The organism is Dysgonomonas sp. 520, assembly GCF_010501095.1.
Lineage (GTDB): Bacteria > Bacteroidota > Bacteroidia > Bacteroidales > Dysgonomonadaceae > QVMP01.
In genome coordinates this window covers 106,951-222,293 of record NZ_QVMP01000002.1, presented here as the reverse complement: position 1 = coordinate 222,293, position 115,343 = coordinate 106,951, and the positions used below count along the sequence as shown (strand labels likewise).

Below are 115,343 nucleotides of genomic sequence, written 5' to 3'. Positions count from 1 at the left end.
TTATAAAACCTTTGCCTGTCCCAATTTATAAAGTTTTTGAGATCAATATCTCGATTTTTAATCATCGTTTTAACGCGCGCTATGTTTCTATCCTTTTTTATATGTTTAACTTCTTTTGCGGTGACTTTCATTTCCGAAAAATATTCGGACAAACCCTCATTCAGCCAGATAGGGATTTTGGAGAAATATGTATTCGTGAAAAAATGACTTAGCTCATGATAACATGTTTTCATGAATCGTGTCTCATTTTTGTCCTTACACACAACAGCTTCCTTGTTTTTTGATGAATAAAATCCCATTGAACGGTGTAAGGTTGTTTTCATCTGTTCTTTCTGATGAAGCAAAAAAGCTGAATAATCGGTGTAAATATAAAGCTTTACGTCGGAAGCCTTTATTAAACTGTCGAGACGAGCATTATTATAAAATTTCAATTGAAAATCTATCACTTTCTCTAGGTTGGCTCTTTCCTTCGACGACAACACCTCGTCTTCGTACTTGATATTGTATTGTCCCCAAACAAACAAGCAATTTAAACAGAACAAAAGAGTAACGAGCAATAGCCTTTTCATTTGTTCTGCTTTAAAAGTTTTTTCTCATATTTTTCTTTTTCCTTCTTATTCATATCCTGTGTCACAAGTTCGCCCGTTAATTCGGCAACATAAGTTATCTTCTCGTCCAGCTTGCAATCACCGTTATTTACAGTATGAAAAATAGGGATTAGCGAAGTATGTTTTCTTCCATCAGCCAACATTTTATCTTTATCCAGATAATATACAGCAAACGATACAAACTTCTTCCCGTTTTCATCGGGCTGAACAATTGCTATGGGTTGGCCAACTTTCACATTATCGCCTGCATGAACAAGAGGCGTCGTGTACCGGTCATATTCGGAGAATGTTTTATCCTTATGATAAATAACTATTTTTTCTCTCGAAGTGTAAGTCTTCGAAGAACCATCCCTTAAATCATTGTTACATACTTTGCCGGCACGGCAGGCGTATACCGTATCACCCGCATGACGATAGTTGAAATACAATTTAAATTCTCCGCTCCTGCCAAAATTGACACGAGTGCTATCTCCGGATTTAACAGGCATAGCATAAATATAGTCTAAGTTTGGCTTAGCATTAATGCTTCCTCTATAAAAAGTGTAAGACCACCTGTATCCGGGCGATGAGGTATCAGAAATCTTCTTCAATGTTAACAAATTTTCTCTGCCCGTTCTCACATTCTTTTTGCATGGATATGCACCTCGTGCCGTGTAACCTCTCAATTCGGGGAAATCGAGGATGACGTAATAGTCGCAATAATCATCATTGTTAGAAACAAATGTTATATTCCCATCCCTGTCTCTGTCTGAGCTTATTGTGATGGCCGGAGATTTACCGCCCTGTGAAAAGCAGAATTGCATGGAAAAAATAACTGCAAAAATGCAGGTCAAAATGTTTTGCTTGAAGTATTGCATAGATTTAGGTTTGTTTTTTTAATTTTTGTTTGGCTAAGATAATAAATAGGATTGATTTCATGCAAAAAAGTTCCTATCAACTATGTTTCATTCTTTGTTTTCCATTTATTATCGTACCTTTGCACCCTCAAATTTAATTTATGCAAGATATTAGGAATATTGCGATTATCGCACACGTGGATCACGGGAAGACTACAACGGTAGACAAACTTCTTCTGGCAGGACAATTGTTCAGAGACAATCAGGCTACAGGAGAATTAATTTTGGACAACAACGACCTGGAACGGGAAAGAGGAATAACGATCCTCTCAAAAAATGTTTCCATTAATTATAAGGGTACAAAAATCAATATAATTGACACTCCCGGTCACGCCGACTTTGGGGGTGAAGTAGAGCGGGTGCTGAACATGGCCGATGGCTGTTTGCTTCTTGTAGATGCCTTCGAAGGGCCAATGCCTCAAACTCGTTTTGTGCTTCAAAAAGCTATTGAAATAGGCTTGAAACCTATCGTGGTTATCAATAAGGTAGACAAACCCAATTGTCGTCCCGAAGAAGTACAGGAAATGGTATTCGACCTGATGTTCAGTCTCGAAGCAACCGAAGAGCAACTCGATTTCCCAACCATCTACGGATCTGCCAAACAAGGTTGGATGTCGGACGATTGGAAAAAACCTACTCAGGATTTTGCTGCACTGCTCGATGCCATCGTAAAATACATTCCTGCGCCAAAAATACTGGAGGGCACACCTCAAATGCTTATAACATCGCTCGATTATTCTAAGTACGTAGGGCGTATCGCAGTAGGGCGTGTTCACAGAGGCGAATTGAGAGAAGGCATGGATGTATCTTTATGCAAACGTGACGGATCAATTGTAAAATCAAAGATAAAAGAATTGAATGTATTTGAAGGGTTGGGACGTGCAAAAGTGCAATCCGTTCAATGCGGCGATATATGTGCCTTGATAGGCATAGACGGTTTCGAGATAGGCGACTCTATCGCCGATTTCAACAACCCCGAACCGCTCGACCCAATTGATATAGACGAGCCAACCATGTCTATGATGTTCACGATAAACGACTCTCCTTTCTTCGGAAAAGACGGTAAATATGTGACATCACGACATATTCACGACCGCCTTGTCCGTGAATTGGACAAAAACCTTGCCCTGAGAGTGGAGCAGACAGACAATGCCGATTCGTGGATTGTTTTCGGACGTGGAGTGCTTCACTTATCCGTACTTATCGAAACCATGCGCCGCGAAGGTTACGAACTTCAGGTAGGTCAGCCAAAAGTAATCATAAAAGAGGTTGATGGTATGAAATACGAACCGGTTGAACATCTGACCATCAATCTTCCGGAAGAATATTCGAGTAAAATTATCGACTTGGTTACACGCCGCCGTGGCGAGTTGACCATGATGGATACGAAAAACGACCGGGTTTTCCTCGAATTCACCATTCCATCAAGGGGAATCATCGGTCTGAACAATATGGCACTTACCCTGTCGGCAGGCGAAGCTGTCATTGCTCACCGTTTCCTTGAGTTTCAGCCGTGGAAAGGCGATATAGACAAGCGTCAGAACGGTTCTATCATTGCCAGCGAATCGGGCAACGCATTTGCCTATGCCCTGGACAAATTGCAAGATAGGGGACGTTTCTTCATCGAGCCTCAAACAGATATATACATGGGGCAAATTGTAGGCGAGCACACAAAAGAAGGAGACTTGGTTGTGAACCTGACAAAATCGAAAAAATTGACCAACGTTCGTGCTTCGGGAACCGATGATAAGGCAAAACTGGCTCCGGCAATCATTTTCAGTCTCGAAGAGGCTCTGGAATATATCAAGGAAGATGAATACGTAGAGGTTACACCAAGCGCGATAAGGCTTCGGAAAATATATCTCGATGAAAACGACCGTAAACGAATGGCTAAGAAATAATCGTAAGTAAAATAGTAATAAATCTTTCAAAAAGTTAATTAACAGTATTGTTAATTAACTTTTTTTATTTGCATAACTCTGCCTAACTCAAAGCATTACTGTGTATTAAACACACATTTAACACTAAACATATCTTTCAAAATGACATAATCCATAAAAAAACTATTCATTTTCTGTCTATATTTGTACGAACTATCATTCATGCACAGTATACAGATTTATTTACAACCAAAATGCACTTAGAAAGTCTTAAAGGGAAAACTATTACCTATGCTTCCGGTTGTCATACATTTTCTCTTGTCATTGTCGATTTCGAACAAAATGAAAATGCACAGGATATTTGGAGATTCAGATTAATAATCGACAAAGAAGATGTGACGACTCAATATTTTGGAACTAAAAACAGACTGAATTTCAGCCTCGATCATTTTCAGTTTGTTATTGGTGATGCCGGTTACATATACATTCCATTGGAAGGAGCTTCCGTTCTGATTGATGTAAATGACTTGAGCAGGATTTTCCTCCCCTCTGTCGAAAGCAGTACCGAATTGTTTTTGGGCAATAAGAGTAGGAAAAAATACCATCTGGAGATATATCATCACTTGATAAACATCACTAATCTGGAGACTAAAGAGTCTACTCTTGTCGATTCGGATGATGTTATTGTCGATGCCGACTTTAGCGAGGATGACCAAATTATGATTGAGACTTATAGCCGGAGCAGTAAAAGAAATAAAACAGCGCTTTACGATATAGTCACACAATCTTTATAGGGTACGATTTTGTCATCCTCACGAATACAAGGTTGTTGACTGATAACTGTTGACTGTTTTTTTAGATGCTTCGCATTGCTCAGCATGACAAAGCCTTTCGGGCAGACCAGAGGCCTGTCCCTACAAACGCACCCCCTCCCATCCTCCCCCTAAAGGAGGAGGAGCTTGTCGTCGCATGGGATTTGCAATCCCATGCTTGGTTACTATCCGGATTTAAAATCCGGAAAATAATAACTCCGGGGTTACAAACCCCAGAGAACAAGGGGATTTAATATCCTCTCTTTTGGAGTGGGTTAGGGGAGAGGTGTATCTCAACTACTGATTGGCATTATTTACATAAACCCGCCGCCGTGACCTCCGGGTCCGCCGCCGTAGCCACCTCTTGGTCCACGTTGCGGAATGTCAGAGGCTTTCATCCCTTTAAATATCTGGAATTTGTAGACAAAGTGAACCATAAAGTAGCTGCCAATCGCATTCGTTATGCTCTGTTGCAGATACTGGTCGCTACTGCTTTGCGAGATATTGCTCCTTTGTTTAAGAATGTCGTATATCTTGATACGTATGGTTCCGTTTTTCTGCTTAAACAATTGCTTCGATAGAGACGCATTCCACAGCCATTGGCTTTCTTCGTAACCATTACTGTATCCTGAGTTTCTTGAATAGGTCACATCCGACTCGACAGTAAAATCCCAAGGCAGATATATTGAGGTTTCGGCACTTCCTCCATAATTGAAGAAATCACGGTTGTTGTTATCGTTCAGGTTGTTCTTGGAATTTGAGTAACTGAAGTTTCCTCGCAACTCGAAGTCGAAAGCATCCGAGCGATAGTTTGCACCCAATCTTTCGGAGATATTCAGGTTCGTGGTTTTACTTTCATCTCCATTTAAGAAACTCTTATTTTCGGAATATGATATATTCGTTCCCGTATTTATTGAGAATCTGTTCCAGAATGTACCCCATTTGTCATTTCTTGACGATCTGAAAGGCGTGTTATACATTACTCGTCCTGTTGCTTTCCAGTTTCCATTTGTGTTTTTGTATGTCGTCTCCTGTTTTCCGTTGTCGTCACTCGTGATGTTGTTTACAATATCGTTAGTCGTAAAATCCAGATTTCCCATCAACATGAATGTGCTGGCTTTTTCCGAATTGAAATCACGGTAACGGATTCGCAACCTGTTTGTGAATGATGGTTTCAGATCGGGGTTACCATAAACGATATTCAGCGGGTCGGATTCGTTTCTCGCCGCAGATAGCTGCTGTGTAGATGGTTGATTCACAGATCCGTTATAATTGATGCGCAAATTTCGTTGTTTGCTCCACATATAGTTGAACTGTGCCATCGGTGCAAAGTTTACAACATCGTTTTTCGTGTAAATAATTGTATCTGACGGTGTTCTCAGTTGGGTTTCCCAGCTTTCCGATAAAGATGGTTGCACGGAGAAACCTACCATATAGTTATATTTTTCACGAACGCCCCTGAAATTCAGGCTTATTTGCTGATTAACGAACTCATTTTTCAAATAACGGGTTGATGCCGTGTCAATCAGGTCATAATCTTCAAAACCATAATCTTTTTTGTATGTCTTTTTGTCTTGCGTGGAGTTACTTCTTCTATAACTATAACTCAGTTGAAGAAAATTGTTTTTGCCGATAGGTTCCACATACGACACGTATGCCCGCCAGTTTGTACTCTTGTTATCTTGATTGAATATCTGGTCTTGCTTTTGCGTGCTACCATCTTTATAGAAGTAAGTTTCGGACAAGTTGGTTCCGTCGCTATCCTGATTTTCTATTCTTCCCATGAAGTTGAAACTTATGGTTCTACCTTTTTTACCAAGTTTACGGCTGATATCCAGCTCTCCGTTTATGTTCGTACCTGTTCCTTTCGAAAAATAATCGGTCGAACTGCGGTTGATGGAGTCATTTACATTGGCCCATGTCCGGTACGAATTGGATGTTTGATCGTTTTCGTTCTTGTTATATTGGAAATTGGGTTTGAAAATAATGGTAGTGGCCGAGTCGGGACGCCATTCCAAACGCAAATTGAGCCCCAAATTGTTTCCTGTATTATTTCCCCTGCTGTTTTTTGTTTCAAACTGCACACTGTCGGGGTTGGAGTGAAAATACTCTGTATAAGTATCCCGTACCACATCGTTGTCTGTGCTTCCGTATCGGATGTTTCCTCCCCATTTGAATTTATCGGATGTTTCGGTGGCAAAGTTGAAGCCTCCGTTTGTGGCTGTGGTAATACCATTATTCCCTCCAAAATTCATGCCTCTGGGAGGGCGGTTTCCTCCAAACATTGAAGATGCAAAATCGGTGAAACCAGCATTATTGGTATTGTTTGTGCCACCCATAAGGGTGAATTGTGAATTGTCGCGAATATAATTCACCATGGCATTGGCTTCGTATCGGTCGTCGCTGCCATATCCTGCCAAGGCGTTCCCGAAAACTCCCTGCTTCATGCCTTTTTTTACGGTCAGGTTGATAACGGTTTCTTCTTCTCCATCGTCAAAACCTGTCATTTGCGACATGTCCGATTTTTTGTCGTAAACCTGCAATTTGTTAACCATTGAAGCCGGCAGGTTTTTGGATGCCACTTTGGGGTCGTCGCTGAAAAATTCTTTTCCGTCCACAAGAATCTTTTTCACCTCCTTGCCGTTTATGGTAATTTTTCCGTCCGAATCAACTTCGGCACCCGGCATTTTTTTCAATAAGTCTTCAACCACTGCGCTTTGCTGTACTTTGTACGAGTCGGCGTTGTATTCCACGGTGTCTTCCTTCACCATTATTTCCACAGCCTTCCCCACAATTACGGTTTCATCGAGCAAAATTGAGTTCTCTTTAATGAAGAGGTTTCCCAGATTTTTGGAACTTCCGGCATCCACATTGGTGTATGAATCCGAATAGCCGAGATAAGAAATGTGCAGGATATATTTACCCGGATTCACCGGAACGGAAAATTTCCCGTCAATGTTTGTCACATTGCCTGCCACATAAGTGCTGTCTTTTTGCGTAAGCATCCTGACACTAGCCTGCATTATAGCTTCTTTGGTTTTGTCGTCGAACACTTTACCTGTAATTGTAACCTTATTCTGAGCGAAAATGTTTGTCGTCACCGACAATAATAAGGTCAGGAATAGAACCTTTTTCATCTTGATTTAATTGAATTACCTAATCTTTTGTTTCCGGGTTAGACATTTAAGACCAAATTTTCGTAAAAAGGTTTAATGAGAGATCGCAAAAAGTCAAATTTTAATATTTTTTTACAAAAAAGAGGGTTGTTCATATAGTTATAGTGAAAAATATTGCCTGCCAAATCTCTTATTGAAAATGCAAAAGATTTTATTAGTAACTTGCAGCCGTTTTTTATTTTTAATAAAGAGTTCACATCGACATCAACTTGTTTACTTGTAACTCATAACTTTTATATCATTCTTAATGAAAGATTTTATAAAAATTCTCAGACGTTTTATTCCGCCATATAAGAGGCAACTGGTTCTTAGTTTTATATTTAACATCCTGTCGGCAATTCTTAATGTGTTTTCCTTTGCCCTGATCATGCCCATACTTGGTATATTGTTCAAGACAGATGATACTACCTACGAATATATGCCTTGGAATGCTTTAGGCGACGGCTCCATTTTCAGTAAGATAGGGGAGTTTGGCACCATAGCAAAGAATAATTTTTATTGGTACACCTACGATTCGGTTCAGGTGTATGGTGCGGCTAATACGCTGCTTTTCCTTTCCATCGCACTGGTGATTATGACCCTTATAAAAACGGGAGTAACTTATCTCAGCTCCTTCTACCTTGTGCCCATCCGCACAGGCGTTGTGAGGGATATCCGCAATCAGATCAACGATAAAATATTGTCGCTTCCTCTGGGTTTCTTTTCCGAAGAACGCAAGGGCGATATTATCGGGCGTATGACGGGTGATGTGGGAGAAGTGGAAAACTCTGTGATGAGTTCGTTGGATATGCTCTTCAAAAACCCTATACTGATTATGGTTTATTTCACCACGATGTTGGTTATCAGTTGGGAGTTGACCATTTTCGTCCTTATCTTGCTGCCCGTGTCGGGTTTTGTGATGGGGCGTGTGGGTAAAACCCTGAAAAGGAAATCTTCCGAAGCTCAGTCGAAATGGGGCGAACTGATGTCTCAGATAGAAGAAACCCTCGGTGGATTGAGGATAATTAAAGCATTCAACGCTGAAGGGAAAATGTCGGATCGTTTTCATCGTGAAGGAGATGTTTTGCGAAAAATGACAAACCGTATCAACCGCCGTCAGCAATTGGCACACCCGATGAGCGAATTTTTGGGAACCACTACAATAGCCATTGTATTGTGGTATGGCGGTAACCTGATTCTGTCGAATAGTGCGGCAATTACCGCTCCCAGCTTCATGTTCTATCTGGTGATGTTTTACAGTATCATTAATCCGGCGAAAGAATTTTCTAAGGCGCATTATGCTATTCAGAAAGGATTGGCCTCGATGGAGCGTATTGACAAGATACTGAAAGCCGAAAACAATATCATTGAACCTGAGGAGCCAAAAACTATCGAATTCAACGATAAGATCGAATATAAAAATGTATGGTTCGAATACCGTGAGAATGGTAATTGGGTGTTGAAAGATATAGAACTGACAATCCCAAAAGGAAAGACAATAGCCTTGGTTGGTCAGTCGGGTTCGGGCAAGTCGACAATGGTAGACCTCCTGCCCCGGTTTTATGATGTAACTAAAGGCGCAATTGCCATTGATGGTGTAGATATCAAGGATGCGAATACACATCAACTCCGCTCGTTGATGGGGAACGTAAATCAAGAAGCTATCCTTTTCAACGATACTTTTTACAATAATATCACTTTCGGAGTAGAGAGTGCCACAATGGAGCAGGTGATTGAGGCTGCAAAAATAGCCAATGCACACGATTTTATTATGGCAACCGAAAATCAATACGAAACAAATATTGGCGACCGAGGAGGAAAACTATCGGGAGGTCAGCGTCAGCGAATCAGTATTGCCCGTGCAATATTGAAAAATCCTCAGATATTGATATTGGATGAGGCTACGTCTGCTCTGGATACCGAGTCGGAAAAACTGGTGCAGGAAGCTCTCGAAAACCTTATGAAAAATCGTACGACGGTTGTCATTGCCCATCGCCTGTCAACCATAAAAAGTGCCGATGAAATCTGCGTTCTTCACGAGGGGCGGATTGTTGAACGTGGCTATCATGAAGAGTTGTATAACCTGAATGGATATTACAGGAAACTTTGCGATATGCAGAATTTTTAAGGTCGTATTTTTATTGTCATGCTCAGGATGACAAAATATATTGAATAATATAAACTTTTGATCAAAGTAAATAACATAACCAAAAAGTTCGGCTCGCAAATGGCCGTTGATGATGTGAGTTTTCAGCTTTCATCGGGCGAAATCGTTGCTTTTCTAGGCGTGAACGGCGCAGGAAAATCTACAACGATAAAAATTATGACCGGAGTATTAGGTGCTGACAGCGGACAGGTTTCTGTTTTTGGCCATGACATTGTAGCCGATGCAATAGAAGCAAAAAAACATATCGGCTATCTGCCCGAAGATAATCCGTTGTACGGAGATATGTATGTGAAGGAATACCTCGGATATGTTGCATCTATTTACAACCTGAATGATAGAAAAAATGCCGTTGAAAGCGTAATAGAAAGAGTTGGACTGAGGAAAGAATACAAAAAGAAAATCCAATCTCTGTCGAAAGGCAACAGGCAACGGGTAGGCTTGGGGCAAGCACTTATCCATAACCCCGGTTTTCTGATTCTGGATGAACCGACAAGCGGACTAGACCCTCATCAGCAAAATGAAATACATGAAATTCTTTCTGAGTTGGGCAAAACCAGAATTATCCTTTTTTCGTCTCACAATCTGCACCAGACAATCAGCGTTTGCAATCGTTACATTATCATCAACAATGGTAAGATTGTTTTCGATGAAAAGGCAAAAAATGTCGATTCTATCGAAGATATATTCAACAAAGTAACAAACAGTTGACATAATCATTTCTTATTTAAAATGTTCATGTATAATCTGAAAAGATTATATTTGTATCCTTAAATTAATGGCATAACAGGAATGGAACAAAAATTATCTATTTACAATACCCTTAGCAGAGAAAAAGAAGTATTTGAACCGATAACACCGCCTCATGTGGGCTTGTATGTTTGTGGGCCTACTGTATACGGCGATGCCCATTTGGGGCATGCCCGGCCATCTATCACATTCGATATATTGTTCCGCTATCTGACCCACATAGGCTACAAGGTGCGTTATGTGCGCAATATAACCGATGTAGGACATCTGGAAAACGATTCGGACAACGGGGATGATAAGATTGAGAAAAAAGCTCGATTGGAACAACTTGAACCGATGGAAGTGGTTCAATTTTATACCAACCGATACCATAAAGCTATTGAAGCCTTGAATGTGCTTCCCCCGTCTATCGAACCTCATGCCTCAGGGCACATTATCGAGCAGATAGCGGCTGTTGAAAAAATATTGGAAAACGGATATGCTTACGAGAGCAACGGGTCTGTATATTTTGATGTGGTGAAATACAACAAAGATTACGACTACGGCATCCTTTCGCATCGCAATATAGAAGAAATGCTGAACACTACCCGCGAACTTGACGGGCAAGACGAGAAGCGCAGCAAGGTAGATTTTGCCTTGTGGAAAAAGGCATCGCCCGAACATATTATGAGGTGGCCATCTCCTTGGGGTGATGGTTTTCCGGGATGGCATATAGAATGTTCTGCTATGAGCATCAAGTATCTGGGGACGGAATTCGACATTCATGGCGGAGGGCTCGACCTGATGTTCCCTCACCACGAATGTGAGATAGCCCAGAACACCGCCGTAGAAAAGCATCGGGTGGTGAAATATTGGATGCACAACAATATGATTACTGTGGGTGGTCAGAAAATGGGGAAATCGTTAGGCAATTTTATCACGCTCGACGAATTCTTCACCGGTTCTCATCCAATGCTTACACAAGCCTATTCGCCGATGACTATCCGCTTTTTCATTTTGCAAGCGCACTACCGCAGCACCGTCGACTTCAGCAATGAGGCTTTGCAGGCTTCGGAAAAGGCATTGTCGAGACTTTTAGATGCGTATGCACGGTTAGGTAAAATCGCTGTGTCGGAAACCTCGTCGGTTGATGTGGCAGGACTGAGTCAGAAATGCTACGATGCAATGAACGACGACCTTAACACCGCCATTGTTATCGCTCATTTGTGCGATGCGGCAACAACAATAAACTCGGCGATAGCAGGGACAGTTAGCCTTACGAAAGAAGATGTTGTTGTATTGAAAGAATTTTTCGATACTTTCCTTTTCGATTTGCTGGGCATCCAAAACGAGCAAGGACAAAATTCGGCAGGTCAGGAAGCGTTTGGCAAGGCGGTTGACCTTTTGCTGCAAATAAGAGCCGAAGCTAAGGCTAATAAAGATTGGGCTACTTCGGACAAGATAAGGGACGAACTGAACAGAATAGGTTTCGATATAAAAGACGGAAAAGACGGAACCGAGTGGAAGTTGAGATAAATCCCCTCTGTTGAAAATAGAAAAAAGGATAGCCTGAAAATAATTCGGACTATCCTTTTTTGCTTACAAAATGCGTCTATTTCAGTTTGGCATTGCTTCTTTCCGAAGTTATAGCAGAACTGGCAGGAGTTGATTTGCGTGTGCAATAATCAAACTCAGTAAACTTGTCGCCGCTAAACGATTTCCACTTCAGCCTCAACTTAACTGTTTTGCCTTCCGTATCGGGTAAGCTGTTCAGGTTGAATGCTACCAACCCGTCTTGCTCATAGCCATGAACATCTCCGTAGGCATTGTGCCTGAATTCTACCTCATAAAGATTGTCTGCATCGGAACTAGCCAACAAATTCACATAATGAGCCTTACTTGAATTTCCGAATATTGTCCTGAACCGGAGAGTCAGGTAGCCGTCTTCGGCTATTGTTACCCAGTCGTTAATAATCTCTACCGGATCTGCTCCGTATATTTCATCGTTCTCCAATCCTAAATCGGGAGCCATCTGTTTTGTCAGGATACTATCTATCCAATTAATGGAAACAGCTATATCGTATCCTTCGCTAGGTTTATTCACCTTCTTATAATTGACAAGAGCTCTTACTTCCCTGTCTCCATAAGGAGACGATTTCATATTTGTGGGAAACAAGGTTGTGTTGTCGTCCAATTGCATGTAAAATGAATCTCCGCTGACCGGCTTCACTGTCACAAGGGCATTGGGTAGTCTTTTGCTCCAATAATCGTCGTCATCATCAAGACATGATTGAAAAATCAGGGCTACACTTACAATCCCTATCATCATTAAAAAAAATCTCAACGTTTTCATAATTCTAATAAAATTTATATTGAATAATATTGTAAATAATTTATTGTTAGTCGATTCTATTTAGTAGAATCGCAAAAAATCTAAAAAATACAACTCCGAAAGACAAGCTTTGTCATGCTTTCGGATGGAGTAGAAATAACATTGACTCACATACGTTTCGTCGAACGTTGTTTCGACGGAATGTAATGTAGTCAACACTGACCCCTACAATAATACCCCACCCCTACACATCTGTCGTCTCATGGGATTTGCAATCCCATGCTTGGCTACTCTCCGGATTTTAAATCCGGAAAATAATAAACCCCAACTACCGATTGGCATTGCTTCTATGTATATAGATAAATATATGAACAAAAAAGCTGCAACAAAGTATGATAAAATATATTAATTTTTGTGATTGAGGGAAAACATGGCAAGTAGCATTGTAAGGACTAGGCGCCAGATCGCCGCATAGGATTCACAATTCGGGAAATAGCAATCCCGAGGTTATAAATCCCGGAATGTAAAGTGTTAAAATACGAAAGTTAAAAGGATTTTTTTCGAAAGTTGAGGTAAGGTTTTTTATAAATTTGCAGCATAGAAATTGTACTGAATAACATAAACTTTAAAAATTATAAAACTATGGGCAGAAATAACCAGACTAAAGCTGACAAAATAAAATTCTTCATATTCTTTATTACAATTTTTGGGATAATTGTAGTTTGGATGTATTATGATAAAAAAGACAAATACGAAAAAGAGAAAAAAGAGCAAGAAAAGAAAGAGATGATGAAAGAACTTGATAGAAAGAGCAAATATTATAGATATTAAGTAAAGTAGAAATTATACAAAGAAATAAATATAATGAGTATGGATAGCGAAAAGCTGTCCATATATTTTTTATCTTCGCGTGGGATTACAAATCTCTGAGGACAAGAGTGTTATTCAGTTTTCGTTGGTTTTCTTATTTTTGATTATCTCCTCACTGTTTTGGAGAATGAGCATTGAGGCGATAAGGTATGTATATAGTTGCAAGTAAAGTTTGTGTTGGTTCTTTTTGATGCGTCTTCTTGATGCTCTTTCATCCAACTCTATGGAAACTAAACAAAACGCTGTTGTTCCAATTACTTCTGCCGAGAAAATGATTATAATATCTTGCGGAAGATTTTCCGCACCATGTTTTATCAAGCAAACGGCAACATAAACCACCGAAACACACATTATTATGAATCCTATTTTCGAAATTAGGAACAATACTCTCATTCTGATGCCATTTATTCTATTTATATGGCAAAGGAAATTATATTATATGTAACATGCGTGAGTATTCACAAATGTTTTACCAATAATTCCGAAATTCTTACTCAGATATAAAATTTCATTCGTATATTTGTTACAAACAAACAATCAATCAACAATGGAAATAGACAATTCAGCAAACAACATTGTTCACCACGGGCGAAACATCAAATGGTGGCGTAAGAAGAAAGGCGTAAAACAAGAAGCATTGGCAGATGGGATGAAAATGTCGCAACAATCTGTTTCGAGATACGAACAAATGGAGGTGATAGAAGAAGAACTTTTGGAAAAGTTTGCCAATACGCTCGGTATTCCCGTCGATTATCTGAAAAATATGGCAGAAGAAGCCAGAACAGTTATTTTTGAAAATAACAACATTGAAACAAACAATGGTTCAGTAGACTATTTCGTTGATGAAGATCACAGCACACACAACTATAATCCGGTAGAAGAAATAGTAAAACTTTTTGAACGTCTCTTAGATAAGGAACAGGAAAAAATCGCCCTGTTGCAGAAACTATTAGACGATAAAAACAAAAAGTGATATAAGAAAACAATAACAAGACCTATGCTACTATATGCAGATGTCATAGTACCGCTTCCCTTGCAAGGGGTTTTCACTTATTTCGTTCCATCGGATATGGCTGCGAAAATTGAGGTGGGTAGCCGGGTTATTGTGCAATTCGGACAAAAGCGGTTCTATACAGCTATTGTCAGCAACTTGCACGAAGCGAGCGAAAAAAGACCCGATATAAAGGAGATTGAGACTCTTCTCGACGACCGACCGATTGTCTCAGATTCGCAGATAAAATTTTGGTCGTGGGTAGCTTTCTATTATATGTGTACGATGGGTGAAGTATATAAAGCAGCTATGCCTGCTGCCCTGAAACTGGAAAGTGAAACATATATCTTCAAAAATTACGATTTCATCGCCGATAATCCTCTTTCGCCGAATGAAGAAAAAATATTCTATGCCCTGCCCGATGATTGTGCGATTAAGGTGTCGGAAGTGTCAAAATTGACACGAATCAATAATATAGCTCCCTACATCAAGTCGCTGTCGGAAAAAGACGCTATTTCTATCAACGAAGACATCAAAAACAGGTATGTTGCCAAAACGGAGACAATGATATCTTTGGCCTCCGCTTTTTCGGACGAAGAACTAAGCATTCTGTATGAGAACCTGAAAAGGGCGAAGAAACAACAGCAGCTTTTTGCCGATTTTCTTTCGTTGAGGGAAAATGCCGTTTCTTCCGAAAAGTTTGTTATTTCAAAGAAAGAATTGCTTCGGCAAACAGGCCAATCTTCCGCCATTCTGGATGGACTGATAGAGAGAGGCATTCTCAAAAAAAAATCGGTGGAAACGAGCCGTTTCAATTTTGGAGAAGCAAATCACGAAAACATCAAAAGCCTGAATCAATATCAGCAGGAGGCATACAACGAAATAAACGGTAAATTTGCGGAACACTCGGCTGTTTTGTTACACGGGGTAACTTCGAGCGGAAAAACCGAGATTTATATCCGCATGATAAAAGATGCGATAGAATCGGGTAGGCAAGCACTCTACCTGTTGCCCGAAATTGCTCTTACAACACAGATCACCGAACGCCTGAAAAATGTATTTGGCGATCAATTGGCAGTTTATCACTCCAAATTCAGCGATAATGAACGTGCCGAAGTTTGGAAGAACCTGATTGGTGACAATCCGAAAAAAGTTATTCTGGGGGTGCGTTCGTCAATTTTCCTGCCATTTCAGAGTTTGGGGTTGATAATTGTGGACGAGGAGCACGAAACATCTTACAAACAGCAAGAACCTGCGCCCCGGTACAATGCGCGTGACGCTGCCTTGTTTTTGGCGCATCTGCACAATGCAAAGACCTTGCTTGGCACGGCTACCCCTTCCATCGAAACATATTTTAATGCTACCACAGGCAAATATGGTTTGGTTTCGTTGATGAAAAGGCATCGGGATGTGCAATTACCAGCCATTGAGGTGGTAAATGTGCGTGAATTGCGACGAAAAAAGCAGATGAAATCGATACTTTCTCCTGTTTTGATCGATGTAATGGGAAATTCTTTGCAAAAAGGCGAACAATCTATTCTTTTTCAGAACAGGCGGGGATTTGCTCCCGTGATAGAGTGCAAGTCGTGTGCATGGACGTTGAAATGCGAACATTGCGATGTGAGCCTCACATATCATAAAATCCAGAACATACTGCTGTGCCACTATTGTGGTGCTACATACAGTATTCCGAAGCTATGTCCAGAGTGTAAGACCGAAAATAGCCTCGATATTATCGGTTATGGAACCGAACGGATAGAGGAAGAAGTTTCGACCGTTTTTCCCGATGAAAAAGTACTTCGAATGGATTTGGACTCGACCCGTGGAAAACATGGTTATGAACGGATAATTACGGATTTTGCGGCAAACAGGGCAAGTATACTCATCGGCACGCAAATGGTATCGAAAGGCTTGGACTTTGAAAATGTGACAGTAGTAGGCATTTTATCGGCAGATGCAATGCTCAATTATCCCGATTTCAGGGCACATGAAAGAGCATACCAAATGATGACGCAAGTCAGTGGCAGAGCCGGACGGAAAGACAAACAGGGGGTAGTGATTTTACAGACAACACAGCCAAATAGTCCGATCGTTCAGTTTGTAAAAGAGGGCAACTATTTAGCAATGTATAATTTACAGATAGAGGAACGAAAACTGTTCGGATATCCACCTTTTTATCGTATAATTTCTATTACGATGAGATGTAAAGATGACGCTTTGCTCCAACGGCGGTCGGAGAGGTTGGCTTTTATGCTTCGCCAGTCTTTTGGCGACAAAATACTGGGTCCTACACGCCCGTCGGTATCTCGTGTGCAGACTCTTTATATCCGTAAGATAATGATAAAGATAGACTCCAAACTGTCTCCTCAAAAGGTCAGGGAGTCGATTGAGGCGTATAAATCGATGCTTTTGGCAGAGCCTGACAGCAAATCACTTCTTATACATTTCGACGTAGATCCGATGTGATTTGGTGAAAAAAAACGATGAAAAGCCAAAAAAAAGCCATAATGGACAAATAACATAAATAGAGTAGTAATATACTGAACGAGACCGACCTGTAAGTATGTTTTTTGCTGCAACCATTTATCAATGTATGAATTCATCGACGATTGATAGGGCACTAATTGCATATCTTGTATGAGTAGGTGTATGCGCTAGAAACCATACCTGAAACCGATATTCAGGTATAGAGAGGTGTTGAAATGCAGTTTCCTTTTATTATTGAATAAACTTTCCGAAAAACCTTTGAAACTGCGGTTGTTCAGGCTCACCGATCTTAGCCATGTTCCACCGACGCCCATATATATAGTTGAGGCTTTTCCGATCTTGTATTCGGGAGAAAGGTAAGATTTCAACGTAGAAGTAGCGTAAATCATGGATTTTCCGTCTACTTCAACCACCGAAGACATTCCGTCCATTTCCATCGCTACCAAACTTAGTTTGAATGAATTGTTCAGCTTGGCTTTTGCGGCTATTTTCATGCCGCTGGCAATGTCAACATCCAATTCATAATTTCCGGGGAGTTTCCATTTTACAAGCGACATCGGCATAAGCAAGGGCACACCGAACGAGTTGGTCAATCCCACTCCGAATCCTAAATCGAGGTTATTTTTCAGATTATAGATGAATATGGCAGCTCCGTTGACCAAGATGCTTTTTTCGGTGATTTCATCGGGTGCAGAGTATATTCCTGCCCCTAAAGAAGCGATTAATCGCCATTTTTTCGATAGAGGCCTTATGTGTGTAACATTGAGGCTGGAGTTGAATATTTTTTCGGGATTAATATCTTCCATCATGTTCCGGTTGCTTAATACGCCGTATGCGCCATACATAGACAAAGACCATGCGGTTGGCTGATTTTCTTCATTCATTTTCATAGATAGAGGGATGTTATATCCTCCTGATATTTTAAGCATGTTGCCCGATCCCATGTTGTTGCCATCATCATCTTTGAATGAAGAAGATGTCAGGTATTCCGATTTTATATACCCTTGAGCAGAGCACTTGAAACATATTGAAAGAAGAACCGAAACAGAGATGATAAATACTAATTTCATTGCCTTTTAATCGTTTTAAGGCAAAGAAACGTTGTAATGTTTCATCGGAAAACCTTTTTCGGACGAATTGCATAACCGACAGGCTGAAGTTGAGATTTTGCTGGTTGTGATGGTTATTCCCTGTTTCGCTATTTCTCCTTTTTATCGAGAAAAGGAATCCGATCGAAACGGTGAATATATGAAAGTCGGAAGTTTCCGGAATTTAGTCCGATGTTCGAATCTTCCGAAAAACTCGGAAAAATGAAGTTGCTGAGATACGAAAGTCCTATCGACCAGTTTGCCCTGTTATATCCTGCCGCAAAACGGGGGAATACGGTGGGGTAAACTTCCAGCCTTTGTTTGCCGAAAGTATTGATTTTATCGCTGCCGAAATTGATACCTGTGGTCACCGACATGGCAATGAACCATTTTCGGTGTATTGCCCAATTGTAGGCATAACCTCCACTGACCCCGAATTGAAAATTGTTGTAGACAGACTTGTCTCCCATCAATATGCTGTTGCCCGTATCTATTTTACTTAAGAAAACCCCCATGCCTAAGAGCCAGCTTCCGGCCGATTTTATTTGTTTCTCGCTCTGATCGAAGGCTGCCTTATAGGAAAACTTTTTTCCGTTGAAGATATATTGCCCGTTCAGTCCGTATTGGGTAACCGAAAGTTCGGGGAATAATTGGATATTATTGCTCCCTTCTTCCGAAAAAAATCCTTTATATTGTTGTATAAATAGGTCGAGAGCATATTTCCGACCATAATTGTGCAGTTGGAAGTCAAAAGACTCGGTTTTACCGTACTTTTTGTCTCTCATAAAATCGAATCCGTATCCGTAACTTAATCCGATAAAGAAGTTTTTCAGCGAAAATCCCGCTCCAATATCCATAGGGTTGTTAGGCAGATATTCTACCTCCTTGTCTTTCTCGTTATGCAAGAGAAATACGAAATTCTTTCCTGTATAAAATAGGACAGATAGTTTCTGATCGTATGATTTTATATAGGTACTATCAGTTTGTGCTGTCAACGGGTTGGTTAACAGTGCTATGAGTGAAATTGATATGTATATTACTACCTTCATTGTTTAGATTGGGGTGTTGCAAAGATAACGTAAAAATGAGATAGTTAGTATATTTCTTTAATTATGCGATTGTATATAAAAAGATATAAAGTCTTTCGGAAAAGTAGTAAATTAAAAAACTTTTTATACCTTTGTAGTCTGATAATGAGATAATGAGCACCTCTGTCACTTGGTAAGTGACAGAGGTGCTTTTTTTATATATATTGTTTTGTTCTGTTTTTTCTTCTGATTTCGGAAGGGGAATTTCCCAGATTTTTGTGGCAAAATTCATTGAAATGAGACAGGGTTGCAAATTTATGGTTCGTGCTGATCTCTTTCAGGCTTTTGCTTGTCTGGCAAATATCCTGATAAACTTGTCTGGCTCTCTGATTTCTCATCCAGTTGTATGCCGACATATTGAACACCTTCCTGAAACGTTTGTTAAATCCTGAATAGCTATAGTTCATTCTTTCAGCTAGTTGTCGAACCGAACGAACGCTCAGGCTAAGGTTGCACACTTCTTCCGAAAAGCTCAAATCGTTAGCGGGAAGTGACTTGAAAAAGCTCTGCAACTGTTCTTCCGAATAAAAATGCTTGAGGATATAGCCAAATTCTTTTAGTTTGAGATCTAGCAGGTAACTGTCGCAAAAACTCTCATCCTTATATTTTTTCACGAATTCTATATGGTTGTAAACTAACTCATTAATCGGGATTGATGTGACATCATCTCCCAAATATTTGGTAGAAGGATCGGCAGTTATGGAAGAAAGTATACCACAAAGTCCCGACTCATTTGTGAAGCGGATTGAAACTACTTCGGATTTTTTCACTGCTTTCAGTACTACCCGTTCCTGAAAGGGATAAAACACCATGTTTGAGGCTGTTACATCAACATCGGGGTGAGTTGAAGAACGGATTTGTAATTCTCCCTCCATCACCAGAATTATTTTATTTTCTCCCGGTTCAAGACTCCACGACCGGCCCTCGTCCGGTTGCAGGAATTCTATTGGATTATCGTTTTCTGATTTCATCATTATTGTTGTTTAAGTATTGTATATTAGTTTGTTAAACGAATGTTTTGCAAAAAAATGTCTGAATACAATTTTCGTATTATATAAAAGTCAGGTTATCAACAATTTATCATATGTACCTCTTCTCTTCTGACTAAGACGTTTCACTAGCGTTGAACAAAAGGATTATTGCCCTATTTTTTCTTTTGTCTAATCAATTAATAATTAAACAAATACAAATATTCTTCCGACTTTTCCGTCACTTACCAAGTGACAGATATGTTAAAACACGAATAAAAACACAAAATTTAACAGATGAAACGATTAATTTTATTCACCCTCCTGCTGTTTCTAGCCGTTGGCATCAAAGCTCAGCTGGTAGGGATTAATACAGACGACCCGAAGTCGACCTTGCATATCGCAGAGTCGAGTATAACCGACCCGACAGGCAAGGACGGACTTCTAGCACCTCGTGTGACAAACTTTCCAGCAACAGATCCGTTGAATGCGGGCAATTTGATCTTTCTGAGAAAAGATGCGACAAGTTCTCCTTCCATAGCTACGAAACCCGACGGATTTTATTATTGGAACGGCAATGAGTGGGTGTTGATGGCAACAAGATCCATAAACACAAACGAGTATCGAACCTTGTATTGCGCTTATGGGCAAGGATATCTGGGTGCAGATACGGATATGGGTCAACGGGGTGTTATACTGGGCAGCTTGGTTTATGATGCCTCAAAAGAAGAGAGTGATGCTGTGTTTTCACTTGCAGATAATGTCTTTACTGTTGGCAAAGGCGGAACATATTTGTTGTCCTTTGTAACAAGTTCGCGCAGATATATTTACGATTCGGAAGGAACTCCTCCTCAATTCACGAACCTATTTGGTGAGGTTTTGATAAACGGCGCTTCTGCTAACCCTCGGATTATGGCAAAAGGTAATACAGCCGGAGAGAAATACAGTGCATGCCATATTGTTATAAATACGATTGTTTCCCTCGAAAAGGGTGATAAACTTACTGCCATCGTACAATTGACAGATAGAGGCCAGTATAAGAACCTGGGAGGAGGTCTATTTGAGTATGTTCCAGTAACAGGAGGACCGCCACCATCATATGGCAGTAACGGAGTAAGTTCTTTAACTCTAACGTATTTACATAAATAGAAAATTATGAAAAAATTTAGCATTATTATATTACTACTCTTTGTACTACATGGTATAACAGTAGCCCAAATCGGAATTAATACGAACGATCCGGAAGCATTGTTAGACATTCGTGCCCTGAATAAAACTGCACCTGAACAAAATATTGGTGTCATTTTTCCCCGTATTACTTCTTTTCCGGCAACAGATCCAACAGCAGACCAGCATGGAGCAATGATTTTTTTGAATCATGACAATGCCATCGATTTCTGGAAAAATAGTTTCTATTTCTGGAATAATGATATTCCGGCATGGGATCAGTTGCAAGACATAAATACAGCGGATATCGATTATAATAAAATCATTTGTACAGGAAATGCTCTTTACGACAGTTCCGGAAATATTTCTACTCTAAAAGCAGATGGGCCTCGGTATGTTAGGCTCAGCTATATGGATTCACCTTTGCCCAGTTTTCAGCTAACAGCCAACGGAGAGCTGAAAATCGGAAAAAAAGGCCGTTATGCTTTGGCCTTTACGGGTGGAATACAAAAACAGCATCAAAGAATTACCGATTATAAATGTGAAGTATTGATTAATGGCACTACTGCCTCTCCTCCAATTGCATCGCTAATAAACTTAGCAGGAAACTTCTTTCGGGCAGGAGTATTTGCTACCACTCAATTTGTAGAGTTGAATGCAAATGATTTGTTGTCAATTCAGGTCAGTTTAGAATACATTGCTCCCAATGGAGATTATAATAACCCTCCGGAAGCAAAAATAGACTCACCCTTTGCTTTAATGTTAACATTAATACAAGAATTATAAAAAATGAAGATATATATATTATCAATGTGCTTGTTCATATCTGTTAGTGTAGTTCGAGCACAGGTTTCGATTAATTCGGAAACATATAAAGATGGGACTTTGGTTGTTGAACCCAATAACCGAACCTTGCCCAATAACAAAACAGGAGTGATTGTTCCAAGAGTAGAAAAACTGAATACCACCGACCCCAAAGAAGACGGGTTGCTTGTTTTTCTGGATAACCCGACCCCTCCACTGCCAACAGGTGAACTCAATGGGTTTTATTATTGGGATGCCGCACAGAACAAATGGGTTGGATGGAAATCTATGTCTACTGCCGTTATAACGGATAAAAGCCAGTTTTTTGCATCAGGAACACAATTCGACACAGCATCAGGAACCATGAAAGACGCCGATAACCCGTCTAAAATTAAATTTAACAATCTGGTTACTAATAATCCGTCTATCTGTACATTATCGGGAGGTGCTATTACGATAAATAAAACAGGCTGGTATTATCTACAAATTTCAGTGACATTAACAAAAAATGCCGATCCTGCACCTATGCGAGATATACTTTGTCTCCAATTGCTGCTAAATGGCGCCCTACCTACCCCGGGACCAACCTTCAGGTCGTTTAGTTCTTTTGCGGTAGATAATCCGGCAAGACAAACTTTTACGACTTATGCGCCAGTAAAACTCTCGGTAGGAGATGTGATCCAATTGGGTATGCAGTATATTTATAAAGATACCGGAAATGGAGGTAACCCGGATGGCTCAGATAATACAGTTTTTCGAGATAAGATGGAATATTCCATAACAGACGGAACGGTGGCAACGCTATCGGCAAAATATCTGGGCGATTTTTAGAAAACCGGTAACTTTTCAAGTAAGAATAAGACTGAAAGATTGAAAGTAATTCCGGAGGTAAGGATATTTCATATTTAGGGAGTCGTAAAAAACGAAATATCTGACGGAAAAGTAGTAAATTAAAAAACTTTTTATACCTTTGTAGTCTGATAATGAGATAATGAGCACCTCTGTCACTTGGTAAGTGACAGAGGTGCTTTTTTTATATATATTGTTTTGTTCTGTTTTTTCTTCTGATTTCGGAAGGGGAATTTCCCAGATTTTTGTGGCAAAATTCATTGAAATGAGACAGGGTTGCAAATTTATGGTTTGTGCTGATCTCTTTCAGGCTTTTACTTGTCTGACAAATGTCCTGATAGACCTGTCTGGCTCTCTGGTTTCTCATCCAGTTGTATGCCGACATATTGAATACTCGCCTGAAACGCTTGTTAAATCCCGAATAGCTATAATTCATTCTTTCAGCCAGTTGGCGAACCGAACGAACACTCAGGCTGAGGCTGCACACCTCTTCCGAAAATCGCAAATCGTTAGCGGGAAGCGCTTTGAAAAAACTCTGCAACTGTTCTTCCGAATAAAAATGCTTGAGGATATAGCCAAATTCTTTTAGTTTGAGATCCAGCAGGTAACTGTCGCAAAAATTCTCGTTCTCATATTTTTTTACTAAGCCTATATGGTTATAAATTAACCCATTAATGGGAAGCAATGTAACATCGTCTCCAAAATGTTTCAATGTAGAGCTGGCAGTTATGGAAGAAAGTATACCACAAAGACCAGACTCATTTGTGAAGCGGATTGAAACTACTTCGGATTTTTTTGCCGCTTTCAATACTACCCGCTCCTGAAAGGGATAAAACACCATGTTTGAGGCTGTTACATCAACATCAGGATGAGTTGAGGAACGGATTTGTAATTCTCCCTCTGTCACCAGAATTATTTTATTTTCTCCCGGTTCAAGACCCCATGACTGACCCTCGTTCAGTTGCAGGAATTCTATTGGATTATTGTTTTCTGATTTCATCATTATTGTTGTTTAAGTGTTGTATATTAGTTTGTTAAACGAATGTTTTGCTGAAAAATATTTGAATGTGCTTTTTTATTCTACTTAAATGTCAAATTATCAATTGATTAAGAACTACTCTTCGTTTCGTTTTTTCAAGATGTTTCACGAGCGTTGAACTAAAAGCCTATATCGCCATTCTTTCTTTTTGATAATCGGCTAATAATTAAATAAATACAAGTACCTATCCGACTTTTCCGTCACTCTACAAGTGACAGATATGTTAAAACACGAATAAAAACACAAAATTTAACAGATGAAACGATTAATTTTATTCACCCTCCTGCTGTTTCTGGCCGTTGGCATCAAAGCCCAGTTGGTAGGGATTAATACAAACGACCCGAAGTCGACTTTGCACATAACAGAGTCGAGTATAACCGACCCGACAGGCGAGGACGGACTTTTAGTGCCTCGTGTAACAAACTTTCCTGCAACCGACCCGTCGAATGCGGGTAACCTTATCTTTCTGAGGAAAGATGCGACAAGTTCACCTTCCATAGCAGCAAAACCCGACGGGTTCTATTATTGGAACGGAAAAGAGTGGGTGTTGATGAATACCAGAACTATATCTACAGAAGAATACAGGACTTTGTATTGTACCTATGGACAAGGATATCTGGGTGTGGATACTATTATGGATTATCGGGGAGTTGTGCTGGATAATTTGGTTTATGATGCCTCCAAAGAAGAGAGTGGTGTTACGTTTTCCCTTACAAATAACACCTTGACTGTTGGCAAAGACGGAACATACCTTCTGTCTTTTGTTACAAGTTCACGGCGGTGGTGCTATGCCGAAAATGGAGTTAAGGTTCAACAAACCAATTTGTTGGGTGAAGTCTTGATAAACGGGGCATCGGCAAATCCAAGAATCATGGCTAAAGGGAATACCGCTTACGAACGGTATAGCGCAACACATGTTGTAATAAATACAATTGTTGCTTTGAAAAAAGGTGATAAGCTAAGTGCAAGGGTACAATTAACAGACAGAGGAAGAGATTATAGTGGAATTTTTACTCCTGCAGAAGGCCCCGCTCCAACATATACAAGCAACGGATTAAGTTCTTTAAGTCTAACATATCTACACAAATAAATGATGAAAAAATTAAAATTTATCATACTGCTGTTGGCAATAAGTTTCAGCATCAATGCTCAAGTCGGAGTTAACACAAATGATCCGAAAGCATTATTGGATATCCGGGCTTTAAACAAGACTGCGCCGGAGCAAAATATCGGGTTGATCTTTCCCCGTATCACTTCTTTTCCGGCGACAGACCCGACCATAAATCAGCATGGAACAATGGTCTTCTTGAATCATAACAATGCGGTGGATTATTGGAAAAACAGTTTCTATTTTTGGAACAATAATATTCCGGCATGGGACCAGTTGTTGGATATAAACAGTGCCGATATCGACTACAATAAAATTATTTGCACAGGAAACGAATTCTATGATGGTGCCGGTAATCCCTCTGATTTTAACGATAAAGGCTCCCGTTATGTTCCATTTTCTTATATGGATTCACCTTTGCCCAGTTTTCAACTGACAGCCAAGGGGGAATTACAGATCGGGAAGAAAGGGCGTTATGCTTTGGCTCTGACCGGAGGCATATCTAAAGAACATTATGGTGTGACCGATTATAAATGTGAAATATTGATTAATGGTGCTACTGCATCCCCCCCTATAGCTTCTCTAGTAAACTTGGCTGCAGTTCCGTTTAGATCCGGAGTATTTGCAACCACCCAGTTTATTACATTGGAAAAAGGCACTAAACTTGTAATCCGTGTCAGTTTTATAACCACAAATACAGAAGATACTCCGAATGTCAAAATAAACTCTCCTTTTGCTTTAATATTAACCTTAATAGAAGAACTGTAAATAATGAAAAAATATATTCTACTGATATACCTGTTGACATCTGCTATTATTATTCAGGCACAGGTATCGGTTAACTCCGAAACGTATAGAGACGGGACAATGGTTGTTGAACCCAATAGTCGGACGACTCCTAATAATAAAACAGGCATACTTGTTCCTCGTGTTGCGAATCTAAATGTAACCGACCCTAAAGAGGACGGATTACTTGTTTTTCTGGATAACCCGACGCCTCCACTGCCAACAGGAGAGCCTAACGGGTTCTATTATTGGGATGCCGTACAGAACAAATGGGTTGGATGGCAGTCTATGTCTACTGCCAATATTACAGACAAAAGCCAGTTTTTTGCATCCGGAGTTCGCTTCGACACAAGTTCCGGAACAATGAAAGATGCTGATAGTCCGGCTAAAATAATATTTAACAATCTGGATACAAACAATCCGGCTATATGTACTTTATCGGGAGGGGCAATCACAATAAATAAAACGGGATGGTATTATATTCAAATATCAGTGACTTTAAAAAAGAATAGTACCCCCACCTCTCTACGTGATATTATCTATTTTCAGTTGCTGCATAAGGATAACACTTCCGGCATTCCCGGCACTCCTCCGGCTTCGGGTGATGCTGCTAGGCCAACACCCAGTACATTTTTCCGGTCGTTTAATAGTTTTGCATTTACAAGCCCATCAGATGAAACTTTTACCACTTATGCACCTATAAAACTAAATGCAGGAGATGTGATACAGATGGGTGCTACAATTACATATAGAGATCCGGGAGGGGGTAATGATCCCATTGGAGGAATTGATGTGGGAGAACTTCGTGTTGATTCCGAATATTCCATAACAGACGGAACGGTGGCAACGCTATCGGCAAAATATCTGGGCGATTTTTAGAAAGCGGAAAGTAGGGGCGAATATTTATTCGCCCCTACTTGACAAGCAATGATGTTGCTTGCTTTGATGCGTTTATCCTACTCTCGGAATGTTAAAATTGGAGATGCGAGTTTGTTTTCTTACATTTGTATCACATATATTTACGGACTCAGGAGTATGGATAATTATATAGTATCGGCACGGAAGTATCGCCCTACCACATTTAAGTCTGTGGTGGGTCAGAAGTCTCTTACCACCACATTGAAAAACGCAATAGCAGGGAATAAGCTAGCTCATGCATATTTGTTTTGCGGACCTCGTGGGGTGGGGAAGACTACTTGTGCCCGCATCTTTGCCAAAACTATCAACTGCTTGTCGTCGGCTGCCGACGGAGAGGCATGCAATCAGTGCGAATCGTGTGTCGCTTTCAACGAACAACGCTCTTACAATATACATGAGTTGGATGCTGCATCCAACAATTCGGTGGATGATATCCGTTCCCTGATAGATCAGGTGAGGGTTCCGCCACAAATAGGGAAATATAAGGTTTATATCATAGACGAGGTGCATATGCTATCGTCTGCGGCTTTCAATGCGTTTCTTAAGACTTTGGAAGAACCGCCTCACCATGCTATTTTCATTTTGGCTACAACCGAGAAGCACAAGATACTGCCAACTATTCTTTCGAGGTGCCAGATATACGATTTCAGTCGTATAAGCATATCCGACACAGTAGAACATTTGCAATATGTGGCTTCGCAAGAAGGGGTCAATGCAGAAGTAGAGGCTTTGAATGTTTTGGCTCATAAAGCGGATGGAGGTATGCGTGATGCTTTGTCAATTTTTGATCAGGTAGTTAGTTTCACCGGAGGCAATGTGACATATAAAGCAGTCATTGACAATCTGAATGTGTTGGATTATGAGTACTATTTCAAGTTGACAGATGCTATTTTGGCAGGAGATGTAACCGAGGGTTTGTTGATTCTGAATGACATATTGAACAAGGGTTTCGATGGGCATAATATCGTAACGGGAATCGCTTCTCATTTTCGGGATCTCATGTTGTGTAAAGATATCAAGACGGCAGAATTGTTTGAAGTTGGTGCGTCAATAAGAGAAAGGTATATAGAAACAGCTAAAAAATGTGATATAGGATTTCTTTATAAGGCAATTGACCTGGTGAATGAAGCCGACTTGAATTATCGTCTGAGTCGGAACAAAAGGCTTTTATCGGATTTGACAATTATAAAATTATGTCAGTTAAGATCTGGAGGTAATCCGGATGATGAAAAAAAAAAATCTGAACTAAAGCCGATCGCTCAAACTTCAGTAACCCCTCAACCGGTTCCGGATAATTCTAAAACGGTTTCTGTTGCTGCCGTTCCTCATGTATCGTCTGTGCCACCTCAGCCCAAGAAGGTTGTGGAGAATAAATCGACTGCAGTTAAGGGTATTACAGGGCTTGGTGTGTCTCTTTCTGCTTTCAATCAAGAAAAAAAGGAAGAGCAAAAAGATGAGATTGTACAACAAGCAATGTCGGAACGTTTTACTCCTATTCAACTGATAAATGAATGGAAAACTTATGCAGAAGCAATATTGGAGGAGCATCACTTGAAAAATACTATGCTTCACTGCTTGCCTGCGCTTTTGGATAATGACGAGTTTGAAGTTGTTGTGAATAATCCGGTTCAGGAGCAACGACTTTTAGATCACGCATCGGAGATACTTCTCTCATTGAGAGAACGTTTAAAGAATACAAATATTATTATGAAAGTGCGTATTAGTGAAGAAAATGAGAAGAAGCTAGCCTTTACTAATATTGAAAAATTCAACTTAATGGCAGAACAGAACTCAAGTGTTCAAAGGCTGAAAGATGAGTTCGGGTTGGAATTTTCATGAAAAAATGAAATTTTTATACGAAATAATTTTGTGTATAAAAAAAAAGAAATATCTTTGCAACGCATTTGAGAGAAAATGCAATTAATAAATAAGGGCGTTTAGCTCAGTTGGTTCAGAGCATCTGCCTTACAAGCAGAGGGTCGGCGGTTCGAATCCGTCAACGCCCACCACAGAAAATCAAGCAGTTAAGAAGAAATTCTTAGCTGCTTTTTCTTTTATGGTGGCAACAAAGTGAATAACAACTTTCATATAACTTTTAAATCTATTATATTTGGATTGCTAAAAAAACTAGTCTAAAATTGCTAACCAACCTTACTAATGATGATGGATAAAGCAAAAATTGCGAAGTATTGCTCTCATGTAGACAATGAAAAGATTAGAAAACGTATTTTAGATATTATTGATGAATTATTTTCAAATCAGGATGATGTAGTCTTCATTAGGATGGAATTGAAAGATTTACTATCAGAATTTAGTGCACTTCAAAGAGAACATAGAAAACGGTTTAAGTACTTAGACTCCAAAGTAAATAAAGCACCAAATCCAAAAGATAGATTACAACCAAGAAAACAGAAACGTGCTAAAAATGAAATTGGTTTAAGGAAAAATGAGATTGAAAATTTAAGTTATGCATTAAAATATTTAAGGCTGCAACTTGATAATGACAATTTCATTTTGCACATGAAAAAGAAAGAAGAGTCAAAACAAGAAATAATAACAGATTACGTACCTGAGATTAAGGATTTACAACTAATAACACCAATTCAGAAATTTGACCCAAGTAAAAAGGTATATTCTCGTGAAGAGGCATGTGAATATTTACAGATTTCTAACAGAAAAATGACCACATTATTGACGACATATAAGATTAAACCTGTATCTACTGCTGTTAAACCTTACACATTCAATATTGAAGAATTAGAACGATATAGGAAAGACGAAATTTAGTTTTTCGTTAATACAATTTTTTAATATATAATAGACAGGGGAGTAGGCATCCCCCTCGGCGTATCCACCAAAAGCAAAACTAAAAAAAATATACCCGTCAAAATGAGTACTTCGGATGGGACTACGTGCCGACTCTCAAAAAAAAATTTAAAATTTTTAGCCAATCTAAAAAATAACTTTCATCTTCACGGACATATCAAAATGATGTGTCGGGAGCTATCAGAACAATATGGTAGTTATATTAGAAGAAAGAGATTAAAGATTTTCGTTTATCCCTATGGGGAACACTTCAATCCAAACACACACACATTTCTAAATTATTTTCAATTTTATTCACTTGATAATGAGGTGAATAAAAAACATTATAACTTTTTCTGCCGTTTACACTTGACTTTTTGAATATTTTCTCTAATTATAGTATATAAGAGATTTCGATTACGGAATATCTTTGAATATGGATAGGATAGCTACCGACAAAGAGGGTGTTTTTTACCTTGACCCTCTTTCCATTTTTTTTGAGCTAGATTAATAAAGGTAATGCGAATAAGCCCGAAAGGGTAAGGTAAACTATTGATTAATGTTATTAAAAGATGTTTTAGGTTGTGATGAAAAATACAATTACAAGTTTACGCAATACATAGAGGAATTAGCAGCAATGCTGAATGACGGCATTGAAACATTGGTGTTATGTAATCTTTTACAGACTCTATGTGGTTATGGTGATTTGCCCCCCAAGACCAAAAATAAACAACAATACCACTTCTACCGTAGTAAGGGAAATATATGCTCCGATGAATTGTGTATCAATATACAGCAATACAACAGAGCCTTAAAACGATTAGAGCATAAAGGTTTAATCAAAACCTTTCAGGGGCGTAATCCAAAAGAAAAAATGAGAAAAATAAGCTACTTCTATATCAACATAGAAGCAGTTAGAAAGTTATATCTTGATGGGTACAACCTCAGATACCCACACAAAAAACAGGAGGATATTCCTACCCCTGCCAATCAAAATAAGGAATTAGCTAAGAAGCCACAGAATCTAAAACTTATTTCGGCAAGTACAAACTCCAAACTTGTAAGGCTGGAAAAGGATTTCGCAAGTGGATTTCTAAGTAAGGAACTCTATGAATTAAAGAAAAATAGTGTTCTGAATAAAAAGTAATAAAATAATAAATGAAAAACATTACATTGAACAGGGTGCTGAGTGTATCCTATCTCAAAGATGAGATAAACAGTTTGTATGAAAATGGAATGCCCGAAGGCATGAAAATTGGAATTGAAAGCATTGATAATATTTTCAGATTAGACACCGGAATGGTAGCTGTAATTACAGGGATTCCCAATTATGGCAAATCTGAGTTTGTAGATTTTGTCAATATCAAGCTAAATGAACTGCATGGTCATAAGACTTTATATTTTAGTCCTGAAAATTTTCCTATCAAATTACATCTATCAAAACTAATCCGTAAGATTGGAAATAAACGGTTCGATGATTTCTCCAAAGATGAAATAGATAAATATATTGGTTATATCTCCGAAAACTTCTTTTTTCTGAATTATGAGACGGTAAACACATTGGATGATATATTGTCATGTACAGAAGATTTAATAGCCTCAGAGGGCATAAAAGTGTTGGTTATTGATGCCTATAATACACTTGAAGACAGCAGACCAAACAATTTGACTGAAACGGAATATGTATCACAGGTGATGATGAAATTACAAAAATTCGCCAAACGCCATGATATTTTGATTGAAATGGTTGTGCATCCAAAGAAAATGCAATCTGATTCGGACGGTAACACAATGATACCAGGACGATATGACCTGAATGGGTCTGCCAATTTTGCCAACAAAAGTGATTATATTATAGTTGTACATAGAGATTTTGAAGCCAACACCACCATTATCAAGTGTGATAAGTGTAAATTCTCCAATTACGGACAGATTGGATACACTGAGGTAAAATATGATACTGTAAGTGGCAACTATAAAGAAATGGTTTACAGTGATGATACAGCAGAATTAAATACTTTTGTTGAGTCGGCTTTTTCCAATCAGATATTGATGAGCCAAACAATAAAAGAAGCTCATTCATGTACAACGAAGAAAAATGTGTTGGATGTGCCTGTATCGTTCTTTGAGCATAATTTATTCAAAAAAGGCAAGGTTGTAAATTTGTATGAATATCTTATAGATGAAAATGGCTATTATAAATCAACTTATCAAAATGTGGTGAACTATATTAGATTGGGGAAAGATTATGAAGATATTAAGCAACGTAAATCGGAATCGAAAGTTCCTTGTGTTACTATATCATGTGTCTGTGGTCAGTCGAAAGATGATATTGAAAAACAGAACAGCCTGATATGTATTGATATAGACAAAAAGGATAATCCTATGATGATAGACAAAGTACCTGAAATATTAAAATCTATACACAATGTAGCTTATTTTAACAAGTCTATTAGTGGAAACGGATATTTTGCCATCATTCCCATACGAGACCATAGGAAATTCAAGCTTCATTTTAATGCTTTGCTTAGAACATTTGAGCAGTTTGGTATTAAAATTGACAAATCTTGTTCTAATGTAAACAGGCTGAGATATTACAGCTATCCAGATAAGGATACTTATATTAATCCACATGCAGATATTTACACTGATGTTTATGAAATACCTAAAAAACTTGATAAAGATTACGGAGAGATAACTATTGGTGATGTTCGTATTGATGATATGGTGCAATATGTGTCAGACCATAAGTTAGATATTACGGAGACTTATGACGATTGGATAAAAGTAGCTATATCCATAGCCAATACGTTTGGCGAAAGTGGTGTTGGTTTGTTTGTCAGATTTTGTGAAAACAACAAGAACTTCAATGAAGCGGAATGTAGGGAAAAATACATGCAATTCATTGACACCGAATATGATTATACCATTGGTACATTATTTTACATATTTGAGCAGTATAAACAGAAAAAGGCAAAATAACTTCTTTCTGAATAAAGGAAAAGCACTCGGATACGGGTGCTTTTTGTATTTATATATTTAAAAATCAATGTATTTATGTGCATTCGCCCCACGTTTCGTATAGTGAAAAATGGAGAGAAAATAACCACAAAACACACAACATGCTTATTTAAAATTGATTATAAAACATTCAATACCAAGAATGCCAAATTTTAGTTCTTTCGGTCTGATGGGTAAATGGATTTTAAAAAAAGTTAAGGGAGAATTTTTAGTTTCTCCCTTAAATAACCATAATGCTATTTTCTTGTTATTTCAAAATTATAAGTTTATGGGTGTAAATCTTATTGTTAATAGTTGTTCTTAATATATATGTTCCATCAGGTAGCATTGATACATCTATTTTCTCCAAATTATCTGTATTACTAAATACCAATTTACCTACTAGATTATGTATCTCAACCCTATCAACTTTACTATCAGATTTTATACTTACATAATCTTTTGCAGGATTCGGATAAATAGAAACCAAATTAGCTTGATTACTATCTATACCTGAAGGAGTGCTTATTGAAAGTATAGATTGAGGATTTAATGCCACAGCCTCTTTTTGTTCTTCATTATCTATATATATCAAGTTAGAAGAAATTGCACCAATTTCAAAATTGCCAGATGCTACATTTTCATCAATTTTGATAGGTATTGAAAGAAGTTCACCTTCATTTCCTGAAATAGCTTTATTTTGAGTTGAATAAATGATAAACCGATACCTATTTTCATTATCAAATTTATTCATAGCAATAGTATGAGTCGCTCGGCTTGCTCTGCCTTCTTGTAGTTGCAAATTGGCTTCATCAATAGTTACACCATCAGGTAAAATTAAGTCCCAATTCAAGGCTATAACAGGGAGTTTGTTTTTCATTGAAAGCATCAAATTACCTGTTAAATCACCCTTCTCGTAATTTAATGATAAATCAGAGAAAGATAATTCATAGTCGGAATTACTACTTCTTAACATACTATATACATAACTGCTACCACGAGTTAATACAACATTCACCAATTGAGTTAAGTCTAAAATAGAAATAGTTCCGTTTTTATTCATATCTCCAGCTTCGAATAAAAATGGATTTGGTTTTTTCCCTAATATGTAATCCACTTCTGCAACAATATCTGAGATAGTAATTGTTCCGTTAATATTCACATCTCCCATTTCATGTATATAGAATTGTTTTGAAACATTGTTTATCGTTTTTTCAGGTTTTTCTATTTCTGAGATGTAAAAAACAGCAGATGCTCCTTTTGTTGATGCGGTACAACTTGTATAATAGGTTGGTGCGGTCTCCCAATTTATTGAAAAAGGAATAGAAATTAATTCCCCTGTATTTCCATTAATATGTTTGTTAGATGGAGAATAAATCATGAAACGATATGTGTTTACAGAAGATGATATTTTTGCAACATTAAGGATATGCGCATTATCACAACGGTTGGATAATGAAACTTTATTTATATCAATCTCAACAAAAGTGGGAAATGTTATATCTGTTTGGAAAGACATCATTGGGTCTTCTTGCTCAACGGATAGTTTCAATATACTCTCCATACCAGATACTAAATTCAAATTAATATAATCTAAACCCATTATTGCAGCTTGCAGACTCTTATTAATAGTTAGTGTTCCATTTTTATATATCAAATCATAATTTGATGCCACACCACCTGTTACAACAATTGGATATTGTCCAGATGGAGATAAACGAATAGCTTCACATGATATTTGAGGTTCTTCTGTTAAAATTGATTTGCTATCAGAGTTTTTAAATCCTGAATATGAAACTGTAAAGTTTGGATTTTCAACACCCCAATAACGACTTGCATTATTTGCAGTTATTATCAAGGGAGCTTTTTCGACTGTTAATGTTCCGATAGCCTCGCAAATCAAATTATAATTAATAGCATAGCCATTAGAACATATAATATCATATTTGCCAACATCACTATATCTTATTGCTGCGGTTGTTACTGTTGGTTTTGTGGAAATATTGGATGCTGTATTATTGTTTACAAAACCTTCATAAGATAAAGTAAATGTTGGATTATTATCTCCATATACTTTTGTCATATTATCAGGGATAACTTGCAAATTCCTTTTTAGTATATTCAATAATCCTGTTTTATAAGAAATGGAGTAATTTTCGGCATTTGCACCAGATAGATTAATAATATAAGACCCTGCATTACTTGTTGATGTACCATAGCAAGAATAAGAGGGTTGAGTTATCAATACATCTTCGGTTTCACTATTCACAAAACCTTCGTACTTGCATGTAAATTCGGGGATGTCCCCATATATAATTGAGATAGAATCTGCCTTTATAACAAGAGGAGCTTTTGTTATATTAAGAGTTCCTAGTCCATAAATAAAATCGTAATTGATAGCATTTGCATTTGCCCCAATAATAGGATATGCTCCGACAACAGATGAAATAGTAGCTTCGGTTATTATTTCAGGTTCTTTCAATATTATTTCTTTTGTATCTGTGTTCTTAAACCCTGAATATGAAAAAGTAAATTCGGGATTTGGAGAACCATAAAGTCTACTTGCGTTGTTTGGTTTCACTGTTAATATAGCTTTGGTTATTTCCAAATTACCAACTTCATGTACAAGATTATAATTAGTTGCATTACCACCTGTGCTTATTATTTCATAATTACCAACATTGCTAAATTTTGTAGCAATTGTTGTTATTGTTGGTTTGGTTAAAATTCTTGTTTGAGTATCTCCATTTACGAATTCGTCATAAGAAAATGTTAATGTCGGATTGTTATCTCCATAGGTTCTTGAAATACTATCAATAATTACTTTTAAATCACGTTTCAATATATTTAATAGACCATTTTTATAGCTAAATGTGTAGTTCTCAGCTTCTGCTCCTGATAGCGTAATAGGATAACTTCCTACATTGCTTGTTGATGTACCACTACATGAAAATAATGGTAATTTAGTTAATACTTCTTCTGCTTCATTATTCACAAAGCCATCATACTTGCATGTGAATAATGGAATATTTCCAAAGATAGAGGAAATTGTATCGGCTTGGACTACTAATTCTTTTTTATTGACATTTACATCTAAACCTATCTTATAATTATTTCCATTATGAGTGTAATTCCCTGTTATTACAGTAAAACCAGACTTTTTTGTCTTCAAAATACCCCCTATAATCTCAGCTACATTACCATCAGATATTTGATAAGTCAAAGAAAGATTAGAGATATTTAAATTAACAGCATCACCATATTTGACATCGTTTAATAAATTTGCTAGATATAGTATTTTATTTGCATCTATGAAATTAAAAATATCACTAGATGTATGTAAATCCTTTCCATTCTTACTATTCGTATCTTGGCTGTTTATTGTTGCTTCATTTATTTTCATGGAAGAAAGTGAATAGCAATTTGTAACGGAATCATTACTCCCAATTATTCGACCTGCATACAAATTGTTATTGCTTCCTGTTTTTATAGCAGTCATAGTCGTATTTATAGCAATACAATTTATTACTGTTGATAAACTAATAGCTCCACATATCCCTCCCGCAAAGGAATAAGACGAGTAATAAGAAGTGGAAGAAAAGACATCTCCCGTATTGTAACAATCTGTAACATTCGATGATTTAACATTTCCACAAATTCCTCCTGCATAGGATGAAGTAGTAGAAGTAGAGGTGATGTTTCCTGTATTATGACAATTTGAAACTGTCGCTGAGTCAGTATATCCACATATTCCACCTGCAAGAGAAGAATGAGAGGACACCTTTCCACTATTATGAGAATCTGTAACCGTTGATGAGTTTACATATCCACAAATTCCACCCGCATAAGAATAATTCGAATTAGAGTGGGAATTTGACGAGATATTACCTGTATTGTAACAACCTGTTATTATAGTTGCAGAATTAGCATATCCACATATACCACCCGCATAAGAATAATATGAGGAAGATGAATATGATACAATTGCCATATTATAACAATTTGTGATTATTGACGAATAAGCATATCCACAAATTCCTCCAACATAAGAATATGAATTTGAAGAATATGATATACTTCCGATAACACTAATATTCTTAATGTGAGCATTCCGTACATTACCAAATAAGCCACAATGAATATTGTTATTTGATAACATCTCTATTCTTATAGCTATTTTATGCTCTTTACCATCAAAAACTCCACTAAAACAATTTGCAGAAGATGTTCCTACAATAGTTGTTACTGTATCATTTTCTTCTGTAAGGCTCTTTGTCAGCAAAAAATATTTTCCAGCATAAGAGTTTCCACTATTAACAGTTGTAGCTAGTGTTTCCATATCAGTTTTTGAAGAAATAAGAAACGGATTATCCTCTGAACCATCTCCTCCACTATAAGTTTGTGCTACAACATTGCCCCCGATTAAAAAACAGAGTGAGATTGAGAGTAGTAATTTTTTCATAAATTGAAATTAGGTCTCTATTTTCCCTAATAGAGGTTTATTAAATGAAGTAGCGTGGGAAATGTTCAGTTTATCTGTATTGAGGTACGACCAAGCACCCTATCCGAATAAACAGTCACCCCACGCTATTCGATTATATACAAGGAAGTATATATGCGAAGCATGAGCGTTTGTTACTGTTTTATCCTTCGGATTTTAAAAATTGGTCGTTTTCAATACAAGGATAAAAGCCGAAACGCTTCTATAAAATATGTCTGTTAAGAGGTTAATTTCTTAACAAATACAAATATAGACGATTATTTCAGAATAACAAAGCACTCATACAGGGGGTGACTGTGTGTAAAAATAAGGCATCCAAAGATATATACATTTCTATTGGTAGGTGCTTTTTATTTTATCCAATTCATCCAAAATAGAATTTGATTTAGTTATTTAGTCATTCTTCTTTTTTACGCCCTCTGTTTGACGGCTTCGCAAGTAATACTCCCTTACGAATTATACACTTATTATTTTGATATGGCTTTTCTTGTGATAAACCATAATTTCTTAAACTACCATAACTAATACCAATTATATCTTTATCAAAATATTCATAAATATTAGCTATTGAGCCAAAATAATAGTGTTTCCCATCCATCTCAAGATGAATCACTGTCCTTTCCTGTTTGTTTTCAGTTTCCATATTCTATGATTTTTTGCAAATATACAACAAATATGACAAATAATAAATAAAAGTAATATTTTCCCTTGATTTAAATTGCATATATTAAATATATGTCATATATTTGTATTGTAATTAAATGATAGAAATATGAAACAAAATAGAAAATATAGTATCGGATGTAGCGGCTCAGGTTGGGGGATTTGGAACTCTGAAGGGAATAAAGTTTGCTCATGCTTTTCAAGATTCGATGCCCTTGATAAATTATATGAAATGATGGGATGGAATAAACCAACTAAATGGTATTAAATATATGAAAACAGATATCAACAACTTAGCTCTATTAAACAGGGCAACATACATGGTCATCAATGGTTATGACCTTACTCAATCATTACAAACATCTGCCTTAATCGAAACATTGCAGTTCAAGTTAATGAATGGAACGGCTCACTTCTTATACAGAAAGAAAGATGGTTCAATACGTGAAGCATGGGGAACTCTACTTGAACGGGTTGTAAACAATAACACCAATGGCTATGGTGTACCTCGCAAGTATTATAACTGCCAAGCCTACTTCGATATTGAGTTACAAACATGGAGAAGTTTCAAATATGAAAATCTAATTACAATTTTAGATTAGATAAAAATATTCACTTTTACAATAAGTGAAATAGCTAAAATGCTGACAAACTACTAATTAAATATTTCACACCAAAACAAGCATTCACTAACAACGATTAACCAACAAAACTGAATATTATTATGAGTTTAAAATTTCAAAATACAACGGCAGATTACTTACAGTGGGATAGTAATGTTTTACTAATCTCAAAACTATTCCAAGACCAAAACTATAAATTTAGTTTACTGATTGCTTTGGGTTCATTCTTTGGCATTCGCATTAGTGATATACTGGGTTTGCGGTTTTGTGATATTCTCGACACTGATACATTAACCATTATTGAGAAAAAGACAAAGAAGCAACGCACTATCAAAATCAATGACCAATTGAAAAAGCATATTCTAGCTTGCTATAAAGAAATAAAACCTCAGTCAATCAATGATTTTATATTTACAAGCCAAAAAGGTTCTGTTTATTCGGTACAAAGAATAAATATAATTTTCAAAGAGATTAGGGTAAAATACAATCTAAAAATCAAGAATTTCTCCACACATTCTATGCGGAAAAGTTTCGGCAGACAGGTTTATAATAATGCTGGTTCTAATGCTGAATTAGCATTGGTGAAATTATCTGAGTTATTTAATCATAGCGATGTCCGCACTACAAGAAAATATCTAGGTTTACGGTCTGAGGAATTAATGGAGGCGTATGATTTATTGAGCTTTTGACGGACAAAAACCCAATTAAAAAGGACTGCAATCTGATACGGAGTGCAGCCCTAATATTTCAATGTCTATCTAATCATTTCATGTTATAATGTTTTAATATAATTTATTTACCAAATTAATCATTATATTGAGCTCTTCAATTATTTGGGGGTATTCCTCTTGGTATTCCTCTTCTGTATAATATTCACCTCGTCTTGTATCGAACTCATTTACCAACTCATACATACCATCAATTTCCCATTCTAATTCCTCTTTACTAAGGGTTTCTAATTCTTTATTTAATTTATCTTTTTCTAATTTTTTCATATTTATTTATATTTAATTGAGGTTTTAACCTCTTTATTGTCGTTGGTTCATTTTTGTAATTGGTTATAATGGAAAAACAGCCTAAACCAACAAGAACTGTTATCCTATTGAAGATTATAAAATCTACATGTTTATAAGTTTTTAAATGTGCCGAAACACTTATTCATACATGGATTTTCTCAAATCCCTCTGACTGAAGAAGTCTGAGCAGTAAAATGTGTCACGGTTAATCGGACACGATATAAACAAATATATTAATAAAAAAATTTAACGACAACAATGAGATTAATAATTCTGTATATTTATTGATTTAACAATAAAAATGTATTGGAAATATGTATAAACAAGCATTTAAACACATTGAATAACAATCAATTATGGTACCGTTGTTTATTTAGGGAGAAATCTTAAATAATTTTATTTCCTAAAATATAAATATCATTAGGCAAAGTGTAATTTAAAATACCATTATTGTCTCGGAGCATAGTAAGGAGTTTGCCCATATTATTAACACCTTGATAATAACCGTCACCAACAGTCGTGTAAATTTTTTCTAATTCTATATCAATCTGTCCCTTTGATAGATTCTTTGATTTCAAAAGGTTACGTTTATTTGAAAGAATTGTTCGTCTAAGGAGGTCTTTTGCTCCCCAAAAAGAAGATGAAACACCCGTCTGCATAGTAGTATCTTCTAAAATCATCTTGTCATTTGTTGAGTTTAGTAAATCCACCCATTGTGGATTTTGTTTATATTTTTGAATAATACAGAATTTCATCCAATCTATATTGAAGTTATTCCAATCTTTTCGCCAATACTTTCTCAAATAATCTCCATGACGAAATATACGTTTAGCTTTGGTCGGATTATTTTCTTTAAGTAATTCTTCCTGAATAGATTTATCTTTAAATCCTCCTATAATGTATAAGATTTCAGAAGCAATAAATTTAATGTCAAACAACTCTACACCAAATTGTTTAGACATATTGGATAAAGCCCCATACTTACCATCTAACTTTCTAAAAGTAATAACATCCTTAGAATCGTATATCTCCCATTTATTTAATTCTATTGTTGGTGTTGAAGGTTTAAATAATTCTGATAAATCAACTCGCAAAAAAGAGGCAATTTTAGATAGAGTTTCAAAAGTTGGATTACCTTTATCACTTAACGCCTGAGTAAAACTTACGGGATGGATATTCACACCTTCCGCAAGCTGTTTTAAAGTAATACCTTTTTTCTTACAAATTTCATTTATTCTAAACTCATTTCGCATGAAACAAAGATAAAAAATTAGTAATAAACAGCTAATATTTATTCTGAATTATATCTTTTAACACAATGTGTGTTTTAGTTAAAATTTTCATTATATTTGTGACAACTAAATTTTTAATAGAATCCAACGATATTATGTTAATGACAGAATATTTTACTGGAATACCAGTTAACCACACCCAAACAGAATTTGAAAGAAGCCTAGCTGAAGCGAAGAGAAAAAGAGATTTATTTTTAGAAAATAATAGAAGTATTATTGCTCGTTTAGATAGTGAGGATTTGGTATTTGCTCCATATGGTAATGGTATTATTGTGCCTATTATAAAACTTAGTTATTATAAGAAATGAAATTAACGGAAATAGAAATACATGATTTTAAATCAATAAAAAAGGCTAATCTAATTATTAATAATAATCAGCTTTGTTTTGTTGGTAAAAATGAATGTGGAAAATCGAGTGTAATACAAGCTATTAGTTATTTAAATTTATTTGATACTGAATTAAATTCTAATCATCTAAATAAAAGTTCTAAGAGCTATCTTGCAGGTGGTTATCCCTTTATTTCGGGACTGTTTAACATATCTCCCAATTCTTACATCGCTCTAAAAGAGTTAGTAGAAAAGAATTGTAAAGAAAAAAACTTTATGGAATATGTTGAAAGGATGCCATCAACATCAACTAACTCTTTATTACAAGTAAAAAGGTGGGGGAATGGATTGTCAAACATGTCATTACAATTAACAGATGCGGAGAGTTACAATATTCCGAACATTTTAGACATTGTTAGTAATAAACCTGAGTTTTTAGAACAATTCAATTTGTCGGCATATCCAGCTATTGAATATTACGAAAATGAAGAATTATTATTAGAACCCGCAAGTTTAGAAGAACTTTTAGGTACGGATAAAAAATATGAAACATTTAGGCGTTTATTATATATATCAGGATGTGAGAATATTGAGTTGTTAGATATAGATGACCACAATAGATACGCAACTCTTATATCTAAATTTGAAGATAATTTTAATGAGATATTGAAAAAACACTATAAACAAGACGAAAGTATTAGTATCAAATTACAAACAGCAAGAAATGAAAAACTGACTCTAATTATTCAAGATAACTCAAAAAATAGTTTTGCAATAGAAGAACGGAGTCCTGGTTTCAGATATTATTTTTCCTTTTTGGTCAATAAACTATATTCGAAGGTTAAAAATGGAGAGAAAAAAACTATACTTTTATTAGATGAACCAGGCAACAATCTCCATCCACAGGGTGCTAAGGATTTATTAATTTCGTTTAATGATATAGCTGATAATTCTCAATTATTATACACAACTCACAATCCATTTTTAGTCATTAGAAATAACATTGACAGCTTATATTTTATAGATAAGACCTCAACAAAGGGAACGACTATTAGTAATAAGCCATATTTGAATAAATATCAGATTTTAAGAAAGGAATTAGGTATTTTACTGAATGATAGCTTTCTAATAGGGGATATTAATTTAGTAGTAGAAGGCAATACTGAAAAATTAGCATTTCATAGGTTGTTTCAAACAGAAAAATATCATTCTTTGGAATGGCTAAATATTTATAATGCTGATGGTGTTTGCAACATCTCACAAACATTGAATTATTTAGGCTCCAACAATTTGAATCTTTCAGGAATTGTAATTACTGACAGTGACAAGGAAGCAGTAAAAGAAAGAGAGAAAAAAGGGTATAAAAAAACGGTAGACGGAAAAAAATGGATTGGGATTGAAATTAATGAGGCTTTTCCAAGTAATAATACAGAAAGGACTTTTGAAGATTTATTCCCACAACAATTATATATAGATTCATTTAATGAATACTGTCATGGACTTAAAAATTTAGATGTTTTTGATAAGAAATATGAAGATTATAAATATGAAAATGAAATTATTACACCCATAATAGATGTTATGGATACTCATTTTCACAAGTTTATTAATGGGGAAAATAAGAAAGAAAGAAGTATCTCTAAACAAGATGTAATTAGAATTTTACTTGATAAAATAGAAGGATTAGATTCAGTGCATAGAGATGAAGCATTAAAACATTGTTATAAACTTATAGATAAAATATTGATTTCTTTCAAGAAAATAGAAAAAAATGCCACAAACTAAATTTGAAATATTCAGGGTCGCTATTACTGATACAACAAAACTTTCTTTTGATAGTACAGCAAGGAAGAAAATCGACAATTTTTTGAAGAACCCCAACTATATCTATATTAACCATACAGCTTCTATTGCAACAGAAGATATAGAAAAATATGGTGTTAATAAAACAACGAATAAATTTTTGATTGTTACTCTTGTTTATAAGGACTTAACAGAAACAGAATATAACTTATCTAATACAGGGAGAAAAACGAAAAAAATTGTACACCAACAAATAAAAAATGGAGATTCTATACAAGCTCCTGTAATCGAAACTTCTTTTGATACAAAAATAAAAAAATCATTAGATGAAAATCGGTTAGCTCGGATAATTGCTAATCATCAATTGATAATAAATCCTGAAGATTTAGATTCTGTAAAAAAGAATCAAGACCCTAATTTAATTATTATTAATGACAGTCCTGATAATTATACCGTATTCTTAACTTATAACTTATCTGATGAAGAAAAAGAGTTTCTGAAAATGATGGGTTTTCCGACAAAAAAGAAAAAATAAATTGACCGATTTTTATTAATAAATACATTTTATCAAAAAAATCCTTATAAACCTAATATATCAATGATTTCAGATGGACTTGATATAAATATTTCACATCCATTTTCTTTTAATTCAATTTCATTTTTACTACTCCCCCATAGACATGCGACATGTCTAATATTGGCAGCAGAAGCAGCTTGATAATCAATGGTACTATCACCAAATGAAATCACATTCTTCTCATGACAATTTAATAGTTCTAATGCTTTAATCATTCCTTCTGGATGTGGTTTATTATTTTTAATTGTTTTTCCTGAAATTATATAAGTATATGGGATATTAAAATGTTTAGCAGTCTTTTCTATTAATGTTTGGGATGCAAAACTCACAATTGCAATATTTATATTCTTATCCCTAATATAGCTAAAAACTTCATTTAAACCATCATATAGTATAAATTGGGGTATCAATTCATATACTTTATTCCATTTTCTTTGCTTTCTATATTGGTCTGATATAGAACGGTCAATTAGGGTTAAATCAAAATCAAATATTATGTTATCCATCCTTAAAAAAATATTTGTAAAGTTATTATAACAAGTAGGTGTGCTCGGAACGGAAAGTTAGGACTCTAAATTTTCACTGTTTTCACCAACAAATTTTTTAAGATTTTCTTGGCTAATTTCTTTGTAAATATGCAATTGACTTTGGTCAACATATCCTCTTGTCATTTCAATGCTTTTATTCCCAATTGAATCGTTAATAGTTTCATAAGAGTGTCCTTTTTTTTTCTTATCAGTGATGTAAGTGTGTCGGGCATAATTAAACGAAAACTTATTAATGCTTAATTCAGAAGCAATGTCTTTTAGCCTTTTATCAAATCGACTTCTTGTATCTCCAATCTTGATGCTAATTGCTTCATTAGTCATATTTTCTATTAATACAGGAAATATATAATCATCTTTTTTAGAATATGAATATGTGTATTTTTTAATTATATCTTCTACTATTTCATTTAAATATATAGGTACTGTTTTAGGATTGTTTGTTCGATTTATAGTTTTTCCTCTTGCGTATAAAATATATCTTTCATTTTCAAAGTCAATATCAATATCTTTGAATTTTAATTTGACTATATCTGAAAAATTCATTCCATTACAATTATATGAGAAAAGAAAAATATCTAATGCTAAAATTTTAGAATTTATTTTATCCTCTTTATGTAGCTCATAATACTGGTAAAGTAATTTTGCCGCCTCGTTAGCTAAAAAAATGTTGCGTCTTGGTGTATTCGGAATTTTATATCCATGTTTACCAAAAGGATAACTTCCTTTATCTATTACCTTCTTAGATATCGCATAATTGTATATCGTTCTAAGATTTCTTACATATGCACTTGGAATTATGCCATCATCAAAAGTTTTAGCATATTTTTCTAAAAACTCAGGTGTTATTTCTCTAAAATGTAAATTCTTTTTGTACTGCTTCAATGATATTAATGAAGTAGTATATAACCCTGCTGTTGAAAATTGAGCATTCTGTTTCAGGGTGTTTATATATTCTTCATATATAGAATACACATCTTTTGATGATTTAGTTTTAGAATAATATATTCTTTTAAATTCATCAAATGTAAAATAGTCTCGTATTTCATCTAATATTTTATTTGCTTTTGCAAGTTGATTAATAGCCATTCTGCGAGCTGCTATAATCTCCCCTTTTCTACTTGTTTCCCAAACAGCAAATTCATCATCAGTGAGATTATAGTCTTTATCCAACTGATAAAAACGACTATCTCTTGCAAACGTTACTCTAATTTTAAGAGGGTAACATTTAACGCCATCTTTAATTTTAGCTTTTCTTTTATCTAAGGCAATATTAGCTGTTGGTGCATATCTCATGACAATCTCTATTTAGTGGCAACAAAGTGAACAACAAATATAGTGAAAAGTTGAAATATACTGTAATATTTATTTGTAAAAATAAATATAATAATCTTATATACAGAATTTTATGATATATGTTGAAATAATATGAAATATGATATTTGTGCCTTACAAGCAGAGGGTCGGCGGTTCGAATCCGTCAACGCCCACGGAACGGTAAAATCCTAATAAGACAGGAAAAGCCAACAAAGGACAAAAAGTCTGTTAGTCAGTAGATTAGCAGACTTTTTTTTATTCTACCCCCGGACAAGAAAAGACAGTTTAGGACAATAGTAGAGTGACCAAAAAGTGAGTGAAACGGTTTGGTTGATTTTGGGTCACTTTTTCGTATTTTAATCACTGGTAACTAGTGACTTATAATGACCTAAATTGGCTTATTTAAGAGCTTTATTCTTTAAGTGATCATGAATAATTTTGTCGAATCATTAAAAAAGAATGAGCAATGAAAAGTACGTATCGAATCCTTTTTCTTATCAGAAAGAAGAAATTAAACAAAGATGGTTTAACCAACATCATGGTCAGAATCAGCATTGGTGGAGAAAAAGCAGAATTCAGTTCTCTGCAATTTGTTAAGCCTGAAATGTGGAATCCACTTGGGAAAGTTATGGGTAAAACCAAAGAAGTCCAACAAATCAATGACTCTTTGGATAAAATAAAAATAGCGTTAGACAAACACTACAAAGCTATTCTTGAAAAAGATGGTTATGTTACCGCTGATAAGCTTAGGGATACCTATCTGGGTAAAATAGTTCGTAAGCACACAGTATTATCTTTATATGATATCAAGGTAGAACAGAAACGAAACCTTGTCGGGAAAACAATTCGTGATACCACTCTAGCTAAATATCTGGCAACCAGAAAACGTGTTGGCGATTTTATGGTATATAAATACAAGAAAGAAGATATGCCAATCCGCGATGTAGATTTTCAGTTCGTAACTGATTATGAAGTTTATTTGAAATCGGTCTGTGGATGCGGGCATAACTCAACGGTCAAGCATCTACGTTATCTGAAACAGATTGTCACCAACGCACTTAAAAACAGATATATTACTGTTGATCCTTTCGATGATTATACATTGGGATACAAACCTGTAAAAAAGGAGTTTTTGATTGAGCCTGAAATCAAGAAGTTGATGAATAAGAAATTCGAGTCGAAACGATTAGAGGAAGTACGAGATGTCTTTCTATTTCAAATTTTCACAGGATTGGCTTATATAGATGCAGCTAATCTAACAGAAGATAATATTATAGAAGATGGCTTCGGTCAGAAGTGGATACAGCTAACCCGCCAGAAATCTTCTGTTCAGGCAAATATTCCTCTGTTAGATGTTCCTTTGTCTATTCTAAAAAAATACAGAGGATTAGAAGATGGAAAACTCCTACCAATTCATACTAACCAAAAAATGAACGAATATTTGAAGGAAACAGCAGCCATTTAGAAAAGGGAAAGCAAACGAGCGTAATGAGAACTTAATCAGCGGATTAAGTAAAATGATTCTTTTGGACAAAAGAGAATAAAAGCACAAAAAAGCAAAGATGGCGGCGAGTTCAGTTACCAAATCGTTACCTGAGGTGCTTTTTGCAAATCGAATATAATCGACTTTTATTCAATTGTTTGCATTGTTTTGCATAGCGTCGGATAACTCTAAGTAAACTAAGTTTGTAATTAAAAAATTAGAGTTATGGCAAGAAGCACATTCAAGGTTCTGTTCTACCTGAAAAAGAACAATTTGAAAGATGGCAAAGCCCCAATCATGGGTAGAATTACTGTTAATGGAAGTTTGGCTCAGTTTAGCTGTAAGCTAAACATCAAACCCGACTTGTGGGACACCAAAGCAAACCGAGCATCAGGCAAAAGTCTCGAAGCACAGAAAATCAATCAGAAATTAGAGAACATTAAAGCGCAGATCGGCAAGCAGTATCAAAGTATCTGCGATAAAGACAATTTTGTTTCTGCCGAAAAAGTTAAAAATGCCTATTTGGGCTTTGGCGATGAGTTCCGAACTTTCTTTTCTATTGCTGACGAGTTTTACGAAAGCTATGCTAAGCGTGTAGGCAAGGATAGAACCGAAGGTTCGTATGAGCAACTAATTATCAATCGCAGACGAGTAGAGATGTTTCTTCGGGACAGATACAATCTATCTGATATTCCGATTAAAGAAATAGAGCCTCAATTTGTTGAGGACTATTATACTTATCTGCTTGAAGTACGAAAGCTCGCTGGCAGTACTTTACTTACTGCTGTTACCAAGTTGAAACAGATCATGTTGATTGCTCAGCGAAAAGGATATATCCATGTCAATCCTTTTGCCAGTTTCCGATTCAAAGCACAGACTCGGGATAGAGGGTATTTGACCGAAGACGAACTTCGTAGATTTATGACAGTAGAACTCAGAAGATACAAGCAACGCCAGATTCGGGATATCTTCGTTTTTCAGTCATTTACGGGTTTGGCTTATGCGGATGTCAAGAAATTGACTTTCGATGATATTCAAACCTCTTTTGATGGCGAATTGTGGCTGATAGCTAAACGCAAGAAAACCAATGCTACATTTTATGTCAAATTATTGCCGATAGCAAAGCAACTGATTGAACAATACCGTCTTGTTGCTAAAAATAATTTTGTTTTTCCTGTGCCAAGCCACAGCGACAACATGAATCGTTGCTTGCAACGAATAGCTAAATTATGCGGTGTAAATAAGCGAGTTACGTCACATATGGGACGCCATACAATGGCAACTACCGTGTGCCTCTCGCAAGGTGTACCCATCGAAACAGTCTCTCAGATGCTCGGGCATAGCTGCATAACCACGACGCAAATCTATGCCAAAATAACCAATGACAAGATTAGTAAAGATATGGCAGTATTGACAGATAAAATCGGAGACAAGTATAAATTGGAGACAGATCGCCCTCAATCCGATTTCAGAAATATCAAACGAATCACCAAGAAGCAAAAAGAGATGTTGCCCCGGAAAAAGAGAGAGAATAATCCTGTTAATCCATCGACTTATATCATCCCCAAATGGGCTAAGGTGGAATAGGATAAAAACAATAAGGATCGAGTCAGCCCTTTTGTTGCAGGAGAAGATCACTTCTTACAAGGCAAACCAGTCAAGCCCGAAGCCCTATGGGTCGGAAACGAAAATCTCTACCTTGTCAGGTCGTATTTTTGCACCGAGTCTTGCTTGTTTCCCTTGCCGAAGTGTGAAGAAGCATCCTGCAACGAAAACGACCGACCCGACGATGACGCATATTATTAAACAAAAACAAGCATCCCTGATTAACATCAAGAATGCTTGTTTTCATTTTATGCGTGGTAGGCAACTTCAACTCCCTCTCCTTAGATCTGCATATCTATTATTCTATTTTTCATTAGAAAGGCAGCTCTGGCGATTGGTAGTTATTATGCAATACCTCTTGAAGTTCTTTCTCGGGATAAAGTATTTTTCCTCCAATCGTTGTATAACAGATTATTCGCTTGTCACGCAAGGTTTGAAGCGTTCGAGGCGAGATATGAAGATACTCCATCACTTCCTCTCCACTCAGATAACGTTCGTCTGCCAATGTCGGGCGATGCTTGTCTCTGACATCCTGCACATCCTCAATAGATTGCTCTATCTGCCCTAAAAGTTCCTTGAACTCTTCGGACTCGTAATTGATAAATTTGTCCATAAATTACTTTTTGACAGGTTTTATTTCTGTTTGGAGCAAGCTATCAATATCCTCTTCCTTGTAGTAGACTTTTCCACCCAACATTGCAAATGGTATCTTCCCATTATTGCGCCAAGTCTGCAAGGTGCGTTTCGAGATGCCCAATGCACGGCAGATATCTGCCGAGTCCATTCAGCCGTCTCTGGGATTGGTGCAATATAAAGCTTTCAATACTGCCATATCAGAGGTTAATCTACTAATCTGTCGTTTCAACAGTTCCCATGTGTGTAAATCAATACATACTATTTCCATAACTTCTAGTCTTTTAAATCTTTTTCGTTAAATGTACTTGCTAAAGAGCGTTTTAAGCCCTCATTAGCCGCACGGGTTATCAAGTCCTTGTTCGTTAACAAGTGATCCGCAAGGATATTCGACAACAAAATAGTCGGGGTAATCTCCGATGCGATATGTTGCAGCGAGGCAACCAATGTTTGTAATTTCTCTTTCATACGCACATCAATATATACCGGAGTATAATCCTTGATTTTTTGTGTTGCCAAAAAACGTTTAGCGTATTCCTCTTCGTCCTTCTTACGAGAAGGCTTTGCTTTAGCAGATGCCGGAGTTCATGTGCTATCTCCTATTATTTCGGATATACTTTTTCCGTCTATCTCTATTTTCTCTTTTTCTGTATTCTCACTCATATTTCTTTTGTTTTAATTGTTAATACCATGCAGATCGTATTTCTAACTGCATTTGACTTGTTTCTTTAGGAGATATAAAAACTCAATCATCCCTGATGCGGTTGCTCTTGCTCATTGTAAATAGCTTTCGGGAGAATAATCGATATACAATATTGCATGTCGGGGCTTTCCGAAATCGGGTGCAAGATATCGACTATCTACCTTCTGCGCTGTGAGCATAACAGCCTTACCTAACAGGTTGGGCTTGTATAGTGTTGATTACGAAAGTGTTTCAATTAGAGTATATACTCAAAAAGGAGTGATTTGGAAATGATAGCCAAACTACAGACATAGAGTAACATACTGAATAACAGCAGAGAATCTGAATTTGATAAAGACTGGAAATATTTATAGAAAATACAGGTGGATAATATTTTTTAACTATTGAAGGCTACATTCCCCCAATTTCTCTATCAGGGTATCTATATTTTCAAGCCCGAATATCAGTTCCCGTTTGTTGCGGTTACGGCAGTTGAGTAGTTGTTGCATAGTAATATAGTGTTTGTTATCGCCATACCGTTCTTTGTTACCCTCTGTGCGAAAAGATATAAAGTCTTTATTGCCATCGGCAACCGATACCCACGTATTTTTGATGTATTTGTGTTCACAAAGTTGGTCAAGGAGATAGACCAATGTCTTTTGGTTGGTGACTTGCAGTGGTTCAGGAAGTTTTCCTGAAAGAAGTTTCTTTAGTTCAGAGACCTTTATTTTTGAACGAAACAATTTGATAGCCTCTATACAGTCGGCTAATAGTACGTATTGTTCTTTGCTAAGTTTGGGTTGGTAAGAACGTTTGGTAGATTTGGGCTCAACTGTAGCTTTGGTCTCTTTGGCAATAGTAGTTTCCTGTATAGGTGTCTTTTCTTGAATAACCTCTACTTTAGGTTTTGGAAGAAGTTTCTCATATTTTATACATAAGCGTTCCAAACTTACAAGGTCTACCAATTCTCTGAAATAAGGCAAGTCAATTTTGATTAGCTCTGTGGTATAATTGCTTGGAGTTATTGTACTTGTTGATTTTATAAATGTACGATACTGATGATAAACATCTTTGCTTATCTCATCATAAAAGTCACTGTACCAAAGATAATCCTCTCTCCCGTCACGAAGATATTTGGGTAAGCTTGCCAGAGGAGGATTGTTGCGGATGATATCCAATACTTTACTTTTATAGTGGAGTATCTCCACTTCAGTGAGTTGTGGCTGTGAGACCAGACCAAGTGCCGTTTCATAGTTGATTGCTACAAAGTCATTCAGACTCTGTTGTACAAGTTGGAAGGATTCCGGTACATCCGTAGGTTCTATGTCTTGCTCACCATTATACATGCACTAAAGATAGTAATATTACCAATAGAAGTAATAAGAGTGACTCTGTTTTATCAGGTAGTACGGCAAATAAATGCATCCCCAAGCAAAGCTATACACATCATATTGTCAATGATATAACTATCAAATTAAGAATCTATATTTGTTCAAGTATCCATGTTGGATACATCTAATTTATACTACTATATGAGAAAGTTAATCAATGTTCTACAGACGAACTGCTCTGCCGACCCTTGAAGAGCAATAGGCAATACACTGACCGTATTGCACAATCGGAAGTATCCGATAATAGACTCCTTTCGGAGTGCAAATGTTGCCACCGATTCAAAAAATAAAGAGACTTTCGCCTCTTTATTTTTTTCTCGTCGTCAAAGGAGCAAGGTAATCACACGGGTAACCCAAAAGTCGTTACACATCCTTTTGAATTACTACCGTGCATACCTTGCTCTTGCAGAGGGCTCAGCCCCGAACAGTCAGCTCCCGATGGTCACTTGACTGCGAGGCTGCGAGCAATCCTCCACTTCAACTCCCGATGGTCGCTTTCATTTCGGCTCGCCTGAGTGTCTTCAAACACTCAGATTTTCCAATCCTAAAAATACATGGTATGGAGAATAAGAAAAAAGGCGGCAGACCGGCTAAGGAAAAAGACAAGCTTTCGACTTCCATCAATCTAAAATTGACCCAAGAAGATTTTAAAACGGTGAAAGGAAAAGCAGAAAAATTGGGGATAAAAACCACTCAATATGCTCGGGAGATGACGCTCAAAGGGAAGGTCAAAGATCGCTTTACTTTAGAGGAATTAGACCTTATGCGAAAGTTGTCTGGCATGGCAAACAATCTGAATCAAATAGCTAAACGAATAAATCAAAACGAGTTTTTACAAATCGGATTAGACCTTGTAGTATTAGCTAATAGGATAAAGGAATTAGTAGATGATTGCTAAAAATATCAAAGGCAAGTCGTTCAAAGGTTGTGCCAATTATGTGATGAATGACACAGCCGAACTATTGGAAGCCGAAGGTGTATTTGCAAATAGCACCAAAGATATGATCCGAAGCTTTGCTATGCAGCGATCGGGCAGAAAAGAAATAAAGCAACCTGTCGGGCATATTCCGATGTCCTTTTCTCCTGAAGACAGACATAGAATGACCAATGATTTTATGGTGCAATTGGCTAAAGAATATATGCAGGAAATGGGTATCAAGAATACTCAATATATCATTGTGCGACATCATAATACGGATAATGATCATCTGCATATTGTGTATAATCGCATTGACAATGACCTAAAATTAATCTCTGTCAATCAGGATTATAAACGAAATATCAAGGTTTGTAAGAAGCTAAAGGATAAATATAACCTGACTTATGGAAAGGGAAAGGAGAAGGTAAAACGAGAAAAATTGGATAATCCTGACAAGGCAAAATACTACATACATGATGCGATAAAATCGGTTTTGCCTGATTGTAAGAATCCTGCGGATTTGCGATTTGCTCTTTTGGAATTGGGTATTAAGCTTGACTATAAACATAAAAGAAACTCCAACGAAATTGAAGGTGTATCATTCCGATATAATAATATCTCGTTCAAAGGCTCGCAGATTGATCGGAAATTTAGCTTCGGGAATCTCAAAAAAGCATTTGAACAGAATATTGAAGATGTCAAACGACGAGGCAGAGAGGAATATCTGCGAGAACAGGTTGAACAAAATGCAAGAAAAGAAATCGAAACTAAGCCTAAGAATCCGTCCATCGGTGGTATAGAATTAACAGCCGAACAATGGAAAACATTGACAGACGGTGGCTTCATTTATCTCGAAAATATGAAAAGAAAGGATTATACAGGATCGTTCTCAGCTTATATTTTCTTGAATGACGAAAAAGACAAAGCCTTATTCTGTAAAGAGAATCCCGACGAGTTTGTAAAATATGGCAGATACGAAATGCGTATCCGTGATAAATTGCTGATCGAAAATGGGTATATAACCAAAGCCAAAGTTAAATGGTGGGGTGGTATTAATTTTCAATATCCATACCTATGGAAAGAGAAGAAAGCGGATACAGAATACAAAGAATCGTGGAGAGATCCGCGGATAAAAGAAGCGAAAAAGGAGAAAAAAGAACAGATAATCATTCCGAGAAAGAACAAAAAAAGAGGCTTAGGATTCTAACGACAGCATAGGGAAAGAAATTTGTGCTGTTGGGAAAATAGAATTCTTTACAGGTTGTTGCATCAATACTTTTGTGATGTAGATTCTACATAACAGATTATTAATTAAAAAATCAATTAAAATTATGGCAATTGATACAACACCATCGCAAGTAGCAACCAGTGCGTTGCAAGCGATACCTTTCGGTTCAATGATTGGCGGTCCATTAAATGCATGTATAGAAGCGCAAGCAATGGCAGCACAAACATCTTGGAAATTTATTCAGGAAGTTGGTTTAAACACAGATCCTAAAACCGGAGATAAGTCCGCAGTAAATGTTACATTTCAGTTTATGCAAAATGGACGAATGGTTCAGCTGAATGTTCCTCTTTTGACTATTGTTCCCATCCCTTACATTGCTATTCAAAGTATTGACATCAACTTTAAGGCAAATATTTCGGCATCATCTTCTTCTGTACAAGAAAATTCTTCTTCTCAAGCTATAGATGCAGGATTGGACGCTACAGCAGGCGTAAGAGTCGGTCCATTCAGGATGGAAGCAAAAATGAATGCTAACTATTCCAGTAAAAAGGACTCGAAAGCCACACAGGATTCGAAATACAGTGTTGAATACACAATGGACGTGGCAGTAAAAGCCGGACAGGAGAGTATGCCAGCTGGATTGGCTAAAGTTCTGGAATTGCTTGGTAACTCGCTAGATGTATCCGATCCAAGTGGTACACTTGAAGTGAGCGAGACCAATCTAATTCTGAAAGCAGGAGAGAAAGCTATGGTAATAGCTACCTATAAAAATGGAAATGGTTTATATGATCCAAAGGAGATTAAACTCAAAGAAGGCAATGCCGAGTTATTAATAGATGGAGACAATGTTGTGTTTACGGTTGAGAAAACAGGTAAATACATTCGGTCGCAACCATTGATGCCGATTCACTAGCCTCTCAACGTTACCTGAGTTATCTGTTCGATATTGCTAATCATACGACAAACAAACAGGTAAGATTGGTAAACTACGAATGTTGACATTCTCGTATGATATATCTGACAACATCGGCGATAGTCATAAACAAACTGTAAGTATTCCCTTACTAACATTAGTGACTCTTCCATTATTGCAAGTAAAGGAAGCTGATTTTGAATTTGATATACATATTGTTGATGCTGTATCAGAAGAGCAAAAACAAATCTTTTCATTGCAGAAAGGAAAAGTTATTAGACCCGAAAATGCAAAATGTTGACAGATAACCTATGAGATCAAGAGGTAATTTTATATTCTTTATTTAATTCTTTAAGAGTAGAAAACAGACACTTTTTTTCTACTCTAGTATATACGCCCCTCTGGCATTTATAACCAAAGTATTTGCTTCCAAGTCAATTTGTGTATCAGAGATAATATCTTTTTTCTTTCCTACCAATATCTCTCTGAAATCCTTTGTTTCTAATGTCTTTTCTTGATTCGACCCATTGAGTATTACTACTACAGTTTTTCCATTGTAGCTTCTCTCGTAAATGTAAACGCCATTTACTGGCACGAAATGTTTAAGAGTCCCTTTAGCTATTACCTGATTCCCTTTTCTCCAATTCAGAAGCTTTTTAGTGTACTCGAATATCTCATTTTGTTCTTTGGTTCGTTCGCTTGCTGTAAAGGCATTTGTTGGGTCCCCAATCCATCCTCCGGGGAAGTCAGCTCTGAGTCCGCCATCTCCATTTGCTTTATCAGCATACATCAATATTTCTGACCCATAGTATAACTCAGCAATTCCTCTTGTTGTCAGCAAAAAAGCCAAAGCTTGTTTATATCTGGAGCTGTTTTTTGCATCCTTTTCATTCTTATTGAAACGAGAGGTATCGTGATTGTCTAAGAATATAAGAAGGTTCATAGGGTCGGGATATACTATATCTTGTGTCAGATAGTCGTGTACCTTTGAAAATCCTTGTCCCCAGTCGGTTGTTTCTTCGTCGAATGCCGACACCATGATGTCCATCAGAGGGAAGTCCATTACTGAAGGCAAATAAGAGTTTTTTGGATAAGAAAGTTTACTGTCTTTCTGCCAATACGAGATGCCGACATTGTTACCCAACCATGTCTCTCCTACGATATTGAAGTCCGGATATTCGTTTAATACTTCTTTGCACCAATCTGACATTGCGTCGAAATCGGCATAAGGATGCGTGTCTTGTCTAATGCCGTCCAGTTTGGCATATTCGATCCACCAAATGCTGTTCTGTATCAAATACTTTTTCACATGCCTGTTGCGTTGATTCAGATCGGGCATAGACTCAACGAACCATCCGTCTATAGCTTTGTCGGAATCTTTTTTACTTACATATTTGTCGTATTGAGCAGAGGTTTTGTATGAGGTTTGGATATATTTGTCGGGAAAGTTAAACCAATCAGAAGAAGGGTAGTCGGTAAAGAAAAAATGGCTACTGCCACAGTGATTGAAAATCATATCCATTACCACTTTCAGCCCTTTACCATGAGCCTTTTCTATCAGTTGGATAAATTCTTCGTTTGTACCAAAGCGTCTGTCTACATTGTAATAATCGGTAGTTGCATATCCGTGATATGATCCATGTTCCATATCGTTTTCCAATACCGGATTGAGCCAAACGGCAGTTGCTCCAAGATCTGTAATATAGTCCAGATGGTTAGACAAACCTTTGAAATCTCCACCATGACGGGCAGAGGGGTTGCCTCTGTCTACCTTCGTCTCTCTCATGCCTTTTATGACATCATTATCTGTATCGCCATTAGAGAAGCGGTCGGGCATTATCAGATAAAGAACATCTCCTGCATTAAACCCGATTCTTTCCGCTGGATCGGTGGTTCGTTCTTTAATTTCGTAGGCAATACTTTTTTTCTTCTTTCCTTGTGTAAGCACAATGTCAAATACTTCGGGCTTCGCATTTGCAACATCTAAATATAATAGCAGATAGTTCTTGTTTTCGAGTCTTACAATTTCTTTAATCTTTGCCGTGCCCGATGTTATGGAAATATCGCTGTTAGCAATATCTTGGCCATAAATCATGATCTGAAGTTCGGTATTCTTCATGCCTGCCCACCAAAAGGCCGGTTCTACCTTCTTTATCTCAATAGCCCATGTTCCCTGCAATAGGAAAAATAGAGCCAACAGGATACCAACAGCTTTCTTTTGCATAATTCTTTCGTTTATTCAATGTTTTTTTTATTCCCTCTACATAGTTGCAATATAGTAGAGGGAATTTATTCGTTAGAGAGAAACGGTATTACTTCTCTACTATACTAATTGCATAACCGCCACCAGGAGCAAGTCTCTTATTCAGTTTTGTTTTACTGGTTACTGTTTGCTTATTTATAGTATATGCTTGAGGATTCGTTCTATAATGGGCATCCTTAGCATCGGCATAAATTGTAGCCTCGTATTTTTTGCCCGGTTCTAAGAAGTCTAAAGTAATTTTAGAATCATAGCCTTCCTCGCCACAGATACTACCAACAAACCAATCTTTTTTTCCTTTAGCTTTGCGGGCAATGGTTACATGCTTACCTGGTTCAGCTTCGAGATATTTGCTTTCGTCCCAATCTATAGCCACATCTTTGATAAATTGAAATGCATCAAGGAAACGCTCATAGTTTTCAGGCAGATCGGCAGCCATTTGCAAAGGACTGTACATGGTTACGTAAAGAGCCAACTGATTAGCTAGTGTAGAATTTACATGAGAATTGTTGTTTGGGTTGATTTTTGATATTTCCATTTCAAAAATACCCGGAGTAAAGTCCATAGGGCCACCCACTAAACGAGTAAATGGCATTACTACTACATTCATCGGATTGTTGCCTCCAAACGCCTGGTATTCCGTGCCTTTTGCAGACTCATTCCCTATCAGGTTTGGCCATGTACGACATACACCTGTAGGACGAACAGCTTCGTGTGCATTGACCATTATTTTATACTCTGCTGCTTTCTCTATAGCATATTGGTAATGATTTACAATCGATTGACTGTAATGATGTTCGCCTCGCGGCAATACATCGCCTACATATCCGCTTTTAACAGAGTTGTATCCATTGTCTACCATAAATTGATACGCTTTATCCATATGGCGTTCGTAATTCCTTGTTGCTCCCGATGTCTCGTGATGCATCATCATCTTTACTCCTTTGCTTCTTGCATATCGGTGTATTTCTTTTACATCAAAATCGGGATAAGGACTTACAAAATCAAATACATAATCTTTATGCTTACCAAACCAGTCTTCCCATCCTTCGTTCCATCCTTCAACAAGAAGTGCATCAAAACCATGCTTAGAGGCAAAGTCGATGTAGCGTTTCACATTCTCGGTGGTAGCACCATGTTTACCATTTGGTTTCGTTTTTGAATAATCGGTTTCGCCAAGGCGTACAGTAAATACATCGTCGGTATATGTCCAAGAGCTTTTTCCTGTAATCATTTCCCACCAAACTCCCATATATTTCACGGGTTTAATCCAAGAAGTATCTTCTATTTTACAAGGATCATTCAGGTTTAAAGTCATATTTGAAGCAAGGATATCTGCTGCCTTATCACTTACAATAATAGTACGCCATGGTGTGCTGCGAGGTGCTTGCATATAACCTTTATCGCCTAGTGCATCTGGTGTAAGGTGAGATTGGAAAGTCATTGTTTTATCATCCAAGTCTAAACTCATACAAGCATAGTCAATCAATGCTGCTTCGTGCAAGTTGATGTATAGTCCATCCTGACTTTTCATCATCAATGCAGTCTGAACTCCTGTTGGAGAAAATGTTTTTTGAGAAACATTTGGCGTAACAGCTTTAGGCATACGCGCTCTGATTTCAGAAAGTTTGCTTTCGTTATAATCATATTCTTGTGTATCGTAATCGCCCGGAATCCACCATGCTGTATGGTCGCCATGCATCGCAAACTGAGTCAGTTCTTCTTTGATAACAAAGTAAGTTAGTTCTTTTTGCTCAGGAAATTCGTATCTGAATCCTAGTCCGTCATCGAACAAACGGAATCTGATTCGTATATGTCTGTCTGTTGATTTTTGAGTTAATGTAACAAGCAATTCGTTGTAATGGTTACGAATATTCTTTGTTTCGCCCCAAACCGGTTGCCATGTTTCGTCAAATGTAAAATTTTTAGTATCAGTTAGCTCAAAGCCATTGTAAAGAGAAGTCAGCATTGTTGCTCTCTCAGCATCAGCCAGTGGTGAAAAATCGTCAAAGTCGGCAGGAGCATTCTCGCCAATTCGTTTTAGCTCAAGTCCTAGTTTACTCGTTTTTATTACTTCTTTTCCTTTATAAACAAGTTTGTAGGTAGGCTCACCTTTACTTGTCAGAGAGAAACTCATCGTAAAATTCCCATTGGGTGATTTTATCTGTTGAGCGAAAAGTGTTCCGCTCGTGATAAGCATCGCAATTAGAATGGTTGCAATTTTATTCATCTGTATATTTTTATAAATAGTTTAGTTTAAATGGTAAAATCCACGGTCAGGGAGGTAAATATTCTCCTTCCTAACCGCAGACTTATTTTATATTTATGGCAATTCGCTTGTAGGGATAACCACAAAGTGTTTAGTGATATCGTTAAAGGCTATATAATATGTACCTCCGGTTTCGATAATAAAGTTATCGCCACCATTAGCTATACCAAATGGCATCTCCGTATCACTACCTGCACCCCACGATTCGCTCCATCCATTATTCGCCCTGAACTTAAACTCTCCGGCTTGTAATGTTACATTGTTAGCTACCCATACGTGATTAGCAACTTTTGTCATAGTCAGATCGGTATCCCAATCTATATAAGCTGATCCAATAAGGCTTATAGCGTCATAATCTGTTACCTCACCTGTATATTCAACCAACTCATAAGTAAGGCTAGATAGATTTACATTCAAAGTGTAAATGCCTTCGGCATCAGGTCCCGGAATGTTATCGCCCGAACCATAGACTAATTTTCCACCATCTAATCCATAAGCAGTATCCCAATTACCTGCTTGTGTTATAAGTTTTATTCCTCCTGATTTAAAACTTGCAGTGTATGTATATTGCTGATCTCCATCGTTATTGTCTCCGAAGAATAATTGAAGATCTTGTCCTATGCTTTCTGCCGAGTTAGACCAGTTTACTAAACCATCACCAACAATGAATAGTGGAACTTTTTTCAGTTCGATAACAGTTATGTTTATTGTTTGATAGTTTGTTGCTGTTTCGGGCAAAACTCCTAAGATGTTGTCTTTTCCCAAAACTGCTGCCACAACCCTAAATTCATAATCTTGTGAGGTATTGTACGCCTGACTGAAATTTGTTATCAGAAACTTATTCAAGTCTTTACTTATTACCGAGTACGATTTTTCGTTTGTATTGATTAGCTGTTTGGCATCTTTAAAGTCATTGCCAGCTATATCGAACTGAATAACGTATGTTGTACTCAACTCCACATTAAGCTCGCCAAGTTCGCCATCCCAAGTAAGATTGAAAGCTTCGTCGCTCAGGTTTCTTTGATCTACCTCAAACTTATCGATGCCTATACTATTTGTTGTAATACGGGTGTCTGAGGCATTTATTTTAGGATCGGTATCGTCCTCGCAAGCGGTAAACGTAAACAGTGTTGCCGCTAATGCAAAAATTATATATATGTATCTCATGATTCTTAACTTTTAGTTGTTATCTGTATAATTCGGTTTGCTCTAATTCCGGATTACCGGTCAAGTGTCTTGTACTTAGAGGGAAAAGTTCATATTTTTTATCTATATCTTTTCCGTCTTTTACGCCGCCTTTCCATGCCCAATTATATCCTGTCGAGAATTTACCGAAACGTATAAGGTCGGTACGTCTGTGCGCCTCCCAATATAGTTCGCGTCCTCTTTCGTCCAAAATATCTTGTAGTGTTATAGAGGTTTTAGGTGAAAGACCGGTTCTGCTATGAGCATATACTTTATTGAATGTATTTACCGCATTCGAGCTTCCTGATCTTAGTTCTGCTTCAGCCTGAATTAAAAGAACATCGGCTAAACGGAATAGAGGAAAATCTGTATCAGGCCATTCGGTGTTTCCGCGTGGGTTATCTGCACCATCCCAAGCTCTATTGGTAAATTTCACAACAGACCATCCACTCTTGAAGTCTCCCAACACATCCATTTCTTTAGTTCTGTCCGATTTGTAAAACAAAGCTCTTTTGTCTGAGCCAGAGAAAAGGTTTGCTAATTGTTGAGTAGCTCTATTTCCTGCCCATCCATCTGTAAAGTTAAGTAGATCGCCAACCACATCAGCATTAGATGAAGCTGCCATGATAAACTTAGTACCTCCCCAGTCTCTTGCATAGTCGAAATCGTAACTTAAAGCAAAAATAATCTCTGATGATCTATGGTTATCTGCACAGAAAAGATTTTGATAATTATCTTCAAGCTTCAATCCTGCATGAGATGTTACCATCGATGCATATTTAAGAGCATCGCTCCATCTTGCTTTTCCTGTATAAACTTCGGCATTGATATATAGCTTTGCCAAAATAGTTTGAACCATCTGATTAGTAACCATACCATAGGTATAGGCTGAGTAATCTTTCAATGTGCCTGATTCTAATACTGCGATCAACTCACTTTCGATCCAGTCAAATAAACCTTCACGTCCTATTTGTTTTGGCTTATACGATCCGTCTATCGGATGTTCGTCTGTTATCCATCCCGGATTACCTACCAAGTCGATCAAGAAATAGTAGTTAAGCGCTCTTAGAACGCGTGCTTCTTCGCGCATACGGTCAAGGTCATTAACTTCTACTACAGGGTTAGCTGTGTTTCTTATAAACTCATTTGCAAATGCAATATTAGTCATACATCGTTGGTAGAACATATAACCGATAGAATTGTCGGGCATCATCATCGACTGAGAATAGTATTTCTCATCGTTATCGTTCCATGCACATTTAGCCTCGTCAGAGGTTAGCTCTTGCATGTTGAAATAAATTCTCAGAAAGTTTGTTTTTCCCTGATCGGCTGATGATGGTACGTCACCGTCTCCATCAGGACCTGTAAGACCGATACGGCTAAAGCCTGCATAGATTTTAGATAGTAGTATCGGATAGTTATCAGGATCTTGATAAGGGTCTTGCTCTACGTTAGGTCCTTTCTCTTCGGTATCCAGATCATCTGTACATGCTGTAACCATCGCTAAGGATGTCATTATTACAGCAGAGATGTACATAATTCTTTTTATATTGTATATTATCTTTTTCATGAGGTTTGATTTTAGAAGTTCAAGTTAAATCCAATTAAGAAACTCAATGGGCGAGGATAGATGTCGTAATCGATTCCGTCTACCACCTCCGGATCTAAGCCATCGTATGATGTTATTACTATCGGATTTTGTACAGAGAAGTAAGCTCTTGCTTTCATGCCTGTTTTGAATATATTTTCGAATGAATATCCGAGTGTAATATTATCTATTTTTAGGAACGAAGCATTTTGCACATAATAGTCAGATAGTAGTTGCTTATTCTCGAAGTTGGTATCAAATGCAGAATTAGGCCTATTTGTCAACACTTCATTTTTGTAGATAGAGTTGTTAGCTAATTCGGCTCTGTTTGCCGATATTGCATCATAAACATAGTTTCCTAAAGATGCTCTGGCATTGAAACCTAAGTCCCAGTTACGGTAGATAATTTTAGTATTAAATCCGATTAATACATCTGCCGCAGGTTTTTTATAGAAGTATTTGTCTGCCTCGGTTATTACACCATCTTTATCGCGGTCAACATACACTCCTTCCAATGGATTTCCTTTAGAGTCATATACTTGCTCGAAAACATAGAATGTTCTAGGAGCACGTCCTACTGCATATCTTTGTAGTTTTTCGGCTCCATCGCCACCGGTAGTGCCTACTCCTAAACCTGTGAAACCTTCTGTTTCAACTTCGTTTAACTGAGTAATCTTACTATTATTGTAGGCAATATTAAATCCTAAGCTCCATTCAAGATCTTTAGATTGTATTGCTACTGCATTGATAGAGAATTCAACCCCTTTGTTTTCAAGACTTCCAATATTTCTTGGTAATTGCTCTGCAAATCCAACTCCTGCAATAAGGTCAGACTCTTTGTTTAACAAGTCTTTTGTCTTACGGAAATAGAAGTCGAATGCTCCATTAATACGGTTATTCAAGAATCCGTAATCTATTCCGGCATTCCATGTTGTAGTAGTTTCCCATTTCAAGTTAGGATTATAAGCTTTTGGCTTCATTTGTTTTACCCAATTGATGCTTCCGTCAGGATTTACACCCATCGGATAATATCCATAATCTCCTCCTAATACATAAGAAGCTTTTGCTGGATACATGTAATCGTCACCTAAATCTTGCTGACCGGTTTTACCCCATCCCAAACGTAATTTAAGATCGCTCAATGCTGTGAAATCTTTCATAAACGCTTCTTCGTTTATTCTCCACGCAAAAGCTGTTGCAGGGAATAAGCCCCATCTGTTGTCAGAATCGAAACGAGACGAACCGTCATTACGAAGTGTAACTGTCAGAAGATATTTATTATTGTATGTATAGTTGAAACGACCAAACTGAGAAATCAAATAATATTCTTTATATCTGTAGTGATTTGTATCATCTGTTCTTTCTAAGTCAGAGAAGTCTACTTTCGATACATAGTGAGTATATTCGTCATTTGTCTTTTTGTAACGTTGCCACGAATATCCGGCCATTACATCAAATTTACTTTTGATCGATTCTACTTCTTTTACGTATTGAGTGTATATTTCGAACAGCTGATTGTTTCTAAAATTCTCGAAACGTTTACGCGATCCACTTCTTGTATCATCCAATCTGTATCCATCAGGGTTGAAAGGATTTTTATAGTCCGTTCCTCTAGTTTCGGCAACGTCTAATCCTAAGTTCATATTTACATTCAAATCGGGGAAGAAGTGAAGTTTGTAGTCTGCTTGTATATTACCCACAAAATTGCGAACATCTGCTGTATTGTCGCGCATCTTTAGTGTCGCTACAGGGTTTCTAGGTGCTAAAGACTCTATCTCTCCGCCATTCATATAACTGAAGTACCCTCCTGTTACGCTATTCTCGTCATAAACAGGTTGCGTTGGATCGAAAGATAAGGCTGCCCCTATTGCGCTTGCCTCTGCAAAACGGGTTTTAGAATACATACCTTTACCGTTGATATTCAATTTCAGGTGATTATCAAAAAATGATGGAGTTAATGACAGATTACCTGTTACACGCTCTAGCTTGGAGGTCATAAGAATACCTTCTTCGTTTGTGTAACCTATAGATGCTCTGTAAGGTATATCTTTTGTTGTTCCGTATAAACTTATGTTATGATCGGTACCGAAAGCTGTTTGGAATATTTCTTTTTGCCAATCGGTATTGTGTGCTCCTAATTTGCCTAATACTTCATTTTTGTTCGCAGAATATGCGTATTTATTTGCAATGAATTCGCGGTACTCGTTACCATCCATTACATCTACACTATTTCTTTTTGTACTAAGTGAGAAAGTTGCATTGTACGAAATGCGAGGCTTACCGCTAACACCTTTTTTGGTAGTAATCATAATTACACCATTAGATGCTCTTGAACCGTAAATAGCTGTAGCCGAAGCATCTTTAAGTACTGTAAACGACTCTATATCGTTAGGGTTTACCATACTCAAGAAGTTAGATGCACCGGGAAGGTCATTGCTCATTATGACTCCGTCTACGATGACAAGGGGATCGTTTGTTGCATTCAACGAAGAACCTCCTCTGATACGGATTTGAGCACCGTCACCCGGACGTCCGCCGCTGGACACAACCGAAACACCTGCTATTTTACCTGCCAGAAGGTCTTGTGCGGTGGTTACCTGCCCTTTGTTTTGCTCGTCAATTTTAATGGAGGTGACTGATCCCGTTACATCTTCTTTCTTTACACTTCCGTAGCCGATAACTACAATTTCTTCAAGCAATTTGGAGTCTTCTTCTAATATTACCGTGATTTCCTTACCACTCGCCGTGATTTTCTGTGAGTAATATCCCATAAACGATACTGAAAGAATGCTTTCAGCCGGAACCTGAAGAGAAAACTTTCCGTCAATGTCCGTAATTGTTCCGACAGTGGTGCCTTCTATCGCAACGGTAGCTCCGGTTATTGGACCTAAGTTGTCTTTTACTGTACCGCTTACATTAATTGTGGCTGCATTCTGAGCCGTAAGATTGGCAGAAATAAAAATGCAGGCCAAAAAGAAAAGTAATGAATTTCTCCACACATTTTTCATGTTCTTTTTCATGGTTTAAATTATCTTATTTGTTGTTATGCGATTTTGTATAATCGAGTCTTATAACAGTAAAATATTTACATCGATATAAAAGCTCAATTTCAAAACGACCTTTCGAAAACAAATGTATCAGACTGATTTTGTAAAAACAACGGGTGGTAAGAAATAAAAGTAAATCGATTGTTTTCGTAAATAACTAATAATCAATATTTTATTTGCTTCTGTAAAGTGTAAAAAAGTAAATGATTTGCGGATCGACAGGAATAATTTTTATAGTTTTTTGCGACCGATTTTCATCAGTTCTTCTTTGAATTGTTCGCGGGAGACAGACAGATTGTTTCTGATTTTCTGCCGGTAATTATAGATTGTTTGGGGAGAGTAGTGTAATAGTTCTGCAATCTTAACACTATCGTTGATGCCCAACCTTACCAATGCAAAAATGCGAAGTTCGGTAGTCAGTAGATCGCCATCTTCTTTTATTGTAATTTGAGCATCTGGTTTTAGAAGAGTGTTAAACTCTTGACGGAAAGTAGGGTATATGTTTAGAAAGATGGTATCAAAATTCTTATAAAACTCTTTCAGCTCTTTGTCGACCAAAGATGATGATGAGGTAGACTTTCTTAATTCATCAATTTGCCCTGCTTTTATCTTTCTATTTACTGCAATTCTGAAATCTTCAAGTTTATCGATATATGTAGAGCATAGATTAAACATCTGCCCTATATACTCTTCTTTTACCATGTCTGAATCTAAAAGTTTAGAATTGAGCATATTTAGATCTGTATTCATACTTTTGAGTTCGAGGTTCGTTTTTTTCTGATGCTTTCTGATAGATGACAGCTTTTTTACCTGTTTGTAGGTGTAAAATAGTGTTATCATCAATATCAGAGCGAGTATTACTACTACGATCAGTATCCCATACAGCCTTTTCTGCTCACTTTGCATTTTTGCATCGTAGGTAGAGTTGATGATGGGGAGCATTCGCGAAACTTCTAGTGTTCTTAGTGGTGCATTGCAAAATATTGCGTCTTCCATGGCGCACTTTACATAAAGATATGCTCTGTCTAAATCCCCTTCATTATACAAGATCAAAGCTAGGCTGTGTAGCGAAATGTATTCTTTAACACCCGACTGTAGATCGGCAATAGCCGATTTTGTGAGGTAGTATTTTTCTTTTTGCGAATCACCTTTATGGTGATATATTGCAGATAATACATGGTTTATTATACCCTCGTTATAGTCGGCAGCCGATGCCATGGCTTCACTTTTTTGAGCCAAAGCCAATGCCTCGTCGAATTTTCCCTGACTTATTTTTTTTCCACTCTGGATTGTGTAGTAACTAAATCCTTCCAACTTTGAAACCAAAAGGATAGAGTCTTTGTAATTAAAAGCCAGTTCTTTATATTTCGTCCGTTCGTTCTCAGATAGAGAATAATCTATCATCAACAAATATAGGGAATGATAGAGATGGTAGTAGTATTTGAGATCCTCCTTGTAAAGGCCGTCTGTCCTCAAATCTTCCAGAATGTCGAGTGTTTCTTTAAACATTCCTGCTGTTTTGAGTACTTCAGCCATATTCATTTGCGATACGGCAATCTCATGCGGCTGGTCTATTTTTTTTGCAATTTCTATTCTCTTCAGTGCAGCTTTATGCGCAAAATCTGTTTGATAATTGCTGTATTCTCTGAATAAATTCCCGTAAAGGTCGAAACGTAATTGGTCTTCAACAGTTGTTGAGAGTAGATTGTTTATTTCGTCTATTTTCGACTCTTTCCTATCGGAATATATCTTACGCTTATCTATTATCACATCTAACTTCTTTAACAGAGAGTCTACATCGTTGTCTGTCGAACAGAAACATGCTGACATAAAGGAAAATAAGGTTAATAGCAATATAAGCTTTTTAGACATGAGCCTTTTCGTTTTTTGTCAAAGATAAAGAATTTGTGATATTCTTTTCTTTTCTCTGCAAATATCTTTGGGTCAGTCTGGTCGTTTTTTTATTATTTTTTATCAGGTTGATGAATCGTGACTTCAAAATCTCGTACAAAGACGCTGTGTGAAGGATAAATGAACGATAAGACATCATTTCTGTCCCGTTAAAATCCAAAACATCTCTTTGAAATATTTGAAATTTAGTTAGTTACAAGCAATTTTCGAGCGCGACGATTTCAATTTCTAACTTTGCAGTTCATTATGTAACTGCAATGAATAAAGAGAAATATGTTTTTGCTCAATTGGTTTCTTTTTTGAATGAGGATAAGTTCCGACGTATTGTAAACAAATACCAAGGCAACCGCTATGTGAAGTCTTTCACTTGTTGGAATCAACTGCTTGCTTTGATGTTTAGACAACTTTCCAATCGAGAAAGTTTGCGTGATTTAATTGTTGCGCTTGACACTCATCACACCAAATGTTATCACTTGGGGATGGGCAGAAACGTATCCAAATCCAATCTGGCAAGAGCCAATCAAGATAGAGATTGTCGCATTTTTGAAGAGTTTGCTTACTCTCTCGTAAAAGAAGTACGAGAGAAGCGAGTCGCAGACATCTTTGAGCTTGATGGAAACGTCTATGCATTTGATTCAACAACGATCGACTTGTGTCTCTCTGTCTTTTGGTGGGCAAAGTTTCGTAAGAAGAAAGGTGGAGTCAAAGTACATACATTATATGATATTGAAACGCAGATACCCACATTCTTTCACATTACCGAAGCTTCTGTACACGATTCAAAAGTAATGAAAGAAATTTCTTGAGAATCAGGATCTTACTACATATTTGACAAAGCATACAATCACTTTAAGATGCTATATCGGATAGACCAGACAGGAGCTTACTTCGTTATTAGGGCAAAGTCAAATCTCCAATACAAACCCATCAAATGGAAGCGAAGACTACCAAAGAATGTGCTTTCGGATATGACTGTCAGGTTTACTGGTGTCAACTCTAAGAAGTATTATCCTAAGCAGCTTCGACTCGTGAAGTATTGGGACGAAGAACAAAAGCGTGAGTTTGTTTTCTTAACTAACACAATGCATATTTCCTCTCTACAAGTCGCTGAACTTTACAAAAATCGCTGGCTAGTAGAGTTTTTCTTCAAATGGCTAAAGCAGCACCTTAAAATCAAAAAGTTTTGGGGCACTACCGAAAATGCCGTAAGAATACAAATCTATGCCGCTATATGTTGTTACTGCCTTGTTGCCATTGTTCAGAAAGACATGCAACTTGGTAGAACTACCTACGAAGTCTTGCAGATATTAAGCATATCATTGACCGATAAAACTAATCTTCGAGACCTGTTCAACAAAACTAGATTTCAAAATGACAAAGAACATTTCAGGCTTAACGAGCCAAATTTATTTAATTTTTAATTCGTCCCGATTTCAACGGGACACTAATCATAAAACATACAAAATTAGTTTATATTAATTTGTGTCTTTGCCTGTTATCTTATTGGTGAAGATGTGCGATAAGATTTTTCTTATATAAAGAGTTACTTATGAGTACTATTATCAAGTGTAACAACATCACTCATTACTACGGTTCAAGGTTGATATACGAAAATCTTAATTTCGAAGTTAAGCAAGGAAAAAGTATTGGTCTCTACTGATCTTTTGTTGGAGGGTATTCATTTCGATTTGATGTATGTACCCCTTAAGCATTTAGGGTATAAGGCGGCTGTTGTTAATTTTTCGGATATCTTGCGATGAATGGAGCGCCTAAGCAGAGAACTGTATCACTGGGGTTTCCAAGCGTTTTTCGGTTGAGGATTTTTATTAAAACTATACTGTATTATATTTGGCGTTTCACGGTCGCACACACTCTGACGAAAAATCGTTGACGAAAATATATTCTTTCGCCGGCGCTTGAAAACACGTTTTTCGAAATGGAAATCCGCCTTTCCAAACAGTAAAAAAGGCTTGCCATTTAAGATAAATTTCGAGAATGCGGAAGTTGATAGATGTTTGGTTATTGATGTCTTTTTCGATATTTGCCAGGAGTGTAGTCTTTATGTTTTTCGAAGGCACGACGAAAAGTGGATGTGTAGAACCTCAGATATAAAAAAATGTAATATATTTGTTTGTGAGTTATTCGGCAGAAGCAAAAAATAATGCAAACGGCTGTCAAAAGAACGGTTACCAAATCGTTACCTCTCCCAAATTCGCGCTCTGTAATTAATTGATAAAGAGCTGATAATCTCTAACCAGCTGCTATCTGAAGGAAATCGCTTCTTTATGCGGCATAAACAAAAGGCTTACAACACATTGTGGCCGCCACAGCTTTGGTACAATTATGCTGACCAAGGGCGTTTCTATCGAAAGCGTTTCGAAGATGTTAGGACATACAAACATCACTACCACACAGATTTATGCGAAAGTTCTGAATCAAAAAATATTCACAGAAGTGAATAAGGTAAGGGGAGAACTGGATAGCTTGGCTAAGTATTATAAACAGAGGAAATAAATGTAGTTTTAAGGTCGATTGTTACGACCTTATTTTTTTGCATAGATTTTTACAGAAATGTAATTGCATTTTTGGCTATTTTAAAGGTGTTTACAAATTATAAGTAAGGAGAATAATAATCTTGAATAGAGATAACTTATTCGGTTCGTTTTACTATCAATTCAAACAACTCTCAGTGGTAGAGATAACGAAAATAGTTCTAAAATCATAAGATTCTTAAAAATTATTCCAATCCGATAAAAAATAGCTTACTTTGTTCTTGACATGAGATGTTGACAGATGAAGAATAACAATCGTATTGATATAAAGACACTTCAGGCATTAAAAGACGGAGACCATAAAGCCTTCGAAAAGGTCTTTATTGCTTATTACAATAAAACAAAAGCTTTTATATTTGGATATCTCAAATCAGAGTCTGATGCGGAAGAATTAGCAGAAGACCTCTTTGTAAGCCTATGGGAGAATAGAAGAAATATAAATACCACGAAATCGTTTGGCTTCTATCTACATACCATTGCCCGCAACGCTGCAATCAATTTTCTCAAACACAAATATTTACACAATACTTATTTAAGTAATGTTCAGTATACTGAACATAGTTCTACATCAGAAGAAGAACTTATAGCAAAAGAATTAGGTCTACTGATAGACGATCTTGTCGATAAAATGCCAGAGCAAAGAAAGCGAATCTATATCTTAAGCCGGAATGAAGGGTTCACTAATACTGAAATAGCAGAGAAGTTGAACACTACTAAAAGAAATGTAGAAAGCCAACTAAGTCTTGCTCTGAAAGAGATTCGGAAAGCAATTTCATCCTTTCTTTTCACTTTTCTATAAAATAATCCATTTTTTTCACTGAGAATTTATCAACTCAGTTGTATATATACAAAACATAGATTCTATTTGTATGAAAGTTAGGCTAACTACTTTATTACTATTGTGTGTTGTATCTGTACAAGCACAAGAAATAACCGGGAAAATTACGGATAAAAACAATAATCCGATTGAATTTGCCACTGTTGTAATCCAAACCATAGATTCATCCTACGTAAATTCTACGTATACTGATTCATTGGGCATTTTTAAGGTAAAAGCAGAAGTAATGCCTTTCTTCTTAATTATTCAACATCTTATGTATGAAACTTATCAAAATAGTTATGATGTGTCGGAGGTAGAGAATATACAATTGGATGAAAAAAGTCAAATGTTGTCAGAAGTGGTAGTTAAAGGAGAACGCCCCATTGTTAGAGTTATTGATGGCAGAATGACTTATGATATACAAACTTTACTGAGGAATAAAATGGCAAGTAGCGCTTACGAGGCTGTTTTGGAACTTCCCGGAGTCCATGAACAAAGAGGAAATATAGAACTTGCGGGTGCAAATGGGGTAACGGTTGTGATCAATGGCAAGGTAACGAATATGGGTGAAAACCAGCTTAAAGATTTGTTGAAAAATATGCCGAAAGAACGTGTTGAACAGGCAGAAATAATGTATAGCGCACCACCCCAATACCATATACGAGGGGCAGTAATCAATCTCGTTCTTAAAAGTGGCGTTTCTGATACTCCCCAATTGCAGGGACAAATCAATAAACTATATAATCAGGGGCATTATGCAAATTATCAGGGAGGAGCAACAGTAGTGTATAGTACTCCTAAAACATTCACAGATTTTATGTACTCATTTGGTTACCATCGCGAACGAACGGGAGAAGACGTATTCTCGCATCATCATTACAATGGTAAAATATATGATATAGAGCAATTCGATAGAGGGCACACTCGGACACCTATCCACACCATCCGTTTAGGTAATGACTGGTTCCTGAACGAAAAAGATAAGATCAGCTTTACATATACTTCACAGATTCAGCAGTGGTCACATCCTTTCACTTCTTCTAAAGGAATCTATTCGGATTCAGAAAATAGAAAAAGGACGGATAAACCCATACAAATGCACAACCTTGCACTTGATTATACGTCAGGGTTCGGGCTTACTACAGGTATTGATTTTACATCCTACAAAAATCATACAACGCAATATTATCAGGAAAACAAACCCGGAAAAGAAGATGTCTTCAATGCCGTAGCCAAACAAGACATTCGTCGTTTTTCGTTTTATGCCGATCAAAACCATAATCTGGGAAAAGATTGGATACTTAATTATGGTGGCAAGTTTAGCTTTGCATCCGATAAAAGTTCCCAAATATACCACTCATTGAGTAGTCACGACTGGTCGAGTTCCAACAGTAGCAGTAAACTAAATGAATATGTTTATGACCTGTATGCTGGCTTTTCAAAAAGCTTTTCGGACAAACTCTCTATAAATACTTCTTTAACAGGTGAATATTACAAGCATAAAGAAATTGATTTTTGGAGTTTATTCCCGAGGATGGAAGTGACATATACCAATAGTCCCAGCCATATTTTCCAATTATCCGTTTCTTCCGATAAAGCCTATCCCAGCTATTGGGAAATGCAAGATGCGGTTTCTTACCTTAGCGGATATACGGAAATACAAGGTAACAGCACTTTAAAACCATCCAGACTTTATTCCTCTCAGTTAAATTATATCTTAAAGAGCAAGTATATTTTCACATTATATGCAAACTATGCAGATAAAAATTTCAATCAGCTCCCTTATCAATCTCCCGATAAATTAGTGTTGATTTACAAAACTCTGAACTTTGACTATGCTGCCAAGTTAGGACTAAATATAATGGTTCCGCTTAAAATAGGTTCTTTTATAGATTCCAGACTGACCGTAAACGGTTATTACGACAAAATGAAAAGTAAACATTATCATGATATCAGTTTTGATAAAGACAACTTTGCCTTCTATGCCAACATCGATAATACATTCAATATCTCATCAAAACCGAATATCAAAGCTGAATTATCAGGTTCATGTATTACTCGGAATATTCAGGGTCCAATGACTATCAGTAGTATGTATAGTGTAGATGCGGGAATAAAATGGACTTTTACCAATGACAAAGCTGAATTGTTCTTAAAGGCGAATGATATATTTAATTCGTGGACTCCTAAAGATCTTAATCTGAATTATAAAACACAAAACCTACAGATGCGTATGGTTCCGGACTCAAGAAGAATTTCCATATCTTTCACTTACAAATTTGGGGGCTTTAAGGAGAAGAAACATAAAGAGGTCGATAGTTCACGATTTGGTAAATAGAACTCATAAAGTTATATGACATGAAACGAATTATTATTTTTTTATTATTGGCATGTAGCCTGTCTGGATGCAGGACTATTTCTTCCGGTATGATGCAGGATATTGTTTCCACATATGCGAGCGGTTATGTGCTTGATAAACAAGGACAGGTAATATATAACTATGCCAATGGTTATGTATTGGACAAAAACCGAGAAGTGGTTTACACTTATCGAAATGGATATGTGTTTGACAGAGAAAACAAGGTGGTCTATAATTACCGAAACGGTTATATATTGGAAAAAGAGTGAAAAATCTCATTATCTCACTGAGTTTTTGGATACTTGATTGTATATATAGTAAAAGGACAGCAAAATGAAGAAAAAGGACGTTTCGAAAATCATTAAAAAATACCTATCCGGTCGTTTCTTACCCGAGACAGAAGAGAGAGTTCAGAAATGGATTATCAAAGAAGATAATATAGAAGAAAAAGAACGAGCATCCCTTGAATATTGGGATGAATTAGAGGAATCGGAAAATTCGGAAACATACACCGCCCTTAATAGAGTTAATGAAAGAATCGGATATAGCAGACAGGCTCCAACAATTCCACTTTATAAGAAAATACGCCGCATTGCAGCCGTACTTCTTCCTTTATTTATTTTGGCAGGCGGATATTTATATTATCAATCTATCCGAAGTAATCTCATAGAAATAAAAGTAGCATACGGAGAAAACAAGCATTTGTTCTTACCCGACAGTTCTGAAATATGGCTTAATGCGGGTACTACTATAAAATATCCAAAAAAGTTCAAGGGAGATGAACGAAGTATATATCTGGATGGAGAAGCTTATTTCTCTGTAAAACGGAATGAACAGAAACCATTTGTTGTTCAAACCGAGAAAATATCCGTAAAAGTTTTGGGTACAAAGTTCAACGTGAAAGCTTATGTTAACGATGAAAAGATAATAACGACATTGACAAGCGGTAAAGTTGAAGTCAGTACGAATAATGAATCTCATATACTTAAACCGAACGAACAATTAAGTTACGACAGGAGTACTTCTTCCATAGATATTGTAGAAGTCTCATCGGATGAAACAGATAGCTGGCTATCGGGTCAGTTAGTATTTAACGACTCTTCACTAAAAGATATTTTGCTGGCACTGGAAAGACGTTTTGATATATCTATTACAAACAATACGGCAATTCCGGCATCGAAATTATATACTGTCAAGTTTCTGAGAAATGAAACTCCTGAAGAAGTATTGAACATATTACAAGAGGTTGTTGGTTTTACCTACCTCCGGCAAGGAAGAAATATAATATTAACAAGTAAACAATGAGATGCCTATGAAATAAAAAGAACCGGGAAGTAGCTTGAGACCCTCTCCCCGGTTCTGAAATGTCAAAACTCATAAACCGAATAGTAAATGAAGTATCAACAATACAAAAGTAATATAATGAAACGAATAAAAATAGATAATAAGCAATATAGAATCACCATTTTCATATTTTCACTCTTTATTCTGTGTTCGAGCATTGCAGCCCAGAATTCAGATAAGAAGATTACGATACAAAATAAAAACATCTCCTTGAAAGATGCTTTTTCCCAGATTGAAAAACAAACAGGGTACAGTATTGCCTATGAGCAATCCACGTTGGACTTAAAGAAAAGAATCTCCTTATCTTTCAAAGATATGGATATAGATAAGGCCTTAAAACAAACTCTGAAAGGCACAAATCATGATTATCAAATTAAAGGATATCATATCATTGTTTCCCCATTAAAAGAGAAAGAAAAACCACAGGAAAAGAAACCATTAACACAAACGATAAAAGGGGTTGTGATAGATGAATCCTCCGAGCAACCAATAGCTTTTGCAAATGTAAGCATTGTGAACGGCAATAATTTAGGAGCGATCACCGATAGTTTAGGGTACTTTATCATCCGCAATGTACCTATCGGACGGTATGATATACAAACAACATTTATGGGATACGAGCCTCGAATAATTGGAGAAGTGGTTGTTACTTCGGCGAAAGAAGTATATCTGAAAATCTCCTTAAAAGAAAATGCTCTTTTATTAGAAGAAGTTGTTGTTCGTCCGAATATCGACAAAAGTTCCACTGTAAATAAGATGGTTCTTACAGGAGGTAGAATGTTAACTGTAGAAGAAGCGAGCCGTTTTGCCGGAGGATTTGACGATCCTGCACGCTTAGTTTCTTCTTTTGCCGGAGTTTCGGGAGGAATCAACTCCAATGCACTTGTTATTAGAGGTAATAGCCCCCAGTTTACTCAATGGCGAATGGAAGATGTAGAAATCCCGAATCCTACGCATTACGCTGATATGACAGGTTTAGGGGGAGGATTACTAACAGGATTAAGTTCTAATGTGTTGGGTAACTCGGACTTTTACAATGGAGCCTTTCCATCCGAGTATACAAATGCGTTAGGAGGTGTATTTGATATGTCAATGCGAAATGGCAACACAGACAAATATGAACATGCCTTTCAGGTAGGAGTTTGGGGATTAGATTTAGCATCAGAAGGCCCAATCAGTAAAAAGCATAATAGTTCCTATTTATTCAATTATAGATATTCTTTTTCCGGCATATCAGATGCAGTAAGTGGAACAGATGAAGGATTGGATTATCAAGACTTAGCATTCAAACTAAATTTTCCCACCAAAAGAGCGGGTACGTTTACTCTTTGGGGATTAGGCTTGTTGGATAAGGTTTTACAAAAAGAAGAGGAAGATTCTACAAAATGGGAGTATACATCAGACAAACAAAGATCAAATAATAAGTTTACCAAAGGGATGTTCGGTCTTGGACATAAAATCTACATCAATGACAATACCTATCTGAAATCATCGTTGGCTACTACCTATTCAAAAGTTCATGGCATAATCGACCAAGTAGACAAAGACTTTAACTATCATCGAATGGCAGATGTGCGACACAGTCATACCGACATCATATTAAGCTCTTATCTCAATAAAAAATTTAGAGGGAACCATACGAATAGAACTGGTTTTACACTTACAAGACTGAGCTACAATCTTGATTTTAATACAAGTGATAAACCTGGTCTATGCGAGCCCATGCGCCAAATTGCAAAAGGAGATGGCTCAGATCATGCTCTATCTGTCTTTACAAATTCGGTATTTAGGATAAGCCCCAACTGGGAAGCCAGTATCGGATTAACCGGGCAAGTATTTACCCTCAATAATAACTGGACATTAGAACCGCGGGCAAGTATTAAATGGCAACTACCTAAACAACAATCGTTAGCTTTTGCTTATGGACTTAATAGCACAAGAGAAAGATTAGACTATTATTATGTAAAAACTCCCGAAACAGGAGATGAGCTTGTTAATAAAAAATTAGATTTCAGCAAAGCACATCATTTTTCATTATCTTATAGTAAAAAACTATCCGATCAGCTATTCCTAAAAATAGAACCCTATTATCAATACTTATATGATGTTCCCGTAGAAGCCGGAACTTCATTTTCAATCTTGAATTATAATGCTTATGGCTTGGATAAACGATTGGTAAATAAAGGTAAAGGTCGAAATTATGGCGTTGATATTACTCTTGAACGTTATCTAAAAGATGGCTGGTATGGACTATTTACAGGTTCTTTGTTTAAGTCTGAATATTTAGGAGGAGACAAAGTATGGCGAAACACAAGAATGGATCAACGGTTTATACTCAACGCATTGGCCGGAAAAGAATGGACTTTTGGAAAGAATAGACATAAAACATTCAGTGCAAATATCAGACTAACCTATCAAGGTGGATACAGATATACACCGATAGACTATGACGAATCCGAACATAATCAAGGAGTAGAGCAAATAGATGCGCAAGCATATAGCTTAAGACTACCGAATTCATTTACTTCTGACTTGACATTACGCTATCGTATAAATAAGAAGAAAATAGCCCATGAATTTTCTTTTATGATTCTTAATGCTACCGGATTCAGACAAACAGGTTACGTCTATAATCTTGAAACAAATTCTGTCGAAAAGAAAAGAAGTGCTCCAATAGTTCCGAGCATCAGTTGGAAAATATACTTTTAATTGTCCCATACAAAAGTGCCGCCACTAAAATCATTCAGCATAAAATAGGACTTCGGTCTGATTATAATATCCACAATTAAAATTTATGTCTATGAATGATTTATTAAGAGAGAGGTTAATCAGCTTATTGTCTGACCCTACACAAGTCACAAACAAAGAAATGCAAACTGCCTATGGGGACTTCGTAGAAAAGCTAAGAACAGTCAGCAAATCCGAACAAGATTATTCGGAAATCTTTCGAATGCTGAATAATACTCGTATTGAGTTAGTAGCTTTACAAACCTTTTATCAACACGAGCAGGGGGAAAAATGTGGTTAAGAAAATGTATATCCAAAAGAGTATTAACTATGTAGATTCTGAATTGTCTTTGTTAGATAAGCACATGATGTATCCGAAATTCTTTAGTACAAAGAACAATACTTCAACATCAGATTTATATTTGGATACGGATATCATTTCCTATGTTGATATTATGGAGGTTATCGTAGGACTCTTTTATCTTGCAGGAATAAAAACATCTGATGGGAAAAGCGTTTCTTTAAATCGCCTGACTAATAGGTTTGAACGTTTTCTAAACTTCCGAATTAGTGATACCTATAAAAAAGAGGAAGAGGTTTTACAAAGACTGCCTGCTAAACGTACCGGATTTTTAGATAAACTTAAGAGCCTTATTCACAAGAAAAGCAGTGATAAAGGATATAAATCTTGATTTTAACACTTTTGTTATCAACTAACAATCAGCTTGATACAAATAATTTATAGGGGAGTAGATGATCTACTCCCCTATTTCCTTGTCCGAAAATGTCCGAGCTTTGTCATACCAATGCATTGGAATTAATTGAGTTATTAATTTCAAAACAAGTAAAATCATGTATATCAATAACGAAGATTTTGAAAAATGGATGGAAAGGCTATCCAAGAAATTGAATGAAATCGGTCAGGACTTAAAATCACTGATAAATACAAGTGAAGTGTTCAGCGAAGAGGAGAAACTGTTGGATAACCAAGACTTGGCATTTCTCCTGAAAGTATCGTATAGAACGCTCCAACGATATAGGACAAGTAAGAAATTACCCTATTTCATGATCGCTCACAAAACCTACTACCGCACTTCCGATGTACGGGAATTTGTCCGTAGCCACATGGATTTCCAGACTTGGCAGGAATTTGAAAAGCAGGCGGATTCCAGTAAAAGCACCTAAGTTCCACACAGAACTCTCTCTAACAAATATTTTTCTTTTCGAACGTCCCCTCACCAACCCCTTGGGGGACTTTGAAAAGGAAAATATTTCATTTTAAATCCTAATCTTGGATATTTCATTGATGAGTTTATATCTGCCTACCCGGTTTTCTTTTTTTCGCTTTCCGTTGTCGCTGCTTTTCTTCATATTCTTTTTCTTTAGCAAAAGCGATGTCTTCATAATTCTCACCTTGTGGCTCTATATCGAAGATGCCGAACAGACTTGAAGCAGCATCCGTGGCACCAGACATATTTAGGGATGGCGAAGATGACTTTTCCGGTTGGAGTTTGTGACTGGCTTGTTGTTCCGGTCTTTCTTCTTTCACTAGAGAGTCTTTGAATAAATTCTGAAACTGATTGGCAGAAAACTCTTTTCCTAAACGTGAACCGTTAAGAATAACCTGATTCCGGTAGTCAATAAATGTAACTCCATAAATACGTCCTTGTTCGTTTTGCCGGAAAATGACACCGATATTTTTCTCTTTCAACAGCAACTTAAAATCATCTACATTATTGGCTTCTTTCATCGCTTTGGCAATTACCGGACGAAGGTTTTCCCTTACCCTGTTTTTCTCGATAGCTGATTTGGAGTGTTCAAAATACTTTTGCATTGCATCATAGCCGACTGATTTGCCAAACTTGGAGGATTTAACCGGCACACCGATTTTATCTCCTTTGTCATCTATTACGGAATAAATCAGCCCTTGATACGGTTTGCCTTTATATTCGCCTTTTACTTCTTCCACCGTTACATTGAACTGCTCCAATAGTGTCCGGTATTCCCCGAATGACTGAAAATAGAAATGACTCATTACCGATTTAGCTATATTACCCATCTGATGTTTTATATCTCCGGTTTTGTAGTCTATCTTCTTTGTCGGGGTATCATTTTCACGCTGTCCTTTCTTCAACGGAACAAGATTAAACTCCTGTTCCAGTTCCTTGCATATTTTCATGGAACGTGCTACTTCATAACTATCGCTTATCTTCCTGCCGGCTTCATCAACCCTCAATGATACAAGATGTGCGTGTGTCCGGTCTATGTCCGAATGTTTAAAAACAATATAAGGTTGGTTCCCATATCCGAGTTTTTCCATATAGCTCTGAGCTATCTCTGATAACTGCTCATCCGATAGTTTATCTTTTGGATCAGGATTGAGCGAAGCATGGAATACAATCTTTTCAGTTCTATTGTTCATCGCCAGATAAGGATAAAACGAATCCATACAATCATGGATGGAAAATTTTCCGTCAGGAGAGTTAAACATCTTCTGGCTGTACAATACATCTGCCTGATTGTCTTCCACCTTGATTTTGTTATAGGCTAATACCCCAAATACTGATTTACCCGAACTTATTTTGGCAAGCATCTTTCTCTGATTTGAGTGTATATATCTTCTATTTGACCTTTTATCAGGATAAAATCCAGTGTTGGTTTCTCGATAATTTTCATCATTGAACGCGCTTTTTCTTCTCCTAAATTCCGAATCAAGACTTGAAAGGCTTGGTTATAATTGGTCTTTATCGCCCGAAACTGTGCAAAAAAATGGGACAACAACATCGCAAAATTCATAGCAGATTCATCTATCGAAACGATTTTTACCGGATTATTCAGTACACAATCTGCAATAAACCGGGACTTACTTTTATGTCCTGACTTATGGAATAAGGATAGAAACCGTTCGTTATCCTTGTTGTTCAGGCGTATCATATAGCGGTAAGCCTGCTTGTCCGCTTTAGGCTTACGCCCTCTTTTCTTTTTGAGCCGTCCGGCTCCATTATTAACATGTTCCATGTTCATTAAATTTTGAGTTTATTCTTTAAAAGGTTCGACTTGGGAGAACCGCCCCCAAACTTTAGGTTTGGGCAAGAAATGTTTTTGGAAGATAAGAAAATGCAATTTTCTGCTGACAAAAACACTTCTTGCTATTGTCTGACGACAATAAAATCCGCCGGCATTGGCGGACATTAATAGGAGCCGGAACGGTTACTCATTTATCGGGAGTTTTAAATCATAGATAACTCCCGGCTTTTCACTCCCGCTGGACAAAGATAGGGGATGAACTTCGCTTATACACAACAGAATAAGCGGGCAGAAACGGTCAGTCAGTGCCACTTAAACTCGATTCCAAAATCAGCTTTCTTTTATCGTTTTCTTTGTGGAATGAAAGCAAAAATGCAAGTCAGGATATAAGAAAAATTGTCTGTTTGCCTATTTGGCGATAAGTATGCAGATAGACAGATGTGCAAATGTTCAAGTAATCAGAAACAGATACCTGAATAGCTGATTTAATGAATAAAAGAAGAATTGTATAAATGTGGGTAATCATAAAATCATTCATATATGGAAGAAGATAATCAAGTAAGCAAAAAAGCAGGTGTGAAGATAGACACAAGTGCATTTATCCGTCAAGTCGCGGTTGCAGGCAGCAATGAAGAAATGCCTAAATCCACACAGGCAGAAAATCAGTTGGAAGTTGCCGGAAACAAAACGAACGCAGAACCGGAAATCTCCATTGAAGAAAAAACAAAAGAACCGCCCAAAAAGAAGAGGGGACAATCGGTTGATTATGAATCGGTATTTCTTTCCCGTAATGAACTTCGTAATCGGCAGGGATTGTATATCGGCAAAGACAACTACGAAGTTCTTCAAACCCTTGTCCGCTCAATACGCAATGAACGGATTAGCGTCAGCGGATTGGTTGATAACATCATCAGCCATCATATCGAACTCTATGAAGATGAAATCAATCGTATCTACGAAGAGAACATCAAAAGGCCCATAAAAAGGAGCGGTAAGTAATTCATTTCAGAAACAGTATAAACTAAAAAAAGCATCATGAGCAATTCAGAGAATCAAAAACAAGCAAGACCTGTGTATATTTCTTTCTGTACACAAAAAGGAGGAGCAGGCAAATCCGTCTTCACAACTTTAGTAGCCAGTTATCTACATTATCTGAAAAACTATAATGTGGCTGTAATAGATTGCGACTTCCCACAATGGAGTATCCAGAAGATGCGGAAGCGGGAAGCGGAACAATTACAAACTAATGCTTTTTATCAAAGGAAAGCGGAAGCCCTGTTCACGAAATTAGGTAAACCTACTTATCCTATCGTTCCGACCGAACCGGAACAAGCCTTGATAAGGGCAAAAGCATTTTGGGAAAACGAATCGGAAGAATACGATGTAGTATTATTCGACTTGCCGGGAACGGTAAACAATGAAAATGTGGTCGAGATATTCTTCCTGATGGATTATCTGTTTGTTCCGATAACCACTTCTCGAATTAATATGGAAAGCACCCTACCATTTATCATTTCTATTAACGAGATGATAACCATGAATCCGCAAGTTAGATTGAAGGGTATCTATCCGTTCTGGAACAGAGTAACAAATCGGGAGAGAAAAGAGCTATTCAATTATTACGAAGAAGCTATTTTAGGATTAGGTATTTCCATTATGGAGAGCCGCATCCCGCAAAGTGTCCGTTATGACAGGGAACAATCCATTGAAGGAAATGATTATCTGTTCCTCTCAACAATATTCCCTCCTGATAAACCATTGCTAAATGGCAGCAATTTGGATTTGTTAGTTGAGGAGATTATCAAAACAATCAATCTGTAAATATGGAAGCAGAAAAGATAAAAGCAATTCTATTGGCGACGGCATGTTTTTTCATGGCATGCCTGAACCTTTGGAATATCTTTAAAGACTGGTTTGATAAGAAGTATCAATCAAGGAAAGAAGATAGCAAGAAAGAGGCTTCATGCAAAGATCCTATACCGGATATTATCGGAAAATCGAAATTCAAACTGAAAGAGAATAGCATCTCTAAGCAGACACAACCGGAACCAATAAAACCCGAAGACCCACTAAAAAAAGAAATTGCCGAACTGAAAGAACTGGTGCTGCAACAATCCAAGATGATAGAAGAAAATAAGCCTTTTATGTCTATCCCATTGGAGAGAAAAGAACTTTCAGACGTTGATACTGACAACTATTTGGACGAAGAAGAAATTCCGGTTCTAACAGAAAAGGAACGGTCGCAATTCAGTTCGGGAACAAGCCTTGACGAATTTGAATTGGTAGTTAGGACACTGAAAGGTAATCCTATTACGAAAGAAGAGGAAACGCAAGTTGCTCATATTATACCTAAAATTGAGGGTGCTGATATTTATAATCAATTTACCAAACAGATTCATGGGGCAGAAGAACGAGCGATGGCTATCCTGAATAGAGTTGAGGATGACAGACAGTTTATCTCTGGCAATGAAGCTAGCGTTTTCGACTATATGAAATTTATAAGGGAGTAATCAACTAAAATATAGTAAGATGGAAATAATAGCAATAGAAAAGAAAACGTATGAACAGGTAAAGCAACGTTTTGAGGATTTTTCCCGACAGGTAAGAAATCTATGCAGGGAGAATCAGGATAAAGAAAAATGGTTAGGCAACGATGATGTTTGCGGACTTCTGCAAACATCAAAGCGAACGTTACAATCTTACAGGGACAATGGCATTCTGCCATATTCACAGATTGGGCGTAAATGTTATTACCGGGTATCGGATATTGAGAATTTAATCAGTCAGTCACAAATCAGCAAAGAACAACAATGAAAACAAAGAGATACAACTTTTTAGATAGTTTGGTCGGCAGTTGGGAGAGTATCAACCTGAATCCGACAGTTATCATATACCGAAATGGAGACGGCTATTTGCTTAGCGTCATCCACATGAACGAAACAAGCAAACAGGCAAGCCCAGCCACTTACGAGATACAGGAAGATGAAGACGGATTCTTTATCAAATACGACCTAAAACGGACGGCTATCAGCCACGATGCTAAACTGGATATACTAACCATTTCCACATTGGGCGACTATATGCGGAACTAAAAAGTGCAACAATGGAGATGTTAGATAGAAAATCAACGGAAATAAATTCGTTCTTCTCGGCTCTGGATGACTTGTTGGACACCATTCGGCAAGCCCTTAAAAACCGAGCTCCACACCTGAACGGAGAAAAATTCCTGTCAAACCGAAATGTTTGCCAAATGCTTCAAATCTCGTCTCGAACCTTGCAGGATTGGCGGGATACGGGAAAAATCCCGTTTATTCAGATAAAGGGGAAGATACTGTATAAAGAATCTGAGGTGTTGAGGTGGTTGGAGGAGCATGTTTGCAAACTATAAAGCTGATCAGGTTATACTAATGGAGCGAAGCATGTAAGTATCTAAGTGTTGATAAGTTATCTATATGACAGTTGCACAGGTGAAAAAGAAACAATAAATTTGCACGCTAGAACAATAAATATGTCTGAAAAAGCAATAAATCGGATTAAGGTTATTCTTGCAGAGAAAAGATTGACCAACAAATGGCTGGCAGCACAATTGAGGAAAACAGAATCAACTGTTTCCCGATGGTGCACTAACGAAAAACAGCCAACAATAGAAACGTTTATTGAAATAGCGAACATGCTTGATGTTGATGTAAAAGATTTATTGGTTTCTACAAAAACTAAGGAGTAAGTATATGGAAGCAAAATATAAGGCAATAGATTTCTTCTGCGGTGGGGGCGGTATGACGTGCGGTCTTCGTCAAGCAGGTATTGATGTTATTGCTGGTGTTGATTTTGACAAGGATGCCCAAAATACATACGAACTGAATAATCCGGGAGCAAAATTTATATTATCGGATATTAAAAAGTTAAGAAGCAATTATTTTGAAAAAAAAATGGGGATCCAAAAAAATGATGATTACTTAATCCTTGTCGGTTGTAGCCCATGTCAATTTTATAGTATAATAAATACGGATAAAGAGAAATCGAAGAAATCAAAAGACTTACTTCGTAATTTTTCAAGATTTATTGATTATTATAATCCGGGGTTTGTTGTCGTTGAAAATGTTCCCGGACTTAAGACAAATGAAAAAAGCATTCTCCCTGATTTTTTAAAGTTTCTTACAAAGAAGAATTACAAAATCTGTGAAAATGTTGTTGATTTAAGTTATTATGGCGTTCCCCAATCGAGAAAACGATTTTCTCTTATCGCATCACGAGTAAGTGATAACATAAGTCTGCCAAAAGCAGATGAAAAGCAAGCTTTATTGTCCATGTTTATCGGGGAAAGCAACGGCTTTAAGAGAATAAATGCAGGTCATAAAGACACAACTGACTTTAACCATACTGCGGCAGGATTACAGTCAATTTGCTTGGAAAGGTTGGCTGTAACACCTCATAATGGAGGAGATCGGTTTGCATGGAAAGACAATCCGTATCTTCAATTGAAATGTTTTATAGGGAAAGATGATAGCTTCAAAGATACATACGGTAGGATGTTTTGGGATAAACCGGCATCAACCATAACGACGAAATTTTTTAGCATATCAAATGGTAGATTCGCCCATCCGCAAGAAGATCGAGCTATTTCTTTACGAGAAGGAGCCACTCTGCAAACTTTCCCTAAAGATTATATCTTTAAGACAACAAGCATTGCCGCTACGGCAAAACTGATAGGTAATGCTGTTCCGCCGGAATATGCAAAAAGAGTTGGATTGTCAATAATAAATAGTTTACCTGATGGCACAGTTTAAAACACGAGCAAGAGCATTAGATTTGCTCGGAAGACAGCAAATTGCAGGTATACCGACCGCAATTAATGAGTTAATAAAGAATGCTCATGATGCATATGCGGATAAGTTTGATATTGATTTCTTAAGAAAAGACAATCTGATTGTTTTAAGAGATGACGGACTTGGAATGACCAAAGATGAATTTGAAACACGATGGCTTACTATCGGAACGGAAAGCAAGTTTGCAAACAAGAAAACAACATTACCCCCAATAGATAATTCTAAGCCCTTAAGACCGGTAATGGGTGAAAAAGGAATTGGGCGACTGGCTATTGCATCTATAGGAAAACAAGTTCTTATTATTAGTAAAGCTAAACTAAGAAAGGAAGCATATAAGATTGTTGTTGCTTTTATAAACTGGGAATTATTTGAGTTACCCGGAATTAATTTGGAGGATATAACAATCCCGGTTAAAGAATTTGAGTCTCTTCCGAATAAAACTGATATAGATAATATTAAAAATGAAGTCATTAATTCTTTGGATAGTTTATTGAAAGAAGATGTTATTTTAGAAGAGGATTATATCAGGGTAAAGAAAACCATTGAAGACTTCAATATCTCACCTTTAGAGCTTAATGGTAAACTAGTCGGCAATTTTGAATTTTCAGAAAACAAAGGCGGTACTTTTTTTTACATATCGCCTGTAAATGAAACATTAGCATTTGATATAGAAGGTGATAAGGATAGCACGGAAGCTACTCCTATTGAAAAAATGTTAATCGGATTTCATAATACAATGACTCCGGAACATCCGGCTCCAGCGATCGATATTTCTTTTCGAGATTATCGAGGAGAAGATGGCATCTATGATAATCTGATAGATAAAGAACAATTCTTCACTCCTGAAGAATTTGAGTTAGCTGACCATCATTTTCAAGGAGCATTTGATGAATTCGGTCAATTCAGAGGAACAATCAAAATTTACGGTGAAAAAACGTATGATCATATTGTAAATTGGAGAGAAAATAGTTTCAAAGAGACCAATTGTGGTCCTTTTAAAATCAATTTTGCTTATTTACAAGGAGAATTAAGAAGTACCCGAGTTGATGCTGAAAACTGGGCTATAATTAAAGCAAAAGGAGACAAATTTGGTGGTCTTTATATTTATAAAAATAATATCAGAGTACTGCCTTATGGAAATTCTGATTATGATTTTTTAGATATAGAAAAAAACCGAACAAAAAGAATGTCTACCTATTTCTTTTCGTATAGGAGAATGTTTGGTGCGATTGAAATTACAGCAAAAAACAACAATAATTTAGTGGAAAAGGCTGGACGAGAGGGGTTTATTGAGAATAAAGCATACAGGCAAATGCAAGCTATACTCAAAAACTTTTTTGTACAATTGGCAGCTGATTTCTTTGATGAAAAAGGAGAAAGTCCGCAATCCGAATTTTGGGTAAAAAAGAAAAATGAAATAAACACACATCATTTAGCATTAAAGAGGCGTGAAGAATTAGCTAAAGGAAGAAAAGATAAATTTTTGAAAGAACTTGATTTGTTTTTTAAAAATCTTACTTCCAGTAGATTTGAAATTGCAGTAAATGATATCTTAACAGAAACCAGAAAGAAATTCAATTCGGTGGTTTATTGTAAAGATATGGATGAAGCCGGACAGAAAATTATTGATTATGAATTTGATGCTCGGCAGAAAATAAATGATTATAAGAAAAGAATTGCAGTTTCCAGCCCTAAGGGTTTTACAATATCAAAATCAGCACGAACTGACTTTGATACTTACTTGAAAGAATTTAGGATATTAGAAGAAACCTTGTTCAGAAATGCCATAAATGAAATAGATTCCATTGTATCCGAATATACAAAGAAACTTAATATTGAGATAAGTAAGCGGAAACGGTTGGAACAAGCTGTAGAACTTATATCCGTAGAAGCTAAAAAAACAAATACGGAAAAGAAAAATGAGACAAATGAAGTTGTTAATGAGGTCTCAAAAAAGATTAAAGAGTTTACTTCCGATTTAATACTGGACTTGGACAACCAAATCAGAACGGTCAGAGACCGTTTTAAAAATTTGAGTATGCTCGAATCTGAAGATTTTGATTTGGTTAAAGAAAGAAAATCAATGGAAGATGAAATTGAGATGATTAGTAGCCGAAACACTTTTGTTATGGATAAAATCATCCGTCAATTCGAAGGATTCTATATCGAGAAAGATGTTGATGGACAAATTATAACTAATGACCAAATCACTGATGCTCTATCGGAAGAATTAGAAGAACTAAGAGAACGTGTACAAACGGATATTGAATTAAGTCAGTTAGGATTGGCTGTCGGTATCTTGAATCATGAATTCAATAGTACTGTCAAATCAATAAGAAGCAGCCTCAAAGATTTAAGAGCATGGTCGGATGTTGACCAGCAGATAGATGGAATTTATAAAAATATTAAAACAAACTTTGACCATTTGGATGGTTATCTTAACTTATTTACACCATTAAACAGACGGTTGAATCGAAAACGGGAAGACATTTCTTTATTGGAAATTAAAACATTTCTAATAGATTTGTTTAAATCCAGATTTGAAAGGCATAATATTCAATTCAAGCATACAAAAGGATATGCTTCTCGAAAAATTTTTGGATTTCGTTCGACTTTTTATCCTGTATTTGTAAATATTATCGACAATGCAATTTATTGGCTTAAACAGAGCGATACGGAAGAAAAAACAATAAGATTGCATGCAGATGATACTGGCATCTATATTTCTAATAACGGCGTAGAAATTTTACCTCAAGATAAAGAGCGTATGTTCGAACTTGGTTTTTCACGAAAACCGAACGGTAGAGGTATGGGACTAAGCATTAGTAAAGAAGTTTTGAATGCAGAAAATTATGAGATTTCTGTTGCTTCACCTCAAGAAGGTAGCACAGTTAGTTTTAAAATCGAAAAAAATAAATAATGCGGAAATGAGTACTGCTTTTTTTGAAAAATCCAAAGAGATAGCAAATGGATTCTTACAGAGTATTGTTTTCCTTGATGACAAAGCATTTGGGAGTAATGTAGTTGCAGGTTCAATGCAAAACAATAGCCAGCATGCATTCGATTCATATGAAATATCCAAAGCATTTGCCAAAGAGAAGAAGGTTTGCGCAGTATATAACCCTTTGACTGTTTCTGATATTGAAGACTTTAAAGAAATCTCAAAAAAAGCTGATGTAGTTATACTTGATTGGTTTATTGAAATACAAGATGAAGCAGTAGGCGAAGACCAGACAGAAGATGCGGAAGAAGAAGACCCAAGAGGGCAATACACAAAACAGATAATAAATGAATTGGTTAACAATTCTGGGAATAATAGTTTAAAACTGATTGTTATTTATACGGGAGATGATATTTTAGAAGAAATAACTCAAAGTGTTTATGATCATATCTTGCCACAAAATCAGCAGTTTGAGTTGTTGCCGGCTAATTGTGAAGTTTGTTCTACAAATATTCGGATATTAATCAGGGCAAAGTCCAGTGGAGAATCCGAAGATACACGTTTTACCCAACGTCCTCATTTACAAGATAAAATATTACGTTATGAAGACTTACCATCTTTCGTTTTAACTGAACTTACGGTAATGACTTCTGGACTTTTATCGAATTTTGCATTATTAGCTTTGACCTCTATTCGTGACAATTCGCACAAAATACTTAGCCTATTTTCCAAAGAGTTGGATGCTCCTTATATGGGGCATAAAGCCATGCTTCCGGTTCAAAATGATTCGGAGGATTTGTTTCTAAAATTGTTTGGAGATACGATATCCGATTTATTGCATTATGCATCAATCCCTCAGAAAGTGCAAACGGAATTGATTGACATTTGGATTGAGAGTAATATTGCAAATGAAAATATTTCATTGAACGGAAAAAATATTCAAAGAACACAAGATATTGTAAAAGCATTATTACATTCGGATAAGGAAGATGTGGGAAAACGTTTTGAAGAAGTATTTAATAGCAAATTATCTAAGAAAGAGATAGAAAAACTATATAAAGATCCGAAGACAACAGAATTATTTCTTAATCTCGACCAGCAAGATAATAAAGATGCCTTTAACGAAAAATTTGCAAAATTGACACATCACAAGAGTCTTTTTATCCCTAAAAATACAGCACCAAAATTATCATTAGGAACAATCATAAAAAGTACCTCAAATCAAGACAACTACTATGTTTGTATCCAACAACGATGTGACTCCGTTAGGTTAGGAAGAGATGAGGAACGAAAGTTTTTGTTCCTACCATTAACAAAAACAGAAGAAAATAAATTTCACATACTTACACCTGATGGGGTTAAACTTAAGTTGGATAAGAAAACATATTCAATAAAAACCATTAAATTCAAGTCCAATTGCGATGAAGGAGAAGTAAAAGGAGTGATGGATGATACAAATGGAAAATATACTTTCACTCAAATCTATGAGGAAGGTGAAAAATATGTATGGGTTTTAGATTTGAAAGATTTGCATTCACAAAGAATTGTTACAAACTATGTTTCATCTCTTTCCCGTGTTGGGCTTGATGAGTTCGAGTGGTTAAGAATAGCAGGGAATTAATTATAAATCAGAAAATAGATTATGATAGAGATTCAAGATATACAAACGAATAACATAGACGATATTATTAATCGCTTATTGGATGAGAAAGAACAACCGTTTGAAATATATGTACCAAAATCAACTCAAACTTTCTCAAGTTCAAACAGAGATATAGCTAATGATTATGCTATGTTAGCTTTTGTCGGACAGAAATTGGACGAAGTTGCTGATGATTTCACATATTATTATGTTTCTCCTTCTGCTCATGATAGTGTTTTATTTGAAGTGAAAACAAATAATATAAAGCAACTTGCTGAAACCATTCTAAATATTTCGTATGGATATGGTAATGATTCGGAGGAAGATGAAATCTATTTTCTTGATGATGTTTATGACTTCATTGAAAAGGTAATTACAGGAGAAGTTGTTTCTGTTTGTCCTGACTTTATTGAAGACTATCAAGAATATAATGAATATGCCGATGAGAGTGAAGGTAGCGATGAATAATTACAATTTTTGATGTCCGATATATATTCAAAATCTAAGCGCTCTGATATAATGTCTAAAATTTCCGGTAAGGAAACTAAGCCGGAAATTTTAGTACGAAAATTCTTGTTCTCAAAGGGATTCCGATTTAGAAAGAATGTAAAGATCCTGCCTGGAAAGCCGGATATTGTGCTCCCTAAATACAAAACCGTCATATTTGTTCATGGATGCTTTTGGCACGGACATTCATGTCAACGAGGAACATTACCGGAAACAAATCATGACTTTTGGCAAGAAAAAATCGGAAGAAATATAGAACGTGATATTCAAAACATTGCTGAATTGAAGAGAAATTGTTGGAATGTCATCATAGTTTGGCAATGTGAAATTGGTAATAAAACAAATAAAGATATTCGTTTAAATAAACTCGTTGAGGAGATAAAGACTTATTTGTGAGGCTAATCCGTAGAAACATTCGTTAATTATATTGATATCAAGTTATATACTTTCCTTTGCAAAAGCATTCAATTCATCCACCAGTTCTCTTGACTCCAATCGTATAATAGTATCTTCCGGATTTCCGAAATCAAAGAGATTGATGCTTCCATACCAAACGAGCCGATTGTCTATAATGATGTATTTCTGATAAATATCCGGTTCTTGTATGACCGTTAATTTTGTTTGAAGAGTTTCAATACATTTTCTTATCTGTTCTTGTTTCTTGTATGATTCTATTGGACGAGTGATGACGGTAATCGAAACTTCTGCTTCCAGAGGAGCTCTCAACCATTCAAGTACTTCCTTAATTTGAGCCTTGCGAATATAAGGGCTTGCAATTCTGATCTCTTTCTTCGCTTCAGCAAAATCAGTCTTTATGATAGAGGTAAAAGTATTGTTGTCGTAAATCATGCTGATTTTATCCGGTTCATTCTTTGAGAATAAAGCTTTATATCCGATTTGAGCGTAGCCTGTTAACCGTTTGTGATACATCCGTTCCAAAACCGGAATATGAATGTCCACATAATCATAAACAATCACATCCTGCTTGCCGGGGTATTCACGGTGTAATCGTCCGGCATATTGAGCCAATGTTCCCTTCCACGCGATTGGAGAGGCAAGAAACAAAGTATCCAAGCGTGGATAATCAAATCCTTCTCCAATGTATTTTCCCGTGGCAATTATAATGAGTCTGTCTTCTTGTGGAATGCCTGCTAATGATTCCATCATCTTGTTTTTCACTTTTGCGGAATCGGCTCCGACAAGAGTTATAATATGTGCATTGGTTTGGTCTTTAAGAATAGCTGCCAACCTCACAACATGCTCTTTTCGTTGAGTAAGTATGATAGGTGTTCTGCCATTTGTTACAGCTTCACATACATCGGTTGCAATCTGCTGATTGCGAAATTCATTTTCTGCTAGAGCCGTATATATTTTTGTTATGTGCCAATCGGATTCCGTTTGTGTGAAAGGCCTTCTAAATCCTGTAAAGCATGGTATAACATAATGTTCAAAATTCCGTTTGACGGCTTGTTCTTTTGCACTAACGTTATACCGTATCGGACCACATTGCATAAAAACAACCGGATGTTGTCCGTCCTGCCGTTTTGGTGTTGCAGTCAATCCATAGACATATTGGGCATTCGTTTCGCTAAGAACCTTTTCATAATTAAGCGAAGAGGCATGGTGGCATTCATCCACTATTACCATACCATAATTCTTTACGATATCATCCACTTCATTTTCATGGACTAAACTCTGTACAAGTGCAATATCTATAATTCCGGATAAAGTGTTTTTACCGGAACCTATTTGACCAATAATCGAACGAACCTTCTTTCGTCCACGCTTCTTTTCCAGTTCCGGTAAGATTTCATTTATTTCGAGAAACTGTTCCAATGATTTTTTCCATTGATCGCATAAAGTTTGTAGATGAACTAAAATCAATGTATTGCATTTTCTATTTGTGATAAGTGATGCTCCGATAACAGTTTTCCCGAAAGCCGTAGGAACAGATAGTATGCCATTCTCGTGCTGAAGCAAGACTTCTTTTGCTGATTGCTGCTCCTCCCGAAGGATTCCTTTGAAACTGACCTTAATATGTCTTCCTTTATTTCGTTTATCATCGAAAGCATATTCTACATTTGATTCTTCGAGCAAATGAATAAGAGAGGAACGACAACCTCGAGGAATACCGATATATTGATCCGTTTCTTCCAATGAATAGATAATCCTCGGAATACCATAGGTAGACATCCGCATCTTTTGTGTTTTGTAGAATAAAGGATTCTGAAATGCAGCTAATCGTTTAATGCGATTGAGTGCTCGTGGGCTTATTTTGTCTTTGGAAATATACAAACGGTTTGCTTCAATGATAGTCAATGTATCTGGGAAATCTTTCTTTTCGAGAATACTTTCCGCTTTTTTGCTTTCCCAAGGCTTGAATAAGTTCTCCTCTTCATTTTCCAAATGCCCAAGTTCGCCTAACCCATTCCCATCACACAGAGTGGCTAGTAAAATCCCGATTTCGTCTGAGCTCATTTTCCTGATAGTGGCCAAATATGCCCATTGATCAGGATAACTCAAAAAGTTATCATCTATAAATTCACTATTCCCATTTTCACGAGCTCCACCTTGTAATGGTAAAGCAATCAAGTTTCCAAAGCCTCCTTTAGGCATAAAATCCTGATTAGGAAACATTCTATCATACGAAGTGAAGCGTATTTCATGTCTAACCGACATGGCTTTTGTTAAAAGCGCATTTCCAAGTCTTCGAGCAGACGCTGCTGAGATAGACTCTTCAAAAAACATCCATGCATGAGCTCCGTTTCCTGAACGGGAACGTTCAATGGCAACCGGAATATTATATGTGTTACATACAGAGCGAAACACCTTTATGTCTTCTTCCCATTTTGCTTCATCAAAATCAACTGCAAGAAATAAACAGCTTTCATCCGGCAAGAGTGGATAAACTCCGGCAATTCCGGCACCATGTTCATCTTTATTCCGTAAATGGCTATTGACAACTTCTTTTGTCAGTGGCAATAAATCCCGATTATTACAATCTTTGCATTTAATACGTGTTCTATCGCAAACTCCTTTTACCCATTCGTTTTTACATGCAGGGATATAATAAGCACTTCCATGCTTCTTGCTGTAACAGCGTTTAGCGTATACATCAGTTCGTCCCCGAAATAAAGACTGAAACAATTCTATTTTTTCATCAGGAGTGCTGTATTTATCTATTGAGGATTTGGAAGCAATTTCTATGCTATTGTACTGTTTCAGAGCGTCTTGTAATTGAGCTTTCTCTTTAGAAATTGAGTTTATTTGAGCCAAACCTAACATCTCCCGAAATCTATCATTTTCAGCAAGCAACTCAAGATTTCGAGCTTCCAGTTCTGCAATTCGCTTTAATAATTCGGGGTCGGACATATAAATCCTCTTATTTGTTATTCCTTATCTTCCAAATTGCCATTGGATGATCTTTGATTCGCTCTACAATTTCAGTATCTTCAAACAATAATTCAGGTCGATAGATATTGTTGTTGAAGTTTTCGATAAATGACTTTTCATCTTCGGTAAATATCATCAGTTTCATAAGAAATGCTTTCACTTCTACTTTTGCTGATTCAAAGTCAAATCGTTCGCTTTTCTTGAGGACGGGAAGTAAAGAACTTCTGATTTGTGCAAATTTCAGGTTGTCAATACTTTCAAAGCTATAGCTGTTTGACGGTTTATCACTACCTCCTACAGCAAGATAGAATAATATAATTTTGCGGAGTTTGTTCATCTCATCAGGATGGATGATGTTATATTTCAACATATTGTGAATATCATACAAGTCCCGGGGCGCTGTCCGCTCAATAAGAGCTTTAATTTTACTCCCAAATAGTTCAAGGGTAGAAAGTGTTTTTACTTCAGAGTCAAATTGTAGAAAGTCTATATTCACTTTCTTTTCAACTATTGGCAAGATATGATTTCGCAAAGAATAGTTTATCTCTACTTTCAGGTTATCTTTATTTCCTCCTGCGTTCTGAAAATAAAATACCCATGAATCAAGAGAATGCGGACTTTTGGTATTAGGACTTAAAGCATATCCTTGTGTAAACATATAGTTCAGGAAATCCTGATTGATATTCTCCCGGATTTTCATCATTTCATCCCGTGAACACTCTTTGGTAAAATCCAAGTCAATATCAACCGATAAGCGTGGAAGATTAAAAACTGTCAGGTTAATTGCAGTTCCCCCTTTTAATGCTAAATGTTCGGCAAATAACGGGTTTTCATTTAAGTGTTTCAAGATATCACAAAGGCGGAACACTTTTTCCAGATTATCCCGGATAAAATCTGTACCGGAAGCGATTCTCTCCAAATCAGTTTTGCTATAATTATACATTGACGTTTCCTCCTTGTTCTAAAAATGAAAGAATGTTTTTAGGAGCGTAAAGCTTCCATTCATTAAAATACACATTGGATTCCTGTTGACCTGTCAAATAACGGATACTTTTCCCAATCTTGGATTTACAAAAATCAAAGAAAGCATCACTTAACTTCATTTCCTTTTGAAAGTAGCCAAGAACAAATCCTGTCTTTTGATAAAGAACCTGTTTATTGAATTGCTTCAAATAGTCTTGTAGTTTATTCTCATTGATATAAGTGATAAGGGCAAAACATTCTATCATTTCTTCCAGTCCACCACTTCGGTCTATTTGATTGATACAATCTAAAATAGTACGTTCCAAATCGGTTACTCTGATTAATGTATCAGCAGGAGGAATAATAACTCCGGCATCTGATTTCGATTCCGAATAAATATAACTAATCCCATCGTACTCAAAGTTGTTGAACCTCTCTTTGGATGAAACCTGCATTTCATAAAATACCTGATGAGCCAGACCATGATATTCTAATGCAGCATGGTAGGATAGGTAAGAAGAAGAGTTTATTTGACTGGCTATTTCGTATTTTGAAGCAGAACTGGTTTTTGTTGCCAAATCTGTTGCAACGTAGAGATCTCGTCTTACTTGTGATATTAACCCTTGCTGTTTATACCTTCGTAAAAGTTCTTTTGCTGCATTTTCGTCACCGGTCAATACAACAATATCTTTTTTATGGAAGATTTTGAGTTTATGGAATTCTTCGATATATTTACTCATATTCCCGTCTTCTATTTTATTTCCCGTACAAAGATACATAAAAATATGTATTATTAAACGAAAAATAAAACAAGTATTAGGATATCTATAAATTTATTTCTACCTTTGCCTTATTACTTAAAGAGGAAAAGTTCTCTTAAAAATCACTCTAAAAATGGAGTGAGTAACAAGTGAGTAGAATACAATCTTTGATAGTTAAATGACTGACAGTATATGGGTTAGATGGGACATTCAAAATCCGTCAACGCCCACTTGAAAATCAAAGACTTACAGTAAATTGTAAGTCTTTTTTTGTGTTTATAATAATGGTTTTTTGATAAAAGTTAAACCAAGAGTTAAACCGTAAAATCATGGTTAATATCTTGTGTTACAAATCGAAAACATTAGCAAATGGAGAACACCCGCTTATGCTGTGTGTTACAAAAGACCGAAAAAGGAAATATAAGAGTCTAGGAATATCCGTAAACCCTAAATTCTGGGACTTCGAATTGATTTACTCCGTTTTTATATTTTTCCATGTGGAGATTGCCCAATCTTTATCAGCCTCTTCGTCAAAGTAAATCGCTATTTGCAATATGTTTTCGTCGATGACAGAGAAAGCGTAAATCACACCATACTCTTTTTGCCCGTCAGATTCTTTTATCAGATAGCCGACTCTGGCAACAGCATCATCGGTAAAATCATAAGTCTCTAAGGTTTTGGAACGGCTTTGATCCCTGTTTTCAACAATCATTTTATGATCCTCATAGATATCGTCGCGTTTCTTCCCTTTATCATTCCAAACAACCAATCTTAAGGATTTATCTCCTGTTGTGTATAGCAGGCTTCCGTCTTCTTCCAGTCTGCGTTCAAATAGATTGTTAATTTCGAGAGTCCATTTATCGGTGAGTTGGTGTTTTACCATATAGTCATCTCCCAACTTGAAGTTGTGGACTTTATACCATTCCGATTTTTCCGATTTACGCTCATAAACCGAGCCAACTCCTTTCAATAACAGATCGGCAATCGACGGATCAATCCTCAATATAGTTGATGCACTATATATCCCTGCATTTTCTGGGTTATTGGTATATTCGTCTGATTCGTAACCTGAAAAAATCCGCCAGCCACTATCTTCCGGCCTGCTGCGCTTGTCTCGATACATGAACATTGGCTTACAACCTTCGTCCGTAATCATTTTAGAAACCATCAGTCCACCGATTGGCGGAAAATCGTCAAAGTCTGTTTGTTTTTTCTTTTTTCGGTTAAATAGCGTCATAATAGCTTGTGTTTGGTTTTTTTATGGCAATCAGGATGGTGTTAAATTATATGCATCACCTTGCTAAGGACGTAAAATTTTACGCCCTTGTGATAGCAACATCAGGTGATTTATATAATCTCTTTTATTTCTTCTCTTCGCCTTTGAATCCGGCCTTTTCAAACCATGCCTTTTGTTCTTCCAGAGCCTTGTCTTCTATCGAAGAAATTTCGCCATATAGGGAAGTGATAACGTTGGATATCGAGTCTTTTTTCTCTTTACAGTCGCAGTCTATTTCGGCATAAGAATGCAGGGCATTGACAAAATCTCCGCCAACTTTCTTGAAGAATAAAGATACATTTTCATGGAATTTATCGGTGTCGGCACTTCTCTCAAGCGATTCAATCTGGGCAAGATGTGCTTCCGAGTTGGCTTTCAGACCGTTGGCATCCGTAAGTAGATCATTTCCTTTGAATTCGTTATCCCATTCGTAATTGGTTTTGTATTCACCATCTACAAATTTCTGGTAAATACCTTCAAAAATCTTGCTGGTCAGATAATAATTGCTGGTAGTTTTCTGATTGTAAGCATAGTCTTTGTTGTTGGAACAAGCAGCTAAAAAGAGTAGTGAAAAGGTCAGAAAAGTGAGTTTTATTTTCATAAGTTATTTTTAGTTAGATTATTCTACATACAATACAAGTCCTTTCAGGTATTCACCTTCGGGATGGTAGATGTTGATGGGATGATCTGCCGGTTGTGTCATCTGGTGCAATATCTTCACGCTTCTGCCCGACATGGCGGCTGCGCTGAAAACAGCCATTCGGAACATGTCTTTACTGATCACCTGCGAGCATGAAAATGTGAAAACGATCCCTCCTTTTGCAATTTTATCGAAAGCAACTGCATTCAGGCGTTTATATCCTTGCAAGGCATTTTTTATTGCTCCCCTGTGTTTGGCAAAGGCAGGCGGGTCGAGCACAATCAGGTCGTAATCGCCTCTGTTCATGTTTCCCAGATATTTGAAGGCATCTTCGGCAAAAGCTTTATGCCGGGGATCATCGCCGAAATTCAACTTGACGTTTTGTTCGGTGAGCATGATCGCTTTTCCCGAACTGTCGACCGAGTGAACGGCTTTGGCTCCTCCCCGCATGGCATAGAACGAAAAACCTCCTGTGTAGCAAAACATATTGAGCACGGAACGGTCTTTTGCATATTTTTCGAGAAGCGACCTGTTGTCTCGTTGATCTACAAAGAATCCTGTTTTCTGACCCTTCAACCAGTCGGCACGAAATTTCAGACCGTTTTCGATGGCTTCGTCATTTACAGTGTCTTTTCCTCCGAAAAGGTAGCCGTTTTCCGAATCCAGATTAGCTTTGAAAGGTAATGTTGTTTCCGATTTGTAGTAGATATTCTGTATCGTATCACCTAAGACGTTTTTCAGTGCTTCGCATATATCCATTCTGTTCATGTGCATACCCACCGAATGTGACTGCATGACTGCCGTGTCGGCGTAGATATCGACAATCAGTCCGGGTAGGTTGTCTCCTTCTCCATGCACCAGACGGTAAGCGTTGTTGTTGTCGGCAACTACTCCTATCGCTTTGCGTAAATCGTAAGCGACAGCTATTTTTTCGTTCCAATAGTCCCGGTCAATTTCTCTCTCAACAAATGAAAGCACCCTCACTTCGATGCTTCCTATCTGGTAGTGCCCTGTTGCCAGAAAATCACCTTTCGAAGAATATACATTCACAATATCCCCTTCTGCCAATCCCTGATCTCTTTTGTCTATGGCTCCTGAGAATATCCAGGGGTGGAAGCGTTGCAATGCTTCTTCTTTCTTCGGTTTTAGTGTTATTTTCTTATAATCCATGTTGTTTATACGAATCGGTATTTTGATGATCAATTACATTAGCCGTTTTTATTCCTGTTACGTTTAAAAAACGTTGAATAAAAATTACACAAAGATAAAAAAAATACCGTTCCTAAATCTTACTGAAGCGCATCGAGGGGAATCTGATTGACATTATCCTCCGGATTTTTCTCAACAGCCACTATGCTGTCTACAATATACTTCGTATATCCCCGCCAAGGCAATGTTCCATAGTATTGCTTGTAGTGTAGCCTGACATACTTTCCTACCAAACCTTCGAGTTGTTTGGCCAGAGCATCGTCTTCAACCGAAAAATTGAATGTGTTGGACTCAATTCCTCCCTGTACGTTTGTTTTAATGCCTGTCTGGATAAGCCTGCCCTCGTTTGTTTTGAAGATATACCCTTGGTGTTGCATATTGTTGAGCAGGCCGGCCTTCACACTGCTGTCTCCGTAAGGAATATAAAACCAGAAATATAAGAATCCTAAGCCTAAGAGCAGAATCACGATCAGAGTGATCCAAAGCCCACGTTTTGTTTTACTAGTTGCCATGTTTATATCTGAATTAGATGATTTCAATAAAAACATTCGATAGGGGTATCTCTATCTGTTGTTATGCAACTAATTTAACAAACAAGCTAACGCTTTTGTTTGGCTTTGGCTCTTTCCTGACGTTCTTTTTCGCGTTGCCGCAGCTTTTCGCGGCGTTCTTTTTCTCTTTGTTTCAGCTTTTCGTTCCGTTCTTTCTCTTTACGCTTAAGTTCTTCCCTCCGGTTTTTCTCTCTTTCTTTCTTGTCTCTTTCTTTCTGCTTACGGGCTTCTTCTTTAGCTTTTTTCTCGGCTTCTACCTGTTCTTTTTCTTGTTTTTCAAGCAACCTTTGTTCTTCTTTTTTCTGTCTTTCGGCTTGTTTCAGTATATCGGCGGCTTGCTTCTCAGCATTACGGATAGAATCCTGAACGGCTTTTTCTGCCCTCTTCACAGAATCTTGCTGTGCCTTGAGTGTCTCTTTTCTTATCTTGTCAAGCTGTTTTTGCTCTTCTTTTTCCCGCTTCTGTTCTTCCTGCTCTTCTTTCGTCAATTTCGATTGACCACGTTTTTTGCTGAACAGGTTTTTCAATCCATCCACAGGATTATTGATAATTTCGGTTGCAGTGTTCACCACGCCTTCTATCTTGTCTGCTTGTTCGTCTGTGAACAAGTCGGCTGCACTCGCCTCCACTTTATCGGGTTGTTGGTCAGCTTCTTTTCCTTCTTCCGGCTTATCGTCAGTTTTCACAACAGGGTCATCCGGTTTCACCTTGACGGGTTTATCCGGAGCAGCCTCGACCGGAAGTTCCGTAACAGGCATTTCTTTTGCTTTCTCTTCTTCTTGTTTTTGCTGCTCGGCCTGAGCTTCCTCCAATGCTTTTTCTTCTTCCTGTTTCCTGATTTCCAAATCAATCTGATTATCCCAATAGGCGATAAGTGTGCGCATATCGGACGAATAGTTTGTTTTGAAAAATTCGAAATATTCACCCAGACTTTTACCTCGCATCAGGGTTGCCATGTTTTCAACCGAAATAGGCACAGGAATCACAGTGGGGTCTATTCGGCTTATCAGCGATTCGGAAGCAAAGGCTTTTGTCATATACGACTTTATGTCATCGTACGATTTGTATCCTTTTGCCTGCAACAAACGTATCTGTCCCACCTCACTGAAATCGAGGTCGAACACCCGGCGGTTGTACGAAGAGAAGTTGTATTGCGCCACATCGTAGATCAGTTGGTTGCGGTCTACGGTTTTAGAATTGTAGATGAACAACAACAGATGATTTGCATCCCTGTTATCCACGAATTGTATGCTGTCGGGGTGCATAGCCATTTCTTCGTCGGAGAACCTCAAATCCCAGATCATGCCCCGGGTTGGGGAATTGTCGGAAGCCAGACGTCTGCCGCTAAGCAGGTTTTTGAGAATTCCCGAAGCATATTCGCTGACATCGCTTTGAGGATATGTATCTACCAATTCCTGCAAATTGTCTTTAAACTTCATCTCATCGTTTGTCTGGGCATAAGTGAGCGCATTCAACAACATGAATTTAGGCATCAGTTTGGCCAGCGGATATTTTTCCTTAATGCTTTGGTAGTTATTTCTCACGGCATTAATCTTGCTGTCGAGATAGGCATTATAGGTTGCATCGTAAATAGAATCTTGCAGAAGTGTCATATTCAGCATATTCCATTCGTAATTAGGGTCGGACAATGTGGCTGCATAGTCATTCTCAGGGAATTCACGCATCAGCATTGCACGGTATTGTTCCTGCATCGCCTTATCTCCCAATTGCAGATAGATCAAGAACAACTGGTAATATATCTCCTCCTTGTTGGGCGTTGCAGGGAAACGTGTAAGGTCTGTATTAAAGGCATCGACAGCCAAATCGAAATCCGTCAGCTTATCTTTATATATTTTACCCATGTTGAACAGGGCATTTTCTATAATCTTATCCGACGCTTCTATTGCCTCCGGTGTCAGTGGCAATTGCTGTAAATAATATTCGGGATTGTATTTATCGTCAATCGTCTCGTTTTGAGTTGGCATACCTTCCACTCCTTCTCCGGTCTGCGCCAGACTGTCGGTATCCAGTCCTCCCGGAACATCCTCGGCAAACACATTCGCCTGCTTGTTTTGCCGTCGCCAGTTATCTTCGAGCGTACGGGTCCCCCACAGTCGCTTAAATGATATTTTTCCTTGCTCCACAGTTTGCCTGTTGTCGAAGTAGAAACTTGATTCCTGCTGATTCGGCCAACCGGTCTGCTGATTTTGCTGAACAAACTGTCCTTTGGTTTCTTCTTCCTTTGCCAGTAGTTCTTCTTGTCGTTTTTGCTCGGCCTCTTGTTCTTTCAGGTCTTTTATGTGTTTTTCAATCACAGCCAGCCTTTCGTTTTCGGGGAGGCCGGCCAAATGTTGCAAACTGTCTTGCAGATGCACAGCCTCGGCATGAACCACCAATTCGTCCAACACTGCCGAGCGAAGCGAAGCTAGCGGATATTTCTCGTGCTTTTTACTCAAAACACCAATTGCTTCCGAATAGCAGGGCTGTGCTTTGATAAACTCCCTCTGGGTGAAATATATTTCGCCCAATTGCAATTGGGCAATCGCTTTATCGTAACCGTTGCGTGTACTTTTCTCAATTGCAATTTTATAATTATCAATTGCCTTTACCGTATCTTTTTCATTCAGGTAGACGTTGCCCAGCGTATAGTATACCTGATCGAGATATTCTTTGTTTTTTGAGTTCTTCCCCATTTTTGTGAGGGAAGATATCACTTTCGACTTGTTGCCCGAATCGTATAATTCGGCCTGCCTTATTTTGGCGTTAAACGAAAATTCGTAAGGAGTCCTCATCCCCTGAACACTACCAAATGCCTTATAAGCCTTAGCTCTTTCTCCCTTTTTGGCATATATCTGACCAAGCAGATACCTTAAACGTATCTTCTGATAGTTGTCGCTTTCCGATTTTATTGCCTCTTCAATATATGGTATCGCTTCGTCGTACTGCTTCATGCGCACCAGATAGTTGGCGTATATCCCTGCAAACTCGCCCTTCAATTTTTCCGACATGCCTTCGGGTTTCACTTTCTGAAACATATTGTCAGCTTCGTACTGCCATCCCATCTGTGTGTATGACAATGCCATCCACAGGCGTGCCTCCGTGATCACTTCCAGATTGTTGTTGTAGAGGTGCGAGATATGCGCAAATGTGGTGATCGCCTTCAGATAGTCTTCGTTCTGATATTCAGCTTTACCCATCAGCAGCCACGCATTTTTAAGGAAAGGGTTGAATTCTCTCGATTTCAGCCACTCCTGATATTTCGTATCTTTCGACTTGTCGGGATCTTTCTCTGGTTTTGTGGTGATGGAATGAAGTTTTATAGCTTTTGTGGCTTTATCTATGGTGGTGGTGAAAGAGCCTCCTCCTTTTTTGCTTTCGTCCCATTCAGGATCGTACGGATAGATGGATATGATTTCCGATAGGTTGTCTTTGTTCGACAGGTTTTTCGATTTCAGCGCATCTTTATATGCCTCATAGGCATTAAAGTAGATATTGTAGCGGGTGTTGATGGAGTGATATGCACGGGTAGTGCTTGTATTCTTCTGTGAAGAACACGAGCCGAACAATATCGTTGCAATCAAAAATAAGGCTTTGACTGCAAATGCTTTCTTGCTAAAGATTATGCGTTTGCTCAATATCTGCAATATTGTGAATAATTTCTAATCTATTAAACACAAAAATAGCTTTTTTATTGTGAAAGTTAATAGCCTTTTGGCAAATTTGAAATTTGGGCGAAGATGTATGTCACTTTTTTTCATGGCAAATCTTTCGGGCAGACTAGAAGCCTGCCCTCACAAAACTGCTGTCGCATAGGATTTGCAATCCCATACAACGACAACACTTAACAGAAAAAAGAACAAACAAGCATCTACGAGTAAACATAAATATGTTAACTTTGCATTGACATAACGGCGAAGTGTCGCCGAAAAATTTCACATGAATAATTAATTTCTCTTGTAACAAAAAATTCTGGTACAATTTTAAGAAAGACAAGAGAGGTTTACAATTGTTCATGCCTGTATGGGCATGGGCTTGTGGATCTCGTCTTTCAGGGTTTACCAGAGCCTTTTGTTGCGAGTGAAGCAAGTTCCATGCTTTTTTTATTAATATAGGCTATGAAAAGATTTACTTATTTCGAAAGACGAATGCTCTCCCTATCGTTTTTATGCGGGTCATTGACCATCGCCCTGATACTAAACTCACTCCTCCAACTTCCCATCTATGTAAAAATACTTCTTATCGCAATTCCTCCCATTCTTTTCATTATTATATATACTTTCCTCAGAAAAATCTGGCTTAACGATTTAAGATCGAGAAAACAAAGAAGCCTCAAAGAAGAACTTGAGGAGAATTTGAGAAAAACCGGAGAAAGAAAGTAGAAAATTATCAAAAAATACTATTTAACCCGTGGTGCATTTAGGCCTTTGATGTAAACTTATTTATTATAAGATTCATATTGGTTTTGTCATCCTGAACAAAGTGAAGGATCTGTTTTTAGAAAGTATAGATTCTTCGTTGCACTCAGAATGACAACGTTCGCCGAAGCGACGGCGGCTCAATGACAAAAAAAGTTTACGATTTATGTCGCTGGTGATAAGAATGTTTTATATTTTTGAAAAGAAATTCAGGAACTAAAAAAAACAGGAAGTAAGAGTTTGCGCACTTTGTGTTAAAATACGAACGTTTTAAGTAGCGAGAGCAGAGCCAAGTTTACTTAGGCTATGCCGAGTCACGCAAAACGACTAATGTAATTGAACTAATTTATGGCAAAAAAAGAAAAAACATATACAGAAGCAATGCAGGAATTGCAGGATATTCTGGCAAAAATAGAAAATGACGATGTAGACGTGGATGTGCTTAGCATCGAAACCAAGAAAGCTATCGAGCTAATCAAACTGTGTAAGGAAAAACTTTACAAGACAAACGAGGAGGTGAAAAAGATTCTCGACAATATGGAATAACGAAAACGATACATGGAAAAATAGAAGAGGAAACAATTAATTGTTTCCTCTTTGTTCTTTCGCTTTGAAAGCCATCGCATAGAAGCGTATCTGCTTTATCATCGAAACAAGCCCATTTGATCGGGTTGGAGAAAGGTGCTCGTTCAGTCCTATTTTATCCACAAAATAAAGGTCTGCTCCAATAATCTCGTCAGGCGTCCGGTCCGACAAAACCTTTATCAACAAAGCAATAATGCCTTTTACTATTACGGCATCGCTTTCGGCCTTGAAAACCACTTTGCCATCAACATAATCGGCTTGAAGCCATACCCTGCTCTGACAACCCTCAATGAGGTTTGTCTCCATTTTATACTTTTCATCAAGTTTTTCCAAAGAGTTGCCCAATTCTATCAGAAGGGCATACTTGTCCATCCAATCGTCAAACATGGAAAACTCTTCAATTATTTCGTCTTGTACTTCGTTTATAGTCATGCTTTTACTTTTTAATCTTCTTATTTGTTAACTGATAACTGTTAACCGTTTCACTGTTCTTTGTAGATAACTTCCATTACTGTTTGCCCTACCGCTTTCAGTGTTTCTTTGCTGACATTGCTCATATCATCATTCACTGTGTGCCAATAACCGGCAAAACCGGAAGATGTATTGGGGTCGAGCTGAATAATATCTACACAGGGTATCTTCAAATTTTGAATAACCGGCACATGATCATCCATAATTGCTCCACCCTGCTTGTCAACGAAATAGTTTGCATACCCCAACTGCTTCGCCGTATTCCATATTTTAGAAACCGCATCACGAGCATAATTCTGGGAATAGGCTTCTTTGTAGAAAGTCGCATTTGCACCGCCTACCATGTCGAGCAGAATACCGAAACGGGCTTTATAATTTGTTTTGTGCGGATTCTTAGACCAGTATTGAGAACCCAGGCACCACCAATCTCCATCGGGAACGTTATCGGCAAAATCGGGTGCTCCATAATCCTCAGCATCGAAGAAAATTATGTCAATGCCCAAACCCGGCTGCTTCACCTGAATCTGCCGTGCTATTTCGAGCAACACACCAACACCGCTACCCCCGTCATTTGCTCCGAGGATATGGGTATGCCGTTTGTTTTTATCTGATTCATTATCAGCAAATGGACGAGTATCCCAATGAGCAAACAACAATATTCGGTCTCTTTTTTCGGGAGAATAAGAGCCGATAATATTTCTCATTTTCAATATAGTACCGTCAAATGCCTTAACATCTGCTTTTTGTTCCGTAACCTCTGCCCCGAAACCTTTCAGCATCGACACCAGATAATCTCCGCAAGCCACATGTTGTTCGGTATTGGGAACACGAGGCCCAAAGCCGACCTGCTTATCCACATACGCATAAGCGCTGTCTGCATTAAAGTCTGGAGATACTTTCTCGTAGTTCACTTTGGGTGCATCTGTTTTAGATGTTTTAGAACCACACGAGCAGCCAATAAGGCACATTGCTCCTATAACGAATATTAAATTGAGCTTCTTCATCTCTTTCTTCTTGTAACTTGTATTCTCGAAACTTGCCACTAAATGATGACAGCCACAAAGATAAGTAATGATATAAAACATAGCTAAAATAGAGCAATATTTTGTAAAAAGATTTAACTTTGTTTAATTGTGGTAGTTTGCCCTCTCAAGTTTTGAAGTCATCTTGACTTTTAGCTTTGTGCATTTTGTCATCCTGAGAGTATCGAAGGATCTGTATTTTCCAGATGTTTGACTTACGTTCAATATGACAAAACCCTGAAATAATTATAATTAAAAAGTCAATATGACTTCTTTACATTACTCTAATGAAACAAATTGTGCTGTTACTTTAGAAGAATTGAAGTAAACAGACAAATAAAACGTAATAAAATATAATAATATGTGCAGGCACAATCACACCAAAGCAATGATTTTCGTATCATTACTGCTTTCATTTTTTGTAACAAATTCTTGTAAGAAACAAGTATCACGCGATATAAACCCTGAGTTTGCCCGTTATATAGCGGCATTCACTTATGGCAATATATCTTCAACTTCGAGCATCCAGATAGAGCTGACACAAGATATGCCTGCCGTAGAGCTAGACAAGGAAGTTGATGCAGACTTGTTCGAGTTTTCTCCCTCAATAAAGGGTAAGGCATATTGGACAAGCACCCGAACCATAAAATTTGTGCCTGAAGCCGGAGAATTGAAATACGGGCAGGAATATGAAGCTACATTCAAACTGGAAAAAGTGATGAAGGTGGATAAGGATTTCAAAAACTTCAACTTTTTCTTTAAGGTGCCCGGACAAAATTTCAATGTCGAGGTATTCCCCTATTCGCCAACAAAAGATAATGACCTTACATGGAATACGGTGCAAGGAACATTGAAACTTGCCGATGAAGCGGACATCAGTAAAGTGGAGCAGATGTTTTCCGTTTCGGGAGGATCAAACACCGGAAGAATAAAAGTTACTCCTACGGAAGTGAAGGCTCAATACGCTTTCAGCATCGACAGCCTGAAACGTTACGATGAAAACACAACCTACACTTTGAATGTAAAAGGTTCGCCTGTGGCAGCAGAGAGAGATACCACCCTGAATATTGTGATTCCGGGATTAAGTCAAGGTAATTTTTCCATCATTGACGCGCAGGTGGTGTATGACCCGCAACAATGCGTGCGAATAACTTTCAGCGATCCATTATCACCAAACCAGAACATACAGGGATTAGTAAATTTGACGGGAGTGAGCAATTATTCGTATAATGTCAAGAAGAATGTGCTGAAACTTTTCCTCGAATCTAACCAGAACAATACGTCCGTAAATGTAAAAATATTCAAGGAGCTGAAAAATCAGGACAACAAGCCGCTTAAACAAGATTACAGCTATCAGTTTTCGTTGGCTCAGAATAAGCCGAATGTGGAAATTCTTAACGGTGGAAACATTCTGCCCAATGCCAACAGCCTCACCATTCCTTTCCGTGCAATCAACCTGTGGGCGGTAGATGTGACGGTGGTTAAGATATTCGAAAATAATATTTTAGGCTATCTGCAAACGAATAATTTTGGCGAGAGTGACGAACTAAGGCGTTTTGGGCGACTGATCAAGAAAACGCGTGTCCGTTTGGATAAAGACCCTAGCATGCGCTTGAACGAATGGAACACATTTAACCTCGATCTTGCCAAAATGATAAAACAAGACCCCGGAGCCATTTATCGTGTTCAGTTCTCGATAAAGAAGGAGTATTCGCTTTATCCCTGCGAGGGTGTAATACCTCAGATTCCCGATGATGCAAGTCTGGAGAAATTTGAAGACCTGACAGACGAAGATACTAAAGAGTGGGACATCCCTCGTTCGTATTACTACGACAGCTATTGGTACGACGGCTACAACTGGGACGAAGCCGAAGACCCATGCAAAGACAGTTATTATGCCAACAAGCGGAGCAATTGCATCGTCATGGCTTCCAATCTGGGCATCATAGCCAAAATGGGTTCGGATAAGAAGATACAGGTTGCTGTTTCTAATATTCTGTCCACCATTCCCGTTTCGGGAGCAACGGTTGATGTCTACAACTTCCAGATGCAACGCATAGGCAGTGGAAAAACAAATGGCGACGGTTTTGCCGATATCGAATACAAAGGAGGTGTTCCTTTTGCGGTGGTTGTATCTAAAGATAAAGAAAAGGGATATCTGAAAGTTACATCCAACCTGTCGTTGTCGCTCAGCAACTTCGACGTAGGTGGCAAGCAAATACAGAAAGGACTTAAAGGTTACATCTACGGCGAACGTGGCGTGTGGCGTCCGGGCGATTCTATCTACCTGACATTCATACTTGAAGATAAAGAGAAGACCTTACCTAAAAACCACCCTGTCTTGCTCGAATTCTATACACCTAGAGGACAATTATATCAGAAAGTGGTTCAAAACGTGGGCGTTGACGGATTCTATCCGTTCCACCTTGCCACAGACGCAAGTTCCGAAACGGGAAGCTGGAGTGCGGTGGTGAAAGTTGGAGGAGTATCTTTCCAGAAAACGGTGAGAGTGGAAACAGTAAAACCCAACCGGCTGAAAGTGAGATTGAATGTAGGTGAGATGATAGATGCCAGTAAAGGATCGTTCGTTACCAGTCTTTCGTCTCAATGGCTGCACGGTGCGCCTGCCTCCAATCTGAAAGCGAATGTGGAGATGTCGCTCCGCCCTGCCTACAGTCCGTTTAAAGGATATGAACAATATACCTTCAACAATCCCGCAAATAAATTTTCGTCAGACACTTACACGCTTTTCGACGGAAAAGTTGATAGCGAAGGAAACGCCACATTCACCGCAAAACTTCCTCCTGCGGGAAATGCACCGGGTATGTTGAGGGCGAATATCGTTTCCCGTATATTCGAATCGGGAGGTGATGCCAGTTTCTATACTCAAACCGTAGACTACTCGCCATATTCGTCGTATGTAGGATTGAAAACTCCTGACGAGGACGAATATTCGTGGTTGGAAACAGATACAAACAATCCTATTGACATTGTTACACTCAACGGGGAGGGCAAACTTGTGAACCATAGCAAGATAAATGTAAAAGTTTACAAAGTAGGCTGGTCGTGGTGGTGGAATTCCAATTCGGAAGACCTCTCGTCTTATGTCAACAACACCTCCACTAAAGTAATATTGAATCAGGATGTTGCAACAAAAGGAGGAAAGGTTCGTGTAGATTTCAAAATAGAATATCCTGAATATGGACGCTACCTGATAATGGTGAAAGACATGAAGAGCGGGCATATCGCAGGAAAAACAGTTTATGTTGATTGGCCTGCCTATCGCGGACGTTCCGACAGGAAAAACCCCGAAGGTATGACGATGCTCTCATTTTCAACAGATAAAAAAACTTACAATGCAGGGGAACAAGCTACTGTTATCATCCCGAAAAGTTCGGATGGACGGGTATTGATAAGTATCGAGAACGGATCGAAGGTAATGGTAAAAAGGTGGGTAAACACCAGCAGTCAGGAAGATACGAAATACACATTCACCGTGACCGAAGACATGGCTCCCAACTTCTATGTCTTTGCTACACTGTTGCAACCTCACGAGCAAACGGTGAACGATTCCCCGATACGTATGTACGGAGTACTGAACATTAACGTGGAAAATAGAAACACGATTCTACGCCCGGTCATTTCCATGCCGGATGAACTACGTCCTGAGAAAGAATTTACGGTTTCAGTATCGGAAAGTAACAAGAAAAAAATGACTTATACTCTGGCTATTGTGGATGAAGGCCTGCTCGACCTCACATCATTCCGCACACCTAACGCATGGAACGATTTTTATGCCCGTCAGGCTCTTGGAGTCCGCACATGGGATATGTTCGACATGGTGGTAGGAGCCAAAGCCGGACGAATGGGGCCTCTACTAAGCATTGGAGGAGACGAGACACTGAAGGGAACGAATAATCAGTTCAACAGGTTCAAGCCTGTGGTAGAGTTTTTGGGTCCATTCACAATGAAAGCAGGAGAAACCAAGAGCCATAAAATAAAATTGCCCAATTATATCGGTTCTGTCCGTGTGATGGTAGTTGCCGGATCGGAAGAAGGTGCGTACGGAAATGCAGAGAAAGCTGTTGCGGTGAACAATCCATTGATGATTCTTTCCACACTACCACGTGTGGCAGGACCCGATGAGGATATCTTATTGCCGGTGAATGTATTTGTAACAAAAGATAATATAAAGAATGTTACTGTAAACATTCAATCGACAGGACTTCTTCAACCGGTTGACGGAACATCTAAGACCATAACTTTTGCCGAAAAAGGCGACCAGATTGTCTATTTCAAACTGAAAGCTGCCAAGAAAACAGGATACGAGAAGATAAGTATAAAAGCAACAAGCGGAGGCGAAGTATCAACGGAAAGCATTGATATAGAAATCCGCAATCCTAATCCACCCGTATTATTGAGTTCGCAGGCTCTTGTTTCGCCCAACACTTCGCAGGAGTTGAAGATAGAAATGGACTCGCCACAGCCCAAAGACTGGGTGAGGATGGAAGTTTCACGTATGCCGTCGGTCGACTTGAGCCGTAATCTGGAATATTTGATGGGATATCCTCACGGATGTTCGGAACAAGTTACCTCAAGGGCATTCCCGGCGTTGTATGCAAGTGCATTTACTAAATTTACAGACGATCAGAATACACGGATGAGGGCAACCATAAACGAAGCCATCAAGATTATAGGTTCACGCCAATTGAGCGACGGAGGCATCGCCTACTGGCCGGGAAACAGGTATCCGACCGAATGGGTAACAACCTATGCCGGGCACTTCCTGATCGAAGCGCAAAAGCAGGGTTATAATGTTCCCGAATCGGTAATCTCGAAATGGATACAATTCCAGAAGAAAACAGCGCAAACCTGGAACAAAGGCGACCTGTATAAATCTTACTACACCTATTCCATGAGCGATTTACAGCAAGCATACCGCCTGTATACCCTTGCTCTTGCCGGATCGCCCGAACTGGGAGCGATGAACCGTCTGAAAGAGATGAAAACCCTCTCCGTGCAAGCACGGTGGAGACTTGCTGCGGCTTATGCTGTTGCAGGGAAAAAAGATGCTGCCAGCCAGTTAATACTCAATACTTCCGACACGGTTAACCCTTATGTTAGCAGTAACAATACCTATGGAGACTCGGATCGTGACCGTGCCATGATCATGGAAACATACTTGCTATTGGGCAAAACGGATAAGGCGCTTGGCCTGGCTCGTAAACTCTCGGAGAAACTGAGTTCAGGATATGTTTCCACTCAAACGGCGGCCTTCGGGTTGGTTGCCATGTCCAAATTGGCCGAAAAAATGGGTAGCGGAAACATGGATTACGAATGGACGCTTAACGGGGTTCCTCAAAAAGCGACAAACGAAGGGTTGTTATTCCAGAACATTACGCTCAAACCACAGGAAAAGATCAACATCAATTTCACCAATAAGGGGCAGGGAGAATTGTTTGTCCGTCTGGTAGGATTCACACAACCATTTGAAGATAAAAATCCACCAATGATGGATGAAGGAATCAAGTTGTATGTGAAATATGTTGATGTGAGCGGAAAAGAGATTGATGTTACATCCTTGAAGCAAGGCACGGAGTTTTTTGCAAATGTCGTAATTCAGAATGTTTCGGGTGAATACCTCACAGACTTGGTGTTGAGTCAGGTATTTGCATCAGGATGGGAAATATTTAACGAACGTTTGATGAGCAACGGCTCGGAGCAAGCATCTTCCCTGAATTATCAGGATATCAGAGACGACAGGGTTTATTCTTATTTCAACCTGAACAAAGGATATTCAACATCCGTAAAGATCAGGCTACAAGCCGCCTATTGCGGACGGTTCTATTTGCCCGCAGTTGCATGCGAAGCAATGTATAAACCCGAAGAACAAGGTCGAACCCAAGGAATGTGGGTGGAAGTGAAACAATAAGGGTTCACATCTAACGTATTGATGAAATTAGTGTTGAGCTGTGATGAACTTCATCCAGCTCAACGCTATTGTAATACAGGCAAAGAACTTTCTCAGGAATACCTCTTTTGCAGAAAAGCTTTTTTAGGGGACAGTCCCACATTTTTCTCATAACATTTCTTTTTTTCATTGAAAACTATTGTAAAAAATTAGAAATAGATTTAACTTTGCACTCATCAAATTATCGGGATGTAGCACAGTTGGTAGCGCGCCACGTTCGGGACGTGGAGGTCGGACGTTCGAGTCGTCTCATCCCGACATACGCAAAAGCAACCATCTGATTTTACATGGTTGCTTTTTTGTTTTAGTCCACCAATTTGCGCATTTTTTGAATCACACATGTGGGTTTTGACTGAATATGTATGTTTTCGAAAACCTCGTAGGAAGCTATTTGCAAACAAGGTCGTCTTTTGTTCGGTTAGTTTTTGTCTATCGTATATCCTTTTTTGTTGGCAAACTCTGTAATGGATTCCGCGATGGCTTTGCCTAAATCGTCACCGCTATTTCCTTTTTTCATTTCCGCATCAATGTATTCCTGACGTTTCTTCGCCAGATCATTTATTTCTTTCTGAATAGCTTCACGTTCTTTTTGTTTTTCAGCTATCACTTTTTCTATTTCTTTATTCGATTTGCCTTGCAATTCCGAAGGCAGATATTCTTGTTCAACTTCGGCTAGGGCGTTGCTGTCTTCCGAAAGTTTATCAACCAAGTCCCATTCGCTGTTGCTATAAACCGACTTTGATTTGCTCACTGCTCTTTCCGCCAAATTGGACGACGACACTGATTTTGCATTTTCATCTTGTCTCATCTGCATTTGTTGTCTTGCATAGCCGGAACTTCCATAACTGATATAGGTATCATTCAGGCGTGCATTGCAACTGCTGATGCGATCGTCGTAAGGGGTTACATAATGACGTACCCGCTCGTTATGATCTATATTAAAGAATTTGCCCTTCCCTCTGTTCGCTGCATCACGCCACAGGTCACGGATTCCGGTCGATTCGTTTCCGCAATGAATTGTGTTCACATAGATGTTTTTTCTCAATGCTTCCGGTATTGCATTTTTGTAAGATATACGCCCTTGCTCAAAGATTTCATTCCCGGCAATGTATATCAGTTTCATATCAGCCTCATTGTTTCCCCATTCCAAGTCTTTGGTAGCCTTGCTTATCACCGTTCCGCAATACTCTTCGCTTCCGCCAGTGGTGAGGGAGAACAATTCTTCCGAAATTTTGTCCAAATCAGTAGTGAGCGGCGTTATCTGGCGAATATAATCTCCGTCAAATCTTCTGCTGCTGCCATACTCGTAAAGGGCAATCTCAATTTTGGGTGTTCTTCCTTTATATTTCAGAGTGGTTAATGTGTTCACAATGTTCCACAAACGGGCTTTTGCCTGCTCAATCAAACCATTCATACTGCCCGAAGTATCGAGCAAAATGGCAACCTGTATCTTTGTCACAGCCGGAGCGGCATCCACTTCGTCAGGTGTCGGTGCTGAAACTTCCACTGTCTTTTCTTCGTTTGCCGATGCTGTTCTGTTACAACTGCTGATTGTTGTCATAGACATCAACAAAATGGTGCTTAGTAATAAAATCTTTTTCATTGTATTTCGTTTTTATAAGTTTCTAACTATATGAGTCAATATTTTCGATTATTCCATAATATATCTTCGTGCAGATATACTCCGTGCCTCTTTCTCCGGAACATATTGAGATAGAATATCATATACTCTTCTGAAATCTTCATCTTCGGTGTAAGGTGAATCCTGCATCCAGGTTTTAGTGTTATTCAATATCCTTTCCGACTTCGAATAATTGCTTTGTTTACAAGCCAAGGCAGCATCTTTCATGTTCTGAGCCATAAAGGCAATATCAAAATTCTTTTCTATTTCATCGTTTGTTTTGTCTATATCCGATTTATGCTTTACCGATTTTTCAAGGCTGACGATCTCTCCTTTTTTGTCGTACTTCAAACTAGCCGAAATAACTCCGTTTCCTTCGGTCTTGCTTTTCACCTTCATCAGGAATATTCTTGTTGAGCTTGCACCCAGATTGCTTATATCTATCGAAATAGAATTGTCTCGATTGTATTTCGGATTGTATCCATAGAATTTTGTAACCTCGCAACCACTTGGTAAATTTATTTTCAAGGTTGGCCTTTTCCCGATGTTATACATCATCGCCTCAAGTTCGTCATTAAATACTTTATACATATCTTCTTCGTTTTCCCCGATAAAGTAGTTAGTGCCCCGACCTTTGTCTGCCAATTCCCGCAACAGCATGAAATCTAGCGACTGCCCAACTCCTATGGTAGATATATCAATACCTTTCGTATTATACTGCGACGAATTTGCTATAATCCGGTCCAAATTTGTTTCTCCTCTATTGGTCATTCCATCCGTAAGCAGAATAACTCTGGAGTTTACTCTGTTCGAATGATTTTTCATTGCCTCTTTATATCCCAGCACCATGCCTGCATTCAGGTTTGTGTAGCCTTCTACCCCGATATGCTTGATCTTTTTCTGTATACCTTTTTTATTGTTCGATATTCGTGTTGCAGGCAAAACAACTTTAGCCGAACTGTTGAATGTCACGATAGATAAATAATCGCCCTCGTTCATAGACTCTACAAATCTGGAGAGTGCTTCCCGTGCATTCACTATTTTCATTCCGTTCATGGAGCCACTCACATCAACCACCAACGACACATTTAACCTGTTTTGCTTTTCGCTTCGCAGATTGGCGGGTTGTGTTGCCAAACCCACTTGAACAATAAATTCGCCATTACTGTCCAACAAAGAGTTGTCATAATCTATGCTCAGAGCCACATCCTTGTTTTGTGGAATGTCAATATCATGAACATGATAATTCATAAAATCCTCCACAATAAATGATTCGGGATTTGGCATAGATAAAGATTTCTTTTTATTGTAATTGTAGTGGCATGAAGATGATGCCCCACACTCAGGCAGATTCGCATTATTGCTTGTATAGTCGCGTGTATATTGCAACGATCCTGCGCTTATTCCGTATTGAGCAATCAGCGGGAAACATGCCAAAGTAAGAAGAATGATTGAGGTTAGTTTTTTCATAAATATTTGTATTGTGTTATTTAAATTATAGTTCAAATGTAAGTAGTTGAAAAATAGGAAATCGGGCAAAATGGGTGAATCGTCTCTTTCGGTTGGTGAAACATGATGCGAAAATGTTCAAAAATTATTTACTTTACATTCCGAAGAAGTCAGTGTGATAATATTGTCTGTTCTTTTGGGTTACAAACTCCGGAGAACAAGAAGTAGGAGTTTATTCCCTCTCTTTTGGAGAGGGTTAGGGAGAGGTGTAGGGGTGGGGTTCTACTCCACCCGAAATACGTTCAATTTCAAAAGTCTCAGCAAGAGACGCGGCAATAAAAACAGATCTTTCGTTTCACTCAGGATGACAAAAAAGAAAACTAATAGCTAAGAAAGTGAAAAAACTATTCACCATATTATTAATCCTATTCTCCATAAGCGGTACAACTTTTGGGCAAACCACTATAAACTCCAATGCGTCGAGGCTATCTGAATCGCTTGAGAGAAATAAGTCGGATAAAGACATCGCACAGGACTATGAGAATATGGCAAAGGAGCTTGTCAAGAAAAAGGACTATGCAAAAGCCGAAGATTATTTCAAGAGAGCCAAAAGCCTGTACGTAAAGCAAAACAACAGGGAAAAGATTGCGGCTGTCGACCGTGAGATTGCTAAAGTGCAGGAGGCTCAGGGCAAAATAAGTGAAGCCATAACCAGCTATTCTTCTGCCAGCAAAATTTCAGCGAAAAAAGATATACAGGCTATAAACTCGAACGACGCCAACCGGTTGAGTGCTCCCGCCAATCTTGAAGTGCAAGCGATGAACATTCAGAGTAATATCGGTTTGATGAATTCCTCTGCTCAGCGAAAAGAACGGTCGCAGGCTCATCAGCAGATGGCTCAGATTAATGTGCAACAAGGCAATAAAGAAGAAGCCATATCGAACCTTGAAGATGCTCTGATGGATGAACCCGAAGCCGCTTTCGAAATACAACGCGAAATTGCCAACGTATATGTAGCCGACAATCAACTGGATAAGGCCATCGAGATCAATGAAAATCTGGTTGAAGAAGCAAAGAAAACGAAAGATGTAAAAGTCGAAATTGAGCAATTACAGGCTTTGTCGTCCAATTACCTTGAAGCCGAAGATAGATCGAAAAGTATTGATTTGCTGGAGCAGGCATACGATTTGGCAATGAATACGGGGCGCACCATTGAAGCAAAAAACGTATTGAAACAATTGACAGAGCAATACCGGGAAGAAAAAAATACTCAAAAGGCTCTTGATGCCTATGCCGGATTTATGGATAATCTGGAAACGATGATACAAGCCGACAGCACACTGATTGACACGAAAGCCTTTCAGATTCAGGAAGGCAGGATTACACAATTGGAAAAAGAAAAAGTGCTGAAAGACGAGTTGATAAAGAAGCAAAACATATTCAATTATGTATTGTCGGGATTCATTCTTTTTGTCCTTGTTTTTCTGTTTTTCATAGCGAAAGCCTTGTATTCGATAAAGAAGAAGAACAAGCGAATAGCGTTGCAATCGTTGCGCAGAGAGATGAACCCTCATTTCATTTTCAACAGCCTGAACAGTGTAAACCAGTTTATTGCACAAAACAACGAGTTGGAGGCTAACAAATATCTCTCGTCCTATTCCAAGCTCATGCGCAATGTGATGGAAAATTCTAACAAAGATTTTATACCCCTGTCTGCCGAAATAGAGCAGTTGAAAGAATATCTCGAATTGGAGTATATGCGTTTTCACGATAAGTTCAGGTATGAGATCAATATAGATAAAGATTTGGACACTGATGCTGTTTCCATCCCTAACATGCTTATCCAGCCACAGTTGGAGAATGCCGTTTGGCATGGTCTGCGATATTCCGAGGCAAATGGCTTGCTTACCCTCACTGTGAAAAACGATGGGAACAAACTTTCTGTAAT

The 115,343-nt window shown here is 37.5% G+C and carries 91 protein-coding genes, 2 tRNA genes and 6 pseudogenes (2 of these 99 only partly in view); 60 read left to right on the top strand and 39 right to left on the bottom strand.

The annotated features are described in order from the left end of the window. Together D0T56_RS02355 and D0T56_RS02350 are read right to left on the bottom strand one after the other, a co-directional pair. A protein-coding gene (locus D0T56_RS02355) for a DUF1570 domain-containing protein (protein ID WP_163318527.1) crosses the window boundary here: on the bottom strand, nt 1-569 show its 5' portion. Its footprint begins 205 nt before the window's first position; the window shows 569 of its 774 coding nt (coding positions 1-569); the start codon lies at nt 567-569; its stop codon lies off the left edge, out of view. Further along, nucleotides 566-1,465: a peptidoglycan DD-metalloendopeptidase family protein gene (locus D0T56_RS02350; protein WP_163318526.1), complete on the bottom strand. Its 900-nt coding sequence runs from the start codon at nt 1,463-1,465 to the stop codon at nt 566-568. The genes D0T56_RS02355 and D0T56_RS02350 overlap by 4 nt, the downstream gene beginning before the upstream one ends. Before the next feature lie 140 nt (nt 1,466-1,605). On the opposite strand from D0T56_RS02350, the gene typA reads away from it, so the two are divergent. Both typA and D0T56_RS02340 read left to right on the top strand, forming a co-directional pair. Further along, complete coding sequence (gene typA, locus D0T56_RS02345) at nt 1,606-3,405, top strand: translational GTPase TypA (protein WP_163318525.1); 1,800 nt, start codon at nt 1,606-1,608, stop codon at nt 3,403-3,405. Nucleotides 3,406-3,638: 233 nt separating this feature from the next. Then, the gene (locus D0T56_RS02340) at nt 3,639-4,178 is read left to right on the top strand and encodes a hypothetical protein (RefSeq protein ID WP_163318524.1); all 540 of its coding nucleotides are present in this window, start codon (nt 3,639-3,641) and stop codon (nt 4,176-4,178) included. Nucleotides 4,179-4,510: 332 nt separating this feature from the next. On the opposite strand, the gene D0T56_RS02335 is transcribed toward D0T56_RS02340, so the two are convergent. Beyond that, nucleotides 4,511-7,333, bottom strand: a complete 2,823-nt coding sequence (locus tag D0T56_RS02335; RefSeq protein ID WP_163318523.1) for an outer membrane beta-barrel protein — start codon at nt 7,331-7,333, stop codon at nt 4,511-4,513. A gap of 286 nt (nt 7,334-7,619) precedes the next feature. Between D0T56_RS02335 and D0T56_RS02330 the strand changes: the two genes are divergently transcribed. From D0T56_RS02330 to cysS, 3 genes are all read left to right on the top strand, one after another. Continuing rightward, nucleotides 7,620-9,479: an ABC transporter ATP-binding protein gene (locus tag D0T56_RS02330; protein WP_163318522.1), complete on the top strand. Its 1,860-nt coding sequence runs from the start codon at nt 7,620-7,622 to the stop codon at nt 9,477-9,479. Between the two features lie 57 nt (nt 9,480-9,536). Continuing rightward, entirely contained in the window at nt 9,537-10,226 is a 690-nt protein-coding gene (locus tag D0T56_RS02325) for an ABC transporter ATP-binding protein (RefSeq protein WP_163318521.1), read from the top strand. 81 nt (nt 10,227-10,307) lie between these two features. Beyond that, entirely contained in the window at nt 10,308-11,780 is a 1,473-nt protein-coding gene (gene cysS / locus D0T56_RS02320; protein WP_163318520.1) for a cysteine--tRNA ligase, read from the top strand. A 76-nt stretch (nt 11,781-11,856) separates the two neighbouring features. On the opposite strand, the gene D0T56_RS02315 is transcribed toward cysS, so the two are convergent. After that, a complete protein-coding gene (locus D0T56_RS02315; protein WP_163318519.1) occupies nt 11,857-12,597 on the bottom strand; it encodes a NigD-like protein in 741 nt (246 codons plus the stop codon). Nucleotides 12,598-13,218: 621 nt separating this feature from the next. Between D0T56_RS02315 and D0T56_RS02310 the strand changes: the two genes are divergently transcribed. Next, complete coding sequence (locus D0T56_RS02310) at nt 13,219-13,407, top strand: hypothetical protein (protein ID WP_163318518.1); 189 nt, start codon at nt 13,219-13,221, stop codon at nt 13,405-13,407. 114 nt (nt 13,408-13,521) lie between these two features. On the opposite strand, the gene D0T56_RS02305 is transcribed toward D0T56_RS02310, so the two are convergent. Then, nucleotides 13,522-13,839 (bottom strand): hypothetical protein, encoded by a 318-nt coding sequence (locus D0T56_RS02305; protein ID WP_163318517.1) that lies wholly within the window; start codon nt 13,837-13,839, stop codon nt 13,522-13,524. 154 nt (nt 13,840-13,993) lie between these two features. Here D0T56_RS02305 and D0T56_RS02300 point away from each other — a divergent pair, with 154 nt between their 5' ends. Further along, nucleotides 13,994-14,419, top strand: coding sequence for a helix-turn-helix domain-containing protein (locus D0T56_RS02300; protein WP_163318516.1), 426 nt, complete (start codon nt 13,994-13,996; stop codon nt 14,417-14,419). Nucleotides 14,420-14,443: 24 nt separating this feature from the next. Continuing rightward, on the top strand, nt 14,444-16,903 hold the full coding sequence (gene priA, locus D0T56_RS02295) for a primosomal protein N' (RefSeq protein WP_163318515.1): 2,460 nt from the start codon (nt 14,444-14,446) through the stop codon (nt 16,901-16,903). Between the two features lie 188 nt (nt 16,904-17,091). On the opposite strand, the gene D0T56_RS02290 is transcribed toward priA, so the two are convergent. From D0T56_RS02290 to D0T56_RS02280, 3 genes are all read right to left on the bottom strand, one after another. Further along, nucleotides 17,092-17,994 (bottom strand): DUF6268 family outer membrane beta-barrel protein, encoded by a 903-nt coding sequence (locus D0T56_RS02290; protein WP_163318514.1) that lies wholly within the window; start codon nt 17,992-17,994, stop codon nt 17,092-17,094. A 128-nt stretch (nt 17,995-18,122) separates the two neighbouring features. After that, nucleotides 18,123-19,061 (bottom strand): DUF4421 family protein, encoded by a 939-nt coding sequence (locus D0T56_RS02285; protein ID WP_163318513.1) that lies wholly within the window; start codon nt 19,059-19,061, stop codon nt 18,123-18,125. Nucleotides 19,062-19,255: 194 nt separating this feature from the next. Continuing rightward, nucleotides 19,256-20,074 (bottom strand): AraC family transcriptional regulator, encoded by an 819-nt coding sequence (locus tag D0T56_RS02280; protein WP_163318512.1) that lies wholly within the window; start codon nt 20,072-20,074, stop codon nt 19,256-19,258. A 291-nt stretch (nt 20,075-20,365) separates the two neighbouring features. Here D0T56_RS02280 and D0T56_RS02275 point away from each other — a divergent pair, with 291 nt between their 5' ends. Genes D0T56_RS02275 through D0T56_RS02265 form a run of 3 tightly spaced genes read left to right on the top strand, consistent with a single transcriptional unit; the run spans nt 20,366 to nt 22,870 of the window. Then, nucleotides 20,366-21,217, top strand: a complete 852-nt coding sequence (locus tag D0T56_RS02275) for a hypothetical protein (RefSeq protein WP_163318511.1) — start codon at nt 20,366-20,368, stop codon at nt 21,215-21,217. Nucleotides 21,218-21,223: 6 nt separating this feature from the next. Beyond that, nucleotides 21,224-22,021, top strand: coding sequence for a hypothetical protein (locus tag D0T56_RS02270; protein ID WP_163318510.1), 798 nt, complete (start codon nt 21,224-21,226; stop codon nt 22,019-22,021). A gap of 3 nt (nt 22,022-22,024) precedes the next feature. Further along, nucleotides 22,025-22,870 (top strand): hypothetical protein, encoded by an 846-nt coding sequence (locus D0T56_RS02265; RefSeq protein WP_163318509.1) that lies wholly within the window; start codon nt 22,025-22,027, stop codon nt 22,868-22,870. A gap of 202 nt (nt 22,871-23,072) precedes the next feature. On the opposite strand, the gene D0T56_RS02260 is transcribed toward D0T56_RS02265, so the two are convergent. Next, nucleotides 23,073-23,891, bottom strand: coding sequence for an AraC family transcriptional regulator (locus D0T56_RS02260; RefSeq protein ID WP_163318508.1), 819 nt, complete (start codon nt 23,889-23,891; stop codon nt 23,073-23,075). Between the two features lie 292 nt (nt 23,892-24,183). Between D0T56_RS02260 and D0T56_RS02255 the strand changes: the two genes are divergently transcribed. The 8 genes from D0T56_RS02255 to D0T56_RS02220 all read left to right on the top strand — a co-directional run bounded on the left by D0T56_RS02255 (nt 24,184) and on the right by D0T56_RS02220 (nt 32,526). Continuing rightward, complete coding sequence (locus D0T56_RS02255; RefSeq protein WP_163318507.1) at nt 24,184-25,017, top strand: hypothetical protein; 834 nt, start codon at nt 24,184-24,186, stop codon at nt 25,015-25,017. Beyond that, nucleotides 25,018-25,803 carry a hypothetical protein gene (locus D0T56_RS02250; RefSeq protein ID WP_163318506.1) on the top strand — a complete coding sequence of 262 codons (786 nt, stop codon included), beginning with the start codon at nt 25,018-25,020 and terminating at the stop codon, nt 25,801-25,803. It begins immediately after the preceding gene. 3 nt (nt 25,804-25,806) lie between these two features. After that, on the top strand, nt 25,807-26,700 hold the full coding sequence (locus tag D0T56_RS02245; protein ID WP_163318505.1) for a hypothetical protein: 894 nt from the start codon (nt 25,807-25,809) through the stop codon (nt 26,698-26,700). Between the two features lie 156 nt (nt 26,701-26,856). Then, nucleotides 26,857-28,578 carry a DNA polymerase III subunit gamma/tau gene (locus tag D0T56_RS02240; RefSeq protein WP_163318504.1) on the top strand — a complete coding sequence of 574 codons (1,722 nt, stop codon included), beginning with the start codon at nt 26,857-26,859 and terminating at the stop codon, nt 28,576-28,578. 92 nt (nt 28,579-28,670) lie between these two features. Then, nucleotides 28,671-28,748, top strand: a tRNA-Val gene (locus D0T56_RS02235). A gap of 148 nt (nt 28,749-28,896) precedes the next feature. Continuing rightward, nucleotides 28,897-29,526: a hypothetical protein gene (locus tag D0T56_RS02230; protein ID WP_163318503.1), complete on the top strand. Its 630-nt coding sequence runs from the start codon at nt 28,897-28,899 to the stop codon at nt 29,524-29,526. A gap of 577 nt (nt 29,527-30,103) precedes the next feature. After that, nucleotides 30,104-30,691 carry a hypothetical protein gene (locus tag D0T56_RS02225; RefSeq protein ID WP_163318502.1) on the top strand — a complete coding sequence of 196 codons (588 nt, stop codon included), beginning with the start codon at nt 30,104-30,106 and terminating at the stop codon, nt 30,689-30,691. 11 nt (nt 30,692-30,702) lie between these two features. After that, nucleotides 30,703-32,526 carry a PriCT-2 domain-containing protein gene (locus tag D0T56_RS02220; RefSeq protein ID WP_163318501.1) on the top strand — a complete coding sequence of 608 codons (1,824 nt, stop codon included), beginning with the start codon at nt 30,703-30,705 and terminating at the stop codon, nt 32,524-32,526. Nucleotides 32,527-32,812: 286 nt separating this feature from the next. Here the strand turns inward: D0T56_RS02220 and D0T56_RS02215 are convergent, their stop codons facing one another. Further along, nucleotides 32,813-37,006, bottom strand: a complete 4,194-nt coding sequence (locus tag D0T56_RS02215) for an MBG domain-containing protein (RefSeq protein ID WP_163318500.1) — start codon at nt 37,004-37,006, stop codon at nt 32,813-32,815. 436 nt (nt 37,007-37,442) lie between these two features. Next, on the bottom strand, nt 37,443-37,688 hold the full coding sequence (locus D0T56_RS02210) for a hypothetical protein (RefSeq protein WP_163318499.1): 246 nt from the start codon (nt 37,686-37,688) through the stop codon (nt 37,443-37,445). A 292-nt stretch (nt 37,689-37,980) separates the two neighbouring features. Between D0T56_RS02210 and D0T56_RS02205 the strand changes: the two genes are divergently transcribed. Both D0T56_RS02205 and D0T56_RS02200 read left to right on the top strand, forming a co-directional pair. Next, a complete protein-coding gene (locus D0T56_RS02205) occupies nt 37,981-38,310 on the top strand; it encodes an SH3 beta-barrel fold-containing protein (RefSeq protein ID WP_163318498.1) in 330 nt (109 codons plus the stop codon). Between the two features lie 122 nt (nt 38,311-38,432). Then, nucleotides 38,433-39,020, top strand: a complete 588-nt coding sequence (locus tag D0T56_RS02200) for a tyrosine-type recombinase/integrase (RefSeq protein ID WP_163318497.1) — start codon at nt 38,433-38,435, stop codon at nt 39,018-39,020. Nucleotides 39,021-39,113: 93 nt separating this feature from the next. Here the strand turns inward: D0T56_RS02200 and D0T56_RS02195 are convergent, their stop codons facing one another. Both D0T56_RS02195 and D0T56_RS02190 read right to left on the bottom strand, forming a co-directional pair. Next, entirely contained in the window at nt 39,114-39,326 is a 213-nt protein-coding gene (locus D0T56_RS02195) for a hypothetical protein (protein ID WP_163318496.1), read from the bottom strand. Between the two features lie 407 nt (nt 39,327-39,733). Further along, nucleotides 39,734-40,600 carry an NADAR domain-containing protein gene (locus D0T56_RS02190; RefSeq protein WP_163318495.1) on the bottom strand — a complete coding sequence of 289 codons (867 nt, stop codon included), beginning with the start codon at nt 40,598-40,600 and terminating at the stop codon, nt 39,734-39,736. A 140-nt stretch (nt 40,601-40,740) separates the two neighbouring features. Between D0T56_RS02190 and D0T56_RS02185 the strand changes: the two genes are divergently transcribed. The 3 genes from D0T56_RS02185 to D0T56_RS02175 are packed head-to-tail and all read left to right on the top strand — an operon-like array spanning nt 40,741 to nt 43,305. Further along, nucleotides 40,741-40,947 carry a hypothetical protein gene (locus D0T56_RS02185; protein ID WP_163318494.1) on the top strand — a complete coding sequence of 69 codons (207 nt, stop codon included), beginning with the start codon at nt 40,741-40,743 and terminating at the stop codon, nt 40,945-40,947. Beyond that, entirely contained in the window at nt 40,944-42,752 is a 1,809-nt protein-coding gene (locus D0T56_RS02180; protein WP_163318493.1) for an ATP-dependent endonuclease, read from the top strand. Before D0T56_RS02185 ends, D0T56_RS02180 begins: the two co-directional genes overlap by 4 nt. Next, complete coding sequence (locus D0T56_RS02175; protein ID WP_163318492.1) at nt 42,739-43,305, top strand: hypothetical protein; 567 nt, start codon at nt 42,739-42,741, stop codon at nt 43,303-43,305. The genes D0T56_RS02180 and D0T56_RS02175 overlap by 14 nt, the downstream gene beginning before the upstream one ends. 44 nt (nt 43,306-43,349) lie before the next feature. Here D0T56_RS02175 and D0T56_RS02170 read toward each other — a convergent pair whose 3' ends face one another. Then, nucleotides 43,350-43,853 (bottom strand): HAD family hydrolase, encoded by a 504-nt coding sequence (locus tag D0T56_RS02170; RefSeq protein ID WP_163318491.1) that lies wholly within the window; start codon nt 43,851-43,853, stop codon nt 43,350-43,352. A gap of 57 nt (nt 43,854-43,910) precedes the next feature. Further along, nucleotides 43,911-45,188, bottom strand: coding sequence for a phage integrase SAM-like domain-containing protein (locus D0T56_RS02165; protein ID WP_163318490.1), 1,278 nt, complete (start codon nt 45,186-45,188; stop codon nt 43,911-43,913). A 487-nt stretch (nt 45,189-45,675) separates the two neighbouring features. Here D0T56_RS02165 and D0T56_RS02160 point away from each other — a divergent pair, with 487 nt between their 5' ends. Both D0T56_RS02160 and D0T56_RS02155 read left to right on the top strand, forming a co-directional pair. Beyond that, the gene (locus D0T56_RS02160; protein ID WP_163318489.1) at nt 45,676-46,674 is read left to right on the top strand and encodes a site-specific integrase; all 999 of its coding nucleotides are present in this window, start codon (nt 45,676-45,678) and stop codon (nt 46,672-46,674) included. Between the two features lie 243 nt (nt 46,675-46,917). Then, nucleotides 46,918-48,279, top strand: coding sequence for a site-specific integrase (locus D0T56_RS02155; protein ID WP_163318488.1), 1,362 nt, complete (start codon nt 46,918-46,920; stop codon nt 48,277-48,279). Between the two features lie 331 nt (nt 48,280-48,610). On the opposite strand, the gene D0T56_RS02150 is transcribed toward D0T56_RS02155, so the two are convergent. The 4 genes and pseudogenes from D0T56_RS02150 to D0T56_RS02135 form a co-directional block, all read right to left on the bottom strand. Further along, complete coding sequence (locus tag D0T56_RS02150; RefSeq protein WP_163318487.1) at nt 48,611-48,910, bottom strand: helix-turn-helix domain-containing protein; 300 nt, start codon at nt 48,908-48,910, stop codon at nt 48,611-48,613. Between the two features lie 3 nt (nt 48,911-48,913). Next, a complete protein-coding gene (locus tag D0T56_RS02145) occupies nt 48,914-49,081 on the bottom strand; it encodes a helix-turn-helix domain-containing protein (protein WP_163318486.1) in 168 nt (55 codons plus the stop codon). Nucleotides 49,082-49,206: 125 nt separating this feature from the next. Beyond that, nucleotides 49,207-49,482 (bottom strand): annotated as a pseudogene (locus D0T56_RS02140) (DUF3408 domain-containing protein); the annotation flags it as partial. Nucleotides 49,483-50,013: 531 nt separating this feature from the next. After that, entirely contained in the window at nt 50,014-50,958 is a 945-nt protein-coding gene (locus D0T56_RS02135) for a hypothetical protein (RefSeq protein WP_163318485.1), read from the bottom strand. Between the two features lie 604 nt (nt 50,959-51,562). Between D0T56_RS02135 and mobC the strand changes: the two genes are divergently transcribed. The 4 genes from mobC to D0T56_RS02115 all read left to right on the top strand — a co-directional run bounded on the left by mobC (nt 51,563) and on the right by D0T56_RS02115 (nt 54,364). Then, nucleotides 51,563-51,901, top strand: coding sequence for a plasmid mobilization relaxosome protein MobC (mobC, locus tag D0T56_RS02130; RefSeq protein ID WP_163318484.1), 339 nt, complete (start codon nt 51,563-51,565; stop codon nt 51,899-51,901). Beyond that, entirely contained in the window at nt 51,891-53,129 is a 1,239-nt protein-coding gene (locus D0T56_RS02125; protein ID WP_163318483.1) for a relaxase/mobilization nuclease domain-containing protein, read from the top strand. Before mobC ends, D0T56_RS02125 begins: the two co-directional genes overlap by 11 nt. A 124-nt stretch (nt 53,130-53,253) precedes the next feature. Further along, nucleotides 53,254-54,063: a DUF2589 domain-containing protein gene (locus tag D0T56_RS02120; protein WP_163318482.1), complete on the top strand. Its 810-nt coding sequence runs from the start codon at nt 53,254-53,256 to the stop codon at nt 54,061-54,063. A 79-nt stretch (nt 54,064-54,142) separates the two neighbouring features. After that, entirely contained in the window at nt 54,143-54,364 is a 222-nt protein-coding gene (locus tag D0T56_RS02115; protein WP_255490981.1) for a DUF2589 domain-containing protein, read from the top strand. A 78-nt stretch (nt 54,365-54,442) separates the two neighbouring features. Here the strand turns inward: D0T56_RS02115 and D0T56_RS02110 are convergent, their stop codons facing one another. The 6 genes from D0T56_RS02110 to D0T56_RS02085 form a co-directional block, all read right to left on the bottom strand. Further along, complete coding sequence (locus tag D0T56_RS02110) at nt 54,443-56,287, bottom strand: glycoside hydrolase family 13 protein (protein ID WP_163318481.1); 1,845 nt, start codon at nt 56,285-56,287, stop codon at nt 54,443-54,445. Between the two features lie 88 nt (nt 56,288-56,375). Continuing rightward, nucleotides 56,376-58,553 carry a glycoside hydrolase family 97 protein gene (locus D0T56_RS02105; protein ID WP_163318480.1) on the bottom strand — a complete coding sequence of 726 codons (2,178 nt, stop codon included), beginning with the start codon at nt 58,551-58,553 and terminating at the stop codon, nt 56,376-56,378. Nucleotides 58,554-58,646: 93 nt separating this feature from the next. After that, nucleotides 58,647-59,759, bottom strand: coding sequence for a SusE domain-containing protein (locus D0T56_RS02100; RefSeq protein WP_163318479.1), 1,113 nt, complete (start codon nt 59,757-59,759; stop codon nt 58,647-58,649). Between the two features lie 19 nt (nt 59,760-59,778). Further along, nucleotides 59,779-61,347, bottom strand: a complete 1,569-nt coding sequence (locus D0T56_RS02095; protein ID WP_163318478.1) for a RagB/SusD family nutrient uptake outer membrane protein — start codon at nt 61,345-61,347, stop codon at nt 59,779-59,781. 11 nt (nt 61,348-61,358) lie between these two features. Next, nucleotides 61,359-64,385, bottom strand: coding sequence for a TonB-dependent receptor (locus D0T56_RS02090; RefSeq protein WP_163318477.1), 3,027 nt, complete (start codon nt 64,383-64,385; stop codon nt 61,359-61,361). Nucleotides 64,386-64,643: 258 nt separating this feature from the next. Then, entirely contained in the window at nt 64,644-66,284 is a 1,641-nt protein-coding gene (locus tag D0T56_RS02085) for a DUF6377 domain-containing protein (RefSeq protein ID WP_255490978.1), read from the bottom strand. A gap of 296 nt (nt 66,285-66,580) precedes the next feature. On the opposite strand from D0T56_RS02085, the pseudogene D0T56_RS02075 reads away from it, so the two are divergent. The 12 genes and pseudogenes from D0T56_RS02075 to D0T56_RS02025 all read left to right on the top strand — a co-directional run bounded on the left by D0T56_RS02075 (nt 66,581) and on the right by D0T56_RS02025 (nt 77,310). Continuing rightward, nucleotides 66,581-67,744: pseudogene (locus D0T56_RS02075) on the top strand (IS4 family transposase). A gap of 128 nt (nt 67,745-67,872) precedes the next feature. Beyond that, nucleotides 67,873-67,977: pseudogene (locus D0T56_RS16695) on the top strand (ABC transporter ATP-binding protein); the annotation flags it as partial. Next, a pseudogene (locus D0T56_RS16690) lies at nt 67,961-68,144 on the top strand (AIR synthase related protein); the annotation flags it as partial. The pseudogenes D0T56_RS16695 and D0T56_RS16690, both read left to right, overlap by 17 nt. 432 nt (nt 68,145-68,576) lie before the next feature. Beyond that, nucleotides 68,577-68,837, top strand: a pseudogene (locus D0T56_RS02065) (tyrosine-type recombinase/integrase); the annotation flags it as partial. A gap of 279 nt (nt 68,838-69,116) precedes the next feature. Further along, nucleotides 69,117-69,674: an RNA polymerase sigma-70 factor gene (locus D0T56_RS02060; RefSeq protein WP_163318476.1), complete on the top strand. Its 558-nt coding sequence runs from the start codon at nt 69,117-69,119 to the stop codon at nt 69,672-69,674. 70 nt (nt 69,675-69,744) lie between these two features. Then, entirely contained in the window at nt 69,745-72,033 is a 2,289-nt protein-coding gene (locus D0T56_RS02055; RefSeq protein WP_163318475.1) for an outer membrane beta-barrel family protein, read from the top strand. A gap of 20 nt (nt 72,034-72,053) precedes the next feature. Beyond that, nucleotides 72,054-72,323, top strand: a complete 270-nt coding sequence (locus tag D0T56_RS02050) for a hypothetical protein (protein ID WP_163318474.1) — start codon at nt 72,054-72,056, stop codon at nt 72,321-72,323. Nucleotides 72,324-72,387: 64 nt separating this feature from the next. Then, complete coding sequence (locus D0T56_RS02045; protein ID WP_163318473.1) at nt 72,388-73,359, top strand: FecR family protein; 972 nt, start codon at nt 72,388-72,390, stop codon at nt 73,357-73,359. Nucleotides 73,360-73,476: 117 nt separating this feature from the next. Further along, complete coding sequence (locus tag D0T56_RS02040; protein WP_163318472.1) at nt 73,477-76,107, top strand: TonB-dependent receptor; 2,631 nt, start codon at nt 73,477-73,479, stop codon at nt 76,105-76,107. Between the two features lie 85 nt (nt 76,108-76,192). Continuing rightward, on the top strand, nt 76,193-76,426 hold the full coding sequence (locus tag D0T56_RS02035; protein WP_185153815.1) for a hypothetical protein: 234 nt from the start codon (nt 76,193-76,195) through the stop codon (nt 76,424-76,426). A gap of 64 nt (nt 76,427-76,490) precedes the next feature. Further along, the gene (locus D0T56_RS02030) at nt 76,491-76,817 is read left to right on the top strand and encodes a hypothetical protein (RefSeq protein ID WP_163318470.1); all 327 of its coding nucleotides are present in this window, start codon (nt 76,491-76,493) and stop codon (nt 76,815-76,817) included. A gap of 160 nt (nt 76,818-76,977) precedes the next feature. Beyond that, nucleotides 76,978-77,310, top strand: coding sequence for a helix-turn-helix domain-containing protein (locus D0T56_RS02025; RefSeq protein ID WP_163318469.1), 333 nt, complete (start codon nt 76,978-76,980; stop codon nt 77,308-77,310). A gap of 127 nt (nt 77,311-77,437) precedes the next feature. Here D0T56_RS02025 and mobB read toward each other — a convergent pair whose 3' ends face one another. Together mobB and D0T56_RS02015 are read right to left on the bottom strand one after the other, a co-directional pair. Further along, on the bottom strand, nt 77,438-78,718 hold the full coding sequence (mobB, locus tag D0T56_RS02020) for a conjugal transfer protein MobB (protein ID WP_163318468.1): 1,281 nt from the start codon (nt 78,716-78,718) through the stop codon (nt 77,438-77,440). Next, nucleotides 78,703-79,143, bottom strand: coding sequence for a hypothetical protein (locus tag D0T56_RS02015; RefSeq protein ID WP_163318467.1), 441 nt, complete (start codon nt 79,141-79,143; stop codon nt 78,703-78,705). Before D0T56_RS02015 ends, mobB begins: the two co-directional genes overlap by 16 nt. Nucleotides 79,144-79,692: 549 nt before the next feature. On the opposite strand from D0T56_RS02015, the gene D0T56_RS02010 reads away from it, so the two are divergent. The 12 genes from D0T56_RS02010 to D0T56_RS01955 all read left to right on the top strand — a co-directional run bounded on the left by D0T56_RS02010 (nt 79,693) and on the right by D0T56_RS01955 (nt 89,464). After that, nucleotides 79,693-80,151 (top strand): DUF3408 domain-containing protein, encoded by a 459-nt coding sequence (locus D0T56_RS02010; protein ID WP_163318466.1) that lies wholly within the window; start codon nt 79,693-79,695, stop codon nt 80,149-80,151. Nucleotides 80,152-80,187: 36 nt separating this feature from the next. Then, on the top strand, nt 80,188-80,973 hold the full coding sequence (locus D0T56_RS02005) for a division plane positioning ATPase MipZ (protein WP_163318465.1): 786 nt from the start codon (nt 80,188-80,190) through the stop codon (nt 80,971-80,973). 2 nt (nt 80,974-80,975) lie between these two features. After that, nucleotides 80,976-81,662: a hypothetical protein gene (locus D0T56_RS02000; RefSeq protein ID WP_163318464.1), complete on the top strand. Its 687-nt coding sequence runs from the start codon at nt 80,976-80,978 to the stop codon at nt 81,660-81,662. 19 nt (nt 81,663-81,681) lie between these two features. Beyond that, nucleotides 81,682-81,966 (top strand): helix-turn-helix domain-containing protein, encoded by a 285-nt coding sequence (locus D0T56_RS01995; RefSeq protein WP_163318463.1) that lies wholly within the window; start codon nt 81,682-81,684, stop codon nt 81,964-81,966. After that, the gene (locus D0T56_RS01990; protein WP_163318462.1) at nt 81,963-82,244 is read left to right on the top strand and encodes a DUF3876 domain-containing protein; all 282 of its coding nucleotides are present in this window, start codon (nt 81,963-81,965) and stop codon (nt 82,242-82,244) included. Before D0T56_RS01995 ends, D0T56_RS01990 begins: the two co-directional genes overlap by 4 nt. Before the next feature lie 11 nt (nt 82,245-82,255). After that, the gene (locus D0T56_RS01985) at nt 82,256-82,540 is read left to right on the top strand and encodes a helix-turn-helix domain-containing protein (protein WP_163274154.1); all 285 of its coding nucleotides are present in this window, start codon (nt 82,256-82,258) and stop codon (nt 82,538-82,540) included. A 120-nt stretch (nt 82,541-82,660) separates the two neighbouring features. Further along, complete coding sequence (locus tag D0T56_RS01980) at nt 82,661-82,876, top strand: helix-turn-helix transcriptional regulator (RefSeq protein WP_163274155.1); 216 nt, start codon at nt 82,661-82,663, stop codon at nt 82,874-82,876. A gap of 4 nt (nt 82,877-82,880) precedes the next feature. Then, nucleotides 82,881-83,939, top strand: a complete 1,059-nt coding sequence (locus tag D0T56_RS01975; protein WP_163274156.1) for a DNA cytosine methyltransferase — start codon at nt 82,881-82,883, stop codon at nt 83,937-83,939. Continuing rightward, the gene (locus tag D0T56_RS01970; RefSeq protein ID WP_163318461.1) at nt 83,926-86,898 is read left to right on the top strand and encodes an ATP-binding protein; all 2,973 of its coding nucleotides are present in this window, start codon (nt 83,926-83,928) and stop codon (nt 86,896-86,898) included. Before D0T56_RS01975 ends, D0T56_RS01970 begins: the two co-directional genes overlap by 14 nt. Next, entirely contained in the window at nt 86,819-88,540 is a 1,722-nt protein-coding gene (locus D0T56_RS01965; RefSeq protein ID WP_255490977.1) for a response regulator receiver domain, read from the top strand. Before D0T56_RS01970 ends, D0T56_RS01965 begins: the two co-directional genes overlap by 80 nt. Before the next feature lie 21 nt (nt 88,541-88,561). Beyond that, nucleotides 88,562-89,029 carry a hypothetical protein gene (locus D0T56_RS01960; RefSeq protein ID WP_163274160.1) on the top strand — a complete coding sequence of 156 codons (468 nt, stop codon included), beginning with the start codon at nt 88,562-88,564 and terminating at the stop codon, nt 89,027-89,029. Between the two features lie 12 nt (nt 89,030-89,041). Continuing rightward, nucleotides 89,042-89,464: a very short patch repair endonuclease gene (locus tag D0T56_RS01955; protein ID WP_163274161.1), complete on the top strand. Its 423-nt coding sequence runs from the start codon at nt 89,042-89,044 to the stop codon at nt 89,462-89,464. Between the two features lie 42 nt (nt 89,465-89,506). On the opposite strand, the gene D0T56_RS01950 is transcribed toward D0T56_RS01955, so the two are convergent. From D0T56_RS01950 to D0T56_RS01940, 3 genes are read right to left on the bottom strand one after another with little or no spacing between them, the layout of a single operon-like run. Then, complete coding sequence (locus tag D0T56_RS01950) at nt 89,507-92,440, bottom strand: DEAD/DEAH box helicase family protein (RefSeq protein ID WP_163318460.1); 2,934 nt, start codon at nt 92,438-92,440, stop codon at nt 89,507-89,509. Between the two features lie 10 nt (nt 92,441-92,450). Continuing rightward, nucleotides 92,451-93,404, bottom strand: coding sequence for a nucleotidyl transferase AbiEii/AbiGii toxin family protein (locus D0T56_RS01945; protein WP_163318459.1), 954 nt, complete (start codon nt 93,402-93,404; stop codon nt 92,451-92,453). Beyond that, nucleotides 93,397-94,164, bottom strand: a complete 768-nt coding sequence (locus tag D0T56_RS01940) for a transcriptional regulator (protein ID WP_163318458.1) — start codon at nt 94,162-94,164, stop codon at nt 93,397-93,399. Before D0T56_RS01940 ends, D0T56_RS01945 begins: the two co-directional genes overlap by 8 nt. Nucleotides 94,165-94,514: 350 nt before the next feature. Here D0T56_RS01940 and D0T56_RS01935 point away from each other — a divergent pair. Then, nucleotides 94,515-94,652, top strand: a pseudogene (locus D0T56_RS01935) (Arm DNA-binding domain-containing protein); the annotation flags it as partial. Nucleotides 94,653-94,657: 5 nt separating this feature from the next. On the opposite strand, the gene D0T56_RS01930 reads toward D0T56_RS01935, so the two are convergent. The 5 genes from D0T56_RS01930 to D0T56_RS01910 all read right to left on the bottom strand — a co-directional run bounded on the left by D0T56_RS01930 (nt 94,658) and on the right by D0T56_RS01910 (nt 101,442). Further along, nucleotides 94,658-95,422, bottom strand: coding sequence for a DUF2185 domain-containing protein (locus D0T56_RS01930; RefSeq protein ID WP_163318456.1), 765 nt, complete (start codon nt 95,420-95,422; stop codon nt 94,658-94,660). Nucleotides 95,423-95,546: 124 nt separating this feature from the next. Then, entirely contained in the window at nt 95,547-96,062 is a 516-nt protein-coding gene (locus D0T56_RS01925) for a hypothetical protein (RefSeq protein ID WP_163318455.1), read from the bottom strand. Between the two features lie 18 nt (nt 96,063-96,080). After that, the gene (locus D0T56_RS01920; protein WP_163318454.1) at nt 96,081-97,271 is read right to left on the bottom strand and encodes a class I SAM-dependent rRNA methyltransferase; all 1,191 of its coding nucleotides are present in this window, start codon (nt 97,269-97,271) and stop codon (nt 96,081-96,083) included. A 119-nt stretch (nt 97,272-97,390) separates the two neighbouring features. Then, on the bottom strand, nt 97,391-97,822 hold the full coding sequence (locus tag D0T56_RS01915; RefSeq protein WP_185153814.1) for a hypothetical protein: 432 nt from the start codon (nt 97,820-97,822) through the stop codon (nt 97,391-97,393). An 86-nt stretch (nt 97,823-97,908) separates the two neighbouring features. Continuing rightward, entirely contained in the window at nt 97,909-101,442 is a 3,534-nt protein-coding gene (locus tag D0T56_RS01910) for a tetratricopeptide repeat protein (RefSeq protein ID WP_163318453.1), read from the bottom strand. A 534-nt stretch (nt 101,443-101,976) separates the two neighbouring features. Here D0T56_RS01910 and D0T56_RS01905 point away from each other — a divergent pair. Together D0T56_RS01905 and xseB are read left to right on the top strand one after the other, a co-directional pair. Further along, nucleotides 101,977-102,240, top strand: a complete 264-nt coding sequence (locus D0T56_RS01905) for a hypothetical protein (RefSeq protein ID WP_163318452.1) — start codon at nt 101,977-101,979, stop codon at nt 102,238-102,240. A 384-nt stretch (nt 102,241-102,624) separates the two neighbouring features. Continuing rightward, nucleotides 102,625-102,822, top strand: a complete 198-nt coding sequence (xseB, locus tag D0T56_RS01900) for an exodeoxyribonuclease VII small subunit (RefSeq protein WP_163318451.1) — start codon at nt 102,625-102,627, stop codon at nt 102,820-102,822. A 36-nt stretch (nt 102,823-102,858) separates the two neighbouring features. Here the strand turns inward: xseB and D0T56_RS01895 are convergent, their stop codons facing one another. Together D0T56_RS01895 and D0T56_RS01890 are read right to left on the bottom strand one after the other, a co-directional pair. Next, complete coding sequence (locus D0T56_RS01895; protein WP_163318450.1) at nt 102,859-103,293, bottom strand: SufE family protein; 435 nt, start codon at nt 103,291-103,293, stop codon at nt 102,859-102,861. 50 nt (nt 103,294-103,343) lie between these two features. Further along, nucleotides 103,344-104,336: a M28 family peptidase gene (locus D0T56_RS01890; RefSeq protein WP_163318449.1), complete on the bottom strand. Its 993-nt coding sequence runs from the start codon at nt 104,334-104,336 to the stop codon at nt 103,344-103,346. Between the two features lie 379 nt (nt 104,337-104,715). On the opposite strand from D0T56_RS01890, the gene D0T56_RS01885 reads away from it, so the two are divergent. Both D0T56_RS01885 and D0T56_RS01880 read left to right on the top strand, forming a co-directional pair. Further along, nucleotides 104,716-110,286 carry an alpha-2-macroglobulin gene (locus D0T56_RS01885; RefSeq protein WP_163318448.1) on the top strand — a complete coding sequence of 1,857 codons (5,571 nt, stop codon included), beginning with the start codon at nt 104,716-104,718 and terminating at the stop codon, nt 110,284-110,286. A gap of 224 nt (nt 110,287-110,510) precedes the next feature. Next, a tRNA-Pro gene (locus tag D0T56_RS01880) sits at nt 110,511-110,583 on the top strand. Between the two features lie 160 nt (nt 110,584-110,743). Here the strand turns inward: D0T56_RS01880 and D0T56_RS01875 are convergent. Both D0T56_RS01875 and D0T56_RS01870 read right to left on the bottom strand, forming a co-directional pair. Continuing rightward, nucleotides 110,744-111,928 carry a VWA domain-containing protein gene (locus tag D0T56_RS01875; RefSeq protein ID WP_163318447.1) on the bottom strand — a complete coding sequence of 395 codons (1,185 nt, stop codon included), beginning with the start codon at nt 111,926-111,928 and terminating at the stop codon, nt 110,744-110,746. 48 nt (nt 111,929-111,976) lie between these two features. Further along, on the bottom strand, nt 111,977-113,416 hold the full coding sequence (locus D0T56_RS01870) for a VWA domain-containing protein (protein WP_163318446.1): 1,440 nt from the start codon (nt 113,414-113,416) through the stop codon (nt 111,977-111,979). A 374-nt stretch (nt 113,417-113,790) separates the two neighbouring features. Between D0T56_RS01870 and D0T56_RS16870 the strand changes: the two genes are divergently transcribed. Further along, a protein-coding gene (locus D0T56_RS16870) for a histidine kinase (protein WP_370458777.1) crosses the window boundary here: on the top strand, nt 113,791-115,343 show its 5' portion. It continues 223 nt past the right edge of the window; only the first 1,553 of its 1,776 coding nucleotides appear in the window; its start codon is at nt 113,791-113,793; its stop codon lies beyond the right edge, outside the window.

Excerpts from the sequence above, each read along its gene's own strand:
- D0T56_RS02350 (WP_163318526.1), bottom strand. The coding sequence starts at position 1,465 with ATGCAATACTTCAAGCAAAACATTTTGACCTGCATTTTTGCAGTTATT.
- typA (WP_163318525.1), top strand. The coding sequence starts at position 1,606 with ATGCAAGATATTAGGAATATTGCGATTATCGCACACGTGGATCACGGG.
- D0T56_RS02340 (WP_163318524.1), top strand. The coding sequence starts at position 3,639 with ATGCACTTAGAAAGTCTTAAAGGGAAAACTATTACCTATGCTTCCGGT.
- D0T56_RS02335 (WP_163318523.1), bottom strand. The coding sequence starts at position 7,333 with ATGAAAAAGGTTCTATTCCTGACCTTATTATTGTCGGTGACGACAAAC.
- D0T56_RS02330 (WP_163318522.1), top strand. The coding sequence starts at position 7,620 with ATGAAAGATTTTATAAAAATTCTCAGACGTTTTATTCCGCCATATAAG.
- cysS (WP_163318520.1), top strand. The coding sequence starts at position 10,308 with ATGGAACAAAAATTATCTATTTACAATACCCTTAGCAGAGAAAAAGAA.
- D0T56_RS02315 (WP_163318519.1), bottom strand. The coding sequence starts at position 12,597 with ATGAAAACGTTGAGATTTTTTTTAATGATGATAGGGATTGTAAGTGTA.
- D0T56_RS02310 (WP_163318518.1), top strand. The coding sequence starts at position 13,219 with ATGGGCAGAAATAACCAGACTAAAGCTGACAAAATAAAATTCTTCATA.
- D0T56_RS02305 (WP_163318517.1), bottom strand. The coding sequence starts at position 13,839 with ATGAGAGTATTGTTCCTAATTTCGAAAATAGGATTCATAATAATGTGT.
- D0T56_RS02300 (WP_163318516.1), top strand. The coding sequence starts at position 13,994 with ATGGAAATAGACAATTCAGCAAACAACATTGTTCACCACGGGCGAAAC.
- priA (WP_163318515.1), top strand. The coding sequence starts at position 14,444 with ATGCTACTATATGCAGATGTCATAGTACCGCTTCCCTTGCAAGGGGTT.
- D0T56_RS02290 (WP_163318514.1), bottom strand. The coding sequence starts at position 17,994 with ATGAAATTAGTATTTATCATCTCTGTTTCGGTTCTTCTTTCAATATGT.
- D0T56_RS02285 (WP_163318513.1), bottom strand. The coding sequence starts at position 19,061 with ATGAAGGTAGTAATATACATATCAATTTCACTCATAGCACTGTTAACC.
- D0T56_RS02280 (WP_163318512.1), bottom strand. The coding sequence starts at position 20,074 with ATGATGAAATCAGAAAACGATAATCCAATAGAATTCCTGCAACCGGAC.
- D0T56_RS02275 (WP_163318511.1), top strand. The coding sequence starts at position 20,366 with ATGAAACGATTAATTTTATTCACCCTCCTGCTGTTTCTAGCCGTTGGC.
- D0T56_RS02270 (WP_163318510.1), top strand. The coding sequence starts at position 21,224 with ATGAAAAAATTTAGCATTATTATATTACTACTCTTTGTACTACATGGT.
- D0T56_RS02265 (WP_163318509.1), top strand. The coding sequence starts at position 22,025 with ATGAAGATATATATATTATCAATGTGCTTGTTCATATCTGTTAGTGTA.
- D0T56_RS02260 (WP_163318508.1), bottom strand. The coding sequence starts at position 23,891 with ATGATGAAATCAGAAAACAATAATCCAATAGAATTCCTGCAACTGAAC.
- D0T56_RS02255 (WP_163318507.1), top strand. The coding sequence starts at position 24,184 with ATGAAACGATTAATTTTATTCACCCTCCTGCTGTTTCTGGCCGTTGGC.
- D0T56_RS02250 (WP_163318506.1), top strand. The coding sequence starts at position 25,018 with ATGATGAAAAAATTAAAATTTATCATACTGCTGTTGGCAATAAGTTTC.
- D0T56_RS02245 (WP_163318505.1), top strand. The coding sequence starts at position 25,807 with ATGAAAAAATATATTCTACTGATATACCTGTTGACATCTGCTATTATT.
- D0T56_RS02240 (WP_163318504.1), top strand. The coding sequence starts at position 26,857 with ATGGATAATTATATAGTATCGGCACGGAAGTATCGCCCTACCACATTT.
- D0T56_RS02230 (WP_163318503.1), top strand. The coding sequence starts at position 28,897 with ATGATGATGGATAAAGCAAAAATTGCGAAGTATTGCTCTCATGTAGAC.
- D0T56_RS02225 (WP_163318502.1), top strand. The coding sequence starts at position 30,104 with ATGTTATTAAAAGATGTTTTAGGTTGTGATGAAAAATACAATTACAAG.
- D0T56_RS02220 (WP_163318501.1), top strand. The coding sequence starts at position 30,703 with ATGAAAAACATTACATTGAACAGGGTGCTGAGTGTATCCTATCTCAAA.
- D0T56_RS02215 (WP_163318500.1), bottom strand. The coding sequence starts at position 37,006 with ATGAAAAAATTACTACTCTCAATCTCACTCTGTTTTTTAATCGGGGGC.
- D0T56_RS02210 (WP_163318499.1), bottom strand. The coding sequence starts at position 37,688 with ATGGAAACTGAAAACAAACAGGAAAGGACAGTGATTCATCTTGAGATG.
- D0T56_RS02205 (WP_163318498.1), top strand. The coding sequence starts at position 37,981 with ATGAAAACAGATATCAACAACTTAGCTCTATTAAACAGGGCAACATAC.
- D0T56_RS02200 (WP_163318497.1), top strand. The coding sequence starts at position 38,433 with ATGAGTTTAAAATTTCAAAATACAACGGCAGATTACTTACAGTGGGAT.
- D0T56_RS02195 (WP_163318496.1), bottom strand. The coding sequence starts at position 39,326 with ATGAAAAAATTAGAAAAAGATAAATTAAATAAAGAATTAGAAACCCTT.
- D0T56_RS02190 (WP_163318495.1), bottom strand. The coding sequence starts at position 40,600 with ATGCGAAATGAGTTTAGAATAAATGAAATTTGTAAGAAAAAAGGTATT.
- D0T56_RS02185 (WP_163318494.1), top strand. The coding sequence starts at position 40,741 with ATGACAGAATATTTTACTGGAATACCAGTTAACCACACCCAAACAGAA.
- D0T56_RS02180 (WP_163318493.1), top strand. The coding sequence starts at position 40,944 with ATGAAATTAACGGAAATAGAAATACATGATTTTAAATCAATAAAAAAG.
- D0T56_RS02175 (WP_163318492.1), top strand. The coding sequence starts at position 42,739 with ATGCCACAAACTAAATTTGAAATATTCAGGGTCGCTATTACTGATACA.
- D0T56_RS02170 (WP_163318491.1), bottom strand. The coding sequence starts at position 43,853 with ATGGATAACATAATATTTGATTTTGATTTAACCCTAATTGACCGTTCT.
- D0T56_RS02165 (WP_163318490.1), bottom strand. The coding sequence starts at position 45,188 with ATGAGATATGCACCAACAGCTAATATTGCCTTAGATAAAAGAAAAGCT.
- D0T56_RS02160 (WP_163318489.1), top strand. The coding sequence starts at position 45,676 with ATGAAAAGTACGTATCGAATCCTTTTTCTTATCAGAAAGAAGAAATTA.
- D0T56_RS02155 (WP_163318488.1), top strand. The coding sequence starts at position 46,918 with ATGGCAAGAAGCACATTCAAGGTTCTGTTCTACCTGAAAAAGAACAAT.
- D0T56_RS02150 (WP_163318487.1), bottom strand. The coding sequence starts at position 48,910 with ATGGACAAATTTATCAATTACGAGTCCGAAGAGTTCAAGGAACTTTTA.
- D0T56_RS02145 (WP_163318486.1), bottom strand. The coding sequence starts at position 49,081 with ATGGACTCGGCAGATATCTGCCGTGCATTGGGCATCTCGAAACGCACC.
- D0T56_RS02135 (WP_163318485.1), bottom strand. The coding sequence starts at position 50,958 with ATGTATAATGGTGAGCAAGACATAGAACCTACGGATGTACCGGAATCC.
- mobC (WP_163318484.1), top strand. The coding sequence starts at position 51,563 with ATGGAGAATAAGAAAAAAGGCGGCAGACCGGCTAAGGAAAAAGACAAG.
- D0T56_RS02125 (WP_163318483.1), top strand. The coding sequence starts at position 51,891 with ATGATTGCTAAAAATATCAAAGGCAAGTCGTTCAAAGGTTGTGCCAAT.
- D0T56_RS02120 (WP_163318482.1), top strand. The coding sequence starts at position 53,254 with ATGGCAATTGATACAACACCATCGCAAGTAGCAACCAGTGCGTTGCAA.
- D0T56_RS02115 (WP_255490981.1), top strand. The coding sequence starts at position 54,143 with ATGTTGACATTCTCGTATGATATATCTGACAACATCGGCGATAGTCAT.
- D0T56_RS02110 (WP_163318481.1), bottom strand. The coding sequence starts at position 56,287 with ATGCAAAAGAAAGCTGTTGGTATCCTGTTGGCTCTATTTTTCCTATTG.
- D0T56_RS02105 (WP_163318480.1), bottom strand. The coding sequence starts at position 58,553 with ATGAATAAAATTGCAACCATTCTAATTGCGATGCTTATCACGAGCGGA.
- D0T56_RS02100 (WP_163318479.1), bottom strand. The coding sequence starts at position 59,759 with ATGAGATACATATATATAATTTTTGCATTAGCGGCAACACTGTTTACG.
- D0T56_RS02095 (WP_163318478.1), bottom strand. The coding sequence starts at position 61,347 with ATGAAAAAGATAATATACAATATAAAAAGAATTATGTACATCTCTGCT.
- D0T56_RS02090 (WP_163318477.1), bottom strand. The coding sequence starts at position 64,385 with ATGAAAAAGAACATGAAAAATGTGTGGAGAAATTCATTACTTTTCTTT.
- D0T56_RS02085 (WP_255490978.1), bottom strand. The coding sequence starts at position 66,284 with ATGTCTAAAAAGCTTATATTGCTATTAACCTTATTTTCCTTTATGTCA.
- D0T56_RS02060 (WP_163318476.1), top strand. The coding sequence starts at position 69,117 with ATGAAGAATAACAATCGTATTGATATAAAGACACTTCAGGCATTAAAA.
- D0T56_RS02055 (WP_163318475.1), top strand. The coding sequence starts at position 69,745 with ATGAAAGTTAGGCTAACTACTTTATTACTATTGTGTGTTGTATCTGTA.
- D0T56_RS02050 (WP_163318474.1), top strand. The coding sequence starts at position 72,054 with ATGAAACGAATTATTATTTTTTTATTATTGGCATGTAGCCTGTCTGGA.
- D0T56_RS02045 (WP_163318473.1), top strand. The coding sequence starts at position 72,388 with ATGAAGAAAAAGGACGTTTCGAAAATCATTAAAAAATACCTATCCGGT.
- D0T56_RS02040 (WP_163318472.1), top strand. The coding sequence starts at position 73,477 with ATGAAACGAATAAAAATAGATAATAAGCAATATAGAATCACCATTTTC.
- D0T56_RS02035 (WP_185153815.1), top strand. The coding sequence starts at position 76,193 with ATGTCTATGAATGATTTATTAAGAGAGAGGTTAATCAGCTTATTGTCT.
- D0T56_RS02030 (WP_163318470.1), top strand. The coding sequence starts at position 76,491 with ATGATGTATCCGAAATTCTTTAGTACAAAGAACAATACTTCAACATCA.
- D0T56_RS02025 (WP_163318469.1), top strand. The coding sequence starts at position 76,978 with ATGTATATCAATAACGAAGATTTTGAAAAATGGATGGAAAGGCTATCC.
- mobB (WP_163318468.1), bottom strand. The coding sequence starts at position 78,718 with ATGCTTGCCAAAATAAGTTCGGGTAAATCAGTATTTGGGGTATTAGCC.
- D0T56_RS02015 (WP_163318467.1), bottom strand. The coding sequence starts at position 79,143 with ATGGAACATGTTAATAATGGAGCCGGACGGCTCAAAAAGAAAAGAGGG.
- D0T56_RS02010 (WP_163318466.1), top strand. The coding sequence starts at position 79,693 with ATGGAAGAAGATAATCAAGTAAGCAAAAAAGCAGGTGTGAAGATAGAC.
- D0T56_RS02005 (WP_163318465.1), top strand. The coding sequence starts at position 80,188 with ATGAGCAATTCAGAGAATCAAAAACAAGCAAGACCTGTGTATATTTCT.
- D0T56_RS02000 (WP_163318464.1), top strand. The coding sequence starts at position 80,976 with ATGGAAGCAGAAAAGATAAAAGCAATTCTATTGGCGACGGCATGTTTT.
- D0T56_RS01995 (WP_163318463.1), top strand. The coding sequence starts at position 81,682 with ATGGAAATAATAGCAATAGAAAAGAAAACGTATGAACAGGTAAAGCAA.
- D0T56_RS01990 (WP_163318462.1), top strand. The coding sequence starts at position 81,963 with ATGAAAACAAAGAGATACAACTTTTTAGATAGTTTGGTCGGCAGTTGG.
- D0T56_RS01985 (WP_163274154.1), top strand. The coding sequence starts at position 82,256 with ATGGAGATGTTAGATAGAAAATCAACGGAAATAAATTCGTTCTTCTCG.
- D0T56_RS01980 (WP_163274155.1), top strand. The coding sequence starts at position 82,661 with ATGTCTGAAAAAGCAATAAATCGGATTAAGGTTATTCTTGCAGAGAAA.
- D0T56_RS01975 (WP_163274156.1), top strand. The coding sequence starts at position 82,881 with ATGGAAGCAAAATATAAGGCAATAGATTTCTTCTGCGGTGGGGGCGGT.
- D0T56_RS01970 (WP_163318461.1), top strand. The coding sequence starts at position 83,926 with ATGGCACAGTTTAAAACACGAGCAAGAGCATTAGATTTGCTCGGAAGA.
- D0T56_RS01965 (WP_255490977.1), top strand. The coding sequence starts at position 86,819 with ATGCAGAAAATTATGAGATTTCTGTTGCTTCACCTCAAGAAGGTAGCA.
- D0T56_RS01960 (WP_163274160.1), top strand. The coding sequence starts at position 88,562 with ATGATAGAGATTCAAGATATACAAACGAATAACATAGACGATATTATT.
- D0T56_RS01955 (WP_163274161.1), top strand. The coding sequence starts at position 89,042 with ATGTCCGATATATATTCAAAATCTAAGCGCTCTGATATAATGTCTAAA.
- D0T56_RS01950 (WP_163318460.1), bottom strand. The coding sequence starts at position 92,440 with ATGTCCGACCCCGAATTATTAAAGCGAATTGCAGAACTGGAAGCTCGA.
- D0T56_RS01945 (WP_163318459.1), bottom strand. The coding sequence starts at position 93,404 with ATGTATAATTATAGCAAAACTGATTTGGAGAGAATCGCTTCCGGTACA.
- D0T56_RS01940 (WP_163318458.1), bottom strand. The coding sequence starts at position 94,164 with ATGAGTAAATATATCGAAGAATTCCATAAACTCAAAATCTTCCATAAA.
- D0T56_RS01930 (WP_163318456.1), bottom strand. The coding sequence starts at position 95,422 with ATGACGCTATTTAACCGAAAAAAGAAAAAACAAACAGACTTTGACGAT.
- D0T56_RS01925 (WP_163318455.1), bottom strand. The coding sequence starts at position 96,062 with ATGAAAATAAAACTCACTTTTCTGACCTTTTCACTACTCTTTTTAGCT.
- D0T56_RS01920 (WP_163318454.1), bottom strand. The coding sequence starts at position 97,271 with ATGGATTATAAGAAAATAACACTAAAACCGAAGAAAGAAGAAGCATTG.
- D0T56_RS01915 (WP_185153814.1), bottom strand. The coding sequence starts at position 97,822 with ATGGCAACTAGTAAAACAAAACGTGGGCTTTGGATCACTCTGATCGTG.
- D0T56_RS01905 (WP_163318452.1), top strand. The coding sequence starts at position 101,977 with ATGAAAAGATTTACTTATTTCGAAAGACGAATGCTCTCCCTATCGTTT.
- xseB (WP_163318451.1), top strand. The coding sequence starts at position 102,625 with ATGGCAAAAAAAGAAAAAACATATACAGAAGCAATGCAGGAATTGCAG.
- D0T56_RS01895 (WP_163318450.1), bottom strand. The coding sequence starts at position 103,293 with ATGACTATAAACGAAGTACAAGACGAAATAATTGAAGAGTTTTCCATG.
- D0T56_RS01890 (WP_163318449.1), bottom strand. The coding sequence starts at position 104,336 with ATGAAGAAGCTCAATTTAATATTCGTTATAGGAGCAATGTGCCTTATT.
- D0T56_RS01885 (WP_163318448.1), top strand. The coding sequence starts at position 104,716 with ATGTGCAGGCACAATCACACCAAAGCAATGATTTTCGTATCATTACTG.
- D0T56_RS01875 (WP_163318447.1), bottom strand. The coding sequence starts at position 111,928 with ATGAAAAAGATTTTATTACTAAGCACCATTTTGTTGATGTCTATGACA.
- D0T56_RS01870 (WP_163318446.1), bottom strand. The coding sequence starts at position 113,416 with ATGAAAAAACTAACCTCAATCATTCTTCTTACTTTGGCATGTTTCCCG.